Below are 115,343 nucleotides of genomic sequence, written 5' to 3'. Positions count from 1 at the left end.
GCACCAACCCCACCGCCACCAGGAAGGTGCCCAGCGCTGACGGTTTGAACGCCGGTCGCGGCCCGCTGGCGAACTCGCCGGGCAGTTGCGGGATCGCCGCCGTACTGCCTTGCTTGCCGCCTGCGGCCCAGTACACATGGACCATGCTGATAAACGTAAAGACCCCGACGACCCACCTCGCAATAACAAAGCTCATGGCTGGACACCCCTGGAAAAGTGCGAAAGAGGATAGTCCCTTTCAGATTTTTTGCAGGGATTTTGTCGTCTGATGCTAAAGTGCCGGCCCATGAAACTCGCCCGTGCCGACCGCTCGTTGATTGCCTGGATGCTCTATGGCTGCGTCCTGTTCAACGTGTTCGCCTGCAGTATTGGTCATGGGCAAATGGTCGGCATGCAGCTCAACGGCATTGGCGGCCAGTTCTGTACGGTAGACCCACGCACCCAGGCGCCAGCCCCCGTCAATACGGGCGATGAGTCGCTGCCCACGCTGTCCAAGGCCTTCGGTTGCCCGCTGTGTTCCACCGGCGGCATGGGCCCGGCGCTGAACTCCAGCCTTAACGTCGCGGTCCTTCCCCAGCCCCATGCGCCACCTCCGGCGGTGGTGCTCACCGCTGACATTCCCACCCGTTTTACCTGGCCTGCGGCTAATCCGCGCGCCCCGCCCGCCTACGCCTGATACCTGCGCTTTTTGATCCGCACACCGCGCAGCTTCCCCCCGGAAGCGCGGACGGCTGTGCGCTGCTTCCAAGCCCTGCTTTTCAGGATTTACCGATGAAACATTTACCTCTACTGGCGGGCCTGTTCGGCTGCCTGCCTTTCAGCGCCTGGGCCCTTGAGCTGGCCCCCACCACCATTGACGGCGCCGCCACCAACGAGCCTGGCCTGGCCCTGGACCAATCCAGCGGCATGGCCTCGCGCCTGGGCCTGAGCGTGCGGGAAACCCCGGCTTCGATCAGCATCGCCGACCGCCACGATATCGAACGCCGTGGCGCCAAAACCTTCCAGGATGCGGCCAACACCCTGCCTGGGGTCAACGCCAGTGCGCCGCCGGGGTTTGGCGGGTTTATCTCCTACCGGGGCTTTACCAGCAGCCAGATCACCCAGATGTTCAACGGCATCAACGTCGCCAGTGGCCTGGCGCGACCGGTGGATGCCTGGATTTATGACCGGGTGGAACTGGTGGGCGGCCCCTCCTCGCTGATCAACGGTGCCGGCTCCGTGGGCGGTTCGCTGAACTACGTGACCAAGCTGGCCAACCGCGAAGAACAGGCCGTCGAAGGCCAGATCAACTACGGCAGCTACGACACCACCGGCATCGCCCTGGGCCTCAACCACGCCCTAACCGAGCCCGGCGCCGAGGTCCAGCACTATGCGCGCCTGGATGTCAGCCGCAACACCAACCACACCCATATCGACCGCCAGCAACGGGAGTCCTGGAGCGTGGCGTTTTCCCTGCTCAGCGACCTGACGCCCAACCTGTCCCACACTCTGGCCCTGGAATACCAGGACGAACACGAAGACAGCCCGTACTGGGGCACCCCGGTGCTCAACCCCAAGGCCGGCGAGCTGAAGATCGACAAGTACAACCGTTTCAACAACTACAACGTCGCCGATGGCCGCTACGAACAACGCACGATCTGGGCCCGCTCGATCATCGACTATCGGATCAACGACAGCACCACCCTGCGCAACACCCTCTACCACCTGGACAGCCAGCGCGACTACCGCAACCTGGAGACCTACCAGTACAGCCCAGACAACCGCGTGGTGAACCGTTCGACGGCCTATCAGGTACGGCATCAGGGCGAACAGAACGGCAACCAGTTCGAGCTGCGCCATGACAGCAGTGTGTTCGGCCTGGCCACTACCTGGTCCGGCGGTTTCGAATACAAGGTCAACAGCACCACCAACAGCCCGTTGAACGTATCCCCCAAGAACGCGGTGGACCCTAACCACTACGATCCGGGGCATTTCTACGACCTGCCCGGCACCCGGCCCGGCTTTATCAAGGACAAGACCACCGACGTGACGACCAAGGCGCTGTTTGTCGAAAACCGCCTGGGCCTGACCGACACGCTGTCGCTGCTGACCGGCCTGCGTTATGACGCCATCGATCTGGACGTGACCAGCCACCGCGACAACCTGGGTAACGTCAAGCGCCGTTGGGAGCCGGTCACCGGGCGGGTGGGCCTGACCTACCAGTTCATCCCGTCGGCCAATGTCTACGTGCAATACAGCACCGCCGCCGAACAGCCCACCAGCACCACCCAGGTGTTTGATGTCTCCACCGGCAAGCAATGGGAAGTGGGTAGCAAGTTCGATTATCTGGACGGGCGTGGTTCAGCCACCGTGGCCGCTTACCACATCGAGCGCAAAGACTTTGCCGTGACCGATCCACAAGACCCCACCCGCAGCATTGCGGTGGGTGCGCAGTCGTCCAAGGGCATCGAGCTGGCCAGCTCATTGCGCATCACCCCCAAGCTATTGGCGGAAGGCAACTTCGCCTGGGTCGACGCGCAATACGATGACTTCAACGAGAAAACCGCCAGCGGCGCAGTGGTGTCGCGCAAGGGCAATACACCGACCAACGTACCGAAACGGGTGGGCAACCTGTGGCTGACCTATGACATCGCCCCCGCCTGGCAAGGTGGCGTAGACGCGCGGTACGTGGCGCAGGTGTATGCCGACAATGCCAATACCCTGACGGTGCCGGCGTATACCCTGTTTGGCACGTTCCTGACCTATAAGGTCGATCAACACACCTCGGTGACGGGCCGGGTGCGCAACCTGACCAATGAGGTGTATGCGCAGTTTGCCCATGTGTCGCCAGCGTATTACCTGGGCTCGCCGCGCACCTTTGAATTGGCCGTGCAGACCCAGTTCTAAGGCTGGAATGCAGTTAAAACTGTGGGAGCGGGCTTGCCCGCGATGGCTGACTGTCAGTCAATACATTGGGCTGCTGAACCACCGCTATCGCGGGCAAGCCCGCTCCCACACAAGCCCGCGCCCACAGTTTGATCCTCATATGAAAGGTTATTTGAGGCTGGCCTCGACCTTTGCAGCCACTTCCTCCGTCAACCAGGCCTTCCACACCTGCGGGTGATCCTTGAGAAACGCCTGCGCCACTTCACGGGGCGGGGTGTGTTTCTCGCTCATCGTCGCCAGGGCTTGATTGAGCGGGCCAATCGGAAAGTCGACTTTTTCAAAGAACTGCGCAATCTGCGGATACTGCTGCTGGAACGGCGTGGACACGCCAATGCTCAGCTTGGACGCCAACGAACGCGTGGGCTTGGGGTTGGGATTGTCGGCATCGGTCAGGGTCTTCCAGGCCTCGGCGTCGAACGCCGGCTCCTCCAGCTGGACCAACTTGTAACGCCCCATCAAGGGGGTTGGCGACCAGTAGTAGAACAGGATCGGCTTGCCACGGCGGATCGACGAGGCAATCTCGGCATCCAGCGCCGCGCCTGAACCGCTGCGAAAGTTGACGTAGCTGGCGTCCAGGCCGTAAGCCTTGAGTTTTTGCTTATTGACCACTTCCGAGGTCCAGCCGATGGGGCTGTTGAGGAACCGCCCCTTGCCCGGGGCTTCCGGGTCCGCGAACACGTCCTTGTAGCGCACCAGGTCCTTTACGCTACGCAGCTCAGGTGCCAGCGGCGCAATGCCCTTGTCCGGGTCGCCCTTGACCACGTATTCCGGCACCCACCAGCCTTCGGTCGCACCCTTGACGGTATCTCCCAGGCCAACCACCTTGCCTTCGGCTTGCGCCTTGATCCACACCGGGCTGCGGCCCGCCCACTCCTCGCCAATCACCTGGATATCATTTTTCGCCAGGGCGGTTTCCAGGGTAATGGTGGTTCCGGGCAAGGTGTCGGTGGGTAAATCGTAGCCTTTCTCGACAATAAACCGCAGAACTTCGGTGATCAGGCTGCCACTTTCCCAATTCAGGTCGGCAAAGTGAATGGGCGCCTGGGCAGCCGCTACCGGTGCGGCCGCCATCGACAGGCCCAGGGTGGTAATGGACGCTGCCAACAGCGCGCGAATTGCTTTCATGCCTTTGAACCTCGTGTATGCATAGCCAGGGTGGATGGCTTTGCTGTCACGCCGCGAAAGCCTCTGAACAATTAAGTCCACTGAACTGTAGTAGAGGTTCAAACGGTTGCCGATATTCAGGGCTGCTGATGCAAACGCTGTAGTTCCCGGCGCACCATGCTGGCGTACTCGGCAGGCCGCAGGGCATACAGTTGGCTGGCCACCCAGTTCAACCAGGCACCTTGCAGATCATCTTTGCGGGCAAACAGTTCAGCAGCCTTGGCTTGGGCATCCGCCAGGTGTTGCTGGTGAAACTGTGCCCGGCCTTCGCTCATTATTCGCTGGCCTTGAACGTCACCAGCTCACCTTTGCGCCACTTGGCGGCTTTGCCGGTCACGGCCTTGAGGGTCTTGCTCAGGCCTTCCTGCAATTGTTCATTGGCGGCGAACACCAGCATTACGCTGTGACCTTCCTTGAACACAATGCCCTCGCCCTGCGCGGTGGACACAAATGCATAGTCGCCCAGGCCATAGACCGTCAACTTGATGTCGCGAAACTTCAGTTCGAACTTGCCACCTTCACGACTGGGCAGGACTGCCGCACGAAAATGATCGCCGACCTTGAGTTCCAGTCGAGGCTTGTCATCTACCACCAGCGCTGTTTCAGTATCTATTTCGGCAATGTAAATGCCTTCAGGGGTTTGTTCCGTGATGTAAACAAACCGCGACTGAAATTGTTTAACCAACTTCGCGCGCAAATCACCCAGCACGAACAATGCGTGCATATCCAGATTACTGACTGCCAAGGAAACGCCCCCACATCTAAAAAAGCGCTACCCGCCCGAGGCAGGCAGCACAAAAAAGGCCGATACGGCTCGACACATTGAAAAAACATACTGAAGTTGATTCCCGCCAGACTCGTGCAGCCGGGCATGACAGTCCTTGTACAAGGTCGTCAGGCTTTGCAGGAAATCACAGGTTTATCGGCCAGAGAATACTGGACGCCCCACTTCAGAGAATACCCCACTTGAAAGGGTGGTTTTCCGACAGCCAAAAACCAAGGAAAAACGTTGGATGGAACCGAACGTGAGCTGCCGACAACAATATTAGAACAGCAACACAGCTCAAAACCACCCGAAATGCTGCAAGCAGGTCAATAGATCGAAAGGAGCTGGTCATGCAACGAGTTCAACGCCAACCGACACAGACTTCCGGTGCCTTATCACGCAAGGATAGCGCGCTATTCTACAGCGTGTATGCCAATGGCGTGTGCGCAGATTTCGCCTTGTACCGCGTCGTCCCCGCGGGAAGGAATTTTTTCCATATCCTGGAAGTGCCCAGCGGCCGGATCAAAGGCTTTCGCAGTGATCACAACAAGGCCTGCGCCCTGGCCAAGGAATTGGAAGCCCTCCTCTGCCCCCCTGCCCGTTGAGGAGCGGCTACAGCCAAATCGAACTATGCGCGCTGGCACACCTCCCATACGAGTAGAAGCTCACTCTTTTGGAGAATGAAATGGACGCGCCAACGCACACCCTACACGACCTGTTCGAACAATTGGGCCTGGAAGCCTCGCCTGCAGCCATTGACAAATTTATCGGTGAACACCCCCTGCCAGAGGATGTGAAGCTGATCGACGCGCCTTTCTGGACCCCACAACAGGCGCAGTTCCTCAAGGAAGAGCTACGCGAAGATGCGGACTGGGCGATTGCCGTGGATGAGCTGAACCAGCGTCTGCATCAGAGCGCCTGACCGGCCCTCAGTGCAGGCGGTCTGATTGCTCGAGGTCCATCAGGGCCTGCCAGGCGGCGCGGCACTCCTGGGCTTCGTCGCGACTGGCGAAGGCCGTGCCGCGCTGTTCCCCGTTGAGCAACACCACCCAACAGGCGCGCAGGCCCAGCGCACGCAGGGTCTGTGGCACCCCACTGCCAATCATCACCGCCACATCGACTTTGTTTTGCATGGAAGCTCTCCGCCAGATTAGTTAGCCAGCTAACGATATGCCGCATCTTAAGCGGTTCCTTTCACCGGAAAAAGCGACCGGCGTAAAAGCTTCCTTGCATAACACGCAACAATCCTGGCCAGGGTCTAGCGCGCCCCAGCCTGCCCTTCAGGCTTATAGCCCAGGCGCAAACCGCCCCAATGCCGGCCGTTGACCATGATCGGCACGGACAGATCGTGCATCAACTCCCCGGTGTCGCGGGTATAGGTTTGCAACAACACAGCCTGCTGGTGGCTGCCACAGCGGATCCCGGTGCGGTCTTCAAACTTGCGCTTGGTGCGATTGTTCACGGCATCAACCTGGGCATCCCCGGTCAGTGCCTGGGAAAACGCCTTGTTGTGCGTCGGCACATAGCCCTGTGGTGTGCAGGCAATCGCGAACACCAGCCCTTCATGACGGGGCAGCAAGGCTTCCTGGATAGCGGGCAAGACCTGATCGGTGTAGCCGTCGAAGCGGCTGTGATATTTGGTCGGGTGGCTGTTGGCTATCGGCGTGTAGCTGCGATTGAACAGGTCATCGAGGCTGATGCGGTTCTGTTGGATATCCGCCTCGAACTGCGCGGCGATCTGGCTGGCGCCTTCGCGGGCGAGGTCGTAGATACGCTGGTGATAATCATCCAGACCGACTTCGGCCAGGCGCTCGCTGATGGTTTCGGCCTGCCCTTCCATTTGCACGGCGGCCTGGGCCAATTGCTGGGTCTGTTGGTCGCTGACGGTCAAGTCGCTGCGCATCTGCTCCACGGCATGGAACAGGCTGTCGAGTTGCGCACGGTTGGTCTCGGTGCCCTGGGCAATCTCGCTGACCTGGCCCTCCACACCCGCCGCCAACGTGGCAATGCTCTCCAGTTGCTCGCCGGCATGCTCCACTTGCTCGACGCCGGCCTGCAAATCCACGGACAGTTGGCGGATTTGCTCCACCACCTGGGCGGTACGCTGCTGGATATCCGCGACCATCACCCCCACTTCATCGGTGGCGGTCGCCGTACGGCCCGCCAGGCCGCGCACTTCGTCGGCCACCACGGCAAACCCACGCCCATGCTCACCGGCGCGGGCGGCTTCAATGGCGGCATTCAAGGCCAACAGATTGGTCTGGCTGGCAATCGACTGAATCACCAGGGTCACCCGCTGGATTTCTTCGCTGCGCTGACTCAGGGCCTCGATCAATTGCCGGCTGTCGCTGGCACGCTGGCTGAGCTGATGCATGCGGCTGATGGATTCCCCCAGCACCGCACGCCCTTCGGTGCTGCGCTGATGGGCCTGGCCGGCCGCCCCCAGGGCCTCGCGGCTGAGCTGGGAAGTGACTTGCTCGGTGCCAATCATCACTTCGGCACTGCTGACGATCTGCTGGGCCGCGCTCAATTGCGATTGCAACCTGGCGGCCAGTTGCTTGACCGAATAGGCCACGCCAGCGGCCGACAGCGCATTATGGCTGGTGGTGTAGGACAGATCGCGAGTCAACGCGCCAATGGCATCCTCGCCAACATCAGGCGCTGGGCTGCGGGCCGGCCTTTTCAGGCACGGCAGCCAGATCAGCAACAGGGCCACGGGCAGGCAGAGGTAGATCGACAGGTTGGCGAACGCCAGGCCCGACAGTATCAGCACCAGGGCGATGCTTTGCAGCAGCGGAGTCACCCAGCCAGGCAGCCGGCGGTTCACCGCGTGCGGCACCACGACGGCGCCCATCAGAGATCCATCCCCGGCCATGTTTGTCACCCCACTGCTTGTCATTATTGTGTCTGCATTAAACGCCACTATCTGGCCATTATCTATGGGCCTTTGGTGTTAGGGCTTGCAGCAGATCAATAGACGGGGGGATGACACGCGGGGATCTGTAGGGGCCGGCTCGCCGGCGCCTACAACATCAAACAGATCAGGCCTGGCGCTGATGCTTGTCGATTTGCTCGTGGCGCTCTTGCGCTTCGATGCAGTACTTGGTGGTCGGGCTGATCAGCAGGCGCTTGAGGCCGATAGGCTCGCCGCTGTCGTCACACCAGCCAAAGGAATCTTCCTTGATACGGCCCAGGGCCTGTTCAAGTTGCGGCAGCATGCGCTGGTCGCGGTCGATGGCGTTGACCAACCAGGTGCGCTCTTCTTCAACCGAGGCGGCGTCAGCCGGGTCAGCCGGGGTGTCCAGGCTTTCAATGGCGATGCGGTTTTGCTCAATGCGCTCGTGGTGCTCGACTTTCATGTCTTGCAACAACTTCTCGAAAAAAGCGTGCTGCTCGGCATTCATGTAGTCATCCGCCGGCATGGCCAGCAACTTTTCCTTTGTCATTGATTTCTCTATAAAAAATACGTGCATTAAGGCGAATAAGGGAGCGTTCCGGCCAACCTCTGGAGGTCGGGGAAAGACGCCGTCCATTCCAAGCGCCACCCGGCACTCAATTTACGAGGGGCGGCAGTCTACGGCCGACTTGAGGGCGCAGCAACTGAAATGACAGGCAATTTGTCCGACATTCCCCTAAAAGGCACCAGGACGGGCTTGGCAGGCGGTTATCGGAGTGCGTTTATAGCAAGAAATTCAGTGTCATGGAGCTATATAGAAGACAAACGGTTATGTGGGAGCGGGCTTGCCCGCGATAGCGGAGGGTCAGTTGATAGAAATTTGACTGACCCATCGCTATCGCGGGCAAGCCCGCTCCCACACAAACAAGCCCCACTTTTTGATTCAAATCTCGCTCAGCGCTTGAGTTTGCGCTTGTTGCGATACTGGTCGATCACCACCGCCACCACAATGATCAGGCCCTTGATGATGTCCTGGATATAGGCATCCACCCCGACAAAGGTAAACCCACTGGCCATCACCCCGAGGATCAGCGCGCCAATCACCGTGCCGGTGATACGCCCCACCCCGCCCGCCAGGCTGGTGCCGCCGATGACCGCAGCCGCGATCGCGTCCAGCTCATAAGACATGCCCATCCCCGCCTGCCCGGTAGCCGCCCGTGCCGAGGCAACCACACCGGCCAGCCCGGCCAGCAGCCCGGCGATGCTGTAGACGATGATCAGGTGGCGCTTGACGTTGATCCCCGAGGTGCGCGCCGCCTGCATGTTGCCGCCGATGGCGTAGGTGTACTTGCCGTACTTGGTGTAGCGCAGGGCAATGTGGAAAATCACCGCCACCACCAGAAAGATGATCACCGGCATCGCGCCATGGCCGATGGCCGTGTAGGAATCCGAGAGCATGCTCACTGGCTGGCCTTCGGTGTAATAACGTGCCAGGCCACGGGCCGAGACCATCATGCCGAGGGTCGCAATAAACGGCGGGATGCCGGTTATGGCGATGATGCTGCCATTGATTGCCCCCGCCAGCAGGCCCACGCCCAGGCCGGCGACCACCGGGATCCACACCGGCAAGTCCGTCAACGATGGAAACACCGCCCGGGAAAAGTCCGAGGTCTGCGCCAGACTCGCGGCGATCATCGCCGACAACGCCAGCACCGAGCCCGAGGACAGGTCGATCCCCGTGGTGATGATCACCTGGGTCACGCCAATCGCCAGCAAACCGATGATCGACACTTGCAGGATCATCAGCACCAGGCGCTGGGAGTTCATCAAAAAGCTCTGGTCCCGTACGATCCAGCCAAACAGTTCGAACACCAGGCCGATACCGATCAGCACCAGGAAAATGCTCAGTTCGGTAGGGAACCGCCGCCGGCTCTTGACCGGTGCCGCGGCGGGCTTCTTTTCCTCGGGTTTGCTTTCCAGTATTGCGTTCATTGCCCGTCAACTTTTTATTCGTTAGTGGACTGCCGTCATACCGGAAGCCAACTGCATGACTTTTTCCTGGGTGGCCTCGGCCCGATCCAGGGTGCCCATCAAATCGCCTTCGTGCATGACCATCACCCGGTCGCTCATACCCAGCACCTCCGGCAGTTCCGAAGAAATCATGATCACCGCCATGCCTTCACTGGCCAGGAAGGCAATCAAGCGGTAGATCTCGGCCTTGGCGCCGACGTCGATACCACGGGTCGGTTCGTCAAGGATCAACAGCCGTGGATTGGTCATCAGCCAACGTGCCAGCAGGGCCTTCTGCTGATTGCCACCAGACAGGGTGTCGATGCACTGCTCAAGGGAGGGGGTTTTCACCCGCAGTTTCTTGCACATGTCTTCGCACAAGGCGCGCAGGGCTTTTTGCTGGATAAAGCCATTGCCCGAGTAATGGGGCAGCACGGCCATTTCCATGTTTTCCAGGACCGACAGGCACGGGAACAGGCCACTGAGCTTGCGGTCCTCGGTCAACAGTGCAAACCCCTGCTGGATGGCCATATGCGGGTCGCTGATACGCAACGCCTGGCCGTCGAGACGGATCTCGCCGCCGTCGCTGGGGGTAATGCCGAAGAGCGTTTCCGCCACGTTGGTGCGGCCCGAGCCCATCAGCCCGGCAATACCGAGGATTTCGCCGGCATGCAGATCAAAGGACACGCCCTGGAACACTCCGTCCAGGCGCAGGTCGCGCACCGACAGCAACAACTCGCCGATGGGCGTCTCGCGCACCGGGAACAACTGGCTCAATTCGCGCCCGACCATCATCGAGATCAGGCTGTCGCTGTCCATGCTGTCGGCCCGTTGCAGACCGATGTAGGCGCCATCGCGAAACACTGCCACTTCATCGGCGATGGCGAACACTTCATTCATTTTGTGGGTGATATAGATGATGCCTTTGCCCTGGGCCTTGAGGTCGGCAATGATCGAAAACAGGTGGGCCACTTCCTTGTCGGTAATCGCCGACGTCGGCTCATCCATGATCAGGATGTCCGAGTCGTAGGACACCGCCTTGGCAATCTCCACCATCTGCCGCTCGGCAATGCTCAGGTTGCCGACCTGCTCCTCTGGGTCCAGGTTGATCCGCAGGCGCGCCAGCAACTCGGCAGTGCGGCGATGCATGGCGCGGTGATTGACCAGGCGCAGGCCGTTGAGCTGTTCGCGGCCGATCCAGATGTTCTCGGCGATGCTCATATGGGGCATCAGGTTGAGCTCCTGGTGGATCATCGCGATGCCCGCCTGCAAAGCCGCCAGAGGCGTGTCAAACACCACCGGCTTGCCCCGCAGGCGGATTTCCCCGGCGTCGGGCTGGTAGATGCCGGCGATGATTTTCATCAGCGTCGACTTGCCGGCGCCGTTCTCTCCCATCAGTGCCAGGACCGAGCCGGGGCGCACCCGCAGTTGCACATCGGCCAGGGCCACGACGCCGGGAAAGCCTTTGCTGATATGGGCGATTTCCAACAGGTAGGGTTGTTCTACACCTGCGGGCTGCGCAGCAGTCGCTTGAGCAAGCATATCGGGGCTCCATCGGCAGGGCGGCTGTGGCCGCCCTGCCCGCTTATTGTTGTGATTGAACGCTACTTGAATGACGCGACGTTGTCCGGGGTGATCAGCTGGAAAGGCACCACGACGTTTTGCTCGACCGCCTCGCCCCTGGCCATTTTCACGGCCGCCTCCACCGAACCGATCGCCTGCCCCTTGGCATCCTGGAACACCGAGAGCGCCATCTCGCCCTTGGTGATCGCATTCAACCCGTCGGGTGTGCCATCGACGCCGCCAATCAACACGCTGCCGGGTTTCACCCCTGCGGTTTTCAAGGCCATGGCGGCGCCAATTGCCATTTCGTCGTTGTTGGCCACGACCGCATTGAACTCGCGGCCCTGGGTCAGCCAATCGTTCACCAGGGTCATGCCCTTGTCCCGCAGCCAGATCCCGGTCTGTTCCTGTTCAATCTTGATGTCCGGGTATTTGTCGAGGATCTCCTTGACGCCCTTGGTGCGATTGGTCGTCGAGTTGTTGGCCAGGTCACCCAGCAGAATCACGATTTTGCCTTTGCCGCCCAGCTTCTCGGCCACGTACTGCATTTGCAGTCTGCCGGCCTCGACGTCATTGGACGTCACCGTCACCACCCCTTTGGGCAAGTCGGCCTGATCCGGACGACGGTTGACGTAGACCAGCGGGATACCCGCCGCCACCGCCGCTTTAGTGATGCGCGCGGTGGAGGCCGTATCCACCGGGTTGACCACCATGGCATCGACTTTCTGGCTGATAAAGTTCTCGACCTGGCTCAGTTGCTTGACCACGTCGGCACGGGCGTCCTCGAATTGCAGTTGCACAGCATCGCCCTTGGGGTAGGACTTGGCTTGCTTGTCCATATCCTCACGCAGGTAGGTGAGGAAGGTGTCGTCGAACTGCGACATGCTGACGCCAATCTTGATATCGGCGGCTGAAGCCACGCCACTGCCGAGCATCATCGACAAGGCCAGCGAGGCGAAACGGATCTGGGTCTTCATGAACGGTCTGTCTCCACTTTCTTGTTGGTTTTCTGGACGTAGCGTTTATCAGAGCGAGGGGGCCGCGGCAGGCAGCCGGACCACCGGCGCTCCCGGAATGCAGCACACCAGGGCACCCTTGCTTTCCACGCAAAGGACATTGAGAAAAGAGAAATAGAAGGGCCGTGCGCGGGGCAGGAAGGCAGAACGTAACACTCGCAGTACAGCGCTGAAGATTTTCATCTGACGGTACCTGGTTGTTTTATCTTGTTTTTGTTGAGTCCCCCGGCCCCCTTATAAAGGAAGGTCGAGATGGACTTTCGGCAACCTGGAAATGACTTTATTGGAAAATAATTTCCATATCAACTCATTTTAGAATTTTATTCTATTTCCATTCTCCGCCCTCCACCGTCACCATCTCCACCACTTGCCGACGCTCGGCGCTGAGCCTGGCGGCATCCAGCACGCGCGTGGTTTCCCAAGCATCCATGGCCTGCACCGGCAGCGCGCCCTGGCCCTGGATTGCACTTTGCAACTGGCGATAGAACTGGTTCCAGGCGCCCTTTTCCGAGGGGATACGCTCGCGTTCCGCACCTTGCTCGAACCAGCCCCAGCGTCGATGTTCTTCGGCGCCCCAGTGCTCGCCTTCGGTCTTCGGACTTTTGCCGGCCAGCAGCGCTTGCTCCTGGCCGTCCAGGCCGTCGACGGTGTAGCAGCCCGCCGTGCCATTGACCCGAAAACGCGGGCCTTGGCAGTTTTGCAGGGCGCTGCCCCACAGGTGGGAAATCACCCCGTTGGCGTGGGTCAGGCTGACAAAAAAGCCATGATCGAGGGTGGGGTGCTCGGCGCTGTACTGCAATTGCGCATACACCCGCTCCACCGGACCAAACAGCTGCAGGGCCTGGTCCACCAGGTGGCTGCCCAGGTCACGCAGGAACCCGCCACCGCTGGCGTTGCCCAGGGCCTGTGGGCTGTAGCGCTCCACCCGGGACTCAAAGCGGGTGATGCTGCCCAGGGCGCCGGCGTCGATCAGCTTGCGCAGGGTCAGGTAGTCCGAGTCCCAACGCCGGTTCTGGTAGACGCTGAGTGCTACCCCCTCGCGTTCGGCGGCACTAATCAGCGCCAGGGCCTGCTCGGCATTGCTGGCGAAGGGTTTGTCGCTGACCACCGCCACACCGTACTCAATGGCCTCCAGCACCAGGGCCGGGCGCCCTTTGAGGGTGGTGGAAATCACCAGCACCTCCACCCCGGCTTCGACGATCTGCGCAATGCTGTCGAAGGCCGGCACCCCGGGATGCTCCGTCGCCAGTTGCTGGCGGCGCTCGGGGGAACGGGTCACCACGCCGACAAACGTCGCCCCGGGCAATGTGGCGATCAGCGGGGCATGAAAAAAACGGCCGCCATGGCCGTATCCAACCAGTCCGATTCGCATGAACCAACTCCTTCTTGGAATGGAAACCCAGTCAAAGAATGTGGGAGCTGGCGTGCCTGCGATAGCGGTGTTTCAGGCCCTACCTCTGTTGCTGATCCACCGCTATCGCAGGCAAGCCAGCGCCTACACTGACCGCGCTAGCCGTAGAATGCCGGGCGCTGCGACAGGCTGACCGCAACGATCTGCCCACTGCCCTGGGCCTCGATACACGCGTCCGCCGCCACCGCTGCGGCAAAGCCATCCCACGCCGAAGGCCCACCTACCTGGCCGGCCCGCACGCCATCAATAAAGGCCTGCAACTCGACGTCATAGGCCGCGATAAAGCGGTCTTTCCAATCCATCAGAATCGCATTCGACAGCTTGGCGCCGCTGCGCAATTGCACCTGGGACGGCTCTGGCAATTTGGCAATGCCGGTCTCACCCACCACCTCGCACTGGATGTCGTAGCCGTACTGGCAGTTCACAAACACTTCCACATCAATCCGCGTGCCCCTGGCGGTTTCCAGCAGCACGATCTGCGGGTCGCGCAAATGGCTCAGGGCCTTGCTGGTTTTACGCGGGAACACCACCTGCACCGACACATAGTCATCGGCCAGCAGCCAGCGCAACACGTCCAGCTCGTGGATCAAGGTGTCGGTGATGGCCATGCTGGTGTTGTAGTTCTCACCCACGCTCGGGTTGCGATGGGCGCAATGCAGCATCAACGGTTCGCCGATCTGGCCGCTGTCGAGCACCGCCTTGAGGGCCTGGTAGCCCTGGTCATACGGGCGCATAAAACCGACCTGGACCAGGCGTTTGCCGTGGGCCACTTCCGCCTCGACGATCTTGCGACAGCCCTCGGCGGTGACGGCCAGGGGTTTTTCACAGAACACCGGTTTGCCGGCCGCGATAGCCGCCAGCACAAATTCCTCATGGCTCGGCCCCCAGGAGGTGACCAGCACCGCCTCGACCTGCGCCGAATGGATCAGCGCATGACCGTCGGCGTACACCTCGGCGTTCAGTTGCAGGTCAGCCACCACCTGGGCCGCCTGCTCAAGGTTGATATCGGTGACCGCCACCACCTGGCTGTTGAGCAAGGTCTGGCTGCAGCGGCGGATATGGTCCCGGCCGATAGCGCCCGTACCGATCACACCCAGCTTCAAAGACATGGCAACACTCCTCTTATTGTCAGTACTGCCGGGCCTTGGCCAGGCGTTCATTAAGTTGTTTGGCGCAGGCGTTGGTGCGTTCGCTGGTGGAGACCTGCGCCACACCGACCCGCCACCACGACAGGTAGCCGTGAATCATGGTTTTGGGCAGCACCTTGATATCAATCAGCGTCGACACGCTTTGCGCGCGTGCATCGGCCAGCGCGGCGTGCAGTTGTTCCACGGTCGTGACCTTGTAGGTCTTGCAGCCATAGGCCGCCGCGCTCATGGCGAAATCCACCGGCACCAGGCCGCCATCGAGCTTGCCGCTGTCGGGGTTGCGGAAGCGGAACTCGGTGCCGAAGCTGTCCATGCCATTGCCCATCTGCAGGTTGTTGATGCAACCGAAGGCCATGTTGTCCAGCAGCACCACATTGATCTTGCGCCGCTCCTGGATCGAGGTCGCCAGCTCCGAATGCAGCATCATGTACGAGCCATCGCCGACCAGGGCATAGACCTCCCGCGCGGGCTCGGCCAGCTTCACGCCCAGGGCCGCATTGATCTCGTAGCCCATGCACGAATAACCGTACTCGACGTGGTAAGTGTTGACGCCCTTGCTGCGCCAGCTGCGCTGCAAATCCCCCGGCAGGCTGCCGGCGGCGGCGACAATCACCGCATCGTCGGCCAGGGTTGCGTTGAGCACGCCGAGCACCTGGCTCTGGGTCAGGCAGGAACCGGTCAGCTCGATGAATTCGCGCAGCACCGCCGGATCCATATGGTCGTTGACCTCTGGGGTGAAGTCGGCGTCGGTGTAGCGCGCCTGATGGACCCGGTCCACCTCGGCATCCCCCTGCGCACGGGCCTGGCGTGGCTGCTCGCCCCATTGCGTGGCGTAATCGCCCAGCGCGTCGGTCAATGCTTGCAGCCCGACCTTGGCATCTGCCAGAACCTGGACCCCGTCGAGTTTCAGTACATCGCCGGGGCTGATATTGAGGTTGAGAAACTGCACCTCGGGATGCTGGAACAGCGACTTGGAGGAGGTGGTGAAGTCGGTATAGCGCGTGCCAATGCCGATGATCAGGTCGGCGTCCCGAGCCAGCAGGTTGGCGGCCAGGCAGCCGGTTTCGCCGATACCGCCGACATTCAGCGGGTGGCTGGAGACGATGGCGCTCTTGCCGGCCTGGGTCTCGGCAAAGGGGATCTGAAAGCGCTCGGCAAAAGCCTGCAGTGCGGCATTCGCGCCGGAGTACTTGACCCCGCCACCGCAGATAATCAGCGGTTTGCCCTTGGACTTGAGCAGCGTGACAGCGTCGCGCAGCATCGCTTCGGTGGCCGGGCGGCGCTCCAGACGGTGCACGCGCTTTTGCAGGAAATAATCGGGGTAATCCCAGGCCTCGGCCTGCACGTCCTGGGGCAAGGCCAGGGTCACCGCGCCGGTTTCGGCCGGGTCGGTCAAGACACGCATGGCGTGGATCGCCGCACTCATCAACTGCTCGGGACGGTTGATGCGATCCCAGTACTTGCTCACCGCACGAAACGCGTCGTTGGTGCTGATGCTCAGGTCATGGAATTGTTCGATCTGCTGCAACACCGGGTCCGGCTGGCGGCAGGCATACACATCGCCGGGTAGCAGCAACAAAGGGATGCGGTTGGCCGTGGCGGTGGCGGCGGCGGTCAGCATATTCGCCGCGCCGGGGCCGACCGAAGCGGTGCAGGCGTAGACCTTGCGCCGCAAATGCTGCTTGGCAAAACCAATCGCGGCATGGGCCATGCCCTGCTCGTTGCGGCCCTGGTGCACCACCAGGTCGCCACTGTCTTGCTCCAGGGCCTGGCCCAGGCCCAGCACATTGCCGTGGCCGAAGATGGTGAACACCCCGGCGACAAACTTGCTCTGCACGCCATCGACTTCGATGTACTGGTTATCGAGGAACTTCACCAGGGCCTGGGCCATGGTCAATCGGGTGGTGGTCATGTTGGGTCCCCTCGGCGCCTACGGGTTAAAGGTCCAGCAGCCAACTGTGCTGCGGGTCATTGTGAAAGTGCCAGGCGCGCTTGGGGCCGGCCATCACATTCAAGTAATAGGACTCGTAGCCATAGGGCACGCTGACGGGGTGATAGCCCTTGGGCACCACCACCAGGTCGTGGTTTTCCACGGCCATGGCCTGGTCGATGCTGCGGTCGTCGGTGTACACCCGCTGGAACACAAAGCCCTGGGACGGGTTGATCTGGTGGTAATAGGTTTCTTCAAGAAAGCTCTGGTGCGGCAAGTCATCGGTATCGTGCTTGTGCGGCGGGTAGCTGGACGAATGCCCGGACGGCGTGCGCACCTCCACCACCAGCAACGAATGGGCCGGCTCGCTGTCGGGCAGGATGTCGCAGACATAACGCGTGTTGGCGCCCTTGCCACGCACGCTGCGTCGACACTGCTCAGGGCGGATCAGCCGGGGCGTGAAACCGCCGGCCGTGGCGCCCGGCGCGGCGCAGACGGCGATCTGCACATCGCTCAGGGCGATCACCTGGGCAAGCGTGCCCGGTGGCAGGTAGGCGGCAAACGGCGATTTGTCTTCAAATACCGATTGGCGATCACCCAGGTTCTGCCAACTGAACCCTTCGCCCTCGATCGTGACCCGGCCACTGAGCAGCACCAGGCACAGCTCGTTGTCGTCGGCGCTGACCGGCAATGTTTGCCCCAGGCTCAGGCGGTAAGCGGCAAACCCTACATATTCCAGGCGCCCCTCTGGCAGTGCGACCATGGTTGGCCCGCGCGGGGTGCTTTTGACCAGCAGGCTCATTGTGCAGCCCTCGCATCCAGCAGCGCGCGCAAGGTATCAAAGCCTTTTTTCGCATAGATATAGCTGGGTGCCACGGCCGGATCCTGCTCGGCTTCCACCACCAGCCAGCCACGGTAGCCGGCGCCCAGCAGCACATCCAGCAACTCGGCGAAGTCGATATCGCCATCGCCCGGCACGGTGAAGGTGCCATTGACGATGCAGTCGGGGAAGCTCCACAGCTGGTTGCGCGCCAGTTGCACCACCGCTTTGCGCACATCCTTGAAGTGCACATGGCACACACGCCCCAGATGCTTGCGTAGCACCTCGACCGGCTCGCCGCCGCCCATATAGCAGTGCCCCGAATCGAACAGCAGGCCGACCTCCGGGCCGGTGAGGCGCATCAGGGTGTCGATGTCCTCCGGGGACTCGACGTACGCGCCCATATGATGGTGGTAGGCCAGGCGCACGCCCTGGGACAGGGTAAAACGCGCCAATTCGGTGAGTTTGTCGGCATAGGCTTGCCATGCCTGCTCGCTGTGAAAACGCGGGCGTTCGATCAGGCGGATCGGCGAGCCCTGGATCGAGTCGGCCACTTCGCCGTAGACCAGCACCGTGGCGCCGTTCTCGCGCAGCAGTTGCACATGGCTGGCGATGGCGTCGATTTCCTCGGCCACCGAGCGCCGGGCCAGGCGGCTGGAATACCAGCCGGAGACCAGTGCCAGGTCGTAGGGGCGTAACACATCGCCCACGCCCTTGGCGTCCTTGGGGAACTTGCCGTTGAGTTCAAAACCTTCGTAGCCGATGGCCTTGCCTTCGCTGAGCGCGGTGCTCAAGGGCGTTTCGCCGCCCAGGGCCGGCAGGTCGTCGTTACTCCAGGAGATGGGGTTGATGCCAATACGGATTGCGGGCATGGCTGCACCTTTTATTGTTTTAACCTTAAGGCTGCTGATATCTGCTTCTGTGGGCGCTGGCTTGCCAGCTCCCACCTTTGAGCGTGTTTAAATTCTGGAGCTGCGCCAAGCCTGGATCAGTTGTTCGAAGGTTTGCTGCACCTGCTGGATCAGGGTTTCATCATCAATCTCCCCCGCCATCCACGCCCTGCTCGGCTCCTGGAAAATCGTCCGACCCACGGCAAACCCGCGGCAGGTCCGGCTCTGGCTGGCCTGCTGGAACCCCTCGGCCAACGCTTGCGCCGAGGCATTCAGGCCCAGCAATACCACGCCCCGGCAATAAGGGTCGCGCTCCTCGATCAGCTCATCAAGCTGCCGCCACTGCTCGGCACTCTGCGCCTCGATCTTCCACCAGGCCGGGTAGATGCCCAGGTTGTACAGGCGCTTGAGGCTGCGATAGAGCACATCCGGGTAGTTCGAGGGATGATCCTTGGGCGGCACCACTTCCAGCAGCAGTTCATGGCCACTGGTTTGCGCGGCCTGATACAGGGCCTTGAGCTGCGCCTCCTGCTCCAGGCGAAGCAGCGGCTCGTCGTCGGGGTGAAACTGCACCAGGCACTTGATGATCTGCTCCTGGGGCCAGGCAATCAGGTTGCTGCCGATCGAGCGGCCATGTTCGAACGCCAGCGGCCGCGAACCCTGTACCTCTACCGGGCGCGCCACCCACCAACCACGGCCGGTGGCGGCGTTCAGCGCATCCTGGCCGAAACGCTGGTCGGCCAAAATACCCACATCGGCCTCCACCCCCTGCTCGCCCAGCTTGCTCTCCACACGCTCCACTGCCTGGATAAACAGCTGCTTGATCGCGCTGACCCGCGCCGGGTCCTGGCCGCCTTTTTGCGCCAGTTCCAGCAATTGCCAGCGATGGTCAAAAGCGAACACAAACAGCTGCTTCCAGGTTTTGCGCGGCACACTGACCTGATGCAAACGCTGCAGTACCAAATCCTGATCCGGCCGGGTGATAGGCACCGGGCTGTTGAACAGATACTCAAGCTCCGCCGGAGTCGGCATTGCCGGGGCGCAGGCATGGCGCGACACCACCAACCCGCCGCAGGCATTGGCCAGCTGGCAGCAACGCGCGTCACCGGCGTCGTTCAACCAGCCACTGAGGAAGCCCGACATAAACGCATCGCCGGCGCCCAGCACATTCAGCACTTCGACGCGCACGCCGGGATAGATCGCACCGTCTTCGAGGCGCGCCGGTATATCCCCATGAATCACCGTGCACCCTTGCGGGCCGAGCTTGACCACCAGGGTCGCCGCCGTCAGTTGGCGCACGTTACGCAAAGCGCTGAGCAGGTCGTGGCTGGCACCGGCAATCAAAAATTCCTCTTCGGTGCCGACAATCAGGTCAAAGCGCGGCAGGATGCCTTGCAGGTGCTGGCTGACGTTCTGGTCGGCGACAAAACGCGTCTCGCCGTCAGCCTTGCCTGCCAGGCCCCAGAGCACTGGGCGGTAGTCGATATCCAGCACACGCTTGACGCCGTGCTGCTCGGCGTAATCCAGGGCCTGGAGGCTGGCCTGGTACACGCCGTCGGTGGAGAAATGGGTGCCGGTGATCAGCAGCGCCTTGCTGCTGGCGATAAAGGCTTCGCGAATGTCCTCGGCACGCAGGGCCATGTCGGCACAGTTTTCGCGGTAGAACACCAGGGGGAAGGTTTCGCGGTCCTTGAGGCCCAGCAGGACCATGGCAGTCAGGCGCTGCGGGTCGAGCGTGATACCGCTGACATCACAGCCCTCGCGCGCCAGGGACTCTACGAGGAAGCGCCCCATATGATCGTCGCCGACCCGGCTCAGCATCGCCGACTTAAGCCCCAGGCGCGCCGTACCGAAGGCAATATTGGCGGACGATCCACCCAGGTACTTGGCGAAACTGGTGACATCTTCCAGCCGCGCCCCGACTTGCTGCGCGTAAAGATCGACGCCCATGCGTCCAAGACAAATCAGATCCAATTGACGACCACTGGCAAAACGAGTCTGGCCCATGCTGGCTCCTGTTATTTTTATCAGCCCGCGCCTGCCATCGTGACGGCGACGCTCTTGGTGGATGCAGACTAGGACGTCCGGCGCCATCAATCAATATTTATTCTATAAATTTTTTATGTGGAATATATTTTCCATTAAGATATTTTTTGCCGCCTTCCCTGTAGACTTGTGCCCATTGACCTATTGTCAGGGGCGACGTGCCAGCCGCATGCTCCGTAAGAACAAGCCAGAAGGATTGCCTATGTCCCGCACCGATCAGCAGGCTCCCGCCGAGACCGAGGTCACCGAGGTTCTCGCCAGTCCTCCGATCAATGCCGAGCGTCTGTTGCAGTTGATCACCGATGAATACGAAAGCCTGCCCCGCCAGCTCAAGCGCATCGCCAGCTATATGAGCCAGCAGAGCGATCGGATCATGGTCGACCGCATCAGCGATATCGCCCGGGAATGCGAAGTTCACCCTTCGGCCATCGTGCGGTTTTCCCAGCGCTTTGGTTTCAGCGGCTTCAGCGAAATGCAGGCGTTGTTTCGCGAGGCGTATACCCACAAGACCACGCCGGTGCAGAACTACCAGCAGCGCATCCGCAGCATGATCGCCAACAAGTCGCAGAAAGCCAGCGGCGGCGACCTGGCCCGTGAATGCGTGAATGCCACGCTGTCGGGCATCGAGCGCCTGGGCTTGGAGCTGGACGACGCGGCCTTCGAGAAAGCCGTGGACCTGGTGGTCAACGCCGACAATATCTATGTGGTCGGCGTACGCCGCTCCTTTGCGGTGGCCGACTACCTGGTCTACAACCTGCAGCACACCAACAAGCGTATCCACCTGGTCTCGGGCCTGGGCGGCAGCTACCGCGAACAGATGCGCAGCGTGCGCGCCAATGACTTGGTGATCGCGATCAGCTTCACGCCCTACGGCAAGGAAACCCAGCACTGCCTGCGTATCGCCCAGCACCACCAGGCCAAGACGCTGATCATCACCGACAGCAACCTGTCACCGCTGGCCAAGCGCGCCAACACGGTGCTGCTGGTCAATGAAGGGTCGTCGTTCGCGTTCCGCTCGCTGAGTGCCACGCTGTGCCTGTGCCAGGCGCTGTTTATTGCGGTGGCGTACCGGCTGGAACTGAAGGTTGATGAGATTCACGAACAGGTAGGGTTTGACGACTAAAAAAGGCCGCCCTGCCATGCAGGAGCGGCCTCGATCAAGCGGGTACGCGGGTTAGTGCATGAAGATCGCGATCAGGATAATGACCGGGATCGGCACACCGAGGAACCACAGCAGTAATGAGCGCATGACGTTCTCCTTGAGTTAACGAATGGTTTCCAGATACACCACGGCGTCGCGGCGGCGACCGCCGAAGGTGGCGGCGAAACTGGCGAAGAAAGCACCGAGCAACAGTGCGACAAAGGTCCACAGCGAGGTCACGGCGGCGATTTTGCTGGCGGTGTCGGCGGCCTGCCTGGCTTTCAACTTGGCCTCTTCCAGGGCTTTGCGGGCGTCACCGTAGACCTGGTCGACGCGCCGTTCGGCATCGGCCTGGCTGAGGTTGGTGCGCTGGCTGATCAACTGCGCCAGGTAGGCACGGTCCTGCGGGGCCAACTGGCCGTCATTGCCCAGAGTGCGGGCGAAGATCCGCGCCACCACACCATGCACTGCGTCATCACTGGCGGCTGCCGGGCGATCATCGCGGAACAGGCTGTCAACGTAATAGCCGAAATCGTCGCCATTGGCCGCATTGCCGGCGGCCTGGGTCAAGCCGCTGGCTGCGCCCGAGGCCACACTCGCACCGGCCTGCACCCCACCACCGACGATGCTGCTGACCGAGCCGACCACCAGGGTCGCGGTCACCAGCGTGGCCACGGCCCAGGCGAGAAAACCATGGGCGGTGTCGCGAAAGTACACCTCATCGCCATGCATATTGGCCCACTTGACCCGCAGCCGACCGGCGAGATAACCGCCCAGTCCCGCCGCGACAATCTGGGTGAAGGCCAGCCAGATAATCGTGGAAATGCCCAGGCCCTTGGCGCTGATGCCACTGTCGGCCCACGGCGACACCGCCGAAAAGCCCAGGCCGAAGCCCAGCAGCACCAGGACCAGGGACAACGCAGCGGCGGCCGCAGCCCCGGCAAAGATCGCCCCCCAGGAAACCCCGGAGAGCGTGCTCGACTCTTGCAAAGTGGATGAGGATGTCATCATTGTTGTTGTGCTCCAGGCATTGAAAAATGGTGTTACATCTGTCGAAACGGACAGTGCAGACGCCGTGCCAGTCGCCTTAAAAATAAAAACCCATTAATTTCAATCAGATAAGCAAGTTGAACTTCCAAGAATCATGCAACTTGCAAGAACCAGGCATAGAGGGCGGGCGTTATGCACTCCCAGGACCGGCACCGCCAACCCCTGTGGGAGCGGGCTTGCCCGCGATGGCGGCGTGTCAGTCACCGAATGCTTGGGCTGATCTACCGCTATCGCGAGCACGCCGGCTCCCACATTTGACCGAGGCGACCTTGAGAATGGCCTACATGAATTTTCTTTTAGAAACCTCGCTGGCATTTCTTGGCAAAATGCCCCACTCCCGTGTGACCAGGTAACCTGTATGACCCGCATTTTGACCATCGAAGACGACGCCGTGACGGCCCGCGAGATCGTCGCTGAGTTAAGCAGTCATGGACTGGACGTGGACTGGGTCGACAACGGCCGCGAAGGTCTGACGCGGGCAGTCAGTGGCGATTACGACCTGATCACCCTCGATCGCATGCTCCCGGAGCTCGATGGCCTGGCCATTGTCACCACCTTGCGCACCCTCGGCGTGTCGACGCCGATCCTGATGATCAGCGCCCTCTCCGACGTGGATGAACGGGTACGCGGCCTGCGCGCCGGTGGCGATGACTACCTGACCAAACCCTTTGCCTCCGACGAGATGGCCGCGCGGGTCGAGGTGCTGCTACGCCGCAACAACGCGGTCAAGGCCGCGCAAACCGCACTGCGCGTGGCTGACCTGGAACTGAACCTGATCAGCCGCGAAGCCAGCCGTGCCGACCAGCCGCTGAGCCTGCTGCCGACCGAGTACAAGTTGCTGGAATTCCTGATGCGCAACACCGGGCAGATCCTCTCGCGGATGATGATCTTCGAGGAAGTCTGGGGTTATCACTTCGACCCGGGGACCAACCTGATCGACGTGCACATTGGCCGCCTGCGCAAGAAAATCGACCCGCCAGGCCTGACGCCGCTGATCCGCACGGTACGAGGTTCGGGCTATGTCATTGCTGAACCCGTCTAACGGCTGGCGCTCGTCCAGCAGCCGTCTGCTGGCACTGTACAGCTCGCTGTTCGTGGCCTGGAGCTGCATCCTCATGGGGGTGCTGTATTACGAGGTCTCGGGTTATCTGGGCAACCTGTCGCGCCACTCGCTGATGCAGCGCCAGCATCTGTTCCAGCGTTTCAACGGCGCGCAACTGGATGAAGCCCTGGCCACCAGCATGACCTTCGATATGAAGGGCATGGATGCCTATGGCCTGTTCGATGGGCAACAGCGCCCCCTCAGCGGCCCGCTCCAGCAGATCCCCGCAGGCTTGCCCCTGGACGGGCGCATCCATGCCTTGGCCAACTGCATCGAATCGGATGACCCGAAACTGCCCCGGGGCAGCTGCGACGCCGTGGCGACCCACACCCAGGATGGCCGCTGGCTGGTGCTGGTGCGCGACAACGGCTCGTTGCTGGGCGTGACGCGGATCATCCTGCAGGCCCTGCTCTGGGCGATCTCCCTGACCATCATCCCCGGCGTCGCCGGCTGGCATCTGCTGCGCCGGCGCCCTTTGCGGCGGATTCGCGGGATCCAGGCCAGCGCCGAAGCCATCGTCGCCGGCGACCTGACCCACCGCCTGCCGCTGTCCAACCGCCGCGATGAACTGGACATGCTCGCGGCCATCGTCAATGCCATGCTTGAGCGTATTGAAAAGCTGATGAACGAGGTCAAGGGCGTGTGCGACAACATTGCCCACGATCTGCGCACCCCACTGACCCGCTTGCGTGCGCAGCTGTACCGGATCAAGCAGCAGACCGATGAAGGTTCGCCGCAGGCCCTGCAGCTTGATGAAGTCATCAGCGAGACCGACACCCTGATGGCGCGCTTTCGCGGCCTGTTGCGCATCTCCGAGCTGGAAGACCGTCAACGACGCTCCGGTTTCCTGGTCTTCGATCCCCTGCCCTTGCTCCAGGAACTGCATGATTTCTACCTGCCACTGGCGGAAGAAGGCCAGTTGGAGCTGCTGCTGCAAGTCCCCGAATCATTGCCGCCGATCACCGGTGACCGCGCACTGTTGTTCGAGGCCCTGGCCAACCTGCTGAGCAATTCGATCAAGTTCACCCCGCCGGGCGGCGAAGTGATTCTGCGCGGGCTCGACCAGGCGGGCAGTGCGCGCATCGAGGTACTGGACTCCGGCCCGGGAATCCCGGAAACGGAACGCGCGGCGGTATTCCAGCGGTTTTACCGGGTCGACGGTGGTCAGCAGGGCAGCTTTGGCCTGGGCCTGTCGATTGTGGCGGCGATCGTCAACCTGCATGGCTTCGGCCTGGAAGTCGGCAGTAGCGAGCGTGGGGGCGCGCGGTTGACCCTGGAGTGCCGCGCACAACAGCCGCTGTAGGAGCCGGCTTGCCGGCGGATCAGGCCGGGAAGTTTTTGCGCAGGGCCTCGACGCCGCCGGTGTAGACGCCGCTGAACAGCTCTTCCACCTCGGCATCCGTCACACCGGCAATCGGAGTGAACACACCCGACCAAGTGACTTTGGCCGAATGCTCACCCAGCGCTTCAACCTGCAATGTCGCCAAATAGGCACTGACCGGAAACGGCGATTCGCTGATGGTGTAGCTGTAGGTGCGCGCAACGTTGTCAAAGGTCTGCAAGTGCTCGACCACCACGGCGCCATCCGCCGTTTGCAGGTGACGCACGCGCCCGCCTTCACCCGGCTCGCTCTTGGCAATCAATGGCAGCCAGTCAGGCAACGAGTTGAACCCGCCGACCAGTTGCCAGACTTGATCGGCCGAGACCGGGATTTCAATGACAGCAGCTGCTTTGGCCACGATAAAACTCCACGACAGGGGAAAAAGTCAGGCAGCTTACGCTGCCTGGTGGTGTTGGCGCTATTGGCCGATCAGCCATGGGCCGACTTGGCACACTCGCAGCCGGTCGCCGATTCGCACGGCTCGCCATGGGCATGGTGCTCGGCACAACCCTGGCAGCAATAGCCCTTGCCGTCTTTGATCACAGCGTTCGGCCCCAGTACACATTTGCAATGTGGGCAAGCACAGGTTGGATCTGGCATGTTAAGACTCCTTTTTCATGGTCGTCCTGGTGCAGCGAATGCTGGCACCTTAAGCAGTGACTCCCGCCCGCCACCCAAGGTTCAGCGCCGTTAATCAGCCTGGCGTGCACTGCTGCGGTACATGAACACCAGTGCCAACGCCAGGCACAGCATCGCCAGCACCCGGCTGCCGGACAGTTCGATGGCGGTGTTGCCCAGCCAGCCGAAGTTGTCGATCAGCATGCCCATGGCCAATTGGCCGACGATCACCGCGACCGTCGCCACCGCCGTGCCCACGATCGGCACCGCACCGACCATCACCATCATGTACACCACACCGAACAACGCCCCGGTCAGTTGCCACTTGGGCACCTCCAACAGGCTGACGGCCTGGGCCGGTTCGAAGAACAGGATCAGCAGGCCAGTCACCAGCGTGCCCACCGAGAACGTCACCAGGCTGCTGCGCAGCACACCGACGGTTTGCCCCAGGCGCCCATTGATCGCCGCCTGCACACTCAACACCGCGCCGGCGGCAACCACCAGCACCAACAATAGAAGCAGATTCATCGCCTTAACCCCGCGCAATCAAAACAAGAGCCACCACAATCAACAGCAACGCAATCCAGCGTTCACCGTTGACCCGCTTGCGGGCAGTGCCGAACCAGCCAAAGTGGTCGATCAGCACACTCTTGCCGACCTGCCCGGAGAGGATCGCGATCATGGTCATGGCAATGCCGATATGGGGCGTGGCCAGGGTCAGCACCACCACATACATCGGCCCCAGGAACCCACCGATCAGCTGCCAGCGCGGCAGCTCGTTGAGGGCCGGACCTTGTTGTGGGCCGCTGAACAGCAGCAGCAACAGGAGGATCGCCGTGCCCACCGCGAAGATGCTCAAGGTCGCCCACAAGTGCCCCACCTGGGCACCCAACGGCCCCAGCAACCCGGCCTCCACCGACAGGCCCATGCCTGCCAGGATCACCAGCGGCAACAGCAGCAGCCCCAGGCGGTTTTTTGGTCGAGCCTGGGCCGCGGCCTCAAGAGAAGAACTTTGCATACAGCACCTACAGGTCAGAAGAACAATGACGCGCATTATCCGGTGGCACACCTGTGCGATAAATGGGAGCATGCCGACAACACCTTTGCGCAATACGCACAGCATGGAGTGACGATGCAGGGCTTCAACGAGCTGAGTTTCAAGGCGCTACGCCTGTTTGTCGCGGTGCTGGACCACGGCAGCTTCTCTGAAGTCGCACGCCGCGAAGGCCTGGCGCCCTCTTCCATCTCCCGGCAGATCCAGTTGATGGAACAGGCCCTGAGCCAGCAATTGCTGTATCGGCATACCCGTGCGGTCAGCCCCACGGAAGCCGGGCGCTTGCTCGGGCATCATGCGCGCTTGATGCTGCAACAGCTGGAAGAAGCCGGGCAGGCCCTGCAGGAACAGGAAAGCGAGCCCAGCGGCCTGGTGCGCATCAATGCGCCCATGGTGTTCGGCCAGCGCCACCTGTCACCCCCTGGCTGGCCGAGTTGTGCCAGCGATACCCCAAGCTGCAACTGGATATCCAGCAGACCGACACCTACGTCGATCCCCTGCAGGAAGGCGCCGACTTGTTGTTCCGTATCGGTGTGCTCAACGATTCCGGAATGCAGGCGCCGTATTTTCGCGCCCCAGCGCTACCGGATTGCCGCCAGCCCCGACTACCTGGCGCGCTTTGGCACTCCACGCCATCCCGATGAACTGCTCAATCACCAGTGCCTGGCGTACAAGGGCGTGAACGGCCAGCAGCGTTGGTTCTTCCGCCGCGCCCAGGACGACTGGACGCCCTATACAGTCAAGGGCCCGATTACCGGCAACCACGCCGACACCCTGGCGCGCGCCGCCGAACAGGGCCTGGGGTTCGTGGTGTTCCCTTCATGGCTGATCGGCGACAGCCTGCGCGCCGGACGCTTGCAGGCGGTGCTGACCGAATATGAAGTGGCCACCACCCTGGAGCCGCAGCAGATTGCCGCGCTGTGGCCCGGCAGCCGGCGGTTGTCGGTGAAGGTGCGCACGGTCATCGACTTCTTTGTCGAACGCTTCGGCAGCGTGCCCTACTGGGACCGCTGACTCAGAACAGCCACTGGCCGATCAGCCAGGCGTTGGCGCCGCTGATCACACTAAACAGGCTCCAGGCCAGGATCCTGGTGGGCAGGCGATTGACGAACGGCCCCATCAGTTGCCGGTCGCCGGTCATGCGGATCAACGGGTACAGGGCAAAGGGCAACTGCAGGCTGAGCACCACCTGGCTGAGGATCAGCAACTTGCCAATGGCATCATCGCCCATCAACCACACCCCGAGAAACGCCGGGATCAGCGCCAGGCCACGGGTGATCAGGCGGCGTTGCCAGCAAGGAATGCGCAGATTGAGGTAACCCTCCATGATCACCTGGCCGGCGATGGTGCCGGTGAAGGTCGAGCTTTGCCCGGACGCCAGCAAGGCAATGCCGAACAGGATACTGGCAAAGGCGCCGCCCACCAGCGGGTCCAGCAGGTGGTAGGCGTCCTGGATTTCCACGACCTCGGTATGACCGCTCTGGTGGAATGCCGCGGCGGCCAGCACCAGGATCGCCGAGTTGACCAGCAAGGCCAGGGCCAGGGAACCGATGGTGTCGATACGCGCCAGCTTGACCGCGTCCTGGCGGCTGGCCAGGTCTTTGCCGAACAGGCGGGTTTGCACGATGGACGTGTGCAGATACAGGTTATGTGGCATCACGGTGGCCCCAAGGATACCAATGGCCAGGTACAACGGCGCCGCATCGCTGATCGCCGAGAGCGACGGGGTGAAGCCACGCATGACATCCGGCCAATAGGGTTTGATCAACACCAGTTCGACAAAGAAACACACACCGATGGTCGCCACCAGCGCCAGCATGATCGCTTCCAGGCGCCGGAAGCCGCGGTTTTGCAGGGCCAGGATCAGCAGCGTGTCAAACGCGGTAATGACAATACCGGTGGTCAGCGATACCCCCAGCAACAGGTGGAACGCCAGGGCGCAGCCGAGGACTTCGGCCAGGTCGGTGGCGATAATCGAGATTTCCGCCAGCACCCATTGCGTGCGCGCTGAACGCCGGCTGTAGCGCTCGCGGCACAGCTGCGCCAGGTCCTTGCCGGTGGCGATGCCCAGCCGCGAACACAGGCACTGCACCGCCATCCCCGCCAGGCTGGCGAGCAACACCACAAACAGCAGGTTGTAGCCATAGCGCGACCCGGCCTCGATGGCCGTGGCCCAGTTGCCGGGGTCCATGTAGCCGATGGAAATCAGCAGGCCGGGACCGGCAAACTGCAGCACCCGTTTGAAAAACGGCGCACGGGGATCGACGGGGATGGTGCCCGCCACTTCCGGAGGGCAAAACGGGGCGGTCGCAATTTTCGGCAGGCTGAATTTCACGCGGGGTACCCGGCAGACACACAAGACAAGGACGCAGCTTAGCAGTCAGGCGAGACCGTGCGCATCAGCGTTTCCCGGGGCAGATCAAGCGCCTCGACCACCTGCACCACCAGGTCCATTTCCTGATTCAGCGCCTCGCGCTCCATGCGCTGGCGAATCACCCCCAGCACCAGAACCGCCAGGGTCGTGATGGAATACGCCGGCCCGGAAAACGCCCGTACCCCGCTCACCAGCAGCATGGCCGCCGCCAGCGCCTGCCCCACCACCGGAATCGCCGTGGCCGCACCGCGCCGCAGGATAAACCCGGTCAACCCGGCCAGCGCCGTTCCGCTCAATGCGGTGGTGGCCGAGCGGCCAACATCGAAACGGTGGAAAAACCCCTGTTCCTTTTGCGCGGCGGCCCGGAGTTCGGCCTCGAACACCTGGCGGTCGGCCTGGCTGAGTTTGTCCTTGTACTGTTCGATCAGGGTCTCGGCGACCCGCTCTTCCAGGCTCACCAGGGCCACGCTGTCGATGGGCTGGTCAAACTTGATACCGACGCGCAGGGCCACGTCCTGGGCCAATTGGCGGTAACTCACGCCGTGCCCACGGGCCAGGTTCATAAAGCTGTCACCGCCCATGCGCTGCAACTCGATGGCCAACTGCAGTGGGTCGCGCACATCCGCAGCGATGGTCGCACTGCGCTTGGCGGCCATCAGCTCGGCGAGGAACTGCAACTCTGGCGCCCGTGCCTGGAGCAGCACCGGATACAGGTCCACATCCTCTTCGGCAAAGCGCACCTCGGCACTGCGCTGGTCCGCACGGATCATGCCCCGGCGCTCTTGCAGCAAGTCGGTGTACTGCACCACGGTCTGCAACTGCGGCCAGTAGGCAGCGTGGTCGAACGTGACCAGATGCACATTGGTCACTTTGCCCTTGAGGGATGGCGTCAAGGGGATGGCATAGCGGCCAATACAGCGCTCGGTATCCGGCTTGAGCGCCAGGGCCCAGTCCTTGCTGGAGTGGCAATTGATCACGCGCCCCTTGAGCGGTGCCGACACCTGCTCCCAGGGGCTGGACGTGCAAATCGCCCCGCCCATCAACAACAGGTGATTGAGGGGCAGTTCCCGGGCCAGCTCCGGGCTGGCCAACAGGCTCTTGACCAGCAGGCGTGCGCCCAGGGAGTGGCCGATCAAGTTGATCTGACGGACCTCGATCGACTCGGCGTGCAGGTAGTTGGCCAGCTCCGCCAACAGCGTCCTGGCCACCTCGTCCACCCGCGCCTCGACACTTTTGTAGTGATCGAGAAAATAACCCACCGCCTTGCCCAGACCCACGGTCGCCGCGCCCAGGCTGCCGCCGCCGAGCATCGAGGCAATGATGTCCTTGAAGGGGGCGAAGAGGTTTTCCAGGAAATGCCCGGCCGGCCAGAACAGCATCAGGTTGGTCGAACCCTCGATCCCCGCCAGCTGCGCCTGGAAACTGGCCAGTTGTTGCTGGTTGAAAAACGCAGAATAACCATGGACATAGAGATTGAGCACCTGCCCCTGGGGCTCGCCGCACAGCACGAACGAGGGCTTGCGGGTGCGGTGCATTTCATCCCACTGGTGTTGCATGAGGCGTTGGCTCCTGGTGAAAACGCAGGGCGATAGTAACAAGAATTGGCGCAGGACCTGGCCCTGTAAAGGACTGCATCCAGCACATCAGTTGGCGAAGTTGTCGATCTTGACCTGCCCGTCCGGGAACGTCGCCCGGATGTAGTTGCGCAAGGTGCTGATGTACCTATCGGTACGACGCTCCATCTTGGAAACCGCCGCCTGGTTGATATCTAATGCCTTGGCCAGGCTTTCCTGGCTCAACAGGCGCTGGCGCAATGCGTCGTGCCTTGGCAAAAATTCAGATTCAACAGCGTAAAAGCGCGCTCTAATAGCGCCCTGTCGATTCGCCTCAAAGATTCTGGAGTAAGCGATGCCCCATGAAGGCAACCTGTTACAAGCGGCCGTAGTTTTCCTGTTGGCGGCGGTGCTGACCGTGCCTCTGGCCAAGCGCCTGCAATTGGGCGCGGTGCTGGGCTATCTGTTCGCCGGTGTGATCATCGGCCCCTCGGTGCTGGGGTTGGTGGGCAACCCGCAAAGTGTCGCGCAGTTCTCCGAGCTGGGGGTGGTGTTGTTGCTGTTCATCATCGGCCTGGAACTGTCGCCAAAACGCCTGTGGGTGATGCGCAAGGCGGTGTTTGGCGTGGGCCTGGCGCAGGTGCTGCTGACCGCGATGGTGATAGGTGCAGTAGCGCTCTGGGCCTTTGGCCAGTCGTGGAATAGCGCGATTGTGCTGGGCCTGGGCCTGGCGCTGTCCTCCACCGCCTTCGGCCTGCAAAGCCTGGCCGAACGCAAGGAACTGAACAGCCCCCACGGGCGCCTGGCCTTTGCGATCCTGCTGTTCCAGGACATCGCGGCAATCCCGCTGATCGCCATGGTGCCGCTGCTGGCCGGCAGCGACCACACCACCACTGCCGCCCAGGACCTGAACCACGGTTTGCAGGTACTGGGCAGCATCGCCGTGGTGATCATCGGCGGTCGCTACCTGTTGCGGCCGGTGTTTCGTATTGTCGCCAAGACCGGCCTGCGCGAAGTGTCCACCGCCACCGCGCTGCTGGTGGTGATCGGCACCGCCTGGCTGATGGAGCTGGTGGGCGTGTCCATGGCCCTCGGCGCATTCCTCGCCGGCCTGCTGCTGGCCGACTCGGAATACCGCCATGAACTGGAATCGCAGATCGAGCCGTTCAAGGGCCTGCTGCTGGGGTTGTTCTTTATCAGCGTGGGCATGGGCGCCAATATCGGCCTGTTGTTCAGCACGCCCTTTGTGGTGCTGGGCCTGACCCTGCTGCTGATCGCCATCAAGTTGCCGCTGCTGTACGCAGTCGGGCAGATGGTCGGCGAGCTGAACCGCGAGAGCGCGGTGCGCCTGGGCGTGGTCCTGGCGGCCGGCGGTGAGTTTGCCTTTGTGGTGTTCAAGATCGGCCGCGACCAGGGCCTGTTTGCCCCGCACCTGTACGATGTGCTGGTGCTGACCATCACCCTGTCCATGGCCCTCACCCCGCTCCTGCTACTGCTGTGCCCGAAGCTGTTCCGGCCCAAGACCAAGCCGGTGGATGTGCCGGAAGAATACCGCGCGATCGAGAGCGATGCGCCGCGCGTGGTGATCGCCGGGATGGGCCGGATGGGGCAGATCGTGGCGCGGATCCTGAGGGCGCAGAACATTTCATTTATCGCCCTCGACACCTCGGTGGAAACCATCGATCTGACCCGCAGTTTCGGCGGCATGCCGGTGTTCTACGGCGATCCCCAGCGCCCAGAGATCCTGCACGCGGCCAAGGTCGACCAGGCCGAGTACTTCGTGATTGCCATGGATGATCCGGAAATCAACATCAAGACCGCCGAGCTGGTGCGCAATCTCTACCCGCACATGAAGATCATCGCCCGCGCCCGTAACCGCCAGCACGTGCACCGCCTGGTGGACCTGGACGCGTCACCGGTGCGCGAAACCTTCTATTCCAGCCTGGAAATGAGCCGCCGCACCCTGGTCGGCCTGGGCCTGAGCGAGACCCAGGCCGATGCGCGGATCAACCGCTTCAAGCACCACGACCTGCAATTGCTGGCGGCCCAGCACGCGGTGTACGACGACGCGGCCAAGGTGATGCAGTCGGCCCAGGAAGCCCGTGCGGAACTGGCGCGGTTGTTTGAAATGGACCGCCTCGAAGAGGAGTCCGCAAAGGTCTGAGGATGGATCCGAACGAAATTGCGAATTTTCTGACAGAATATGGCGCAATTTCGTTCATCCATTGGAAGACCTCATGCTCACCCTCAGCAAAATCGCCACCCGCCTGGCCCTGGCGCTGACCGTCAGCCTGGGCGCCAGCCCGCTGTTCGCGGCAGCCAAGCCGGCCGCCGCGCCGCCGGACGACTTCCAGATCGTCTCGACCCTGGACGGCAAATTCACCTTCACCCTGCCCAAGGGCTATGTCGCCGATGCCCTGCCTGCCGGCGCGCAAGCCCAGGGCACCGCTGGCGCCAACGGCACGATGTATATCAACCAGGCCTCAAAAAGCGTGGTGGTGGTGGCCCAGACCCTGCGCAATGACGGGATCGACTTGAAGGACGACGAACCGCTGTTTCTCGACAGCGCGGTCGAGGGTTTCCTCAAGGACGTCGGCACCAGCCTGCCGGACTACAAGAAACTGGCGCAGAAGAAACTGCTGATCAAAGGCGTGGGCCTGCGCCAGATTGATGGCACGGCCACCATGGGCGGCGGCAAGACCTTGAACTCGACCTTCCTCGCAGGCTCCGGCAACCGGTTGCTGGTGATCCAGGCCATTTCCCGGGCTGAGGATGTGACGGGGCATGGGCTGCTGGTCAGGCAGATTACCAGCGGCAAGTGACATCCCCCTAGGAACCACACATCCAATGTGGGAGCGGGCTTGCCCGCGATCGCGGTGTATCAGCCAATACATAGGCTGACTGACACGCCGCCATCGCGGGCAAGCCCGCTCCCACTTTGTTTATTGCATTCCCCCCTACGGCTTGCGTAGCAGGTAGGTATCCATGATCCAGCCATTGGCCTGGCGCGCCGCCTTGCGCACGCGCTCGATTTCCTCGGCCACCTCGGCCACCTTGCCGCTGATCAGGATTTCATCCGGCGTGCCCAGGTACGCGCCCCAGTAAATCTCCAGGCCCTGGTCCGCGACGCTGCGGTAGGAGTCCTCGGCGTCGAGCATCACCACCAGGGTATCGGCATCGCTGGCCTGCCCCGCCGCGAGCCGGCGCCCGGTGGTGATCTCGATGGACCGGCCAATGCGGTTCAACGGCACTTTGTGCTGGGCCGCCAGGGCCTGGACGCTGGTAATCCCGGGGATGACCTCGAACTCAAACTCACTGCCGCCACTGGCCAGGATCGCCTGCAGGATGCGGATGGTGCTGTCGTACAACGCCGGGTCGCCCCAGGCCAGGAAAGCGCCCACTTCGCCGTCGGCCATTTCCTGGTTGATCATGCGCTCGAACGTCTGTTGCTTGTCGCGATTCAGATCCTGCACGGCCGTGGTGTAGTCGATCTCGCCACGCACACGCTCGGGGCAGTCGGCTTCGACAAAGCGATAGGTGCGGTCGGCGTCGATATAGGTCTGGCAGATTTCCCGGCGCAGGTCGATCAGCTTGTCCTTGCTCTGGCCCTTGTCCATCAGGAAAAACACGTCGGTGCGGTTAAGCGCCTTCACCGCCTGCATCGTGATGTAGTCGGGGTTGCCGGCGCCAATGCCGATGATCAGGATCTTTTTCATGAAGGGGTTCTCAGTGCGGGGCTGCGATTTTGCCATGTTCGCGCGGCTCAGGTCTCGCGTGTTTCCAGGCGCAGGCGCCACACACCGTTGAAACGCAGTTCGGTGGAGGACAACGGCTCCACATCTATCCGGTTGAACATCGCCAGCGGGCCTTGCATGACGTAGAGCAACGCGGCGCGGATCACAAAGGGGTGGGTCACCGCCACGACATGGCCCGGGATCTGCTCCAGGGTGTGCAGCCACTGCCCGACCCGTTCACACACTTGTGCAACGGATTCGCCGCCATGGGGAGCGGCCGTGCTGTCCGTCAACCAGGCCTGCAAAGCCTCGGGTTCGGCTTGCTCTATCTCATCCAGGCGCTGCCCTCGCCATCGCCCGAAATCACAGTCGCGCAGGGCCTCGTCTACCTGCGGGTGCTCGCCAAACAGCAGGGCCGTCTGCCGGGCGCGCAGCTCGGGGCCGCACAGCAAACGGGGGGCGCGCTTGAAGCGCTTTGCCTGGGCCAACGGCATCTGCTGCTCCTCCGTCTCCAACGGTTCATCCAAGGCAAAACGCGAGCGTTTGCGGGCCTGGGTGCTGGCGTGGGCAATCAGGGTCAAGCGAGTGGCCGGCATACAAAGCTCCACGGGTTAAGTGATTTCTAGATGTCACAGCGATCCAGGCAAGTCGCGCCACTGTAGGCCGCCCACACGCCGTAAACCAGCCCCTGTGGATCGCACTTGAAGGCGCTTACAACCTGCAGCGGAACTGATGCTCGTCGCTCATCACCCAGTCATTGCCCTGGCCGCTGAATCACTGCGTTCAAAGAATCATCCCCCCCTTATTTTCAAGGACGTGTCCATGAATTCTATCGAATCACGCCTACCTAGTTTTTCCAATGCCACACGCTCCTTCGCAGAACCCCCGCCGGAATCGGGCGCAGCCCACTCGTCAAGTCGATCCCGGCGCGACCCCGTGGATGTGACTGCCCACGAACTGGAGAATGCCCGGCAACTTGTGCAAGACAGTGACCGCGAACTGGCGAAACAGTACGCCCTGACCCTGGCCTTTCACGAGACATCCAACGAGCCTGCTGCAGACTTCGACCCGAGCAAAATGACCGTTAACAACATCCCGCCCTACTCCACATTCGGCAGGGCCTGGAAAAAATTCAACGACGCCTTGAAAGCAGAGCCTTTTGCAACATTTGCCAAAAACAACACCATCAATACGCAAAACTTTACCTGGACCCCCAGCTCAGCGTCGCTGGACTTCGAAATTCGCGGTGCGTCTGGCCACTTCTCGAAATACACCCCCGGGTGGGAAGCGGCATCCGCAGACGTTGCCGCTGCAGCAAGAGCACTGGAACCCAGCGCTGAGCACTCCTTCGCGCATACCGGGGAACACAGTGCTCCGCTGGCGCTGATCGGCGACTTCTACGGCCATGACGCCTACAGCACCAAAAGCCAGCGGTCAGCCTCAATCGAGCAGTTGCTGACCCAGCAATCGTTTCCCTCCCTCCTGCCGGCAAACACCAATAGCCTGCAAGCTGCACATATCGTCGAACAGCAACGCCAAACCGCAGAGGTCCTCGCCAAAGAACCCGCCTCAGTGCCTCTTGAGCAAACGCCGTCCGCGCAGGTTGATGAGGCTGACCGGGAGTTGGCGCAGAACACCGCGACAGCCCTGCTGACGCTGCGCAAAGAAACGCGCCCCGCTGCTGCCCTGCCCCCTGCCAGGCGCCTGTTTCTGGAACTGCCGCCCCTTTCGACACTGGCCCAAACATTCAAGGCATTTAACGAAGCCCTCTCCAGTGAGGCTTTTTTGGATTTCGTCGAAAAAAACAACCTGGTCGTTGCCAACCTCAGGGTGGACCCGACCACCGGCAACCTGCTGGTCCGCAGCCCCAAAGGCTCCGATGCGCCGCCCAAGATGTTCACGCACGATGACTCGTCAGGCTGGGCGCAGGTGGCCCCGGCCATAGTGGCGCTGGCGAAAAAACTGAGTGCCGGAACCGGGGCGCTCGTACCGTGCTTCAACGTTGAAACCGCAAGCCTGGGCCAGGTTCTGAGTTTCTATGGCGAGCCGCCAGCGGATCCCAGCCTGCAAGGCGTGCTCAAGCAGAGCTCGGCCCTCAATCGCAACGGCTTCAGCGCGTTGACCAACGCTGCGCACGACCCGCGATCACGGGAGGTCAAGCAAAACCAACTGGCCGTCAAACAACAACTCGATCAGCAAGCTGCCGCCGATAAACCCATCACCATCCCTCCCCGCCGCTCCCCGACCGCCGAGATTGCCAGACAGCAGTTTGCCGGCGAGCCCGGTTTGCAAGCGGTCGTGGGACGGCTGCTGACGGACGCCATAAAGAGTGCATCACCCGGGCTGGACTTCGACATCAATCAGGTCGACTTGGCCCAGCCCGACCCGGACAACCCGGGTCAGTTCAAACGCAAGCCGCTGACGACGCTGGCCCTGGAATACCTGGTAGACGGTGCGGTCCCCGACTTGCCCGCCAACAGCAAACTGGTCGACACCCGCCCAGACGTCCTGACCCATACCGGCAACACCCCGGACACCCCACTCGCCGTTGACATGGGCGCGATCCAAAGCGCATTCCGTGCGCTGCCAGGCCAACTGGCGCAGGCGTTGACAACCGACGTATCCAACTATTGGGACCAGCCCGCCTTCGGCGCCCCCACCCGTGCAAGCCTCAGCCCGTTTGCCGGCAGTCGCCGGACACTGATCAGTAACCTGTTACGGGACAACCTGCGACTGGCCCTACTCAAGCAGCCGGGCCTGGACGATCTGCAGCGCGAAACCCTGGACCTGGTGGTGCGCTACCCCAACGGATCGACGCGCCCAAGCTCCAACGACAGTGCCGAGGTGACGGTATTCAACCTCGGCAGCATTTCAGAGCCCAACCAGGGCGCGATAGAGTCCACTTCAGCCAACCTGCTGATTCAGCGCCATGTCGGCGAGCGCACGATTCTGCTGCTGTGCGAACCCAGCGGCAAAGTCACCCCCTATGACTCCTACGCGGCGTTCAACGCGGCACGGGAGCGACAGCTCAAAGCGCAGGCCCCTGAACAACGGCTTCTCAACACCTTGCGTAAGGTCGACGGCAATGCTTTCCAGACCCAGGCCGAGACGGTGATCACTCAGCGTCTGGATAACAGCCTTGCTCCCGACCCCAGCTGGCTGAACCTGGACACACTGGATCAGCCTTCACGCAAGATGCCCAGTTGGGTCAGCAACGCCACCGAGGCCGAGCGTGTTGTCTTGCGTGAACTGAGCCTGCAACTGGCGAGTATCACCCAGCGCAATAAAGGGCGGACCTACAACAGCGATATCCCGGATATCCGGCCCTTTGCCGAACAGGCTTTCGATCAACTGAAGGCGGTGAGCCACCCGGCGAAAAACCTGGAGGTGGTGTTCAAGGTGCCCGTCGGCGGCAACTCGCCAGGTGGGGTGGTCAGCGGCAGTCTCCATCGCGAACGCATGAGCATGACCGATGTGCTCCTGAAAAACCTGTCGGGGCTGCCCAGCCGCGACGTGGAGGTTTATCTCAAACCGGGTAACACGCGGGTTCCGGAGCTGGAAAAGGATGGCGAACTGCAGAAACTGATCGAGAAGGTCGACGTGGGTAAAAGCTACCCCGAGCTGCTCAAACGCGAACTGCTGGACGATCCCGTCAAAAAAGCCCAACGCCAGTCCCTGTTTGCCCAGCAAGTCCGCGTGGAACTGCAGATCAAGGCCCTGGAGCTGGCGGTTAACAAACAATCGGGGGTCGATACCACAGGGTTGCGCTACGTGCAGGCGGCCGTCAACCCGCAACCCGGTGCGCAGACCGTCGATGGCAAAGAGATCGTCGTCCGCCCGCTGGCGTTCATTGCCGGGCCAGGCGCCACACCCGAGGTGGTCGACAACATGTACCTGATCGAACCCGAGGACAGCAGCGGCGGCCCGCATATTCTCTACCGCCCATTGATCGCCGACGCACCGCTGCTGCAATTCCCCACCCGCCAGGCCTTGCTGGAGGCCATCCAGCAACCGGGGCGCCTGCAAAACGACATCCTGGCCTGGTTTCCCGACAACGCGACCCGCGACTACTACAAGGCATGGAGTTTCAAGGAGCCCTCCACCCGGACCACCAGCCTGTTTGGCGTGGGCGACGGAGAAACCGTTCCCGCTGCGCCCACACTGGCGGTGGGCGGCTATGCCGCTGCCGATGCCCTGAAGGCCAAACTGCAAACCGGGCAATTGATGAACCACCTGTACGACGCCAATGCCCAGGGCGTGATCAGCATGGCCGAACAACAATCTGTCTCCGACGCCGAAAGCCGCTGGGCAACGCTCAAGGAAGGCGGCTATCTGTTGCTCAACGCGGTACTGCCGGCCCTGCGCGGCCCCGGCGCTGCCATTGGCACGGCGCTGCAGTTCCAGGGCATTCTCAGCGACCTGCAAACGCTGGCGGACAACGCCACGCCGGACAAAGAAACGGCCATGGCGGATTTGCTGCTCAACTTTGCAATGCTGGTGACCCACTCTCGAGCACGCTCCTCACGCAGGCCGGTCGATCCCCCACCGACGCCGGAGGTGACCCAGGCAGCGCTGCGCAGTGGCAGCCACAACAGCATCATCGAGGCGCCGAATGGCGAAAAGGTCCGGCGCCTGATCGTGATGAAGGGCAACATGCAAAAGATGCAACTGATCAAAGGCAACCTGTTCAGCTTTGAAGATGAATACAAAGGCAAACCTCGGCTCAACATCAACGCTCATGGTCGCGACCTCAGCTTCAGGGAACAACTGTCCGGTAAAAGCTCGACCATCCTGTATGACGGTGCTGAGCATACCGCCGAGCAACTGCATGCCCACTTGCTCGCCAAAGGCATTGATCCCAGCCAGTTCGACAACGTTCGCTTGCTTGTCTGCTACTCCGGCAATGGCGCCGAGAACTCCTTCGCCGCCGAGTTCCAGCGGCTGATCAACAAGCCGGTAAAGGCCTTCGTGGGCACCGTGACCGTGACCCCAAGCCCCGAACTGGTCACCGCCGAGTTCAAGACCGGCATCCAGATGCATGGGACGCAGAAAGGCCCAAAACTGGTGAGTGACACCTACGCCCAATACGACAGCGTGGACACGGTCAAGGACCGCACGGGTATTTCCCTGATCCGCAACCCGCTCGAATATGTGCTCTTCTCCTACTACCCCGTGTATTTCCCGCCCCGCACCGGCGCCACCGCGGCAAACCGCTGAGCATCAGCACACTGGCGGCACTGCACAATCGCTGCGCCAGATTGACGAAAGGGCCTGCGAATGTTCAGATGCCGCCCTGTTTCAGGTGCCTTATGCCGCCGTGCATAGGGTGAAACGGGAAACCGGTACGCTCGTTCGAGCAAGTCCGGTGCTGCCCCCGCAACGGTATTCGCGTGACCCCTTCGACACACCACTGTGGCCAGAGCGCCATGGGAAGGTGAAGGGTTCGATACGCGAGAGCCCGGAGACCGGCCTGGAATTTCTGTTTGGCATAATCCTGCGGTGGGCGGGCATGGGCCGGTATCGGTGTGTGCCCGGTGCCTTCTCCTGCGTGCTTCTGCGAAGATACTTTCGAGAAGACTATGATTTTCCAACGTTCCTCTACCTCTGGCCCGACCCTGCTCCTGGGTTGCCTGTTCAGCCCGCTGCTGCTCGCCGATGACACAGCCCTGGTGCTCAACCAGCAGATCGTCTCTGCGCCGTCGGTGGAATCCACCACCGTGGCCGATATGGCCCAGTACGGCAGCAAAGTCGAGATTGTCAGCCGCGAACAGATCGAACGCGCCGGCCCCAGCGCCGATATCACCCGGGCGATGCAGATGTTTATTCCCGGCTTTTATGTCGCGCCGAAAAACGGCCCCTTCGACTACGGCACCTACTCCCTGCTAGGCGGGCGCAATGACGACACCCTGATCCTGCTCGACGGCGTGCGCCTGAACAACCGCCTGTACGGCGGCCTGTACCTGGACACCCTGCCGGCCAACGCCGTGGAGCGCATCGAAGTGCTCAAGGGCGGCCAGAGCCTGTTGTTCGGTACCCAGGCGGTGGCGGGTGTGATCAATATCGTCACGCGCAGCCCGCAGACCCGTGACGTGTCCGGCGAAACCAACCTGGGCGTCGATACCTTTGGCGGCACCACCGGCGATGCCCGGGCCGAGCGGATTTTCACTAACGGCCTGGGCGACCTGGGCCTGCTGGCGTACGTCAGCCACAACGTGTCCGAGGGTTACCATCCGTTTCGCAACCGTGACATGAGCAACGTCAGCGACAAGAAACGCTCCTACGAAGTCACCACCTTCGGCGCCAAGGCCATCCAGTCCCTGGGCGATGATTCGCGCCTGGAGCTGTTCTACCAGTACTCCGACGCCAACCTGGACTTCGCCGGCGCCACCAACAACCGCAAGACCACCAACGACCGCGTGCAACAGATCGCCACGGCGACCTACGAGCAACGCCTCAATGAGCGGCTGAGCTACTTCGTCAAGGGCCATATCAACGATTGGGACACGCGTTACTCGCGGGTCAACAACACCGCCGACGGCGGCACCGTGGTGCGTAACCACGATGACTACTGGGGGTTCACCGACTGGGGCGTGCAGGCCGAAGGCAAGGCTGAGCTTGAAGGCGGCCATGTGCTGGTGTTCGGCTCCGACAACCAGTGGTTCAAGGGCCAGGACGATGTACTGATCATCGACAACAACAAGGCCGAAGCCCACGCCCTGTACAGCCAACTGCGACCGCAGATCGACGCCCTGCCCGACTGGCACCCGAGCATCGGCCTGCGCCACGAAACCATGAGCGGCGGCGACAGTGCCACGGTCGGCATGCTCACCTCGCTCTACGACCTCAATGCCAACTGGGCCCTGCGCGGCCAGTACGGCAGCGCCTACAAGCTGCCGAATGCCGAGCAATTGTTTGTCAATGAACCCGGCGACGAGATCGGCAACCGTAACCTCAAGCCGGAAAAAAGCCGCAACGCCGAGCTGGGCCTGGACTACAAGGGCCTGCTGGCCGACCGCGAGTTCAGCGCCAGCGTGACCCTGTTCAAGCGCAAGATCACCGACCTGATCACCCTCGACGATAGCCACTGGGTCAACGGCCAGGGGCAGATCCAGGTGCGTGGCTTCGAGGCCGACGCCAAGCTGGCGCTCAACCACCAGTGGAGCCTGCAGGCGGACATGACCCGCAACCTGACCGAGTCGCGCGCCGGCGTCACTCTCAATGATGTGCCAAGCTTCTTCGCCCGTTCACGGGTGGGTTTCGAGTCGCAGAATCGCCTGTGGGGCGCCGGCGCGGCCATCCGCTATATCCACGATGTGATCAGCTCGAAAAGAGTCGAATACGGCCACTATTCGGTGGTGGACGCCGATGCCTACCGCTACCTCGACAACGCCCACCAACACCGCGTGAGCCTGCTGGTAGAGAATCTGTTCGACCGCGACTATGTCACCAGCCGCTCCAGCAATGTCGACAACCTGGGCCGGCCGTTCACCACGGAGGTGCGTTACACGTATCGCTTCTGATGACTGAAATCACACAAATCGACGGGGTGGACAGCCACCCCGACTGGTCCCATATCCCCGAGCATGCCCGCCATGTGCTGCTGTGCACCGGCCCGCGCTGCACCCAGCGCGGCGCCCTGCAGATCTGGAAAACCCTGCGCCGACGGCTGCTGGAGCACCAGCACATCGAAGTGCCCGGCGGCGTGCTGCTGACCCGCACCCATTGCCAGTTCCCCTGCAACCTGGGGCCGGTGCTCACGGTGTACCCGGAGCGCTGCTGGTACGGGGTGCGCAGCAAGGCCGATGCCGTACGCCTGGTGGATGTGCACCTGGTGGGCGGCGAGGTGCTCGAAGAGTTATTGATCCGGGAGCGCCCATGAAACGCTTGGGAGGATTTGCCATCGCCCTGGTGTGCAGCGCCTCGGCCCTGGCGGACAGTTATCGCAATTGCCAACAGGAGTGGCACCTGCCCCATACGCCGCCGGCGCGGATTGTCGCCCTCAACCAGCACGCCGCCGATATGCTACTGGCCCTGGAGGCCGGCCCGGCGCTGGTGGGCGTGGCGTACCTGGATGACAACGGCGCCGCGCATAAGCAGAGCACATATTTCGCTGTGCCGGTGATTGCTCCGCGCTACCCGGCCAGCGAGGTGCTGTACGGGCAACAGCCGGACCTGGTAGTGGGCGGCTTTGCCACGGCTTTTGGCAGCGGCATTACTTCACGCACCGGGCTGGCGGGTAATGGCGTGGCTTCGTATCTGCTGGAATCGGCGTGTGCCGGGCATTCCCTGGATTACTTCGGGCACATTCGCAATGACTTGCTGACCCTGGGCAAGCTGCTGCATACACCGCAGCGGGCCCGCGAGCTGATTGACGCCCTGGACGCCGACCTGGCCAGCGCCCAGGCATTGGCCAAGCCCGCCAAACCCCTGTCGGTGTTTTACCTCGACAGTGAAGTCAACGGCCTGGACAGCGAAGGACGGCAAGGTTTCGTCACCACCCTGCTGGCGGCTGCCGGAGCGCACAATATATTGGCTGGGATCAACCAGTACCGGGTCACGGTCAGCAGTGAGACGTTATTGATGAGCGACCCGGATGTGATCCTGCTGGCCGACGCCGTGTGGTCCCCTGCCAGCCGCAAACGCCAGTTGCTGACCCGCGACCCGGTGCTGTCGCGCCTGCGGGCGGTGCGGGAAAACCGCATGATCGATATCCCGTTTACGCACCTGGTGCCCACTGTCGGCAGCGGCAAAGTGGTGCTGGAGTTGGCCCACGAGCTCAACACCCTGTAGGCGCGGGCCACTCATGACTTCTGGTCAAGAGTCATTTGAACAAGCATGGGTGTTTCGCCTGGCGCCGGCAGCCGATACTCAACGCCATTGTCCATGCCACAACAGGAGTCACACATGTCTATTCCCGCATTCGGCCTTGGCACTTTCCGCCTGCAGGGCCAGGTGGTCATCGATTCCGTCAGCACCGGCCTCGATCTCGGCTACCGGGTCATCGACACCGCGCAGATCTACGACAATGAAGCCGAGGTCGGCCAGGCCATCGCTGCCAGCGGTATCCCCCGCGATGAACTGTTCATCACCAGCAAGATCTGGATCGCCAATTTTGCCGAAGGCCAGTTGATCCCCAGCCTCAATGAAAGCCTGCGCAAGCTCCAGACCGACTACCTGGACCTGACCCTGATCCATTGGCCGTCGCCAGAAAACCAGGTACCCGTCGCCGAGTTCATGGGGCAGTTGCTGGAAGCCAAGCGCCTGGGCCTGACCCGGCAGATCGGCATCTCCAACTTCACCGTAGCGCTGATGGAAGAAGCCATCGCCGCCGTCGGTGCCGAGAATATCGCCACCCACCAGATCGAGCTGCACCCCTACCTGCAAAACCGTAAGGTGGTGGATTTCGCCACGCGTCACGGTATCCAGATTACGTCCTACATGACCCTGGCCTACGGCGAAGTGCTGAAAGACCCGGTGATCCAGGCAATCGCCACACGCCACCAGGCCACACCGGCACAGGTCGCCCTGGCCTGGGCCATGCAGCTGGGGTATGCGGTGATTCCGTCCTCGACCCAGCGCGCCAATCTGCAGAGCAACCTCAAGGCTGTGCAACTGACGTTGAGCCAAGCCGATATGGCGCAAATCGAAGGCCTTGAGCGCGGCCATCGCCTGACCAGCCCCAAGGGTATTGCGCCGCAGTGGGACTGAGCTAAACCGCCGGGTTGCGCGCCAACTCCCGCAGCCAGGGCAAGACCCGCAAGCCACTGGCCGGTGACGGCGGGTCGACGATGTCCATAAAGTGTTCCAGGGTGATGCTGTCGGGCGCTCCCGGCAAACGCACCAGGGCCAGGGGCACCACGCAAGCAGGCGGCCCCAGGTCCTGGTCGTCATACACCAGCACATGGCGCACCTGCGGATGTTGCTGCTGGAACGCCAATGCGCCGCCCGCGGCGGCGGCCAGGCCGGCATGGATAATCAACACGTCAAATGGCTCAGCCGGGATATCCGTCAGGATCAGCACTTCATCGAAGGTCTGCACCGGGACGATCCGGTAATAGCCCAACTGGTTGAGCATTTTTTCGATGTGCAACCGTTGCAGGTGCCGTTCATCGGCAATCAGGATGGTCAGTGCTTTGGTTGGCATCGCAAGTCCCTGAGCAGGCATCGCTCGCGGAAGGAAGGAGCGGCCTACTTTTCCAGACATATTTCGACGAAAAAATCAGCGTAGTTCCCTCTACATGTAGGAGTTCTCCCAAATTCCCTGCGCCGGACCTGCCTCTATGCCTGGTTGCAGTAATCCGTCAGGGCTTGATGCAATTGATCAATGGCCTCTTGCACAGCCGCCACTGCACAAACCAGTGCCTCGGGATCGCGCTGTTCACAAGCCGCTTCCAGGGCTTCGCAGTGGTTCACCAAGGTCTGCGCCTCGACCAGACGCGCCCCGCCCTTGGTCCTGTGGGCCAGGTCATGTAGCTGGGCGTAGTCGTGTTTTTCAAGCAATGCCTGAAGTTGCGTACGGTCTGCAGCAAGGCTGTCGAGCAGTTGTGCCAGCAGCTCCTTGACGGCCCCCGTGTCGGAGCCGGTCAGCTTCAACAAGCGGCTCAAGTCGAGGGCCTTGACCGGGTCGGCCTGCACCGGCTCATTGACCGAAGGCATGGCCGTGCGAGAAGCCAGTGCGGCATGCAGGTCCTCAAGCCCGGTGGGTTTGAACAGGCAGCCGTCCATCCCCGCCGCCAGGCAACGCTCGGTTTCCTCCGGCTGCGCATTGGCGGTAAACCCCAGCAACAGGCAAGGGGCCAAGCCGCGGGCCCGCTCATCGGCACGGATGTCTCGGGCCAGCTCATAGCCATTTTTCAGCGGCATGTTGCAGTCGGTGATCACCCCGTCAAAACGCTCGGTCTGCCAACGCTCCAGGCCCTGCACACCATCGTTGGCGGTAGTGATCCGGTGCCCCAGGAAACTCAGTTGGCGGGTCAGCAATTGACGATTGGCGGGGTAGTCGTCCACCACCAGGATATTCAACGCATGGGCTGGCGGCGCCTCCAGGGCAACCGGTTCGGACGGTGCGCTGGCCGAGGTGGCCACCGCCAATGGCAGTGTGACCTCGACCCGTGTGCCCTGCCCCAGCACGCTGCTCAATTTCAGCTGGCCCCCCATCATTTCACACAGGCTGCGGCTGATCACCAACCCAAGCCCTGAGCCACTACGCGCCGACTGGTCAGTGTTACGCCCTTGAATAAACGGGTTGAACAGGCGCATCTGGTCCTCGACGCTGATCCCGATGCCGCTGTCCTCTATCACCAGCCGCAGGCTCAGGTAACCATTGGCAACTGCCGGCGAGCCACTGGCACTCAAGCGCACATGGCCCTGGGCGGTGAACTTGATGGCATTGCTCAACAGGTTAGAGACCACTTGCTTGAAGCGCAGCGGATCAATCAACACGTAGCGATCGACCAGCGGGTCCAGCTCCACCTGCAACACCAGGCCCTTGGTGCGCGCCAGCCCTTCGAAGATTCGCCCCACCGAAACCAGCAGCTCGCGCAGGTTCGACGGCTCCAGGGTCAGGGACAAGTGGCCGGATTCAATCCGCGCGATATCGAGAATATCGCCGATCAATTCCAGCATGCCGCGCGAAGCGTCGGAAGCCACTGCCAGGGCGTCATGGTCGATACGCCCTTGCTCGGCATTTTTCAAGGCCAGTTCGATCATGCCGATCACCGCATTCATCGGCGTGCGGATCTCATGGCTCATGGTCGCCAGGAAGGTGGTCTTGGCGCGGTTGGCGGCGTCGGCCCCTTCCTTGGCCTCCTGCAACTGCCCCAGCAAACGCTGGCGCTCGCTGACATCGACCCAGCCGGCAATCATGCCCACGACCCTTTCGTCCCCGTCACGGTACGGCAGCATCCAGTGATAAATGGTCAGGGTCGCGCCGCCGGGCACCTTGAGTACCCGGTCGTGAATCTGCGGTTCGCCGCGCTCCATCAAGCGCAAGTAGTCTTCATGGTAGGACTGGGCCTGGGGCTGGTTCCCCGTGTCGGTCTCCATCACGGTCTTACCGATCACGTCTTCAAGGCGGAAGCCGAAAACATTGAGATAGGCGCTGTTACAGGCCATCAACCGCCCCAGGCGATCACGCACGTAGATCGGGTGCGGCGTACCGTCGATCAGCACGCTCATAAAGCGCATCTGGTCGCTCAGGGCGCGCTCGGCCTGGGCACGTTTGCGGATCAGGCTGCGCAGGTAAATGGCCCAGCCCAGGGTGATCAGCAACAACACGGCGGCCAGGGAGAAGCCCTGGATAATCGTGTTGCGGTGGCGTAGCCAATAGCTGTCATCGATCAACAACTCGCTGCGCCAGCGGTTGGTCAACTCATCCATCTCCTGGGGGGTGATGCTCAATAGCGCCTTGTCCAGGATCGAATACAACTCCAATTGGCCGCGCCCCACGCCAAAAGCGATTCGCGCCGGCTGCGAGCCCACCGTACTGGTGATGCGCAGGCGGTCACGGTATTGATGGGCAATCATGTAGCGCGCAATGATCAGTGCGTTGACCGTGGCATCGACACCCCCGCTGGCGACCAAAGCCATGCCCTGCGCGGAATTCTCCACGTTCACCAACAGAACGTTGGGGTAGTCGCGGCTAATGATTTCCCGCTGCACGCTACTGCCAATGACCGCCAGGCGCTTGCCCGCCATATCGTCGAGTGTGACCGGTGTGCTGCCATCGTCACGCGTGATCAGCACGAATGGGTTGCTCAAATAGGGCCGGGAAAAACGAACCTTTTCCTCGCGAGCCACACTCGGTGTGATGAACGCGATCATCTCTGCCTCGCCATCGCTGACCTGCTGGATTTGACGGGGCAACGAACCTGCGCGCACCACATCGAACTTCAAGCCCGTACGCAGGCTGATCTGGGCCAGGACATCGGCACTCAAGCCCCGGAATTGCCCTCGATCATTGAAAAACGACAACGGCAGGAACTTGTCGAGTGCCGTCACCCTGACCCTTGGATGCTTGTCCAGCCAGCGCTGTTCACTGTCGCTCAGACGCAGGCGTTCACGGCCAACGATCCCCAGATTACCGGCACTCCAGCGGCGCAGGATCTCCATCTGTTCATCGGCCGGAATCACCGCCAGTGCCGCATTGATGATATGCAGCAGCCGGATATTGTCCCGGGCAAGCGCGAACGCGAAAGGGTTGACCTCCAAGCTGGAAAAGTCCGCCATCCGCACGTTGTTGAGGTTGTTCTTGTTAATCAGATAGTTGGTGCTGATTGCATCGCCCAGATAGACATCCGCCTGGCTAAAGGCCACGGCCCCAATCGCCTCGAAAGTCGACGGGTAGGTCTGCAAGGAGGCATTGGGATAAAAGGCCGCTACCACCTCGGGCTGCATGTAGTGGGAGAGCATGGCCAGGCGTTTACCGTCGAGATCGGCACTCAGCGCCTGACTGTCATCAATACGCGTCACCAGGGTTGGCTGGTCGTTGGCGTACGAGCGCGAAAGCGCCAACTGAGGGTCCGCCGCCTCATAGCCATTGGCCGTGCCTACAAAGTCCACCTCGCCGCGTTTAAGGGCTGCAATGAGTCGATCCCGGTGCTCGTAACACTGCACCTGGATCGGGATGCCGAGTAGCTCAGCGAGCAGCGCCGCATAATCAGCGGTGATCCCCTCCAGTTCGCCGTTGCTGCCCGTCACATCGAAGGGGACATAGTCGGGGGCGGAAACCCCCATCACCAATGTGCGGCGCTCGCGCAGCCAGCGCCAGTCCGCCTCATCCAGGTTCACTTGCAGCGTGTCAAGGGTGGAGTGCCCCAGCAAACGCAGTGGGTGTGGCTCACCCTGAGCCACACTGACGGTGAGCGCCAGACCCACCAGCCAGAGTGCGGTGAGCCATTTCCCCAGAGATCTCGACATGTCAGATCAGATGATTACGCTGGGCGAACTTGGATAAGTGCACCACCGACGACATACGCAGTTTCTCCTTCAACCGGGTTTTATAAGTACTGATGGTCTTGTGACTCAACAGCATGTCCTTGGCGATTTCATTGTTGCCCAAACCCAGGGCCAACTTCTGTAGCACCATCAACTCCCGGTCAGAGAGTGCTTCTACCAGTTGCTGTTCCGTGGTTTGCAAGTCGTCCTTGCGTACGGAACTGGTGGGCAGGCTGGGGAAGCAGCTGTAGTTGGACATGACGGCCTTGATGGCTTTTTGTAGCTCATCCAGCTCGCCGGTTTTCGCGACAAACCCCATCGCCCCGGCCCGCATGCAACGCGTCGAAAAAAACACCGCCAGATAGGAGGTCAGGACCAGTATTTTGCAGGGCAGGCCCAAGGCCTTGATCCGGCTGATCACTTCCAGCCCGCCCAGCTTGGGCATGGCCAGGTCGAGAATGACCAGGTCTGGCCGTTCCTCCCTGGCAATCTGTAATGCATCGGCACCATTGGCAGCCTCGAAAATCTTCTCGAAACCCTCCTGGCGCAACAGGTACTTGACGGTTGCACGAATGAACGGATGATCATCCACAATTAGCGCTTTGCTCATGCGACTCCCTGGCAGAACACCACGACTGTTTAGTTGCTTCATTGGCGACCACTCATTTCAGGGCGCCAATACCCTTACACATCACACGAAACCCCTGTACCTGTGAGAAGTACCAGTTCCGACCAGCGGTACTGTCTACACAGAACGTTTCAACGGAATTTGGTTAGGTGCAACGGCTCAACATTAACAACGGAATGATGTTTCGCCCGAAGGGAAAATCCGGCGCATATGTAGGATTAATCCTCACTAAAGCGTAGTCAAAATCACCGAAAAAAACCGCCCCCCATGACGGGAGGCAGCTTTTCCAGCCGAACAAAGGGGGGTTGTCAATCAGTGGTGCTGGGACTCCAGAAGGCTTGCACCACCAGGGTCGACTGGGAGATCCGCGCCACCAGGGCATCCAGTTCATCACCATCGACCGAATTGGCCGCCAGGGTGGCCTCGATCTCCACTTCCTCACTGCCAAAGGGCCGCACATCGACATCGCTGGCCGGGTAGTTACAGCGCGCCAGTTCCGACTCCAGCAAAGCCATTACCGCCTGCTGCTGGGCACGCCGCGCAATCACGTAGAGGATGTTGGTGACCTCCGCCGACACCACGTCCAGGGGCTGGCGGTTGATGTTGTTGACGATCGGCCGCAGCAAAGTGTTGGCCGCCAGCACAAAACAGGTGCCCAGGAACGCCTCGAGGATCAGGTCGGCACCGGCGCAGGCGCCCACGGCGGCAGAAGTCCACAGCGTCGCGGCGGTATTGAGCCCGCGTACGTTGCCCTCCTCGCGCATGATCACCCCGGCGCCGAGAAAGCCAATCCCGGACACCACATACGCCACTACCCGCACGGCCCCTTCGGCCCCGGCCAGGCGGTTGGCCATGTCGACAAAGATCGCCGCCCCCACCGCCACCAGCACATTGGTGCGCAGCCCGGCCGTGCGCTGGCGGAACTGGCGCTCAAAGCCGATCAGCCCACCCAGGATAAAGGCCGCACTGAGGCTGACCACGGTGTCGATCAAGGAATCCAGATTGATATTGTTGAGGGCTTGCATGGTAAATCTCCCTTTGATTGCCCGCAGAATCAGCGTCGAAAAAAGGGGGATCAGGCAGGAACCAGGACGGTTCGCTACCGAAAGGCCGCTTCTCGCTTGCTCGGCGAGGCAACGGCATGGAGATGCGCGTCAGCTGGCCAAGCCTGGTCGACAACTGTCACTCGAAAGTCTGTTCACGAAGGTCTGCGCTATGGTTGAAAACCGGCGCAGCTTACGCCTGCAGTCTGCAGGAGGAAAGTGACAGCGCGGCGAATCGTCGGGTTCTTCAGCAAGGGTTCAGCCAGGGTCGCCCCCGCAGGCGCGGGAGCGACCGGCAGCCGGTATCAGCTCGCGGTGGCCAGCAGCACGTCACGCACCGAACGGTCCTGGCCGCGGCTGCGATCATGCTCATGCAGCGACGCGGCAATCTCGTCGGCGCGAATCGGCAGGATCGACAGCAAGGTATCGCTCAAACCATGGCTGGCCTGGCTGAAGCCCTGCATGTAGATACCCGCCTTGCAACGCTCGTCGGTGACCACGCGGTAGTCGCGGTTCACTTCAAAGTCACCCATATAGGCCTCGAGCGGCGCCAGCAACTGGCGATGCATCTGGCGCTCATAGCCGGTGGCCAGGACCACCGCATCGTAGTGATTGAGCACCGTCTCACCGGTGGCGTTATGGCGCACCAGCAACTCGATGCCCAGGGGCCCGGCGCTGGCTTTTTCCACGGTGGTCAGGGTGCGGAAGGCGTGACGGGCGATGCCGGAGACTTTCTGGCGGTAGAAAATCCCGTAGATGCGCTCGATCAGGTCCAGGTCCACCACCGAATAGTTGGTGTTGTGGTACTCGTTGACCAGGCGCTCGCGCTCGCTGCTGGGCTGCTGGAACACCAGGTCGGTGAACTCCGGGGAGAACACTTCATTGACGAACGGGCTGTCGTCGGCAGGCTTGAGGGCCGAACCGCGCAGGATGATATCCACCTGCACCGAGGGGAAGCTGTCATTCAGATCAATAAACGCCTCGGCCGCGCTCTGCCCGCCACCGATGATTGCAATGCGCATCGGCTTGCCCTCGACACACGGCTGCTGGGCCATGCGCGCCAGGTACTGGGAATGGTGGAACACCCGCCCATCGTCCTTGAGCGCCTTGAACGCCTCGGGAATCCGTGGCGTACCACCGGCGCTGACCACCACCGAGCGCGCGGTGCGTACCAGTTGCTCGCCCTGGGCATCACGGGAGATCACCCGCAGCGCCTCGACCTGCTGCTGATGCAGGATCGGCTCGATGGCCAGCACTTCCTCGCCATAGCGGCTCTGCGCGGTAAATTGCCCGGCGACCCAGCGCAGGTAGTCGTTGTACTCCATGCGGCACGGGTAGAACGTGCCCAGGTTGATGAAGTCCACCAGACGCCCATGGACCTTGAGGTAGTTGACGAAGGAATAAGGGCTGGTGGGGTTGCGCAGGGTCACCAGGTCCTTGAGGAAGGAAATCTGCAGTTCGCTCTGGCTCACCAGGGTATTGCCGTGCCAGCGGTAGTCGGCCTGCTTGTCGAGAAACAGCACATCGAGCTTGCCCTGGGCTTTCTCGCGCTCTTGCAGGGCGATGGCCAGCGCCAGGTTCGAAGGACCGAAACCAATACCGATCAGGTCGTGAACCGCGGGCGATGCAATTGCCTGTGTCATTCCAGTGTCCTCTGGATAAGCCCCGTGGCAGTGGGGCGGAAAGCCTGGGCGACCTGCTGAACAACAGGCCATGTGTTGATAGGAAACGAGGACAATGAAAAAAAATTTAAGCCCGGTGCAGGATTCGTCCGGGCAGGCGTGGCGGCGACGGCTGTGGCAATGCAGTAATGGCAGTTTGAAGTCATCTAACTTAGAATTATTCTCATGTGGCTTTAAACAGACTGGTAAACGCGCTCGAATACTGGCGTTTCGCCCAGCTGTAACGCCGTATGTAAGCACTTAAATTTCAGGGCAAATACCTCGTTTACCTGACAGCTTCCCGCTTCTGTCTCTGCCCTCAAGGGCGTTTGAGCAGCGGTCCGAACTTTCCTGGCTGGAACCCGTGCATGAACCGTCCTCGACACACCCGGCGCGCGCTGCTGGCAGCACTTTGCCTGATCCCCGTGGTCGCCTTCGCCGCCTGGCAACTGATCCCGCCCGGCCGCGATCAGTTCGCCACCCTGGAAGTGCGCCGGGGCGATATCGAAAGCAGCGTGACCGCCCTCGGCACCCTGCAACCACGGCGTTACGTGGATGTCGGCGCGCAGGCGTCCGGGCAGATCCGCAAGATTCACGTTGAAGCCGGCGCCCAGGTCAAGCAAGGCGATCTGCTGGTAGAGATCGATCCGGCCACCCAACAGGCCAAGCTCGACGCCACCCGTTATTCCATCGCCAATCTGCAGGCGCAACTGCAGGAGCAGCACGCGCAAAACCGCCTGGCACAGCAGAAATACCAGCGCCAGCAACGCCTGGCCGCCGGTGGCGCGACCCGCGATGAAGACGTGCAGACCGCCCAGGCCGAACTGGACGCCACCCAGGCGCGCATCAACATGTTCAAGGCGCAGATCAGCCAGGCCCAGGCCACGCTGCGGGTTGATCAGGCCGAGCTGGGCTACACGCGCATCTATGCACCGATTTCCGGCACGGTAGTCGCCGTGGATGCCCGCGAAGGCCAGACCCTCAACAGCCAGCAGCAGACGCCGCTGATTTTGCGCATCGCCAACCTGTCACCCATGACCGTCTGGGCGGAAGTTTCGGAAGCCGATATCGGCCATGTCAAACCGGGCATGCAGGCGTATTTCACCACCCTGAGCGGTGGCAACCGGCGCTGGACCAGCACTGTGCGCCAGATCCTGCCGGTGCCACCCAAGCCCCTCAACGAAACCAGCCAGGGCGGCGGCAGCCCCAGCAGCTCGAGCAAAAGCGGCAGCGGCCGGGTGGTGCTGTACACCGTGCTGCTGGATGTGGATAACGCCGATAACGCACTGATGGCGGAAATGACCGCCCAGGTGTTTTTCGTCGCCAGCCGCGTCACCGATGCGCTGACTGCGCCCGTCGCGGCCCTGCAAGGCAGCACCCGGCCCGACACGCAACTGGCGCGAGTGGTGGCCAAGGACGGCAGCATCGAAGACCGTGAAGTACGGGTGGGGATCAGCGACCGCCTGCGCATCCAGATCCTCGATGGCCTCAACGAAGGCGATCACCTGCTGATCGGCCCCGCCGAAAGCAGCGGAGGCTGAATGTTGACGCCGCTGATCGAACTTCGGGATATCCGCAAATCCTACGGTGGCGGTGATACGCCCCAGGTCGACGTATTGCGCGGGATCGACCTGTCGATCCATGCCGGGGAATTCGTGGCGATTGTCGGGGCCTCCGGCTCAGGCAAGTCGACCTTGATGAATATCCTCGGCTGCCTCGACCGCCCCACCGTCGGCCAATACCTGTTCGCCGGGGAAAACGTCGCGCAACTGGACACCGACGAACTGGCCTGGCTGCGCCGCGAAGCCTTTGGTTTTGTGTTCCAGGGCTACCACCTGATCCCGTCCGGCTCGGCCCAGGAAAACGTCGAGATGCCGGCGATCTATGCCGGCACGCCGGCCGCCGAACGCCATGCCCGCGCCGCCGCCCTGCTCACCCGCCTGGGCCTGGCCGGGCGCACCGGCAACCGCCCGCACCAGTTGTCCGGAGGCCAGCAACAACGGGTGTCGATTGCCCGAGCCTTGATGAACGGCGGGCATATCATCCTCGCCGACGAACCCACCGGCGCCCTCGACAGCCATAGCGGCGCCGAGGTCATGACCCTGCTCGACGAACTGGCCAGCCAGGGGCACGTGGTGATCCTGATCACCCACGACCGCGAAGTGGCGGCCAGGGCTAAGCGCATCATCGAGATCCGCGACGGCCTGATCATCAGCGACACCCCCAACTCCCACGCTGGCGCCGACGCCAACCCCAAGGCCTTGCAGGCCGTGGACCTGCGCCAACGCCTGGCCGATGGCGCCGAGCACAATGGTGCGTGGAAAGGCGAACTGCTGGACGCGGTACAAGCAGCCTGGCGAGTCATGTGGATCAACCGCTTCCGCACCGCCCTGACCCTGCTGGGCATCATTATTGGCGTGGCCTCGGTGGTGGTGATGCTCGCCGTGGGCGAAGGCAGCAAGCGCCAGGTCATGGCGCAGATGGGCGCCTTCGGCTCCAATATCCTCTATGTCAGTGGCTCGGCGCCCAACCCGCGGACGCCGCCCGGCATTATCACCATGAACGACGTCAGCGCCATGGCTGCCCTGCCCCAGGTCAAGCGCATCATGCCGGTCAACGGCGCGGAAGCCGGGGTGCGCTTCGGCAATGTCGACCACATGGCCTATGTCGGCGGCAACGACACCAACTTCCCGGCGATCTTCAACTGGCCGGTCGTCGAGGGCAGCTACTTCACCGAAGCCGACGAACGCAGCGCCGCCACCGTCGCGGTGATTGGCAAACGGGTGCGCGACAAGCTGTTCAAGGACCTGCCGAGCCCCATCGGCCAATACATCCTCATCGAAAACGTGCCGTTCCAGGTGATCGGCGTCCTCGCCGAAAAAGGCGCCAGCTCCGGCGACAAGGACAGCGACGACCGTATCGCCATCCCCTACTCTGCCGCGAGTATCCGCCTGTTTGGCACCTACAACCCCGAATATGTAGTGATTGCCGCCGCCGACGCACGCAAGGTGCATGAAGCGGAAAAAGCCATCGACCAACTGCTGCTGCGCCTGCACAACGGCAAGCGGGATTTCGAACTGACCAACAACGCCGCGATGATCCAGGCCGAGGCCCGCACCCAGAACACCCTGTCGCTGATGCTCGGCTCGATTGCCGCCATCTCGCTGCTGGTGGGCGGCATTGGCGTGATGAATATCATGCTGATGACCGTGCGCGAACGCACCCGGGAAATCGGCATCCGCATGGCCACCGGCGCCCGGCAGCGGGACATCCTGCGCCAGTTCCTCACCGAAGCGGTGATGCTCACGGTGGTCGGCGGGGTGGCGGGGATCGGCCTGGCCCTGCTGGTCGGCGGCGCGCTGATCCTCAGCAGCGTGGCCGTCGCCTTTTCGCTGCCAGCCGCCCTTGGCGCCTTCGCCTGCGCGCTGGTCACCGGCGTCATCTTCGGCTTTATGCCGGCCCGCAAAGCAGCCCGGCTCGACCCGGTCACGGCCCTTACCAGTGAATGATCGCCCTATGAAAGCGCACTTGACCCTCGTTGCCGCCAGCCTGCTGCTGGCCGCGTGCAGCAGCCCGGCGCAGCGCCCGGAGAGCGGTTTGCAGCCACCGCCCGCGTGGGACACGGCGAGCAAGGCCCAGGCCCAGCACGTCAACCAGCAATGGTGGACGGCATTTGCCAGTCCGCAACTCGACCAATTGATCGAACAGGCCCGCGCTGGCAGTTACGACCTGGCCAGCGCCATGGCCCGGGTACGCCAGGCCCAGGCCAGCGCGGTGGTCGCCGGCGCGCCCTTGCTGCCCGCGCTCACCGGCGGGCTCAACGCCAGCCGGCAGAAACAGCTGCGTGGCACGGGCAACAACCCACCGCAGAGCAACAGCAACAAAGACGCAGGGGACTACTTCAGTACAAACCTCACCGCCACCTACGAAATCGACTTCTGGGGCGGCAAGCGTGCTGCACGCGACAGCGCGGAACTGGCCGTGCGCGCCAGCGAATTCGAGCGCGCCACGGTGGAGTTGACCCTGCTCAGCGGCGTGGCCACGACCTACACCCAACTGCTGGCACTGCATGAACAACAGCGTATCGCCGAACTGAACCTGGCCAATGCGCAAAGCGTCCTCAAACTGGTGCAGACCCGCCATGACGCCGGCTCTGCCACCCAGCTGGAACTTGCGCAGCAAAAGAGCCTGGTCGCCGCGCAACAACGGCAGCTGCCAGAAGTCCGTCAACGCACCGAAGCCGCCCGGATCAGCCTGGCCGCCCTGCTCGGCCAACCGGTACAGACCCTGCCATTTACCGATCAATCCTTTGACCAACTGCGCTGGCCCAGCATTGCCGCCGGAGTACCCAGCGACCTGCTCAGCCGTCGCCCGGACATCGCCAGCGCCGAAGCGCAACTGGCTGCGGCCCAGGCCGATATCATCGTCGCCCGCGCCGCCATGCTGCCCACGGTCACCCTGACCGCCAACCTCGGCTCCGGCGCCAATCGCACTGCCGATATGCTGCGCAACCCCGTTCTACAACCTTGCGGGCGGGCTGGTCGCGCCAATCTTCAACAACGGTCGCCTCGGCGCCGAACGCGACAGAGCGACGGCACGCCAGGATGAATTGCTGCACACCTATCGCGGGGCGATCATCAATGGCTTTGCCGATGTGGAAAAGGCCCTGAGCAGCATTCGCCAGCTCGACGAACAACGCCAGTGGCAGCGTGAGGAGTTGAGCCAGGCACAGACCGCCTTCCGCATCGCCCAAAGCCGTTATGAGGCCGGCGCGGAAGACTTGCTGACGGTGCTGGAAACCCAGCGCACACTGTATGCCGCCCAGGACCTGAACGTGCAACTGCGCCAGGCGCGGCTGGAGGCCAGTGTGGCGCTGTACAAGGCGCTGGGTGGAGGCTGGCAGGCACCCGACCTTCAACGATGAAGATCTAATGTGGGAACTGGCTTGCCAGCTCCCACATGGTTTAGTGTGCATTCAGGTTGATGGCGCGTCGGTCAAATGATCCGCTCCCTGACCTTCAAATGCCGCGCATACCACGGCCGTTTCGGCACCTTGCGGAACAAGTCCTGTAACTTGTCATCATCAGCGCCAAAGGTGATGCGCAAGGCCAGCTTCATGGTTTCCGGATCCATCTCCACGGTGCGCCCCATCTGCAATCCCGGGGTGGTACTGCAACCATGGGTGTCCGGCCCCAGCCACGGATCACCCACCTCGACCCAGCGCCCCGGCGCAAACCACGGCACACCGTTGACCTCCAGGCGGCTCAGTTCACCCGGGTGAAAGCGCTCATGGGCGCGAAACCAGTCCTCGAGCCGATCATCGATCCAACCATGAAAATGCCAGAACACCGGGTTCACATGGGAGGAAAACGGATCGCCCAAAAAGTCATTCTCAGGCTCATACCAACGCGCCGCGAAGTCCGCCGGATCTCGCGCAAATGGCACGGGCGCACCATTGGAAGGATCGCGCGGCACCGAAGCCCAGCGCATATGCAACCAATCGTGCAACCCCAACTCAAGCTCCGAGCCGAACTGACCCAGAGTCAACTTGGCCAGGTAACGCGGGTCACGGTATTGCGACTCCCACACCTGGAAGTTGCTGTGATAAGTCTCGGCCGCCTTGATCTCACTGACCCACTGGGTGTACTGCTCGTCACCGCTGGCCATCCAAGTGGGTGGCAGCGCAAAGCCATCGTGATTGTCGAAGTAGCGCGCAAAACCCCGGCGATCAGCCTCAAGTGCCGGCTGCGGCCCAGGGAAACGTGGCCATGACGGCAAGTCCTGCATGGAGCGCGCAGTACCGAGCATGTGCCGATGCATAAAGAAAAAGTCGATCCCCGAACCGTTGCGGTCCTTGCGCGGGCCACGGGCGTCGCGCTCTTTATCTCGTGGCCCGGGCTGCCAGCCGATACCGCGCAGGGCATTACGCTTGTCTTCAGGGAGCTTGTGCCACTGGTCCCGCGAGGCGTGCCAGAGCTGATGAAACAGGCGGTGCTCGGGCGCAACCAACCACGCCAGCAGCGTCGGGTTCAGGCCGATACGCTCGCGGGCTTCGGGAAAAAGCTGCTTGGTAGCGACAAAACGGTTGTCCCGCTCCAGCAGCGCCAGCGGGCGGTCGAGACTGAGGATCTGCCCGCTAAGGGTGCCGCTACCGGCATTGCCGAAGCTGCCCCAGACTTCGTCCAGGCGCATCTTGAATTCATAGGCCGGCCTGCCGTCTGGCGAGTCGCGGTCAATCAGGCGCCAGTACAGCAGCGCCGCATTGCCTGGCGCCAGGTCGCCGAGCACCTGATAGCGCGGCTCACCCTCTGCGCGCAGTTGCCCGGCCGTATCCAGGTAGCCACGCAGGCCTCGGCCACGCGGCGCGATATCAAGAAACAGTTCCAGGCCGTCGAGGGGCAAGCCTTGCAGCCCGGCATCAGCCCCTTCCAGGCGCAGGCTCCAGACACCCCGCAGGCTGTCCGCCAATTGCTGGCCGGCGGTGTCCGCCAGGTCCACCGTGGCCTCTTCGGGCGTGATGGGGAATTCCTCACGCGTCAACTCACGATGGGCATAAAAGGCCGCAGGTACGGCGGCGCCGGTCAGCGCCAGGCCTGCGATAAACCCTCGTCGAGAAATCGTCATGTTCCTACCTGTGTCAGCCTTGGAGCAGGCTTTATCCAAGCTAGAACGTTTAGCCGGGTGGCAAATTTACTGTAGGCGCCGGCTGCCCGGCGATGGCGGTCTTCCTGTCGATGCATCACTGCCTGACCCACCGCTATCACCGGCAAGCCGGCTCCTGCAGGTGATCGTTGGCGCGCTTAAATTTCCCTGCCCATCACTCGTTCTTCCCAGATAGCAAAGGCCCCTTGCGCCTGCACCTCAAAGGCGAACCGACTGAGATGGCAATGACAAAACCACGTTCGAAAAAGGCTCTATACATCGGCCTGCCCTTGGCCCTGGCCATTGCTGCCGGCGCAGGCTTTGCCTGGGATCACTGGTTTCGCGGCAATGCCGGCTACCCGCTGGAAGTGATCAAGCAAGCCAATGAACTGCAAGATCGGTTGATCTCGTTCGACAGCCATATCACCGTGCCCCTGGACTTCGGCACCGCAGGCCATGAAGCGGACAAGGACGGCAGCGGCCAGTTCGACCTGGCCAAGGCCAGTCGCGGGCGCCTGTCGGGGGCGGCGCTGACGATATTCGGCTGGCCCGAACTGTGGAACGGCGCCAACGCGCCCCACAAACCGACTGCAGGCTTTGTCGACGAGGCCCGGCATCAGCAAGAGGTGCGCTACAAGATCATCGCCGGTATGGTCCGCGACTTTCCCAACCAGGTCGGCATTGCCTATACCCCCGCCGATTTTCGCCGCCTGCATGGCGAAGGCAAGTTTGCGATTTTTATCAGCATGCTCAACGCCTACCCGCTGGGCAATGACCTGAACCTGCTGGACATGTGGACCGCACGCGGCATGCGCATGTTCGGCTTCAGCTACATCGGCAACAACAGCTGGTCGGACTCTTCGCGCCCACTGCCATTTTTCAACGATTCACCGGACGCCCTCGGCGGCCTTTCGGATATCGGCAAGCAAGCCGTACAGCGCCTGAACGACCTGGGCGTGATTATCGACGTATCGCAAATGTCGACCACCTCCCTCGAGCAAGTCGCCCAGCTTAGCCGCACCCCCATGGTCGCTTCCCACTCTGCGCCCCGCGCATCGGTGGATATCCCACGCAACCTCAGCGACAAAGAACTGCAACTGATCAAAAACAGCGGCGGCGTGGTGCAAGTGGTGGCCTTCGGCGGTTACCTGCGACCGTTGAGCCAGCCGATCCAGGACAAGCTCAACGCACTGCGCGCGCGTTTCGACCTACCGCCACTGCCCAACCTGGCGATGGCATTGATGCCGGGGGATCCGATCATCGCCGCCTGGCCAGAACAGAAGTTCGGTGAATACGCCAGCGAGCTCTACGCCATTCTCGAAGAGGAACCCAAGGCCAGCCTCAAGGACCTGGGGGACGCCATCGACTACACCGTGCGCAAGATCGGCATCGACCACGTCGGCATTGCCTCGGACTTCAACGAAGGCGGTGGCGTCAAGGGCTGGAACGATGTCAGTGAAGTACGCAACGTGACCGCCGAACTGATCACCCGCGGTTACTCCGAAGCCGATATCGCCAAGCTGTGGGGCGGCAATTTCCTGCGGGTGTGGGAGCAGACGCAAAAATCCGCCAAACCTGGCGTCTTGCCAAGCGAGCCGACGCCATGACCGACCGCCGTACCTTTCTCAAGCAGGCCGGCATCCTCGCCGCCAGCCTGCCATTGGGGGCCGGCCTTGAGGCCCAGGCAGCCCCCATCCAGGCACCCGCAGACAAATGGACGGGCCTGCGCCACCTGTTCGACCAGGACCCAAGCTACATCCACTTCTCCAACTTCCTGATCACCTCACACCCAAGGCCCGTGCGCGAGGCCATCGAACGGCACCGCGCCGCCATTGACCGCAACCCCGGCCTGACCATGGACTGGGACCTGCAGGAACCCTGGAAACGCGAACGCCAGGTGCGCGAATGGGCAGGTCGTTACCTGCAAGCCAAACCCGGCCAGATCGCCCTCACCAGCAGCACCACCGAGGGCTTGGCGATGATCTACGGCGGTATCCATGTGCGGCCCGACCAGGAGATCCTCACCACCGAGCACGAGCATTTTTCCACCGACAGCATCCTGGGGTTCCGCACCCGGCGCGACGGCACTCAGGTGCGCAAGATCAAGCTGTTCGCCAACGCCAATCAAGTGTCGATCGATGAAGTGCTGGCGGCCATCGAGCGCAATATCCGCCCCAACACTCGGGTGCTGGGTATGACCTGGGTGCAATCGGGCAGCGGCGTGAAGCTGCCGATCGGCGAAATCGGCCAACTGGTCAAACGCCATAACCAGGGGCGCGAAGAAAAAGACCGCATTCTCTACGTGGTCGATGGCGTGCATGGCTTTGGCGTCGAAGACCTGGCCTTCCCCGACATGCACTGCGATTTCTTTATCGCCGGCACCCATAAATGGATGTTCGGCCCACGCGGCACCGGCCTGGTATGCGCCGCGTCAGAGCAGGTGACCACCCTCACCCCCTGCGTGCCGACCTTCTCCGAAGACAGTGATTTCGCCACCTCGTTCTCCCCCGGTGGCTATCACGCCTATGAACACCGCTGGGCGCTGGACGAGGCCTTCAAGCTGCACCTGCAACTGGGCAAGGCCCAGGTTCAGCAGCGTATCCACAGCCTCAACACCTACCTCAAGGACCGCCTGCAAGCGCGACCGAACATCGAGCTGGTCACCCCGTACAACCCGCAGCTCTCAGCCGGCTTCAGCTTCTTTCGGGTCAAGGGCCAGGACAGTGACAAGGTGGCCGCCTACCTGATGCGCAACCGTGTGGTCAGCGACGCAGTGAACCGCGACGTCGGCCCGGTGGTGCGCACCGCACCCGGCTTGCTCAATACCGAAGATGAAGTCGACCGCTTCCTGGTCCTGCTCGACAAAGCCCTCTGACACCCTTTTTTCTTGCCCACGAGACGACTCATGAACGATGAACCGCTCACCCCGACGCTCCTCAAATCCCTGGCCCTGACGGCATTGATGGCCTGCCTGTTGCCGTCCGCCCAAGCCGCGACGCCGCCCAAGCCCGGCACCGTGTTCAAGGACTGCAAAAACTGCCCGGAAATGGTGGTGCTGCCTACCGGCACGTTCAAAATGGGCACCCCGGATGATGAAGTCGGTCGCCAGCCCGATGAAGGGCCGATGCATGACGTGACCTTCGCCAAACCCGTGGCCATCAGCCGCTTCCAGGTGCTGGCCGGCGAATGGGACCGTTACGTACAAGAAACCGGCTACAAGATGCCCGACGGCGACGACCGTCCAGGGCGCAAATGCACGGCCGGCAAACCCACCTACAAGACAAGCCCCAAACATCCGGCAGTGTGCATGGACTTTGCCGAAGCCAATGCCTATGTCGCCTGGCTGTCGAAGAAAACCGGCAAGCAGTACCGCATGGTCAGCGAGTCCCTGCGTGAATACGCCGCCCGTGGCGGCACCTCCGGCCCGTTCCCATTTCCATTCGATGAGGGTAAGGAATACAGCATCGCCAAGCACGCCAATACCTACGGGCCGGCGGATGGCTACAGCTATACCGCACCGGCCGGCAGCTATGCGCCCAATGCGTTCGGCGTGTATGACATGCATGGCAACGTCTACGAATGGGTCGAAGACTGTGAAAACGACAGCTATGTCGGTGCGCCCAGCGATGGCAGCGCCTGGCTGACCGGGCAGTGCGAAGTGCGGCAGATTCGCGGCAACGACTGGGGCGAAGCGCCGGTATTTTCCCGCTCCGGCAACCGCAACAGCCTCAACTCCAACGTGCGCGGCGACTGGCTGGGCTTTCGCGTGGCACGGGATCTCTGAGCTACGCACCTCGGGACGCGGCTAAATCGCGCCCCGCCCGACTCGTCCTCCTACTATCGGCCTGCCAACGGTAAACCTCCGCGCGCAGGCCTTCACTTGCCCACAGCACGTAGCCACGTCGCGATCGAGGTAGTTTCATGACCGCAGCACCGCGCAGCGCCATTCGAGAACTCTTGAGCCTGCTCAAGCCCTATCGGCGGATTGTTATTTCTTCCATCACGCTGGGCATCATCGGCGGCCTTAGCGTCACGGCGCTGCTGGCCACGGTCAACCGCGGCCTGCACAGCGCCGACGGCATGGGCACCGGCGTGGTGCTGGCCTTCGCCGGGCTGTGCCTACTGGCCCTGCTCAGCAGTATCGGCGCCGACATCGGCACCAATTTCGTCGGTCAGAAGGTGATTGCCAAACTGCGCAAGGACCTCGGCGCCAAAGTGCTCGCCGCCCCCATCGAACAGATCGAGCGCTACCGCACTCACCGCCTGATCCCGGTGCTGACCCACGACGTGGACACCATCAGCGACTTCGCCTTCGCCTTCGCCCCGCTGGCGATTTCCACCACGGTGATCCTGGGCTGCCTGGGCTACCTGGCGGTGCTGTCCTGGCCGATCTTCCTGATGACCCTGCTGGCCATCGGCATTGGTTCGGCGGTGCAGTACGTGGCTCAAAGCAAAGGCATCAAAGGGTTCTACGCGGCACGCGACGCCGAAGACAACCTGCAAAAACACTATTCGGCGATTGCCGAGGGTGCCAAGGAACTGCGCATCCACCGCCCACGTCGGCATGCCATGCACACCCGTAATATCCAGGGCACCGCCGACAAAATCTGCGACACCCACATCCGCTCGATCAATATCTTCGTGATTGCCAAGAGCCTGGGCTCGATGCTGTTTTTCGTGGTTATCGGTCTGGCCCTGACCCTGCAACAATTCTGGCCCAGTTCGGACCCGGCGGTGATGAGCGGCTTTGTCCTGGTGCTGCTGTACATGAAAGGTCCGCTGGAAAACCTGATCGGCAACCTGCCGATCATCAGCCGCGCGCAAATTGCCTTCCGCCGCATTGCCGACCTGTCGGAGCGTTTCTCCTCGCCGGAACCACACCTGCTGCTCGATGACGCCGACAAAACCGTGCCCGTGATGAAGCACTTGGAACTGCGCAACGTGCAGTACGCCTTCCCAACGGTCGAAGGCAGCGAGCCGTTCAAGCTCGGGCCGGTCAACCTGAGCATCGAGCCTGGGGAAATTCTGTTTATCGTCGGTGAAAACGGTTGCGGCAAGACCACCCTGATCAAGCTGCTACTGGGCCTGTACACCCCGCAGCAAGGTGAAATCCGTCTCAACGGCCTGCCCGTGGGCGCCCTGGGGCTGGATGACTACCGGCAGATGTTCACCACGATTTTTGCCGACTACTTCCTGTTCGACGACCTGGTGCAGAACGACAAGGCCTTGCCCGACGACGCCACTCAATACCTGGAGCGCCTGGAAATCGCCCACAAGGTCAGCGTGCGCGACGGCGCGTTCACCACCACCGACCTGTCCACCGGGCAACGCAAGCGTCTGGCCCTGGTCAACGCCTGGCTCGACGAGCGCCCGGTGCTGGTGTTCGACGAGTGGGCGGCGGACCAGGACCCGACCTTCCGGCGGATTTTCTACACCGAGCTGCTGCCGGACCTCAAGCGCCTGGGCAAGACCATCATCGTCATCTCCCACGACGACCGTTACTTCGACGTCGCCGACCAACTGGTACGCATGCAGGCCGGCCGAGTCATCACTGAAAAAGCCTGCGCCTGACCTCCCCTGTAGCAGCCGGCTTGCCGGCTACTACAACGCTCCCCGCCTGCTATTGCACCTAAATCTCATTGATCGAACTTCGTCTTCCTGACACAGCTTATTTCCTCTGCCGACGGCGACGAGATCGATCATGAACCAATTGAACCAACTTCCCGATGACGACCTGCTGGCCTTGTTGCTGGCCGATGAAGCCGGCGCCGGGCAGTCCATCCAGAGCCTCGCCGGGCGTGATCCGGTGCCGCTGTCGTTCGCCCAGCAGCGTCTGTGGTTCCTGCAACAGTTCGATCCGCAAAGCCATGCCTATAACCTGCCACGGGCGATTGCCATCAAGGGACCGGTGGACGCGTGCGCCCTGGAAGCGGCCCTTAACCAGGTGATCAATCGCCACGATATCCTGCGTACCGCCTTTCGCAACACCGACGGCACGCCCCTACAAGTCATCGACCAGGGCGCACAGCTGAACCTGCTCGAAGAGGACCTGAGCGCGCTGGACAGCGTCCAGCGCGAACAGCAAGTGCAAGATCGCATCCGCCAGCACGCCACCCAGCCCTTCGACCTGAGCCAGGCGCCGCTGATTCGTAGCACCCTGCTCAAGCGCGCCACGCAGGATTATGTGCTGCTGCTCAATATGCATCACATCGTCTCGGACGCCTGGTCCAATCCGATCCTGATGCACGACCTGGCAAGCGCCCTTGGCCAGCCAGGCCGGGCCCTGCCGCGCCCGTCCATCCAGTACGCCGACTACGCCCAGTGGCAACGCCAAGACTACCCGCTGACGCCGCAACACGCCGCAGCCGCCCAGTATTGGAAGGCCATCCTTGGCAAGGATATCCCGGCCCTGACATTGCCTCGCGAGCGCCTGGAAAACCACGCAGGTGCCGGCCATCATGCCCACACCCTGCCTGCACACTTGAACGAGCAGCTCCAGAGCTTTTGCCAGCAACAAGGCCTGACCCCGTTCGTAGTGCTGCTCGGCACCTGGCAATTGCTGCTGGGACGCTACAGCGGCCAGACCGACTTCACCGTCGGCGTGCCCAACGCCACACGCAACCAGGCACAGATCCAGGACCTGGTGGGTTTTTTCGTCAGCAGCCAGGTGTATCGCGCGCGACTGGCACCCGAGCAATCGTGCAGCGCGTTCCTCCAGGCCCTGCGCCAGCAATCCCTGGCCGCCCTGGAACATGCCGACTACCCCATCGAGCTGATCCTCGAAGACCTCCACCTGCAACGCAGCCCCCAGGCCAACCCGCTGTTCCAGACCCTGTTCAACTGGCGCGCCGGCGCCGCGCAGGACGCGCCCCTGCACCTGGGCCCGTTGCAACTGACGTTTATGGACAGCCACCCGTTGCAGGCCAAGTTCGACCTGTCGCTGGACGTGGAGTACAGCCAGCAGCAGATCACCGCGCATTTCGACTATGACGCCGGGTGCTTCACCCCGGCGACCATCGCCACTCTGGCCGGGCACTGGCAGAACCTGTTGCAAGCCATGGTTGAGCAACCGCAGGCACTGATCGGCGAGCTTGCGATGCTCAGTGATGAGGAGCGTGAGCGGCAGTTGGGGCAGTGGAATACCACGGCCGTCCACTACCCGAACGCAGCCCCTGTGCATGTGTTGGTCGCGGAGCAAGCCGAACGCCTGCCACATGCCGTCGCTGTGGTGCTCGGCGAGCAGCAGTTGACCCTGGATCAGCTCAACCGTCGCGCCAACCAACTGGCTCACAAGCTGCTGGAGCTGGGCGTTGGCCCCAACGTCTGCGTGGGCCTGGGCCTTGAGCGCAGCCTGGAAATGGTCATCGCCCTGCTGGCCGTGCTCAAGGCAGGCGGTGCCTATGTACCGCTGGACCCGGCCTACCCCGCTGACCGCCTGGCCTACATGATCAACGACAGCGGCATCGGCCTGCTGCTGACCCAAAGCAGCCTGGCATTGCCCGCCCCGGACAGCCTGCCGTCCCTGTGCCTGGACCAGGACAGCGACTGGCTGGAAGGCTATGACAGCGCCAACCCGCAGCTAACAGTCAGCGCCGATAACCTGGCCTACATGATCTACACCTCCGGTTCCACCGGGCAGCCCAAGGGCGTGCAGGTGCGCCACGGCGCTCTGACCAATCATATGCTGTGGATGCAGGGCGAATTGGGCCTGAACGCTGCGGACCGGGTCTTGCAAAAAACCGCCTTCAGCTTCGACGCCTCGGTGTGGGAGTTCTGGTTGCCCTTGCTCCACGGTGCGCAGTTGGTCCTCGCCTCCCGCGAGTTGTCCGACGATTTGTCAGTGCTGTGGTCGGAAGTAGCCGCCCAGCGCATCAGCGTGCTGCAAATGGCCCCTTCCCTGCTGCAAGCCTTGCTCGTCGACGAACAGGGCGCGCAGATGCAATCCCTGCGCTTGCTGCTGCTGGGCGGCGAAGCCTTGGGTACTCCGCTGGTCGCACAATTGCGCGAACGCTGGAACGGCCGCCTGTGCAACCTTTATGGCCCAACCGAAGCCACTATCGACACCACCTTCTTTGATGTCGCCAGCCTGCCCGAAGGCGCCATCGCCCCTATCGGCCGCCCCCTCGCCAACGTGCGTACCTACCTGCTCGACCACGACCTGCAGCTGTGCCCGGTGGGCACCAGCGCCGAACTGCTGATCGGCGGCGACTCCCTGGCACAGGGCTACCACCAGCGCCCGGGGCTGACCGCCGAACGCTTTATTCCCGATCCGTTTGCAGGCAACGGCGCACGCCTGTATCGCAGCGGCGACCTGACGCGCTACCGTGCCGATGGGGTCATCGACTACATCGGGCGCATCGACCATCAGGTAAAAATCCGCGGCCTGCGTATCGAACTGCGAGAGATTGAAGCGCAACTGCTGCAACACAAGGCGGTGCGCGAAGCCGTGGTCATCGCCCACCCAACCCCGGGCGGCCCGCAGTTAGTGGGTTATGTGGTGCCGACGGAACCGGCAACGGACATTACCCGCCAGGACGCCTTGCGCGAGGTCTTAAAAGCCTGGCTCGGCGAACAGCTGCCGGACTATATGGTCCCAAGTCATTTGCTGATCCTGGCGCAACTGCCCCTGACCCCCAACGGCAAACTCGACCGCAAGGCCCTGCCCGCCCCCGACGCGAGCCAGGCCCTGCACGCCTACGTGGCCCCGCAAAACGATCTGCAACAACGCATCGCAGCCATCTGGCAAGACGTGCTCAAACTTGCAAAAATCGGCCTGAACGACAACTTCTTCGAACTGGGCGGCGACTCGATCATCTCCATTCAGGTGGTCAGCCGCGCCCGCCAGGCCGGCATCCACTTCACCCCCAAGGACCTGTTCCAGCACCAGACCATCCAGGGCCTGGCCAGCGTGGCGAAAACCCACGGCCAGGGCCTCGCGATCGATCAAGGTCCGGTCACCGGCAGCGCACCACTGCTGCCGATCCAACACCTGTTCTTCGATACCGAGATCCCCGAGCGCCACCACTGGAATCAGTCGGTACTGCTCAAGCCCGCCACGGCCCTGGACCCGCACCTGCTGGAACAGGCCCTCAACGCCCTCATCCAACACCACGACGCCCTGCGCCTGAGCTTCACTCAGGCTGATTCTGGCTGGAACGCCGAATACCGCCCGGCCACGGCGTCGGTGTTGTGGCAGACCCGGATTGACGACGCAACGCAACTGCAATCTTTGGGCGACGAAGCCCAACGCAGCCTCAACCTGCAAGACGGGCCGCTGCTGCGCGCGGTGCTGGTCAGCCTGGGTGACGGTAGCCAGCGCTTGCTGCTGGCGATTCATCACTTGGTGGTGGATGGCGTGTCGTGGCGGATTTTGTTTGATGATTTGCAAACCGTGTACCGGCAAGTGCAGACGGGCCAGGCGATTGAATTGCCGGAGAAGACCAGTGCGTATAAAGCCTGGGGCCAGCGTTTGCAGGAATACGGTCAAAGTGCCGGACGGCAAGGGCAAACCGCCTACTGGCAGCAACTGGCCGACGACTACGCCGACCTGCCGGTGTTGCACGCGGGCGCCAGCCTGAAGAAAACCGACAGCCTGACCGTCCATACTCATCTCAACCAGGACCTGACCCGGCGCCTGCTGCAAGATGCCCCGAGCGCCTACCGCACACAGATCAACGATTTGCTGCTCGCCGCACTGGCACGGGTCATCAGCCGCTGGACCGCCCAGCCTCAGGTACTGATCCAACTGGAGGGCCATGGTCGAGAAGCGTTGTCCGACGAAATCGACCTGACCCGTACCGTGGGTTGGTTTACCACGGTATACCCGGTGCGCCTCACACCGCAGGCCGAGCTCGACGCCAACGTCAAACAGATCAAGGAACAATTGCGCAGCGTACCGAACAAAGGCCTGGACTTTGGTGTCCTGCGCTACCTGGGCAATGCCCAGACGCGGCAAGCGTTGCAGGCATTGCCGGTACCACGCATCACCTTCAACTATCTGGGCCAGTTCGACACCGACTTCAACGCCAACGACAACGCACTCTTTGCCCTCGCCCCGGAAAGCAGCGGTGCCGAACACAGCCCAGAGGCCCCGCTGAGTAACTGGCTGACCCTCAATGGCCAGGTGTACGACGGTGAACTGAGCCTGGGTTGGACCTTTAGTGCGCAAATGTTCGAGCCGGCGCGCATGCAAGCCTTGGCCGATGATTACGCCCAGGAACTGGCGCAGTTGATCGAGCACTGCTGCGACCCGCGCAACCGTGGCGTGACACCATCGGACTTCCCCCTCGCACACCTCGACCAGTGGCAACTGGATGCATTGCCGGTAGACGTCGCACAGATCGACGACATCTATCCGTTGGCGCCTATGCAACAGGGCATGCTGTTCCACTCGCTTTACGAGCAAAACGTCGGCGCCTATGTCAACCAGATGCGCCTGGACGTGACCGGCCTCGACCCACACGGTTTGCGAGATGCGTGGCAACAGGCGATGGACGCTCACGATATCCTGCGCACCTCGTTCGTCTGGCAAGGTGATCTGCAACAACCGGTACAAGTGGTGCACAAGCAGTTGACCCTGCCCATGACCCTGCACGACTGGCAGCAGTACCCAGACCTGCAGCCGGCCCTGGACCAATTGGCCCTGGAGCGTTTGCAACAACGCTTCGATCTGGCCCACGCACCCTTGCTGGACGTGCAGGTGATCAAGACCGGCGATGCTCAACATCACCTGATCTACACCGTGCACCACATCCTGATGGATGGCTGGAGTAACTCCCAGCTCATGGGTGAGATTCTCCAGCGCTACGCCGGCCAGGCCCTACCGGCCAAAATGGGGCGTTACCGCGACTACATTGCCTGGCTGCAACGCCAGGACAACAGCGCCAGCCAAACCTGGTGGGCAGACCAATTGGCGACACTGCAAGAGCCGACCCGGCTTGCCAGTAGCCTGCCAAGTGTATCCACCACGGCCAGCGGCCACGGCGACCACTATCAGCATTTTGGCATCGTCGAGACCCGCTACTTCAACGAGTTCGCGCGCCACCAGAAAGTCACCCTCAACACTTTACTGCAAGGCGCCTGGCTGTTGCTGTTGCATCACTATACCGGCCAGGACAGCCTGTGTTTCGGCGCCACCGTCGCCGGACGTCCGGCCGAAATCGCCGGTATCGAGCAGCAGGTCGGGTTGTTCATCAATACCCTGCCCGTGATTGCCACGGTGAATCCGCAGACCCGGGTCGACCAATGGCTGCAGAGCGTGCAAGCGCAAAACCTGTCGTTACGCGAACACGAGCACACCTCGCTGGCCGATATTCAACGCTGGGCCGGGCACAACGGTGAAGCGCTGTTCGACACTCTGCTGGTGTTCGAAAACTACCCGATTGCCGATGCCTTAGAGCAACAAGCCCCCAAAGGCCTGGAGTTTGGCAGCGTCGATACCTTCGAACAAACCAACTACCCGCTGACCCTGGCCCTGAATGCCGGAGAAACCCTGTCGCTGCACTACAGCTTTGCCCACGACGCCTTCAGCGAAACCGTGATCGAACGCATGGCGCAGCACCTGCATAACCTGCTGTTGCGCCTCACCGAACGGCCCGACCGGGCCATTGGCGAACTGAACCTGCTCGGCGACAGTGAACGTACACAGGTCATCCACCGCTGGAATGACACCGCCAGGCACTATCCGCTGGGTTACCCAGTGCAGACCCTGATTGAACATCAGGTCAAGCAGACGCCTGATGCTCCGGCACTGATCTTTGCCAATGTTCGGCTGAGCTACGCCCAACTCAATGCCCGGGCCAACCAACTGGCCCATCACCTGATCGCCCTGGGTGTAGGCCCGGACCGGCTGGTGGGAATTGCGGTCGAACGCAGCGTGGAAATGGTGGTCGGCTTGCTCGCTATCCTCAAGGCCGGCGGTGCCTACGTGCCGCTGGACCCTGAATATCCGGCTGATCGCCTGGCCTACATGATCGACGACAGTGGTATCGACCTGCTACTGACCCAGCAATCGCTGATCAGCACCCTGCCATTGCCAGCAACGCTCAACACCTTGAGCCTGGACACTCTGGCATTGGATACCTTGCCGGACACCAACCCTGGCGTCAGCGTGGATGCGCAAAACCTCGCCTACGTGATCTACACCTCGGGCTCTACCGGCAAACCCAAGGGCGCGGGCAACCGCCACAGTGCCCTGACCAACCGCCTGTGCTGGATGCAGCAAGCCTACGGGCTGAACAACGACGACACCGTGCTGCAAAAAACCCCGTTCAGCTTTGATGTGTCGGTGTGGGAGTTTTTCTGGCCGCTGATGACGGGTGCCCGCCTGGCCGTGGCAGGTCCTGGGGATCATCGCGACCCGGCCAGGTTGGTGCAGTTGATCACCGAGCACCGGGTCACCACCCTGCATTTTGTACCCTCGATGCTGCAAGCCTTCCTGCTGGACGACAGCAGCGAGCGTTGCACCGGCCTGACCCGGATCATCTGCAGCGGTGAAGCCTTGCAGGTCGATACGCAACAGCAGGTGTTCGCCCGCCTGCCTGGTGCTGGCCTGTACAACCTATATGGCCCAACCGAAGCGGCCATTGACGTTACCCACTGGACCTGCCGCGAAGAACCGGCCCATACCGTACCGATTGGCCAGCCTATCGCCAACCTCAGCACCTTCATCCTCAATAGCGATCTCGCGCCATTACCGGTCGGTGTGGTGGGCGAGTTGTACCTGGGCGGCGAAGGCCTGGCCCGTGGTTACCACCGCCGCTCAGGCATGACCGCCGAGCGCTTTGTCGCCAGCCCCTTTGCCAACGGCCAGCGCCTGTACCGTACCGGCGACCTGGCACGGCAACGGGCCGACGGCGTAATCGAGTACATTGGCCGTGTCGACCATCAGGTCAAGATTCGTGGCCTGCGCATTGAACTGGGAGAGATCGAAGCACGCCTGCTGGAACAGGATGAAGTTCGCGAAGCTGCCGTCCTGGCCGTAGACAGCGGTCGCGGCTTGCAACTGGTCGGTTACGTGGTGCCAAGCGCCAATGCCGGCGGGGACCTACGCGAAACCCTCAAGACCGGCCTCAAGACACACTTGCCGGATTATATGGTCCCGGTCCACTGGGTGTTCCTCGACGCCCTGCCCCTGAGCCCCAATGGCAAACTTGACCGCAAGGCCCTGCCAGCGCCAAACACCAGCCAGATGCAGATCCAGTACATCGCACCACAGAGCGCACTGGAACAGCAAATCGCCAGCATCTGGCAAGACGTACTGAAGGTGCAGAATGTCGGCCTGACCGATAACTTCTTCGAACTGGGCGGAGACTCGATCATCTCCATCCTGGTGGTCAGTCGCGCGCGTCAGGCCGGGATTCAATTCAGCCCCAAGGAGCTGTTCGAAGCCCAGACCGTGCAACAACTGGCGCTACTGGCTCGCACCGGCACGCCGGCGCAGGAAATCGATCAACAACCGCTCACGGGACCGACCCCGCTGCTACCGGTGCACCAGGCGTTTTTCCAGCGGGCGATCCCCGAGCGTCACCATTGGAACCAGGCGGTACTGCTATCGGCCCAGGCACCTTTGCAGGCCGATGCGCTTGAGCAGGCGCTAAGGGCCCTGATCATCCATCACGACGGTTTGCGCCTGAGCTTCAGCGAAAACACCGCCGGCTGGCAGGCCCACTATCGTTCGGTGGCGCAACAGCAGCAGGACTGGCAACAGGCTCCTGCCTTGCAACAAGCCAGCGCCTTATCTACCACAGAACTGGAAGATCTGTGCAATCAGGCCCAGGCCAGTCTCGACCTGAGCCAAGGCCCTCTGCTGCGTGCAGTCCTGGTGACACTGGCCGATAACAGCCAGCGCCTGCTGTTGGCAGCCCATCACCTTGTGATCGATGGTGTGTCGTGGCGCATCCTGTTTGAAGACCTGCAGAACGCCTACCAACAAGCATCAGCCAGGCAGACCATCAGCCTCCCGGCGAAAACCTACTCTGGCAAATCCTGGGCCGAGCACCTGCAACGCCACGCCACCCAGGGGGCCCTGGCAGAGGAACTCACCTACTGGCAAGCCCAGTTGCAAGAGACCAAGTGCGACCTGCCCGGCGCACGCTCAGGCGCCAGCCTGGAAAACCGCCACGGCCATAGCGTCAATACGCGACTGGACAAAACCCTCACCCGGCAATTACTGCAAGAGGCCCCCGCCGCTTACCGCACACAGATCAATGATCTGCTGCTGACTGCGCTGGCACGGGTGATCGGCCGCTGGACCCAGGGCCAACACTGTCTGATCCAGCTCGAAGGACATGGTCGCGAAGAGTTGTTCGAACCATTGGACCTGACCCGCACCGTGGGCTGGTTCACCAGCCTGTTCCCGGTGGCCTTGACGCCGGTTGCCGATAACCTGGGTGCGTCGATCAAGCAAATCAAGGAACAATTGCGGGCCGTACCCAACAAAGGGATCGGTTATGGCGCCTTGCGCTACCTGGGCGATGCTCAGGCCCGGGCGACCCTGGCGGGCCTGCCTGAACCGCGCATTACCTTCAACTATCTGGGCCAGTTCGATGGCAGCTTCAACGCCGAGGAACAGGCCCTGTTCCGCCCGGCCAACGAGGGCACCGGCGCAGAGCAAAACCCTGAGGCGCCGCTGGGTAACTGGTTGACGCTCAACGGTCAGATCTACGCCGGTGAGCTGAGCCTGAACTGGTTGTTCAGCCGCGAGATGTTCGACGATGCCACTATCCAGCACCTCGCCGATGAGTACGCCAGTGAGCTCAAGGCCCTGGTCGCCCATTGCATTGATCCGGCCCACTGCGGCCTGACCCCTACCGATGTGCCGCTGGCCAAGATCAGCCAAGCACAGCTCGATCGCCTAACAGTGCCCGCCGCGCAGATCGCCGACCTCTATCCGCTGTCGCCGATGCAACAGGGCATGTTGTTCCACACTCTGTACGAACAAAGTGCTGGCAACTACATTAACCAACTGCGCGTGGATATCGACGGGCTCGACCCGCAACGCTTCCAGCAAGCCTGGCAGGCGGCTATGGACAGTCATGACATCCTGCGCACCGGGTTTGTCTGGCAAGGGCTGGAGCAACCTCTGCAACTGGTACTAAAACAGGCGCAGATTCCGTTCACCGTACACCCGTTGGGCAGCCACGATGCACAGCAACTGGACTCACTAGCCCTGGCCCAATTGCAGCAGCCATTCACACTGGATCAAGTACCGTTGCTGCGCCTGACCCTGGTACAAACCGCTGCCGAACGTCACCACCTGATCTACACCGCCCATCACATCCTCATGGACGGCTGGAGCAACTCCCAGCTCATGGGCCAGGTGTTGCAGCACTACAGTGGGCAAACCGTGGCCGCCAACCCCGGACGCTACCGTGACTACATCGCCTGGCTGCAACAGCAGGACAGCACCACCAGCCAGCGTTTCTGGCAAGAACAGCTGCGTGACCTGGAGTCGCCAACCCTGCTGGGCCAAAGCGTGGTGCACGTACCTGGAGAAGGCCATGGTGAATACCGCAAGGTAATCGACACCGCCACCACCGCACGCCTGAACGCCTTTGCCCGTCAGCAGAAAGTCACCGCTAACACCCTGGTGCAAGCGGCGTGGCTACTCCTGTTGCAGCGTTACACCGGCCAAACCACGGTGTGCTTTGGCGCCACCGTAGCCGGGCGCCCGGCACAGCTCAACGGCGTAGAACAACAGATCGGCCTGTTCATCAACACGCTGCCTGTCGCGGCCAGCCCCCGCCCCGAGCAAAGCGTTGCGCAATGGTTGCAGCAAGTCCAGGCACAAAACCTGTCATTGCGTGAGCATGAACACACGCCGCTGTTCGAAACACAACGTCAGGCAGGTGTGGGCGGCGAAAGTCTGTTCGACAATATCCTGGTGTTCGAGAACTACCCGATCTCCGAGGCCCTGGAAAAGGGCGCACCACAGGGTCTGGGTTTTGGCCCGGTGCACAGCCAGGAGCAAACCAACTACCCATTGACCCTGAGTGTTGGCCTGGGTAGCAGCCTGACCCTGCAATACAGTTATGTGCGGGCAAATTTCAGCGATGCGCTGATCGAGCAAATTGCTGCGCACCTGGATCAACTGTTGAACGGTTTGATCGACAATGCCGACCGCGCACTGGGCTCGCTGCATCTGCTGGGCAAGGCCGAAAAAACGCTGATCCTCAATAAGTGGAACAGCGCTCCTCTGTCGGTTGCCGATGAACAGTGTATTCACCACCTGATCGTCCGTCATACCCAGGCAGCGCCTGGCCAATTGGCTCTGATCGACGGTGAACAACGCCTGAGTTATCAGCAACTGGACCAGCGCGCCAACCGCCTGGCCCACAAACTCATTGAACTTGGGGTTGGCCCGGAAGTGCGGGTTGGCGTGGCGATGCCGCGCAACAGCGACCTGCTGGTAGCGTTGCTGGCGGTACTCAAGGCCGGTGGCGCTTATGTGCCGCTGGACCCCGACTACCCAGCTGACCGCGTGGCCTACATGCTCGAAGACAGCCGCGCGCACCTGCTGCTGGTCGGCCAGCACCTGCCGGACGAATTGCGCGCCAGCGCAACCACCCAAGTGCTGGCCATCGAACCCGGGGATGCCTGGCTGGGCGGTTACAGCGATCACCCGCCCATGACCACGGTAAGCCCTGACAACCTGGCCTACGTTATCTACACCTCCGGCTCCACCGGCTTGCCCAAGGGCGTGGCCATCGCCCACCGTAACGTTTCGGCCTTAGTCCGCTGGTCTGCGCAGGTCTATTCAAGCGATGACCTGCAAGGGGTACTGGCCTCGACCTCGATCTGTTTCGACCTGTCAGTGTGGGAGCTGTTTGTGACCCTGGCTTGCGGTGGTCATATCGTCCTGGCGCGTAACGCTCTGGAACTGCCAACCCTGTCGGCACGCGAGCAGGTGCGCCTGATCAATACCGTGCCTTCGGCGATCAACGCGTTGCAGCGCGCCGGGCAGATCCCAGACAGCGTGCGCATCATCAACCTTGCCGGTGAACCACTGAAGCAGACACTGGTAGACACGCTCTATGAACACACCAACGTCAACCATATCTACGACCTGTACGGCCCGTCGGAGGACACCACCTACTCCACCTGGACCCGTCGCGAAGTCGCAGGCTCGGCAAACATCGGCCGCCCGGTCGGCAACACCGCCAGCTACCTGCTCACCCAGGATCTGCAACCTGCTCCCCTGGGCGTAGCAGCCGAGTTGTATCTGGCTGGTGCCGGCATCACCCGGGGTTACCTGGGCCGTGCGGCGCTGACTGCGGAAAAATTTGTGCCCAACCCGTTTTCAGGCAATGGCCAGCGGCTCTATCGCACCAGTGACCTGACCCGCTATCGCCAGGATGGCGTAATTGAATACATCGGTCGCATCGACCACCAGGTGAAAATCCGTGGCTTTCGTATCGAGTTGGGCGAAATCGAAAGCCGCCTGCTGCAACACCCAGAGGTACGCGAAGCCGTGGTACTGGCCCAGGAACACCTCGACGGCCAACAACTGGTGGCATATGTCGTCGCCCGGCAGTCGTTCCCAGACGCAGCATTCCAGGATCAACTGCGCACGGCGATCAAGGCTCGACTCCAGGAAAACCTTCCGGCCTACATGGTTCCGGCGCACCTGCTGTTCCTCGATCAACTACCGCTGACGCCCAACGGCAAACTGGATCGAAAAGCGTTGCCAACGCCTGAGGCCGCCCAGTCGCAACGTGCCTTTGTCGCCCCCCAGACTCCTTTGCAACAACAGATGGCGGACATCTGGCAACAGGTCCTGGAGCTTGAGCGCGTCGGCCTGGACGACAACTTTTTTGAACTGGGCGGCCATTCCCTGCTGGTGGTGCGCGTGGTCTCACGCGCGCAACTGGAGCTGGGCATGCAACTGACCCCACAACAACTCTTTCAATTTCCCACACTGGGCGCATTCGTCAATGAACTGCAAAGCACCGGTGGGCAATTCGATACCGAAAAACTGAGCAAGCTCGAAGCGCTGCTTGACGATATGGAGCAACTGTAATGGACAAGAGCGTCGCCACCCGAATCGCCAAGCGTTTCATCACCCTGCCGCTGGACAAGCGCACGCTGTATCTGGAAAAGATGCTGGCCGAAGGCGTCTCGCCCGCCAACCTGCCGATCCCCGAAGTACGCAGTGAGTTCGAGCTCATCCCGCTGTCGTTTGCCCAGGAGCGCCAATGGTTCCTCTGGCAACTGGACCCTACCAGCGCCGCCTACCACATCCCCACCGCCCTGCGCCTGCGCGGCGCCCTGGACGTGCCAGCGCTGGAGCACGCGTTCAACGCCCTAGTGGCGCGCCATGAAAGCCTGCGCACCACCTTCCAGCAGGTCGACGAACGAGCGGTGCAAGTCATTGCCCCCCACCTGACCCTGGCGGTGGAACTGCTCAGCCTCGACGCACACCTGAGCGACAACGAGCAACAGCAGCAGATCAAAGAATTCGTCGAACACGAAACCCAGCAACCCTTCGACCTGCACAACGGCCCACTGCTGCGGGTCAAACTGCTGCGCCTGGCCGACGACGACCACGTACTGGTGCTGACACAACACCACATCGTCTCCGATGGCGCCTCCATACAAATCATGGTCAGCGAACTGGTGCAGGTTTATGGCGCTTTCGTCCAGGGCCAGGACACGACCCTGGCACCGCTGCAGATCCAGTATGCCGACTATGCCATCTGGCAACGGCACTGGATGGAAGCGGGCGAGCGTGAGCGGCAACTGGCGTACTGGAACAAGCAATTGGGCGGGGAGCAGCCGGTACTGGAATTGCCAACGGACTATCCGCGGCCGGCGGTGCAGAGTTTTCGGGGGGCAAAATACTCATTTGAGTTGAGCGCTGCACTGGGAGCGGCTCTTAAAAAGCTGGCTCAACAGTACAACGTCACACCGTTCATGATTTTACTCGCCTCGTTTCAAGCCTTGCTTCACCGTTACAGCCGACAAACAGACATCCGGGTTGGCGTACCATCGGCCAACCGAAACCGAGTGGAGACCGAAGGGCTGATCGGCTTTTTCGTCAATACCCAGGTGCTCAAGGCAGATATCTCGCCCCTTTCGCCCTTCAGCGATTTACTGGCCCAGGTCAAACAAACATCCCTTGACGCCCAAACCTACCAGGAGTTGCCCTTCGAACAACTCGTCGAAGCGCTGCACCCCGAGCGTAGCCTGAGTCATAGCCCGCTGTTTCAAGTAATGTTCAACCACCAGAACGCCAACGTCGCTGATCACGATGAGCGCAGCCGTCAACTGTCCGGCTTGACGATGGAAGGACTGAGCTGGGAAAACCCGACGGCACAATTTGACCTGACCCTGACTACGGTGGAAAACCCACAAGGGTTCTGCGGCTCCTTCACTTACGCCACCGACTTATTCGACCCCGCCACTATCGAACGCATGAGCCGCCACTGGCAATGCCTTCTGACAGCGGTCGTGGCCAACCCGCTGCAATCCGTCGCTCAGCTACCGATGCTCGATGCTGCGCAACAGCAGTTAATACTTGAAGAATGGAATTGCAGTACCGTCGACTACCCCCGCGAGCTGCGGATTCACCAGCTAATCGAGAACCAAGCCGAACGCTTACCCAACGCCATTGCAATAGTGTTTGCAGAGCAACGACTGACCTACCAGCAACTCAACAGCCATGCCAACCGCCTCGCAGGCAAATTGATTGAGCTGGGTATTGGCCCAGACGTACTGGTAGGCATCGCCGTCGAGCGCAGCGTAGAAATGATTGTCGGGTTGCTGGCTGTGCTTAAGGCCGGCGGTGCGTATGTGCCGCTTGATCCCAGCTATCCCGAAGACCGCCTAGCGTACATGATGCAGGACAGTGGGGTCGCCTTGTTGCTGACCCAGAGCTTCGTCCTGCCCCGCATGCCGGTTCCCCATGGTGTTCAGACCTTGATTCTGGATCAAACAAAAAACTGGCTGGAAGATTACGCCGACGTCAACCCACGACAACCGCTTTTTCCGGAGCATTTGGCTTATGCGATCTACACCTCCGGCTCAACAGGCAAGCCAAAAGGCGTGATGGTGCCCCACGGTGCCTTGAGCAATTTTGTCGCCAGCATGACCCAAGCGCCCGGAGTCAGCAGCCAAGACCGAGTTCTTTCACTGACAACCTTCTCGTTTGATATTTTCGGCCTGGAGATCTATGTACCGCTTTCCATTGGCGCCCGTGTGGTGTTGACCGGCCAGGCGATCAATCAAGACCCAGACGCGCTACTCAAACTGGTACATAACGAGGAGGTAACGGTTCTGCAAGCCACCCCTTCGACCTGGCGAATGCTGCTTGACAGCCCAGATAGTCAGGCGCTGCGCGGGTGCAAGCTGCTCTGCGGAGGCGAAGCGCTGCCTGAGGAGCTGGCGCAACGCATGCTCGCCTTGTCGGATAAGGTGTGGAATCTCTATGGTCCCACAGAAACGACCATCTGGTCCGCCCTCCACGCTCTCGATCAAGCGCATGCCCAGCCTTACCTGGGCCGTCCAATTGCCAACACCGTACTGTTTCTGCTGGACGATGATCTGGGTACAGTGCCCATAGGCGTAGGGGCCGAACTGTTGATCGGTGGTGAAGGTTTGGCTCGCGGTTACTTCCAGCGGCCGGCACTGACCGCAGAGCGCTTCGTGCCCAATCCATTCGGGGCTCCAGGAGAACGCCTGTACCGCACCGGAGACCTGACACGTTACCGTAACGACGGCATTATCGAATACATAAGCCGCCTCGATCACCAAGTGAAAATCCGGGGCTTTCGTATCGAACTAGGCGAGATCGAAGCGAGATTACTCGAGCACCATGACGTTCGCGAAGCCGCTGTTCTGGCACAGGAGGGGCCGGGCGGGACTCAACTGGTGGCTTACCTCGTCCCCAATTCGCTGTCGGTTGAAAGCGAGCTGCGTCAAACCCTCAAGTTGCATCTCAAGCATGGCCTGGCGGATTACATGGTCCCGCCTCATTGGGTATTTTTACCAACCCTGCCACTCACCCCCAACGGCAAGCTTGATCGCAAGGCTCTGCCTAGCCCTGACGCAGATCAACTGCGAAAAAACTATATAGCACCGCAAAACGAAGTAGAACGAACGGTGGCCAATATCTGGGCAGAAGTGTTGAAGCTCAACCAAGTCGGTATGACGGATGACTTCTTCGAACTGGGCGGCCACTCATTATTAGCGACCCGGGTAGTTTCCCGTGTCCGTCGGGCGCTCAAGTGCGATGTATCCCTGAAAAGCCTGTTCGAACACAGTGAGCTACAGGCCTTCGTGAGAGCGCTTGAGGCTTCATCCTCTGATCACTCCCAACTGATACCACAAGAGCGCGGCAGTTCTCTGCCATTGTCATACGCCCAAGAACGTCAATGGTTCCTCTGGCAGTTGGACCCTGACAGTGCGGCCTATCATATTCCCGCAGCGTTGCGTCTGAAGGGTGAGCTCGACATCCCGGCTCTGGAACGCAGTTTCAGCTCGCTGATCGAGCGCCATGAGTCCTTGCGCACCACATTTATACTTGAGGGCGAACACGCCGTCCAAGTCATCGCCCAGGCCACACCACTGAGCATCAAGCTGGATACGTTGGTATCCATCAACGAGCCAGAACAAGCTATCAGGAAGTACGTTGAAACGCAGATTCAAGAACTCTTCGACCTGCAGTCAGGACCACTACTGCGGGTGAAACTGCTGCAATTGGCTACGGACGACCATGTGCTGATTATCGTTCAGCATCATATCGTCTCCGACGCCTGGTCGATGCAAGTCATGGTGCGTGAGTTGATTGAGCTGTATGCCGGACAGAGCCTGGGGCTGAATGTAACGCTGCCAGCATTGCCGGTGCAGTATGCCGACTACGCGATCTGGCAGCGCCAATGGATGAACGCCGGTGAGCGCGAACGTCAACTCGCGTATTGGTCACAGCAACTGGGAGGTGAACAAACACTGCTGGAACTACCACTAGACCATCCTCGCCCGATGGAGCAGAGCTTTCGTGGCGCGAAGGTGGAGTTTGCCTTATCCGACACCCTGAGTTTGTCACTCAAACAGCTCGCCAAACAACTGAACGTGACGCCGTTCATGCTATTGCTCGCGTCGTTCCAGACGCTATTGCATCGCTATAGTCGACAATCCGAAATTTGCGTTGGGGTGCCTATCGCCAATCGCAATCGCCTGGAAACAGAAGGACTCATCGGCTTCTTCGTTAATACCCAGGTACTTAAAGCCATTATTGATGGCCAGTTGCCGTTTAGCGAGTTCGTGCAACAGGTCAAGCGCACGGCGTTGCAGGCACAAGCACATCAAGATCTGCCTTTCGAGCACTTGGTCGAGGCATTGCGCCCGGAACGGGCCCTGAGTCACAGCCCGTTGTTCCAGGTTCTATTCAATCATCAAAACAGCGGACAATTATCCAAGGAACACCTGACGAAACTCTCCGTTGAAAGCCTCCCATGGGAGACCCAGACCGCGCAGTTTGATCTGACCCTCAATACCTTCGAGTCGGTTGATGGCTTTTCCGCTGCACTAACTTACGCCACCGACCTGTTTGAGCCGGCAACCATCGAGCGTATGGTCAACCATTGGCAAACATTGTTACACGCTATTGTCAAATCGCCCCAAAAGCGTATCGGCGAGCTGATGCTACACACTGCCAGCGACCTGCAACTGACGCTTGAAGAATGGAACCCTGGCGTCACGCAATATCCGGCGACTGGCTGCCTGCATCAGCTCATCGAAGCTCATGCCGCGCATGCCCCGCACGCCATAGCGCTGACGTTGGGCACGCACCAGTTAAGCTACGAACAACTCAACACCCGCGCGAATCAGTTGGCCCATCAACTGATCGAGCAGGGCGTAGGTCCCGATGTCATGGTAGGGCTTGCTAGCGAGCGCAGCCTTGAGATGGTCGTAGGTTTGCTGGCAATTCTCAAGGCAGGCGGTGCCTATGTACCTCTTGACCCGGCTTACCCAACTGATCGGCTTGCCTACATGATCCAGGATAGCGGCCTGACATTGGTACTTATGCAGGCGGTCCTGCGTGAACAGATCCCTGTTCCGTCCAATGTCCGCACCCTGCTGCTGGAGTCCGACAAGCTCATTCACTACAGTGTGGAAAACCCACGGATCAAGATAGAGGCAGAAAATCTCGCCTACGTCATCTACACCTCGGGCTCTACCGGTCACCCTAAGGGCACCCTACTTGCCCACCACAATGTGCTGCGACTCTTCAGCGCCTGCGAGAGCGAATTTTCCTTCAGCGCCCAGGATGTCTGGTGTCTGTTCCATTCCTACGCCTTCGATTTTTCGGTTTGGGAGATTTTTGGCGCGTTGCTGTATGGAGGACGACTGGTAATAGTGCCCCATGAGGTCAGCCGCTCACCGGAGGACTTCCATGCACTGTTGTGCGAACAGCAGGTCAGCGTACTCAACCAAACACCTTCGGCGTTCAAGCAATTGATGCAAAGCGCCTGTGAAACACAGGCCACAGACAAAAAACTGGCACTACGTTACGTCATATTTGGCGGTGAGGCGCTCGAGATCCAGAGCCTGCGCCCTTGGTTCGAGAAGTTCGGTGATCGCTCACCGCAATTGATCAACATGTACGGCATTACCGAAACCACAGTGCACGTGACCTATCGACCTATCAACCTGGCCGACCTGTCGAACGACACCACCAGCCCAATTGGGCGGCCACTGCGTGACCTGTCTTGGTATTTGCTGGATGCTGACCTCAATCCTGTAGCCAAAGGCTGCATCGGCGAGCTGTACGTAGGCGGCGCAGGACTGGCGCGTGGCTATCTCAACCGTACGGACCTGAGTGCAACGCGTTTTATCGCTGATCCGTTTTCCCACGACGGCGCGCGCCTCTATCGCACCGGAGACTTGGCTCGCTACCGGGCGGATGGGGTGATCGAATACATCGGGCGTATTGACCACCAGGTAAAAATTCGCGGTTTCCGTATTGAGCTTGGGGAAATCGAAGCCGTCTTATCGAGCCTGGAGGCTGTACGTCAAGTTGTCGTTCTGGCGCAAAAGGGTCAAAGCGGACAGGTGCAACTCGTTGCCTATATCGTCCCAAGCCACACAACAACCCAGGACATCATGCGTGAAACCTTAAAGGTGCACCTGAAAGAGAACTTGCCTGATTACATGGTGCCAAGCCACCTGCTGTTCTTGCCGCAGTTGCCGCTGACGGCCAACGGAAAACTCGACCGCAAGGCCCTGCCCTCGCCGGATAGCGGCCTGCTGCAACAAACCTACATCGCGCCACGAAGCGAGATGGAGCAACGTATTGCTGCGATTTGGCAGGATGTCCTCAAGCTCGAAAGAATCGGCATGAGCGACAACTTCTTCGAGCTAGGCGGTGACTCGATCATCTCCATCCAGGTCGTCAGTCGCGCCCGCCAGGCAGGTATTGGCTTTACTCCAAAAGAGCTGTTCCAGCATCAGACTATCGAGGGCTTGGCTCGGGTAGCAAAGGTTGGCACCCAGGCTGTATCGGTCGACCAAGGAGCCGTCAGCGGACCTGCACTGCTGCTACCGATTCAACAAATGTTCTTCGAGACCGAAATACCCGAACGCCATCATTGGAACCAGTCGGTATTGCTCAAACCGAACACTTCACTGCAGGTTGGTTTGCTGGAAAGTGCCCTACAAGTGCTGATCGAGCATCACGATGCGCTTCGCCTAGTTTTCCTGGAAAACAATCAGGGTTGGCAAGCAAGCTTCCTGAACAGTGGCGAAGTCCCGGCGGTGCTTCGACAGGTAGTTGCACGGGATCCTGATGAGATTGACCGGATCTGCACTGAGGCGCAGCGTAGCCTGGACCTAAGCAAAGGCCCGCTGCTGCGTGCGCTGTTGATTGATCTGAACGATGGCAGTCAGCGTTTGCTATTGGCAGTTCACCATCTGGTGGTTGACGGTGTTTCCTGGCGCATCCTGTTTGAGGATCTGCAATCCACCTACCAACAACTGCAAAACGCACAACCGCTGACATTACCCAGCAAAACCAGTTCGGTGCAATCCTGGGGCGAGCGACTACGCAAGCATGCCCACAGCGATGCCTTGCGCCAACAACTGCCCTACTGGCAAGAACAACTTTCCGACGCCGCTGTGGCCTTACCTTGCCATGACGACACTGGCAGCCTGGAGCGCACTCATAGCCGGGGGGTACAGACCCGATTGGACGCTCAACTCACGCGTCGATTACTGCAAGATGCCCCGGCTGCGTATCGTACCCAGATCAATGATCTACTACTTACTGCACTGGCCCGCGTCATTGCACGGTGGACCGCGCGTCCCGACTGCGTGATCCAACTTGAAGGCCATGGTCGTGAAGATTTGTTTGACGACATCGACCTGACCCGTACTGTCGGCTGGTTCACCAGTGTTTTCCCGGTAAGACTATCTACGACCGACGACTTGGGTGAGTCCATTATCGGTGTCAAAGAACAACTGCGCCGCATTCCCGACAAGGGTACTGGCTACTCCGCACTACGTTATCTCGGTGATGAGCGGACACGTCTATCGTTGAGCGCACTGCCTACTCCGCGACTCACCTTCAACTACCTGGGGCAGTTCGACAGTAGTTTTGACAACACTGAAGGTGCGCTTTTTGCACCATGCAATGACAGCGCTGGCGCAGAACGCAGTCCAAAGGCCCCACTGGATAACTGGTTGAGCATCAACGGCCAAGTGTATGGCGGTGAACTAAGTCTTAACTGGGGCTTCAGCGTAAAGATGTTCAATGAAAGCACTATTAAGCACTTGGCAGATGATTACGCCGACGAGCTGAAAGCCATCATTGAGTATTGCTGCAATGGTATCCATTCAGGCGTCACGCCATCTGATTTCCCACTCGCAGAGCTCAGCCAGCAGCAACTGAATGCATTACCTGTACCCTCGCAAGACGTCGAGGACATCTATCCCCTCTCCCCGATGCAGCAAGGGATACTGTTCCATACACAAGAGTCGCCGGAAGCTGCACTTTACATCAACCAAATGTCGGTCCCTGTCGAAGGTCTGGACAGTAGCCGTTTCATCAATGCCTGGAACAGTGTGATCCAGCACCATGAAATCCTGCGAACCGGTTTCTGGTCCTCCAGCGATTTGGCTGAACCGCTGCAAATTATTTACCGCCAGGCTAGTTTGCCCGCTCAGATCATTGATTGGCAGAATCTAGCCGTCTCGCCGCAAGACCTTGAGCAATTAGCCAAGGCCGATCTAGAAAAAGGATTTGATTTATTACACGCACCACTGATCAGACTGACATTGATCAAGCTCGATGAAAAACGGATGCATCTTATCTGGACCAGTCATCACATATTGATGGACGGCTGGAGCAGTTCTCGTCTGCTGGGTGAAGTGTTCCAGATCTATAATGGCCAGACTCCAGCCGCCAAGCGCGGAAGCTATCGGGATTACATCCAGTGGTTGAGAACTCAGTCCCAGGCCAACCTGGAAACCTTCTGGAGAGGCAAGCTCCAAGGGTTCAGCGGCCCGACGAGCCTGACCAACAGCATCGCGCCGCGCGCACAATCGGACCTCGAAGGTCATGCGGCGCTATATATGATTTGGGACACGGAGCGGACCCAGCACCTGCGGGAGTACGCGCAGCGCCTGCGTGTTACGCCCAACACGCTAATCCAGGCCACGTGGTTGTTACTCTTGCAGCGCTACACCGGACAAGCCACCGTATGCTTCGGCGCCACCGTCGCTGGCAGACCAGCGAGTTTGCGCGGATCCGATGAAATGCTCGGGTTGTTCATCAATACCCTTCCTATTATCCAGACTCCAGAGCCAACGTCATCCGTCTGGCAGTGGCTACAAGCGCTGCAAAACTACAATCTAGAGATACGCGATCACGAACATGCTTCTCTCGCCGACGCGCAGCGCTGGTTGGGCCAGGGCGGAACGCCGCTGTTCGACAGCATCGTGGTGTTCGAGAACTACCCGGTGGATGAGCGCTTGCAAGAGGCCGAGCACAACCAGTTACGTTTCGGCAAAATCAGCACCCGCGACGTCACCAACTTTGCAATGGACTTGGCCATCAATCTGGGCAACACCCTCACAATCGAGTTCCTGTACCTGCGCAATCGTTTCACCCCAGAAGCTACGGAACAGATCCGCACAAGCTTCGAAACCCTGCTATGCGCGATGCTCGACAACCCGGATGCAACGCTGGGCAGCCTGAACATGCTCAGCAACAACGAGCAGCAACGCCTCAGCCAACGTAACACCCTGGCGCCTTTGCAGGAGACGCTGCCGCTGCTGGCCGAAGTCATCCGAAACCACGCAGTGGCCACCCCAGGCGCCGTCGCGGTGGTGTGCGCCGAAACCCAGTTGAGCTATGGGCAACTGGAGTCCCGCGCGAACCGACTCGCCCATCACCTGATCGCCCAAGGGATAGGCCCGGAGAGTTTTGTCGGGATTGCCCTGGAGCGTTCGGTGGACGTCATCGTCGCGTTCTACGCGGTCATGAAAACCGGTGGTGCCTATGTACCACTGGATATCGACTATCCCCAGGAGCGCGTGCAATGGATCGTCGAAGACTCCGCCATGAGTTTGTTGATCACCCACGAAAGCCTGCATTCGCGCTTCAATCAACCGTGGGCTCCGACACTGATAGCACTCGACGGCCTGAGCCTGGACAGTCAGCCCGACCACTGCCCTGCCAGCGCCGTACTGGATGACAATCTTGCCTACCTGATCTACACCTCCGGCTCCACCGGTAAGCCCAAAGGTGTGGCGGTCAGCCACGGGCAGATCCGCATGCATTGCCAAGCCATTGCCCGGCGCTACGACATGGATGCCAATACCCGCGAATTGCTGTTTATGTCGTTTGCCTTCGACGGTGCTCAGGAGCGTTGGCTCTCGACGTTGGCCAGCGGCGCTCGTTTGGTAGTGCGCGACAATCGGCTGTGGACCCCTGAAGAAACCTGGCAAGCCCTGCATCAGCACGCCATCAGCATCGCCTGCTTCCCACCGACCTATCTGCAACAACTCGCTGAGTTTGCCCAGACTCAGGAACAGGCCCCACCACCGGTACGCATCTACTGCTTTGGCGGTGATGCGGTAGCCGACGCCAACTTCGAACTGGTCAAGCGCGCACTCAAGCCGCAGTACTTAACCAACGGTTACGGGCCGACTGAAACCGTGGTGACCCCACTGCTGTGGAAAGTCCCGGTAGACGCCGTGTGTGGCGCGGTTTATGCGCCGATCGGCAAGCGTGTCGGCGAACGTACCCTGTATGTGCTGGACGATGCCCTCAATACTGTGCCGGACGGCATAGCAGGTGAGCTGTATATCGGCGGCGAAGGCGTAGCGCGCGGTTATCACCAACGGCCCGGATTGAGCGCCGAGCGTTTTGTCGCCGACCCATTCTCAACCACCGGCGCACGCCTGTACCGCACCGGCGACCTGGTGCGCCAGCGTGCAGACGGGGTGATTGATTACCTCGGTCGCTTGGACAATCAAGTAAAAATCCGTGGTTTTCGCATCGAACTGGGAGAGATCGAAGCGCGTCTGCGTGATCTTTCCGATGTTCAGGACGCTGTAGTGGTTGCCCGGGAAACTGCCGGTGGCAAACAACTGATCGGCTATGTGGTCGCCAGCGACGTGGCCGGCCTCGGTGAGCGCCTGCGTGGCGAACTGCAACAGGATCTGCCGGACTATATGGTGCCTGTGCAAATCCTCGTACTGGAGCGCTTCCCACTCAACCCCAACGGCAAACTAGATCGCCATGTCCTGCCCGACCCGGACTTCAAGGGACGCCAGTTCATCGCCCCGCGCAACGCGCTGGAAAAAGCCTTGGCAGCGATCTGGCAAGAGGTGTTGGAGGTAGAGCAAGTCGGGGTCACCGACAACTTCTTCGAGCTGGGCGGCGACTCGCTACGGGTGCTTAAAGTGTTGTCCAAAGTGCGTAGTCAACCGGAACTGGGGCTGAGCCTGAAGCTGCGCGACATGATGGGCAAACCGACCATTGCCGAACTGTCGGGCTACACCCCGAGCGAGCAGAACCTAGACCCGCTGTTGCTGCTCAACAATCGTGTGGCCAATGCTGCGCCGCTGTTCTGCCTGCACGCCGGTTTCGGCACGGTATTCGACTACGAGCCCCTGGCGCGGCGTCTGGACGGCCAGCGCAGTGTCTATGGCCTGCAATGCCGAATGCTGCTGGACCGCGATTGGGAGGATGAATCCTTGCAGGCCATGGCCATCGACTACGCCCAGTACATCCGGCAGAAACAGGCCGATGGTCCGTACCACCTATTGGGCTGGTCCCTCGGTGGCCCATTGGCGTTACTGGTGGCGCAGGAGCTGGAAAGCCAGGGCCAAGTCGTGGAGTTCGTGGGGTTGGTCGATGCCTTCACCCCGACTGCAGAACAGACGCAGCCTGAGGACGACTGGAGCGATGACTTGCGCGGTTTCCTCGCGGTCATCTTCGATGTGGCTGGCGAGCGTTTACCGGCGATTGAAATTCCGGCGGGCAGCGACATTGCGCGCCTGGAACAGTTGATCGCCTCGGTGCAAAGCAATGTCGCTGGCGACTCGGCATACAGCAGCATCAGCACCGAAGAATTGGCCCATACGTTTATCGTGGCGATGAAACTCAAGGCGTTGTCCGCACAATTTCAGGTCCTGCCAGATACCAGCTGCCGTCCCCATTGTTGGTGGGCCAGCACGCCGCAAGCGGACTTCATCAGCCCGATGCCTGGTGCACTGAGCGACGAACTGATTGCCGCTGGTCACTACGACATCCTGAAAAACCCGGACTGGCTCCATGACCTGCTGCAGCAACTGCCGCAAAACGAAGCCGTGACCAACTGAACCCAACGCCGCCCCTGCACAGGGGCGGCACTGTATTGAATCAATAAGGAACACGTAATGCCCCTGGACCCCGATCTCGAAGGTTTTCTGGAGTTGGCTGAAATGGGCCGCCTGAGTGGCAAGAGTCAGCCCATGCATGCCTTGAGTGTGAGTCAGGCACGGCAGGAGTTCGAGATGAGCTCGCAGATCCTCGACCCTTCGCCGCCCGCCAGCCTGACGATTACAACCTTGCACATCCCGACACGCGACGGCGCAAAGATAGAAGCCCGGCTATATCGCTCGGCACATCATGCCCAACCTTCACAACCGAGCATTCTGTATTTCCACGGCGGCGGCTACGTGGTCGGCAGCCTTGACTCCCATGACTCGATTTGCCGCCGCCTGGCATCCAGCGGACGCCATGCGGTCCTGGCCCCGGCTTATCGGCTGGCTCCGGAGCATCCGTTCCCCACGGCCGTCAACGATGCCCTGGATTGCGCCAACTGGCTGGCTCGCGAGGCGCACACCCTGAATCTGGACCCGGACAATGTCAGTGTCGCCGGCGACAGTGCCGGCGCCACCCTGGCCACGGTACTGGCCATCAGCGCCGTGCAGACACCCGAACACCTTGCGCTAAAGCCCAAGACCCAGTTGCTGTTTTACCCGGTGGCCGACACTCAGCGTACGCGCCCTTCCCACCAGTTGTATGCCGAAGGCTACCTGCTGGAAAGCGATACCTTGCAGTGGTTCTACCAGCATTACACTCCCGACTCCGAGCAGCGCGGTGACTGGCGTGCATCACCGTTGTTGGCAAAAGACCTTGGGCCGCTGGCACCGGCCTACGTTAGCCTGGCCGAATATGACCCGTTGTATGACGAAGGCTTGGAGTATGCGCAGTTGCTACGCGCCACTGGGACGGATGTCACCTTGTTGACCCAGGGTGGGTTGACCCATGACTTTCTGCGGATGTCTGGAATCAGTACTGACATCGGCGTGATTTATATGGCTGTCGAAGGTTGGTTGGAAGAGCACACGGCCTGAACGTATGACCTTACTGTGGACACAAGGCACAAAAAAGGGACATCTCGCGATGTCCCTTTTTCGTTTCAAACCGCGCTTACCAGAAGGTACCGCGCAGGGTCAGCATGTGGTTGCGCTCGTCACCGTACCAGTTGCCCGATGCCGAAGATCCCAGTTTGCTGTAGTACTTCTTGTCAAAGAGGTTGTTGGCGTTGTAGATCACACTCCAGTTCTCATTGACACGATATTCGGCCATGGAATCCCATACGGCGTAACCCGCCTGAACGTACTTATAGTTCTGCTCCACATCGTTCACGAAGGTAGTCCCACTGACGTAGGTAGCGCTTTGCAAGTTAACACCACCTCCGACTTTCACGTCGTTGAATATGCCCGGCAAACGGTAGGTTGACCACAGTTTGATCTGATGTTTTGGCGTAATGCTGCTGAATACCTTCGCCGCAGTGCGGTTACGATTGTGGTTATACGTATAGCCCGCCAGAACGTTCCAGTCCGGCAGGACTTCACCGGTAAACTCCATGTCGACGCCTTTGCTGACGACCTTGCCCTGAGGCAAGTAGCAGCAGTTGCCGCCAAACAGAACACTAGATTCTTCGTAACGAGGATCCAACACTGCCTCGTTGTTACGCGAGGTGTAGTACAACGCAAAGGAAGTATTGACGGCTCCGCCCCACAACTCGCCCTTGACGCCGGTCTCGTAAGTCTTGCCGGTTATAGGCTCCATCGAACTGCCCGGCAATGGTCCCTGCATCGTGCTTTGTTGGGGCTTGAAGATTTCGGAGTAGCTGGCATAGGTCGACCATTCATCCGTCAGGTCGTAGACGATACCGCCATAAGGAACCAGTTTGGTTGCTTCGCGGGTCGATACATCCGACTGCACCTTCCAGGCTCCATTTTCGATCGCCTGGTACAATTGATCAAATTTGTACCGCTGCGCACGAGCACCGATGATCAAGTGAAGTGGGTCCGCCAGTTGTAAGCGCAACGTCGAGTACAGGCCATACTGGGTCTGACTGTTGGGACTGTAGTTACGAATAAAGTTCTTGTCTGTTCCTGGTTGTGGCCAGGGTGTCGCATCCGGGTCAAATACATTGACCGGATTACCCGCCCCGTTGGACGAGGCAGTCCCCTCCCACTGGCTGGTGATTTTCTGATGATCCATGCCGACCAGCAGCTCGTGCTCCAAGCCTGCGTACACGAATTTCCCTGCTAGGTTTACATCGAGAAGCTTCTGATCGCTGCGATACTGATTGTTGGTACCTCCGGTTTTAGGCCCCGTGAGTGTTACCGGATCGACAGCACCAAAGCTGAAAGCCGCCTTCGAAAACCCGGAGTCCAGCGTTTGGGTATATGAAACATTGAGCTTCCAGTCATCGTTAAGCTCATGGTCGACCTTGGCAAAAATTTCTTGGGATCGCCCGTCCAGATACGACCATTTTTGGGTCAAGCTAGTACTTCTGGACAGACCAAGGTCCTTGCCATTCACATCGCGCGGCAAACCGATCCCCGATCCCGTTTCATGAATACGCTCCGAGCGTCCACCCAAAGTCAATCGTGTATCCGGGAGGATATCGGCTTCCAGAATCCCGTAGAAAATCGGCTTCTCTGTACCACGATCATCCACCATGTACTGACGATCCGTGTAAGCCGCGACCATCCGGCCACGCAGCTTGCCATCAAAGCCCAATGGCCCTGTGACATCCATTTGTGTGCGGTAGTTGTCCCAACTGCCCGCCGACATATCGACTTTCAACTGATAGGCATCCAGCGGACGTTTGCGCACCAGGTTGATCATGCCGCCCGGATCGCCCGTACCGCCAAAGAGACCGGAAGCACCACGCAGGACTTCAACATGGTCGAACTCAACCAGATCGTAGTTTTTGTTGGAATAGAAACTGCCCGACGTAGTGCCTAATGCCATCGGGGCAGCACCGTCGATTTGAATGTTTTCAATCTTGAAACCGCGCGACGAGAAATCCGACAAACGGAAGTTGTTGTTAGTGACCGTGATACCCGGCGTCACTTTCATGGCTTCAGCCAGGTCAGTCATGCGTTTTTCGTCAATAACCTGCGACGTCACTACCGACACCGACTGCGGCGTCTGCCGCAGACTGGTCGGGGTCTTCGAACCGATACTGGTCAAGCCGGTGGTGTAGGAGCCGGAGTTCTCCGTCATCTCCCCCATGCCCTGGCCCTGGATGGTGGTGGCACCCAGTTCAAGGGCTGAACTCGTACCATTTTCGGGACCGAGAATGACCGTATTGTTTTCAACCCGGAAAGTCAGGCCCGCGCCTTTCAGCAATGCTTCAAGAGCGGCCTCGGGCTCCAGGGTGCCTTTGACGGCAGTGGACTTCTTGCCCGCGACCATCTCCGGCCCAAAAAGTACTTGCAGGCCGGTCTGCTTACCTAGCTCGGTCAGAGCCTTGTCCAGAGACTGGGCTGGCACATTGACCTGGATTGGTTGAGCGAGCGCTCCAGTGGAGACACTGAGTGCCAACCCCAGGACCGCCACCGATACGCCATTGCGGCAGGAAGCCAGGGGGGTGTGGAAGAGTTTTTGCCTGAACCTTGTACTTGCGCGCTTCATTGTTTTGTTTAACCCCAGAGATGTCATTAATGTCGAAGGCCTCCCACTCTTCGGGCGGAATGGCCTGAATATAGTTAAACCGTCCGGACTCCACTCCCTGTTGCAGAGGGACGGTTTTGACTTGAATCGGTGTCGAGCCATTAATGAACGTTTGGGAGAAAAATAATTTAGAAGGATTCTCAATCACTTTGTAACAGCAGCAAAAACCTTGCCTTCGGCCGACACTTTATCTTGTTAGGCACCCTGGGAAACTCTCACCTTTAAATCATTCGAGAGCCTGGCGCACGCAAAAAAAATCACCTCAGGTGAGGTGATTTTTTACGGCGACGGAGAAAGCCTAGAACGTACCCCGCACAGTCAGCATGTAGTTGCGCGGCTCACCGTAGTAATTGCCGTACTCGGAAGTTTTCAGGGTCTCGAAGTACTTGCGGTCAAACAGGTTGTTGCCATTGAGGGCGACGGTCCAGTTCTCATCGACTTTGTATTCGACCATGGCGTCCCATACGGCGTAGCCGCCTTGAGCAAAGTCAAAAGGCGTCTCACGGGAAACGTCATAGTAGTTACCTGTAGGATTCTTTCCATCAATCCGATAAGCAGTACCGCTGGCATAACTGGCGCTCTGCACATTGACACCACCGCCGACCTTCCAGTCGGAAAGGCGATCAGGCAGGGTATAAACGGTCCACAATTTGGCCAAATGCTTAGGAGTAACCGTGGTGAGGAAAGTATCTTTAGTGCCATTCTCGATAAGGTTCAGGGTATATCCCCCCATCACCATCCAACCAGGTGCTATCTCGCCGTTCGCCTCAAGCTCGACACCCTTACTGATAATCTCGCCTTCAGCCAAGTAACAGCAACTGCCGCCATATAGAACGGCCTGTCGTGGATACCTCGGGTCCTCAATCGCTTCTTTTTCACGCTTGGTGTAGAACACCGCGGCTGAAACGTTCAGCGTCCCGCCGTAGAGCTCACCTTTAATACCTGTCTCGTATGTCTTGCCAACCATCGGCTCCAGTACTGTGCCGGAAGCCACTGGGCCTTGCAGTTGATGAGCCTGGGGCTTGAAGATTTCCGAATAGCTGGCGTACACCGACCATTCATCATCGAGGGCATATACCAAACCACCGAAGGGCACCAGTTTAGTGGGTTCACGATGATTACTCTGGGACTCAAGGCCCCATGCGCCCGTATCAGCATTTACGGCCATGTAGGTCTGTTCGAACTTATAGCGCTGCACCCTGGCCCCGATTATCAGCTTAAGCGGATCCGTCAGCTGTAAACGCAAGGTCGAGTACAGACCATATTGCCTACGGGTATTGGGGCTGTAATCACGCTCAAGCTTGTTGCCAATGCTGTCGGAAGGTAGAGGCGTGAGGTCTGGATTGTAGACATCAATAGGATAGAAGCCCTGCATAGCTTTCGTTGAGCGCCAGCGACTGGTCACCTTCTGCACATCAGCACCGATTAGCAGTTCATGCTCACGATTGAACGCCGTAAATTTCCCGGACACGTTGCCATCGAACAGCGTCTGCTCACTCCAGCTTTTAATGTAACTCCCTCCCCAGGTCGCACCTTCAAGCGTTACCGGATCAGGTGAGCCCCACAGGAACGCACCTTTGGTCTCGGATTTATCAAAGGTACTGGTCAAGGACACATTGAGCTTCCAGTCGTCAGCCAGTTCCTGGTCGTACTTGGCGAAGATTTCTTGGGAACTGTTATCGCTATAGGCCCAGTTCGGCGAGTACCAAGTGCTGCGGCTGAGCTTCAAGTCCTGCCCGGTGCTGAAGCGCGGCAGCCCGTCGCCAGTACCATTTTCATGAATCTTCTCGTAGCGCCCCCCAACGGTAACCCGGACCGTATCCGATACATCGGCCTCCAACACCCCGTAGATGAAAGGCTTCTCGGTACTACGGTGATCCATGAAGTACTGCCGGTCGGTATTGGCGACCACAACACGTCCGCGAAGCTTGCCATCAAAGGCCATTGGCCCCGTCACGTCGACTTCAGTACGGTAGTTGTCCCACGAACCTGCCGACGTATTGAACTTGAGCTGGAAGTAATCCAGCGGGCGCTTACGCACGGCGTTGATGATGCCGCCCGGATCGCCGGTGCCGCCAAACAGGCCAGATGCCCCCTTCAAAATTTCGATATGGTCGAACTCAGCCATGTCATACGTTTTGTTGGCGTAGAAGGTACCGATACCAGAACCGATATCCATCGGCGAGGCACCATCAATCTGAATGTTATCAATACGAAAACCACGAGAGATGAACTGCGGTAGACGATAATTGGCGTTTTTGACGGTGATGCCCGGCGTGCGTCGCATCGCATCGGACAGATCGACAATGCGCCGGTCTTCCAGAAGCTGCTGGGTGATGACAGACACCGACTGCGGCGTGTCCTTCAAACTCGTAGGCGTTTTGGAACCGGCGCTGACAAGGCCGCTGGTATAAGACCCCGAATTCTCCGTCATCTCCCCCATCCCCTGCCCCTGAATGGTGGTAGCCCCCAACTCCAACGCCCCACCCTGTACCGGTGCCTTCTCAATCAAAATCACATCATCACTCAATAGGGCAACCAAGCCGCTGTTCAGCAACAACCGATCAAGTCCCTGCTGCACCGGGTAGCTCCCCTTCAACCCGTCCGACTGCTGACCAGCCACCAATTCGCTGACAACCATCAACCGCAACCCGGACTGCTCGGCAAAGCGCGTCAATACCTGGTCAAGTTGACCGGCCTCGATAGCGTAGGTCCGGCTGTCGCTCTTCTGCTGCTGCGCCGCCTGTGCCGGCAGGCTCATACCCACGGCACTGGCCGTGGCAAGTGCCAGGCTCAAGGCGGTGTGCCTGATCAGATGCTGCATAACGCTCCCCTTGCTGAAATCAGCCAAATAAAAATCAATCTCAACAGGAAAGACGTCAGTCCTCTGAAACCCGACAGCGGCGGCAAGTGTATTTTTTGCAAGCTGAGTTACTGTCGCGGCGAGTCGTCGCGCTCGATCACGGTCAGCCACGGCAGCAAGCGCACTCGCAGCGGCAAGGTGCGTTGCAGCAGTTTCAATTGGGCGTCGGTGTCGTCGGTGGCGATGATGCCGGTCACGGGCAGGTCGCGCAGGCCGCTGTCACGGACCCAGATTACGCCGCGATGGTAGCGGCCAAGTTGCTCCAGCACATCACCCAGGGGCTGGCGGTTGAACACCAGTTTGTCGCGGCGCCAGGCCGTGGCGGTGCCGACGTCGACTGGCTGGGTGCGCGAGAGACCTTCCGGGCCGTATTGCACGGCCTGACCGGCCTCGACATCGGTGGTCTGTGGATCGTCGTCCAATGTCACGCGCACCGTGTGTTCGGTGACGACCATCCGCACCTGCTCGCCTTCGCGCCGCACGTCGAAGCCGGTGCCCAGCGCTCGCAGGCTGCCACGGCCGGCGCGTACTTCGAATGGGCGCTGGGCATCGGGGGCGACCTGGACAAAGAGCTCCCCGGTATAGAGATGCAGCACACGACGATTACCGTGCATTGCGATATCCACACGCGTGCGTGGCGCCAGTTCCAGGTGTGAGCCGTCGGCCAGTGTCACACGGCGGTGCTCACCCAGGCCGGTCACCTGGTCCGCCATCCAGCCTTGTTGCTCCGCCTGCCAGGACAAACCGCCTGCCAGGCTCAACGCCACGACAAGTCCCAGTTGCAGCAAGCGGCGTGACGACGCGGGCGGACGCTCCAGTGCGCTGCCCAGGCTCTCCCACAACCGCTCCGCCGCCTGGGCGGCGCGTTGGTGCTCCGCGGAGGTTTCGCACCACTGCAGGTAGGCGTCCCAAGACGGTGCCTCGGCACTGCCCGAATGCAGGTCGACCAGCCACTGCAACGCTTGCTCGGTCAGCAACGGCGAAGGTTTACTCGGGGCAGGGTCGCGTGTCACTCGGTCATCCCGAGGCGACGGGCACAGTGCAGCACGGCACTCATGATGTATTTGCTGACCATGCTGGGGGAAACCCCAAGCTGCTGGGCGATGGCGGCATGGCCCAATCCATCGAGGCGATTGAGTAACAAGGCCTGGCGGCTGTTCTCGGACAATTCACTCAACGCCTGATGCAACAGTTGCAACTGCTGGCGCATTTCCACCAGTGCCGCAGGCCCCGGGCACGGATCCAGCAGTTCGTGCTGCACATCCTCCAGCGAGTCCATCGGCCCGCGCCGCGTACGGCTGCGCCCAAGGTCAATGATCAGGTTGCGCAACACGCGAATCAGGAAAAACCGTGGGTTGATGATCGTATGGGTGCGCTGCTGTCGATCCAGGCCAACGTAACGCACGAATGCGTCCTGAGCGAGATCGGCAGCCATCTCCCTGTCGCCCAGGCGACGGTAGGCAATCTGCTGCAGTTCGCGATGATAGAGGCGAAACAACCGGTCCAGATTATCCAACGCACACTCCATGAGCATCCGTGTGCAGGGCACACATAGGGGGCGCTAGACTACAATTTATGAGAATCGTTCGCAACAGCATAAAACTTGCGAGCGCTGACTGACTGGCAGCGCCCGCAACCGTTTTAGCTCTGCACCGCCGCCTGTTGGCGCGCCTTCTCCAGCAGCGCGGCCTTCTCCTCTGGACTCATTGCGTCCAGCCGCAAACGTGCCTGGGCCAGTTTCTCCAACTGGCCTGGGCTATCTTCCTGGGCGCGCAAGGCCTGGGCCAGTGCGCCGGGACTTGGGTGATCGAACACGATGCCGGGGTGGACTTCGCAGTGCAGCAGTTTGCGAATCCCGGCGACCAGCTTGATCACCAGCAGCGAATGGCCACCGGCGGCGAAGAAGTCGCGGTCGCGGCTCAAGCGTTCGCGCCCCAGCAACTGGGCCATGCGACTGGCCAGCAAGGTTTCAAGGGCGTCCAGGGGCTCGATGAAGGTGTCGTCTTCTTCGACCAACTCCAGATTCTGCAAGGCCTGGCGGTCGACTTTGCCGTTGCCCAGGCGCGGCATGTGCTGCACCACCTGGTACTGGTGCGGCACCATCACCGCCGGCAAGCGCTCAGCCATTTGCTGCTTGAGGGTTTGCAGCCAATCCGCAGGCGCGTCCTGGCTCGGCAGTACAAAGGCGACCGGCTCATCGTGCGCCAGCAGCACCACGGCTTCGCTCACGCCTGGCACGCGCAGCAGTTGTTGTTCGATTTCTGCCAGTTCGATACGGAACCCGCGCACCTTAACCTGATGGTCACGCCGGCCATACAGCGCGATACCGCCTTGTGGCAGGTAGCGGGCCAGGTCGCCGCTGCGGTACAACCGTTCGCCAGGGTTAAACGGACTGTTGATAAACGCTGCATCGGTCTGCGCCGGGTCGTTCAGGTAGCCACGGCACAATTGCTGGCCGCCGATATACAGCTCACCCAGTTCGCCGCAGGCCACCAGTTGCAGGCCCTCGTTGAGGACGAACAACTGGTTGTTGGGCAATACCCGAGTCAGGGGAATGGCCAGGTGTTGCAAGTCGTCCGGGCTGATTGTATGCACGGCGACGCCAACGGTGGTTTCGGTGGGCCCGTAGTGATTGAACAGACGGCAATCGGCGCGCAGGTTGAAGATGCGCGCAACCGTCCCCTGGCCGATGGCTTCGCCGCCGAGGATCAGGGTGGCCGGCACCTTCGGCTGCGGTGCTTCGAGCAAGGCGGCAAGATGGGACGGCACGATTTTCAGGCAATCAATGCCCTGGGTGTCGATGAAGGCTGCGAAGGCTTCGGGATCCTGCATCGTCGCCTCGTCAACGATATGCAAGGTGGCGCCGTTGTACAGCGCACCAAACAGGCTGGTGTTACCCAGGTCCGCCGCGACAGTGGAGCCTTGGGCGAAGTGCCGGCAAGCAGCCAGCTCCAGCTCACTGCTGACGCCCGCGACGTAATTGAGCAATTGCCGATGCTCGACCACCACGCCCTTGGGCACCCCGGTGGTGCCGGAGGTAAACAGTACATAAGCGGCGTCCTGGCCTTGCAGGGTTGCACTAGGTCCTTGCGCCAGCGGTTGCTGCATCTTTTGATCGAGGTCCAGTACTGCGCAACCGACTCCATCCAAAGCCATACCCTGGGTGACCAGTAGTTGCGCGCCGGCCTGTTCCACCAGTTGGGCCTGGCGCGCCACTGGCCAGTTCGGGTCCAGCGGCAGATAGGCAGCGCCTGTGCGCCAGGTCGCAAGAATAGTCAGCACCTGGGCCACGCCACGCGGCAAGGCCAGGGCGACAATGCTGCCCGGGGCTACACCCTTTTGACGCAGACGGCTGGATAATTGACGCACGCCGGCATCCAACTCGGCGTAGGTCAGCGACTGCTGCCCCGCGACCAATGCCAACGCGTCCGGGGTGATTTCGGCCCAATTGAGAATATGCTCAGGCAACAGCACCCGCTCTTCCAGCACTTGCGGCGCGGGATTGAACGCCAGCAGGCGTTGGCGTTCCGCCTCACCCAACAGGCTCAGGGTTGCGATGGCCGCGTCCGGCTGCTCCAGCAGACTGCCCAATAGCACTTGATACTGCGCCAGCAGCGTCTGCATCGCGGCCTGGCTATAAACGGCAGCGGCATAGTCCAGCGACAGGCCGGAGACAGCGCCGCCCTCCTCCATATCGACATTCAGCGCCAGTTCAAACAGCGGCCGAAGATCAGCACTGTAGGCGCCGCTCCAGGTGCATGTCCCCACTGTGCGCGCTGCCGGTTGCTGGCGCACACCAAAGCCATGGGTCAGCGGCAGGCCGGCGTCGAGCGGCGCATATTCTTGCCAGGTGCCATGGGTCTCCAGCACACCGGTCAGCTCAGCCAACACACGCGTGAACGATGCTGTCGGCGCCAGGTTCAGGTTCAACGGCAGGGTTCTTTCCAGCAGGCCCACGGTGGGTGCGAAGAACTCATAGTCCTGGCGCGCGTCATGCCGCAGGCCCGCGACAAAACCTTCGCGCCCACTGACGCGCGCCAGCAGCACCCACCAGGCTGCTTGCAATAGCGTGGTCACCGGCGTGTTGTGCTGGGCTGCCAGTTGGCTCAGGCGCTCCAGCACACGTGGGTCGAGGGCGGCAGTCAGTGTCTGCCCACCGGCCTTGCCCGGCGCAGTGTCCGCGTAGCGCACCGGCAACTCCGGTGCCAGCACCCCAGTGCTCGGCAGGCAGGCTTGCCAATAGGCCTTGGCAGTATCGGCATCTTCGTCGAGCACTACTTCGGCATGCCACTCCAGGTACTGGGCAAACTGCCCCAGCTCCTCATCCACGGCGCAACTGCCCTGCTCATACGCCGTACACAGGTCTTGATAAAGAATCCCCAGGCTCGCCTGATCCCCCACAAAACCCGCCAAGCCCAGGGTCAATTGCCAGTGTTGCGCGTCGATACGCTGCAACAGGCCCTCGAAAAACACCCCGGACGCCAGGCTCACCGGGCGTTGGCACCACTGCACCAAGACCTGCGCGGTGTCGCTGGACTCATCCACCGCCAATGCCACATTCGCCGCACCGGCCTCAAAGAACTGCCGCAGGCCACGATAACCGGGCGCCGTCGCCAATCGGGCGAGCAGCGCGGTGTGACGCTGGCTCAAACCGTTAAAAGCCGCTTGCAGGCGTGAAACGTCGAGCACGCCCTTGATCTGGATATGCAAAAGGTGCGCGATATCACCCCAGCTCGCACCGTCCTGTGCGTCCAGCACCCGCTGTTGTTGTTCCGGGAGCAGCGCCAGGCCTGCATCGTTAAGCGTACTCATGCCTCAGTCCCTTCAGTTTGCATACGTGTATAGGGCGTTACCGTTTCCAGGTCGCGCCGCTCGATCATTTCACCCATGGCCACGACGATTTTGCGTGGGCCTTCAAAGGGGTCGCGGGCGTGGGCGGCAAGCATGTTGTCCAGCAGGATCACATCGCCCTTGCGCCAATCAAAACGCACCGCACAGGCCTCGTAGAGTTCGCCCAGGAGTTGCATCACCGCGTCTTCAATCGGGCTGCCATCGCCGTAGTACACGTGGCGCGGCATCCGCTCGGGACCGAACAGGCCCAGCAGGTCGTCGCGCACGTCAGGGTCCAGGCAATAGATGTGGTGCAGTTGCACCTGGTTGAAGAAGGTTTTCTCGCCCGTGGTCGGGTGGGTGATGATCGCCGGGCACGGGGTGCGGATTTGCAGTTCGTCGTTGTCCAGCCAGGTCCATTGAATGCCAGCCAGCGCGCAGCGCTGCTCGACCTGGGCGCGGTCTTCGGTCTTGAAAAAATGCTGCCAGGACACGTCGAGCTTATCGGCGAAGGTGCGCACATACAGCAGGCCCTTGCTTTCGAATGTATCGCGCAACGCTTGCGGCAAACGCAGGTACATCTGCCGGCAATCGACCACCGGCGTGGCACCGCCCACGGGCGACGGTTGCTCGCAGAAGAACAGTTGCTTGCGCGGCCAGCGATCCTGATGCGAGCTCTCGTTGTGGAACAGGATCATTTTCTTTTCCGGGTACGGCGTAGAGCGGTAGGTGTTCTTGCCGCCCTCTTTCTTCGGCAAGTCGCCGTACTGGCCGTACAGGCCCGGCTGGACCGCTTCGGCAAAGGCCTCGAAGTCGTGGATATCACGCATGGCAAAGCCTCGGAACAGGATCCCCGCATGCCGCGCCAACTTCTCCTCGACCAAGGCGCGATTGGCCTGGACCCACGTCACCAGGTCGAGCCCCGGATCATTGGGCTCCATCAGCAACGGGAACACCTGGTCGGCGTTCAACAGCGATTCACGCATCGCCGGCAGCGGGACCTTGGCCACCGGGCTCGACGGTTTCTTGAGGAACTTGCCCAGTTTGTCGGCTTTCGGGCTGGCAGGTGCGGCAGGAGCAACAGCGGTATTCGACGGCATGATGATGTCCCCTAATCGGATGTCTGGATCCATGACAATCTGTTGAAGAATTCCCATCCAGGCGCTCACAAGCTCGGTAATGCGCTCTTGTTTGAATAAGTCATTGGCGTACTGCCAGGTGCCTTGCCACTGCCCGGCTTCTTCGTCGATGAACAACGCCATGTCGAACTTGGAATAGCCGCCCAGGCTGGGCACCACCTCCACGGCAATGTCCGCCAGGCCAGCGCTGTGCACCGGCAGGTTGTTCATCACAAACAGCACTTGCACCAAGGGGTTGAAGCCCCGGTGCCGGGGCACGTTGCTGGCTTCGGCGATCATGTCCAGGGGCAGGTCCTGATGCTCGAATGCCGTGAGGGAGGTTTCCCGCGCAGCAGCGAGGAAATCACTGAACCGGGCCTTTGCGTCGAAGCGCGAACGCAGGGGCAGGATATTCACGAAGAAACCAATCAAGCCTTCCAGCTCGGCATGCTGGCGCCCCGCGACATCAGCGCCCACCAGCAAGTCGTCGCTGGTGCCCAGGCGATGCAGCAACACCTGGAATGCCGCCAGCAAGGTGGTGTAAGGCGTAACGCCGTGGCGGCCGGACAAGCCTTTGAGTGCCTCGCCCAATGCCGGCGGCACGCTGAACGACTCGCTGGAGCCTTCAAAAGACGGTACTGGCGGCCGTGGAAAATCAGTGGGTAACAGGAGTTGGCCGGGATGACCGGCCAGGGCGTCCTTCCAGTAGCGGGCCTGTTGCTGCAAGACCCCGGCCTGCTCCAGCGCCAGTTGCCATTGGGCATAGTCGCTGTATTGCACCGGCAGCGGCGGCAAGTCGATGCCACGGCCGTGCTTGAGCGCGGCGTAGTGTTGCACCAGTTCACCCACCAGCACCGCCATCGACCAACCATCGGAAATGATGTGGTGCATCGAATACAGCAGCACATGCTCATGGGCACCCAGGCGCAGGATCTGCCCACGCAACAGCGGCGCTTGTGCCAGGTTGATCGGGTGTCGGGTGTTGTCCAGCGTGGCCTGGGCGACCTGGGCTTCCTGTTCGATACGGTCCAGGTGCGACAGGTCGACCAGGGCGAAGTCCAGTGCCACCTCTGGCGAAATCACCGCCAATGGATCGCCGTCATCGTCTGCTACATAGGCGGTGCGCAGCACTTCATGACGCTGCACCACGCACTTGAGGCTTTCGATCAGCAACGGCACCGAGACTTCGCCACGCAAGCGCAACGCCAGCGGCATGCCGTACGCGCCGTTGCCGGCCGAGAACTGTTCGGCCACCCACAAGCGGCGCTGGGCCAGGGACAAGGGCGCAGTGCTGCGCGGGCCATGGGCGCGCAAGGCGATCTGCGCCGGTTGCGCGGCCGAGCGGCCCGCCAACACGGCGGCAAAGTCTTCCAACACCGGAGCATTGAACAGGTCCCGCAAGCCAGGGTCGCTGGCCAGGGTTTGCTTGAGCCGCGCAATCACCTGGGTGGCCAGCAGCGAGTGCCCGCCCAGTTCGAAGAAGTTGTCGCTCACCCCCACCTGCGCCAGACCCAGCACCTGTTGCCAGACCTCGGCAATCTGCTGCTCCAAGACATTGCGCGGCGCGATGTAGTGCTGCTGCAAGGCACTGGCATCCGGCGCCGGCAACGCCTTGCGATCGAGCTTGCCGTTGGGAGTCAGCGGCAGGCTGTCGAGGAAGACCCAATGGCTGGGCACCATGTACTCCGGCAGGTCGCCCTTGAGCTGACGCTTGCACGCCTCACGCAGCGCCTGTTCATCGCTGACCGCTTGCACGGCAACCACGTACGCCACCAACTGCGAATGACCGGCGACATCGCGAGCGACCACGGCGGCTTCACGCACCTGCGGCTGTTCCAGCAAGCGCGCTTCGATTTCCCCCAGTTCGATCCGCAATCCACGGATTTTTACCTGGTGATCCACCCGACCGATGTACTCGATCACCCCGTCCGCGCGGTAGCGCGCCAGGTCGCCGGTGCGGTACAGGCGCGTACCGGGCGCACCAAATGGGTCAGGCAGGAAGCGTTCGGCGGTGAGTGCCGGGCGCTGGAAATAACCCCGCGCCAGGCCATCGCCGCCAATCAACAATTCACCCGCCACCCCGACCGGCACCGGCGCCAGGTTATCGTCGAGGATATACAGGCTGGTATTGGCAATCGGCCCGCCCAGCCACGGCTGCGGCTGGGTTGGCGTGAGCGGGTACTGCGCCGACCAGATGGTGGTCTCGGTCGGCCCGTAGAGGTTCCACACCTGGGGCGAAAGCGCCAAAAGGCGGGTCGCCAGTTCCAGGGGCAGCGCCTCACCGCCGCACAGCAGTTTGCAGCCCTTGAGCTCATCGGCCTGCGGGTGATCGAGCAGCATGCGCCAGGTCGAGGGCGTGGCCTGCAACACGCTGATGCGCTGCTGTTTGACCAGGGCAAGCAAGGCTTGCGGGTCGAGGTTGATGCCCTGTCCGGTCAGCACCAGGGTTGCGCCAGCCAACAGTGGCCCATAGATTTCCAGGCCGAAAATATCGAACGAAAAGGTGGTCAGCGACAGCAGCCGGTCATTGGCATCCAGGCCCGGCTGGCGGGCCATGCTGCACACAAAGTTGGTCAGGGCGCCATGGCGCACCATCACGCCTTTGGGCTTGCCGGTGGAGCCGGAGGTGTAGATCACGTAGGCCAGGTGTTCGGCCGTGGTGCGCGGCAGCGGGTTTTCGCAGCTGTAGCCATCGAGCCACGCATCCGGTTGGTCCAGGGCCAGGGCACTGACCCCGGCCGGGATCGGCAAGCGCGCCAGCAACGGTGCCTGGGTCAGCAGCAGGGCCAGGCCGCTGTCTTGCATCATGTAGGCCAGGCGTTCCTCGGGGTACGCCGGGTCCAGTGGCACATAGGCGCCACCGGCCTTGAGAATCGCCAGCAGCCCGACCACCAGGTCAACGCTGCGTTGCACCGCAATTCCCACCAGTACATCAGGGCCGACACCGGCCGCGATCAGGCGATGGGCCAGGCGGTTGGCCTGCTGGTTGAGTCGGGCAAAGGTCAATGACTGGGTGTCGAAGACCAATGCTACGGCATCCGGGGTGCGGGCGGCCTGGGCTTCGATCAGGTGGTGGATGGCGCTGTCGCGAGGGTAGTCGGCAGTGCTGGCGTTCCAGGTTTGCAACGCCAGGCGCTGTTCAGTGGCGTTGAGCATCGGCAGTTGACCGATGCGCTGCCGTGGATCATCGACCATGCCCTGCAACAATCTCTGCCAATGCCGCGCCATGCGTTCGACGGTCGAGGCGTCAAAGATATCGGTGGCATAGGTGAGGACCGCCGACAGGCCATCAGGGCCGTCGAAGGTATTGAGGGTCAGGTCAAACGGCGCACTGAGGTTCTCCGAGTCGACTGGCGTGCACAGCAATCCGCCCAGGGGTTGGCCATCGGCAAACCGGCCAGTTTCCATCTGATGGTTGAACATCACCTGGAACAGCGGCGTGTGCAGGCTGTTGCGCTCGGGCTGCAGCGCCTCCACCAACTGCTCGAACGGCAGGTCTTGCCAGGTCTGGGCCTCGTGGGCCGCCGCCTTGACCGTCTGCACAAAGTCCGCAAAGGGCTGCTGGCTGTCGAGCGTGGCCTGCATCACCTGGGTATTGACGAAAAAGCCGATGACCCGCTCGGTCTCGGCCCGGTTGCGGTTGGCGGTGGGTACGCCGACGCGAATGTCAGACTGGCCGCTGTAGCGGTGCAGCAGCACCTGGAACGACGCCAGCAACAACATGAACGGGCTCACCCCTTGCTGCTGCGCCAGGCCCTTGAGGCCGTCGCTCAAGGCACGATCCAACGCCAGCGGCAGCGTCGCCCCACGCTGGTCCGGTGGCCCCAGGCGTGGGCGATCCACCGGTAGTTCAAGCAAGACGTGCTCGCTGCCCAATTTACCGCGCCAGTAATCCAGTTGCCGGCGCCCTTCCCCGGCCTCCAGCCATTGCCGTTGCCAGGCGGCATAGTCAGCGTATTGAATGATCGGTGCCGGCAACGCGCAAGGCGTGCCCGTGACCTGGGCAATGTACAGCGCCAGCAGCTCATCGATCATGATCTGCATCGACCAGCCATCGGTGATGATGTGGTGCAACGTCAGTACCAACACGTGCTCATCGTCCGCCAGACGCAACACTGCGGCGCGCAGCAGCAGATCGTGTTCCAGATCGAACGGCTGGCTGCTCTGCACCTGGACAAACGCCTTGATTACGGACTCGGGATCGCCTGCCGGGGCAGCCTGCACCGCAAGCTCCACGGCTTCGATGGGCCGCATGATGCATCGCACCTGCTCGCCTTGCTGCACAAATCCGGCGCGCAGCCCTTCATGGCGCGCCAGCACCTGCGACAGGCTGCGTTGCAGCGCCTCGACATCCAGCTCCCCCTTCAAATGCAGCGCCGTACAGATGTTGTAGGCACTGCCCGTTGGGTCGAACTGCCAGAGAAACCATTGCCGCTGCTGGGCATACGACAGTTGCTGGGGCCCGGCTTCGCTAGCCGGCACAATCGGGAAACGCGCGACGTTGACGCCCTGCTGCTCCAGCTTGCGGAACAGTTGCGCACGCTTGGGTGCGCTCAAGTCCTTGATGCGCGCCACCAGTTCTGCGGTTTTGGCCCCGCCTTGCTTAAGCATTGGTTTCCTCCAGGTTTTCCTGCTCCAGCTCATCAAGGGCATCGAAGATCAGGTCAAAGTCATCATCCAGGCCATCGTCCCGGGTCGCATCGACCAGCGATTGGGCCAAGGCCCCGAGGCTGTCCTGCGCGTAAAAGTCCTTCACGGCCACGTCTACCCCAAGCACTGCCCGCACACGGGACAGCATCACCACCACTTGCAGGGAGTGCCCGCCCAGGTCGAAGAAGTTGTCGCCAAGCCCCACGCGCTCGACCTTGAGCACCTCTTGCCAGATCCCGGCCAGTTGCTGCTCAAGTTCCGAAACCGGCGCCACATAGGCTTTTTGCGTCTGGCTGACATCCGGTGCCGGCAAGGCCTTGCGGTCCAGTTTGCCGTTGGGGGTCAAGGGCATCTGCGCGACGAATACCAGGTGCGCAGGGATCATGTAGTCGGCCAGATGCTGCTTGAGCCCGGCCTTGATCGACTCGCGCAACGCCGTATGTTGCTCGGTGCTGTCCGTCGATTCGGCGAGCACTACGTAACCCACCAGTTGCGGGCCGCTGGGTCCATCGAGGGCCACCACGGCCGCTTCGCGCACAGCATCCTGGGCCTGGATGCGCGCTTCGATTTCCCCCAGTTCGATCCGGTAGCCGCGAATTTTCACCTGGTGGTCCAAGCGCCCGAGGTATTCGATCACCCCTTCGGCGCGATAGCGCGCCAGGTCGCCGGTGCGGTACAAGCGCTGGCCGGGCGCACCGAACGGGTCGGGCAGGAAACGTTCGGCAGTCAGGCCTGGGCGCTGGAAGTAGCCGCGCGCCAGGCCATCACCGCCGATCAACAGCTCGCCGGGCACGCCGACCGGGGCCAAGGCACCGTTCTGGCTGACGATGTACAGGCCGGTGTTGTCGATCGGCCGCCCCAGCCATGGCTGGCCGTCGAGACGATGGGCGGCTGACCAAATGGTGGTTTCGGTTGGCCCATAGAGGTTCCATACCGCTCCACCGAGGGCGAGCATGCGTGCCGCCAGTTCATCGGCCAGGGCTTCGCCACCGCAGAGCAAGGTGCAGCCCTGCAACGCCGCCACCTGCGGGCTGTCGAGCAACATGCGCCAGGTCGAGGGCGTGGCTTGCAGGGTGTTGACACGCTGGGTAGCCACGGTGGCGAGGATCGCGTCCGGGTCGAGGGTGGTGTCTTTGTCCACCAACACCGCACAGGCGCCAACGGTCAGCGGCAGGTAAATCTCCAGGCCGAAGATATCGAACGAGAAGGTGGTCAGAGACAGGATCCGCTCTCCCACCGCAAGCCCCGGCTGGCGGGCCATGCTCGCAATGAAGTTGCCCAGGGCGCCATGGGGCACCATTACCCCTTTGGGCTTGCCGGTTGAACCGGAGGTGTAGATTGCATAGGCGAGGTTGCCCGGTCCGGCCGATGGCTGCGGGTTGTGGCTCGGATAGCCCGCGAACCAGCCCGCCTCACCGTCCAGCACCAGCGCCTCAACACCGCCTGGAATTGGCAGCGCCCCCAGCAGCGGCGCCTGGGTAATCAGCAACCTCAGGCCGCTGTCTTGCATCATGTACGCCAGGCGATCAGCCGGGTATGCCGGGTCCAGCGGCACATAGGCGCCACCGGCCTTGAGGATCGCCAGCAGGCTGATGATCATCGGCAAGCCGCGCTCCACCGCGATCCCCACCAGACGATCCGGCCCGACACCTTCGGCCAGCAACCGATGCGCCAGTTGGTTGGCCTGTTCGTTGAGCTCGCGATAGGTCAGCGACTGCTGGCCGAACACCAGGGCGACGGCATCGGGAGCGCGCTCAGCCTGGGCCTCGAACAGTTGGTGGATGCATTGCCCGCGCGGGTAATCGACCGCCGCCGGGTTCCATTGCGCGACCATCTGTTGTTGCCGCGCAGCGCCTTGCATCGACAAATCACCCAGCGCCAGCTCGGGCTGATCGAGCATACCCAGCAGCAGGTGGCTGAAATGCCCGCTGAGCTCGCTGATGGTGTCGGCGCTAAAGTGCCCATGGCTATAGCGGTAATGCACACTCAGGGTCTGCCCCAGACTGACCGACAGGCTCAACGGATAATGGGTCTGCTCATGACTCTGCACTTCGCCGAACACCAAGCCTTGCGGCGCGCCGCGCTTGAGGGTTTCGGCCACCGGGTAGTTTTCAAATACCAGCAGGCTGTCGAACAGTGCGTCACCGCTCTGCCCGGCCCAACGCTGGATATCGAACAACGGCGTGTGCTCATGCTCGCGCAAGGCCAGGTTTTGCCCCTGCACGACCTGTAACCATTGGCTGACGGTTTGCTCGGCGCGCGGGCTGGCAACCACCGGCAAGGTATTGATGAACAGCCCAACCTGCTGCTCGATACCCGGCAAGTCAGCCGGGCGACCGGCGACCGTGGCACCAAACGCCACGCAGTCCTGCCCAGTGTAGCGCTGCAACAGCAACAGCCACGCGGCCTGCACCAAGGTGTTGGAGGTGACTTTTTGCTGGCGGGCAAACTCGCTCAGGCGGCGGGTTTGCTCCCCATCCAACATCAAGTGATGGTCGCCGTGACCGGCGGCGGCCTGCCCCTGGCCACTGACCGTCTGTGCCAGCAGGGTCGGCTCCTCCAGTGCCGTCAGGTTGGCGCTCCAGAATTGTTCACTGGCCTGTTGATCCTGGCGTTGCAGCCAGGCGATGTAATCGCGATAGCGCCCAACGGACGGCCCCGGCGCCTGGCCGTCATAACGCTGCAGCACCTCACCCAGGAGTTGGGAATTGCTCCAGCCGTCCATCAGGATGTGATGGTTGGTGTAAAGCAGTTCGCAACGACGGTCATCCAGGCGCACCAGTACCAGGCGTAATAGCCCAGGCCGGTTCAAGTCAAAACCCTGGGCCAGTTCGGCAGCAGCCAGCGCTTGCAGCGCAACTGATTGATCGTCGCGCGCGCGCCAGTCGAGCACGGTAAAGGGCACATCAAGCTGCTTGTGCACCACCTGCATCGGCTGCGGCAAACCGCCCTGCCAGGCAAAGGCCGTGCGCAGAATGGCGTGCCCATCGACCACCGCCTGCCACGCTGCGCGAAAGCGTTCTGGGTCCAGGCCGTCCACCGATACTTGCATCTGATTGACGTAATCGCCGCCGCTTTGCTCCAGCAAGCTGTGGAACAACATGCCTTGCTGCATGGCCGAGAGCGGGTAGATGTCTTCGATGGCTTCAGGCGCGCCGGCAAGCACATCCACGTGGGCCTGTGTCAACGCCGCCAGCGGGAAGTCCGACGGTGTCACGCCGTGATGACCGGTTGTGGTGCAGTGCTCAATCACAGCCTTGAGCTCTACAGCCAGGGCGTCGGCCAGTAGCTGGATGGTCGCTGCGTCGAACATCTGCTGGCTGAACGTCCAGCCCAGGCACAATTGGCCTTCAAATACCTGGCCGTTGAGGGTCAACCAGTTACCCAGTGGTGCGTCCGGATGCTGCTCAACCCCGGCATGCTCGCCACTGGGCAAAAACAACGCCGTTTGCTCGCCTTCAACGGTGCTGTCGAATTGGCCCAGATAGTTGAAGGTGATACGCGGCGCCGGCAGTGCCGCCAGGGTTTGCTGCACGGCAGCGTCACCCAGGTAACGCAAGACGCCAAAGCCTGCGCCCCGGTTGGGAATGGCGCGCAGTTGTTCCTTGACCTGCTTGATTGAATCTCCCAGCGCCTCGGCAGGCGCCAGACGCACCGGGAACAGGCTGGTGAACCAACCCACGGTGCGGGTCAGGTCCTGGTTGTCGAACAGCTCTTCACGGCCATGGCCTTCGAGCTGGATCAGCACCTCGCTGCGTCCCGTCCAGCGCGTGATGACTCGCGCCAGCGCGGTCAGCAGCAGATCGTTGACCTGGGTGCGGTAGGCCGCTGGCGCATCCTGCAACAGGCGCCGGGTCAGCTCGGCATTCAGGCGTGTATCAAGCGTGACGCCGTCGCGACTGCGCAAGCTGGCATCCGGCTTGGCGCCCGGCAGATGGTTGTCGGTTGCGCCCAGTGATTGCCAAAACGAAATCTCGGCTTGCAGCGCGGGACTGCGGGCAAGACCTTGCAGTTGCTCGGCCCAGGTTTTGAACGCGGTGGTCTTGGCCGGTAAGCCCAGGGCGGGCTGACGGTAAGCGTCCTGCAGATCTTGCAAGAGGATGCGCCATGACACGCCGTCGACTACCAGGTGGTGAATCGCCACCAGTAAGCGCTGGCTGCCATCGGCACGCTCAAACAACACCGCGCGCAGCAGCGGGCCTTGTTGCAGGTCCAGGCTGGCCTGGGCCTGATCGGCCACCGCCTGGAGCTGGGCTTCATCGTTGACCCGATGCTGCCACAGCAGCTCAGGGTTCGACGCCTCGCCATGGCTGGCGACCCACTGCTCGCCGTCGCGGTAGAAATTCAGGCGCAAGGCATCGTGATGGGCGACCAGCGCCTGCAAGGCCTGGGCGAGTCGTGCGCCGTCCAGGGGTTGCTGGGGCGCAAGCAGCACGGATTGGTTCCAGTGATGGCGCTGGGGAACATCCTCCTCGAAGAACGCCTGCTGCACCGCCAGCAACGGCATGACGCCGGCCACCGGCCCTTGGTCGATGGTCGGCACGCCTTCACCGCTGCGCGTTACGCTGGCCAAACCTTGAATCGTTTGCTGCTCGAACAACGCTTTGGCAGTGAAATGCAGCCCCGCCTGACGGGCGCGGCTGACCACCTGCATCGACAGGATCGAATCGCCTCCCAGCTCGAAGAAGTTGTCGTTCAAACCCACGCGCGGCAGGTTCAACACTGTTTGCCAGATATCGGCCAGTTGCTGTTGCAGTGCCGTGACCGGTGCCACGTAGTCCTGTTGCAACAGGCTGGCGTCCGGTGCCGGCAGGGCCTTGCGGTCGAGTTTGCCGTTGGAGGTCAGTGGCAAGTGGTCGAGCACCATCCAATAGGTCGGCACCATGTAGTCCGGCATGCTCGCCTTGAGACTGGCCTTGAGGCGCTCGCACAACGAGCGCTCGGCCTGCGCCGGCACGATATAGGCCACCAGTTGCTGGGTACTTGCGCCTTGATGGGCCAGGACCACCGCGTCACGCACACCGGATTGTTGCAACAGGCGCGATTCGATTTCGCCCAGTTCGATGCGAAAACCACGGATCTTCACCTGATGGTCGATCCGCCCGCAGTAATGCACCATGCCCGCCGCGTCGCGGCGCGCAAGATCGCCAGTGCGATACACGCGGCTGCCGGCCACGGCGGCTAAAGGATCGGGAATAAAACGCTCGGCGGTCAGTGCCGGACGCTGGTGATAACCCTGGGCCAAACCTTCACAGGCGGCGAGACACAACTCACCCACCACGTCATCGGGCACCGGGTTGGCGTCGCGGTCGAGCACATACAGCGCTCGCCCCGGTAAGGCACGACCAATCGGTACGCCATTGGCTTCATCGACATCCTCGAGCTGGCACAAGTGGGTGCTGGACACTACCGTGGCTTCGGTCGGGCCGTAGGTATTGAGCAAGCGCACGCCGCCAAGGCCTGCGGCGTGCCAGAGCTTGAGCCCCTCCACCGACATCGCCTCACCCCCCACGTGCACCTGGCGCAGTCGCCCGCGACTGCGCTGCGGGTCCGCCGCCCAGTCCTGGGCCAGCAGGAACCAATAGGCTGCCGGCAAATCGGCCAAGGTCACGCCGTGTTCGATGATCTGCTCGTACAAGGTCGCCGTGTCCCAGGTTTCATCGCCGCGCAGCACCAGGCAGGCGCCTTCGCACAGCGGCGGGAAGCACTGTTCGACAAAACCGTCGAAGCTGAATGTTGCAAATTGCAGTACCCGATCCTGGGACGTGAGTTGTGAGTATTCGGCGGCTATCGTGCAGAATTCGCGCAGCGCGCCATGGGCGATGGACACGCCCTTGGGCTGCCCGGTGGAACCGGAGGTGTAGATCACATAGGCCAGATGCTCGGCCTGCGCCAGGTTGGCCAGGTTGGTGCGTGGGTAGTCGCGCTCCGAACCGTCGAGCAGCAGGCACGGCACGCGTGCATCGGCCAGGACGTCGTCGAGTACGCCGGGTTGGCGCAGCAGCAGGTCCATTGCGCTGTCATCAATCATGTAGGCCAGGCGCTGGGCTGGGTAATCGGGGTCCAGTGGCACGTAGGCGGCGCCTGCCTTGAGGATCGCCAACAGGCTGGCAATCATCGCCCCACCGCGACGCACCGCCAGCCCGACGCGCTGGCCGGGCATTACGCCCTGCTCACGCAAGCGATGGGCCAGGCAGTTGGCGCGCTGGTTGAGCTCGGCATAGGTCCAGCGCTCGTCACCGCTGATCAAGGCCAGGGCATCCGGGGTCGCTGCCGCGCGGCGTTCGATACGCTGGTGCGCCAGCAGCGGGTCGAGTGCCGGCTGTACTGCGGTTTGCTCCAGGGTTGGCTCGCGCAGGCTCAGGTTGCCCAGTGCTTGCTGGTTATCCTCAACAAACTGCGCAAGCAGTTGCAGCAGGCTTGTGCCGATAACGCGTATCTGCTGCGGGCTGAAATCGGCCCGGGCGTAGCTGAAGTCCAGGCTCAGGGTTTCACCCAACTCGATGCCCAGGGTCAGCGGATAGCTGGTCTGTTCATGGTTGTGCAGCCCGCTGAAGCTCAAGCCGGCCGGCGCACCGGCTTGCAGCGCCTGGGACACCGGATAGTTTTCAAACACCAGTAAGGTGTCGAACAGCGCACTACCAGGCTGCCCGGCCCAGCGTTGAATGTCGTACAACGGTGTGTGCTCATGCTCACGCAGGAGCACACTGTGCGCCTGCACGTGCTGCAGCCAGTTGGCGACGCTATGGGTGGCATCCGGGCTGCAAATGATCGGCAAGGTATTGATAAACAACCCGACCTGCTGCTCGATCCCGGCTAAATGAGCCGGACGCCCGGCCACTGTGGCGCCAAAGGCCACGCTCGACTGGCCGCAATAACGTTGCAGCAAAGCCGCCCATGCCGCTTGCAACAGGGTATTGAAGGTGACCTTGTTGTGCCGGGCAAACTCACCCAGGCGCGCGGTGGTGGTTGCGTCCAGCAGTACGTGGTGACTGGCATGGCCACTGCCCTCGCGCGGCGCCGGCAAGGCGTTGCCAAGCAAGGTCGGCGCGGGCAGCGCTTGCAGTTGCACGCGCCAGAATTGCTCGCTGGCGTCGGCGTCCTGCGCCAGCAGCCAGCCCACATAGTCGGCATAACGCCCGGTGGCCGGTGGCGGCACTTGTCCGGCGTACCGCTGCAAGACCTCCCCCAGCAGTTGGGCATTGCTCCAGCCATCCATCAGGATGTGGTGGCTGGTGTAGATCAGCTCATAACGCCGGGCCGCCAGCGGTACTAGCACCAGGCGCAACAACGGCGCCTGATGCAGGTCGAAGCCTTGTTCGCGCTGTTCAAGGGCCAAACGATCGAGGTCGTCAGGAGCGCTCTCCAGCACTGTCAGCGGCAATTGCACCGAGCGCTGGATCGCTTGCATCGCCTGCGCCTGGCCTTCCCAGATACATCGTGCGCGCAGCACTTCATGGCGCTCCAGCACCGCCTCCCAGCACTGGGCAAACCGCGCCACGTCCAGGCCTTCAATGGTCAGGCGCAGTTGATTGATATAGGCGCCGGGCTCGGCATCGTAGGCGCTGTGGAACAGCATGCCCTGCTGCATCGGCGACAGCGGATAGAGGTCCTCGATCTGCGCCAATGGCAGGCCCAGGCCTTCCAGTTGTGCCTGGTCGAGGCTGACCAGCGGGAAGTCCGAAGGCGTCGCGCCGCCCTGTTGTGGATCGAGGCAGTGTTCAATCAGTTCGTGCAAGGTGCGCGCGCAGCTGTCCACCAGGGCCTGGATGGTGTCCCGACGAAAGACTTCGCCACTGAAGCTCCAGTCCAGTTCCAGTTCACCGGCGTAGACCCGCCCTTCCACACTCAGCCAGTTGGCCAAGGGTGCGCCCAGGCTCTGGGCCTGGCCGCCGCCTTCGCTGGCCGGTACGAACAACGCATCCTCACCAAATTGCTGGTCGAACTGCCCCAGGTAATTGAAGGTAATCCTTGGCTGGGCCAGGACCGCCAGTTCATTGGCCGCCGCGCCGTAGCGCAACACACCATAGCCAATGCCCTTGTTGGGTACCTGGCGCAACTGTTCCTTGATCGCCTTGAGGGTGGCACCCAGCTCGACGCTTGGCGTCAGGCGCAACGGGTAGAGGCTGGTGAACCAGCCCACGGTGCGAGTCAGGTCGATGTCATCGAAAAGCTCTTCACGACCGTGGCCTTCCAGCTGGATCAGCACCGAAGGGTGTCCGGTCCATTGACAAATCGTGCGCGCCAGGGCCGCCAGCAACAGGTCGTTGACCTGAGTACGGTACGCCGCTGGCGCCTGTTGCAGCAGTTGACGGGTTTGCTCGCGGTCCAGGCGCCAGCGGATATGTTCAGCCACTGCCTGGGTTTGCCGGCCCTGCGGGTTATCCCGGGGCAAGTCGTTTGCCACGCCCTGCAATTGTTCGCGCCAGTACGCCAACTCAGCCAGCAGCGCCGGGCTGCGGCTGTAGTCGTCCAAGCGTACTGCCCACTGCTGGTAGGCGCTGGTCTTGTGCGCCGTGGTCAGCGGTTGGCCGGCCACGCCTTGGCCGTAGCCGCGATGCAAGTCTTCCAGCAACACACGCCAGGACACCCCATCCACCACGAGGTGATGCAGCACCAGCAACAGGCGCTGGCTGCCGTCGGCCATGTCCACGAGCAAGGCCCGCATCAACGGGCCGTGCTCCAGGTCGAGGCTGGCCTGGGCGAGATCACAGTGCTCACGCAATTCCTCGACGCTGGCGGCCTGGCGCTGCCACAACTCCACAGTTGCCGACGGGGCATGAGTCTGTTCCCAGCCCTCCCCGCGCTCGACAAAGCGCAGGCGCAAGGCATCGTGTTGCGCCACCAGCGCCTGCAACGCGCCAGCCAGTGCCGTGACGTCTACCGGCTGACGCGGAGTCAGCAGCAGCGACTGGTTCCAGTGCTGGCGTGTGGGAATATCCTCGGCAAAGAACCATTGCTGCACCGGGGTCAACAGCACCGGCCCCTGGACCGGGCCTTGCTCGATGGCCAGCGCCGACACTTCACGCGCGGCAGCGGCCAGGCTGCGTAGGGTCTGGTGGCGGAACAGGTCGCTGGGCGCCAGTTGCAAACCGGCCTGGCGGGCACGGCTGACCACCTGGATCGACACGATGGAGTCGCCGCCCAGTTCGAAAAAGTTGTCATCCAGGCCAATCTGCGACAGCCCAAGAATGTCTTGCCAGATCCCGGCAAGCAGCAGTTGCCGTGGATCCTGCGGCGCACTGAACGCCTGCACCTTGGCCTCACCGGCCCGCGGCAGCGCCTTGCGGTCCAACTTGCCATTGGGGGTCGAGGGAAACTGTGCCAAGGCCATGGTCACCGTTGGCAGCATGTATTCAGGCAAAGTTTCGGCCAGGTACGCATGCAACGTTTGCGTGAATACCTCGTGATCCTGGGGCATTGCTGTCGGCACCACGTAAGCCACCAGCAAGCGTCCATCCTGGGCGATCACCAGTGCTTCCTTGATTTGCGGGTGACTGAGCAGGCGCGCTTCGACCTCCCCCAGCTCAATCCGCAGACCACGGATCTTCACTTGATGGTCGATCCGCCCGACGTACTCGATCACGCCATCGGCGCGATAGCGGGTCAGGTCGCCAGTGCGGTACAGCCGTTCGCCAGTACTGGAGAACGGGTTGGGTACGTATTTTTCGGCAGTCATCGCGGCCCGGCCCAGATAGCCCCGGGTGAGCCCGGCGCCGGCCAGGTGCAGCTCGGCAGCGACCCCGGTAGGCACCGGTTGCAGGTCGGCATCGAGGATATAACCCTGGGTGTTGCTCAACGGCCGGCCAATGGACGGCTGGCCCAAGGCTTCGCGAGGGGTCCAGGTGGAATAGGTGGTGTCTTCGGACGGGCCGTACAGATCAAAGACCTGCTTGATCGACGGTTGCTGAT

Annotated in this window: 62 protein-coding genes, 2 pseudogenes and 1 riboswitch (2 of these 65 only partly in view); of the genes and pseudogenes, 25 read left to right on the top strand and 39 right to left on the bottom strand. The window is 61.4% G+C overall.

The window, feature by feature from the left end:
- A protein-coding gene (locus PSH80_RS10230) for a DUF3995 domain-containing protein (protein WP_305420082.1) crosses the window boundary here: on the bottom strand, nt 1-196 show its start. It extends 242 nt beyond the left edge of the window; the window shows 196 of its 438 coding nt (coding positions 1-196); it begins with the start codon at nt 194-196; the stop codon falls past the left edge of the window.
- Nucleotides 197-286: 90 nt separating this feature from the next.
- Between PSH80_RS10230 and PSH80_RS10225 the strand changes: the two genes are divergently transcribed.
- The gene (locus PSH80_RS10225; RefSeq protein WP_057439055.1) at nt 287-676 is read left to right on the top strand and encodes a DUF2946 family protein; all 390 of its coding nucleotides are present in this window, start codon (nt 287-289) and stop codon (nt 674-676) included.
- A 95-nt stretch (nt 677-771) separates the two neighbouring features.
- Nucleotides 772-2,886: a TonB-dependent siderophore receptor gene (locus PSH80_RS10220; RefSeq protein WP_305420079.1), complete on the top strand. Its 2,115-nt coding sequence runs from the start codon at nt 772-774 to the stop codon at nt 2,884-2,886.
- Between the two features lie 147 nt (nt 2,887-3,033).
- Here the strand turns inward: PSH80_RS10220 and PSH80_RS10215 are convergent, their stop codons facing one another.
- From PSH80_RS10215 to PSH80_RS10205, 3 genes are all read right to left on the bottom strand, one after another.
- A complete protein-coding gene (locus tag PSH80_RS10215) occupies nt 3,034-4,050 on the bottom strand; it encodes an ABC transporter substrate-binding protein (RefSeq protein WP_057959204.1) in 1,017 nt (338 codons plus the stop codon).
- Nucleotides 4,051-4,166: 116 nt separating this feature from the next.
- Nucleotides 4,167-4,364 (bottom strand): hypothetical protein, encoded by a 198-nt coding sequence (locus tag PSH80_RS10210; protein ID WP_057439058.1) that lies wholly within the window; start codon nt 4,362-4,364, stop codon nt 4,167-4,169.
- On the bottom strand, nt 4,364-4,813 hold the full coding sequence (locus PSH80_RS10205; protein ID WP_057439059.1) for a hypothetical protein: 450 nt from the start codon (nt 4,811-4,813) through the stop codon (nt 4,364-4,366). Before PSH80_RS10205 ends, PSH80_RS10210 begins: the two co-directional genes overlap by 1 nt.
- Nucleotides 4,814-5,205: 392 nt before the next feature.
- On the opposite strand from PSH80_RS10205, the gene PSH80_RS10200 reads away from it, so the two are divergent.
- The gene (locus tag PSH80_RS10200; protein WP_057959202.1) at nt 5,206-5,460 is read left to right on the top strand and encodes a hypothetical protein; all 255 of its coding nucleotides are present in this window, start codon (nt 5,206-5,208) and stop codon (nt 5,458-5,460) included.
- A gap of 80 nt (nt 5,461-5,540) precedes the next feature.
- Entirely contained in the window at nt 5,541-5,777 is a 237-nt protein-coding gene (locus PSH80_RS10195; protein ID WP_057439060.1) for a DUF2789 domain-containing protein, read from the top strand.
- Nucleotides 5,778-5,784: 7 nt separating this feature from the next.
- Here PSH80_RS10195 and PSH80_RS10190 read toward each other — a convergent pair whose 3' ends face one another.
- From PSH80_RS10190 to iolC, 12 genes are all read right to left on the bottom strand, one after another.
- Nucleotides 5,785-5,988: a hypothetical protein gene (locus tag PSH80_RS10190; protein ID WP_057439061.1), complete on the bottom strand. Its 204-nt coding sequence runs from the start codon at nt 5,986-5,988 to the stop codon at nt 5,785-5,787.
- Nucleotides 5,989-6,113: 125 nt separating this feature from the next.
- Complete coding sequence (locus PSH80_RS10185) at nt 6,114-7,346, bottom strand: methyl-accepting chemotaxis protein (RefSeq protein ID WP_370693734.1); 1,233 nt, start codon at nt 7,344-7,346, stop codon at nt 6,114-6,116.
- 550 nt (nt 7,347-7,896) lie between these two features.
- Nucleotides 7,897-8,301 (bottom strand): TraR/DksA C4-type zinc finger protein, encoded by a 405-nt coding sequence (locus tag PSH80_RS10180; protein WP_003214706.1) that lies wholly within the window; start codon nt 8,299-8,301, stop codon nt 7,897-7,899.
- 404 nt (nt 8,302-8,705) lie between these two features.
- Nucleotides 8,706-9,743, bottom strand: a complete 1,038-nt coding sequence (locus PSH80_RS10175; protein WP_057439063.1) for an ABC transporter permease — start codon at nt 9,741-9,743, stop codon at nt 8,706-8,708.
- A gap of 21 nt (nt 9,744-9,764) precedes the next feature.
- Entirely contained in the window at nt 9,765-11,303 is a 1,539-nt protein-coding gene (locus PSH80_RS10170) for a sugar ABC transporter ATP-binding protein (protein WP_057959200.1), read from the bottom strand.
- A gap of 62 nt (nt 11,304-11,365) precedes the next feature.
- A complete protein-coding gene (locus PSH80_RS10165; RefSeq protein ID WP_057439065.1) occupies nt 11,366-12,301 on the bottom strand; it encodes a sugar ABC transporter substrate-binding protein in 936 nt (311 codons plus the stop codon).
- 364 nt (nt 12,302-12,665) lie between these two features.
- A complete protein-coding gene (locus tag PSH80_RS10160; protein ID WP_057959199.1) occupies nt 12,666-13,712 on the bottom strand; it encodes a Gfo/Idh/MocA family oxidoreductase in 1,047 nt (348 codons plus the stop codon).
- 137 nt (nt 13,713-13,849) lie between these two features.
- Complete coding sequence (locus PSH80_RS10155; RefSeq protein WP_057959198.1) at nt 13,850-14,860, bottom strand: Gfo/Idh/MocA family protein; 1,011 nt, start codon at nt 14,858-14,860, stop codon at nt 13,850-13,852.
- A 19-nt stretch (nt 14,861-14,879) separates the two neighbouring features.
- Nucleotides 14,880-16,811: a 3D-(3,5/4)-trihydroxycyclohexane-1,2-dione acylhydrolase (decyclizing) gene (iolD, locus tag PSH80_RS10150; RefSeq protein ID WP_057959197.1), complete on the bottom strand. Its 1,932-nt coding sequence runs from the start codon at nt 16,809-16,811 to the stop codon at nt 14,880-14,882.
- 25 nt (nt 16,812-16,836) lie between these two features.
- Nucleotides 16,837-17,631, bottom strand: a complete 795-nt coding sequence (gene iolB, locus PSH80_RS10145; RefSeq protein ID WP_305420070.1) for a 5-deoxy-glucuronate isomerase — start codon at nt 17,629-17,631, stop codon at nt 16,837-16,839.
- Nucleotides 17,628-18,521, bottom strand: coding sequence for a myo-inosose-2 dehydratase (gene iolE, locus PSH80_RS10140; RefSeq protein ID WP_057439070.1), 894 nt, complete (start codon nt 18,519-18,521; stop codon nt 17,628-17,630). Before iolE ends, iolB begins: the two co-directional genes overlap by 4 nt.
- Before the next feature lie 87 nt (nt 18,522-18,608).
- Entirely contained in the window at nt 18,609-20,546 is a 1,938-nt protein-coding gene (iolC, locus tag PSH80_RS10135; protein ID WP_198848954.1) for a 5-dehydro-2-deoxygluconokinase, read from the bottom strand.
- A 241-nt stretch (nt 20,547-20,787) separates the two neighbouring features.
- Here iolC and PSH80_RS10130 point away from each other — a divergent pair, with 241 nt between their 5' ends.
- On the top strand, nt 20,788-21,708 hold the full coding sequence (locus PSH80_RS10130; RefSeq protein WP_057444762.1) for a MurR/RpiR family transcriptional regulator: 921 nt from the start codon (nt 20,788-20,790) through the stop codon (nt 21,706-21,708).
- A 141-nt stretch (nt 21,709-21,849) separates the two neighbouring features.
- Here the strand turns inward: PSH80_RS10130 and PSH80_RS10125 are convergent, their stop codons facing one another.
- The gene (locus PSH80_RS10125) at nt 21,850-22,737 is read right to left on the bottom strand and encodes a hypothetical protein (protein WP_305420065.1); all 888 of its coding nucleotides are present in this window, start codon (nt 22,735-22,737) and stop codon (nt 21,850-21,852) included.
- Nucleotides 22,738-23,134: 397 nt separating this feature from the next.
- Here PSH80_RS10125 and PSH80_RS10120 point away from each other — a divergent pair, with 397 nt between their 5' ends.
- Both PSH80_RS10120 and PSH80_RS10115 read left to right on the top strand, forming a co-directional pair.
- On the top strand, nt 23,135-23,818 hold the full coding sequence (locus PSH80_RS10120) for a response regulator transcription factor (RefSeq protein ID WP_057439073.1): 684 nt from the start codon (nt 23,135-23,137) through the stop codon (nt 23,816-23,818).
- A complete protein-coding gene (locus tag PSH80_RS10115) occupies nt 23,796-25,181 on the top strand; it encodes a HAMP domain-containing sensor histidine kinase (RefSeq protein WP_057959193.1) in 1,386 nt (461 codons plus the stop codon). Before PSH80_RS10120 ends, PSH80_RS10115 begins: the two co-directional genes overlap by 23 nt.
- Before the next feature lie 19 nt (nt 25,182-25,200).
- Here PSH80_RS10115 and PSH80_RS10110 read toward each other — a convergent pair whose 3' ends face one another.
- The 4 genes from PSH80_RS10110 to PSH80_RS10095 all read right to left on the bottom strand — a co-directional run bounded on the left by PSH80_RS10110 (nt 25,201) and on the right by PSH80_RS10095 (nt 26,895).
- The gene (locus tag PSH80_RS10110; RefSeq protein WP_057439074.1) at nt 25,201-25,617 is read right to left on the bottom strand and encodes an SRPBCC family protein; all 417 of its coding nucleotides are present in this window, start codon (nt 25,615-25,617) and stop codon (nt 25,201-25,203) included.
- 71 nt (nt 25,618-25,688) lie between these two features.
- Complete coding sequence (locus tag PSH80_RS10105) at nt 25,689-25,859, bottom strand: metallothionein (RefSeq protein WP_081044213.1); 171 nt, start codon at nt 25,857-25,859, stop codon at nt 25,689-25,691.
- A gap of 90 nt (nt 25,860-25,949) precedes the next feature.
- Nucleotides 25,950-26,405, bottom strand: a complete 456-nt coding sequence (locus PSH80_RS10100; RefSeq protein WP_057439075.1) for a DMT family transporter — start codon at nt 26,403-26,405, stop codon at nt 25,950-25,952.
- Nucleotides 26,406-26,409: 4 nt separating this feature from the next.
- Nucleotides 26,410-26,895, bottom strand: coding sequence for a DMT family transporter (locus PSH80_RS10095; protein ID WP_057439076.1), 486 nt, complete (start codon nt 26,893-26,895; stop codon nt 26,410-26,412).
- A 114-nt stretch (nt 26,896-27,009) separates the two neighbouring features.
- On the opposite strand from PSH80_RS10095, the pseudogene PSH80_RS10090 reads away from it, so the two are divergent.
- Nucleotides 27,010-27,945: pseudogene (locus PSH80_RS10090) on the top strand (LysR family transcriptional regulator).
- A gap of 1 nt (nt 27,946) precedes the next feature.
- On the opposite strand, the gene PSH80_RS10085 reads toward PSH80_RS10090, so the two are convergent.
- The 3 genes from PSH80_RS10085 to PSH80_RS10075 all read right to left on the bottom strand — a co-directional run bounded on the left by PSH80_RS10085 (nt 27,947) and on the right by PSH80_RS10075 (nt 31,173).
- A complete protein-coding gene (locus PSH80_RS10085; protein WP_057444760.1) occupies nt 27,947-29,266 on the bottom strand; it encodes an Nramp family divalent metal transporter in 1,320 nt (439 codons plus the stop codon).
- Between the two features lie 38 nt (nt 29,267-29,304).
- Nucleotides 29,305-30,861, bottom strand: a complete 1,557-nt coding sequence (locus PSH80_RS10080; RefSeq protein ID WP_170060502.1) for a DUF726 domain-containing protein — start codon at nt 30,859-30,861, stop codon at nt 29,305-29,307.
- 87 nt (nt 30,862-30,948) lie between these two features.
- The gene (locus PSH80_RS10075; protein ID WP_305420561.1) at nt 30,949-31,173 is read right to left on the bottom strand and encodes a helix-turn-helix domain-containing protein; all 225 of its coding nucleotides are present in this window, start codon (nt 31,171-31,173) and stop codon (nt 30,949-30,951) included.
- A gap of 40 nt (nt 31,174-31,213) precedes the next feature.
- Here PSH80_RS10075 and PSH80_RS10070 point away from each other — a divergent pair, with 40 nt between their 5' ends.
- Complete coding sequence (locus tag PSH80_RS10070) at nt 31,214-33,022, top strand: monovalent cation:proton antiporter-2 (CPA2) family protein (protein ID WP_057959191.1); 1,809 nt, start codon at nt 31,214-31,216, stop codon at nt 33,020-33,022.
- Nucleotides 33,023-33,095: 73 nt separating this feature from the next.
- Complete coding sequence (locus PSH80_RS10065; RefSeq protein WP_057439079.1) at nt 33,096-33,680, top strand: hypothetical protein; 585 nt, start codon at nt 33,096-33,098, stop codon at nt 33,678-33,680.
- A gap of 135 nt (nt 33,681-33,815) precedes the next feature.
- On the opposite strand, the gene cobF is transcribed toward PSH80_RS10065, so the two are convergent.
- Both cobF and PSH80_RS10055 read right to left on the bottom strand, forming a co-directional pair.
- Nucleotides 33,816-34,574 (bottom strand): precorrin-6A synthase (deacetylating), encoded by a 759-nt coding sequence (cobF, locus tag PSH80_RS10060; RefSeq protein ID WP_128593410.1) that lies wholly within the window; start codon nt 34,572-34,574, stop codon nt 33,816-33,818.
- Nucleotides 34,575-34,621: 47 nt separating this feature from the next.
- On the bottom strand, nt 34,622-35,188 hold the full coding sequence (locus PSH80_RS10055; RefSeq protein WP_128593409.1) for a histidine phosphatase family protein: 567 nt from the start codon (nt 35,186-35,188) through the stop codon (nt 34,622-34,624).
- Nucleotides 35,189-35,528: 340 nt separating this feature from the next.
- Here PSH80_RS10055 and PSH80_RS10050 point away from each other — a divergent pair, with 340 nt between their 5' ends.
- From PSH80_RS10050 to dkgB, 5 genes are all read left to right on the top strand, one after another.
- The gene (locus PSH80_RS10050; RefSeq protein ID WP_305420060.1) at nt 35,529-39,809 is read left to right on the top strand and encodes a hypothetical protein; all 4,281 of its coding nucleotides are present in this window, start codon (nt 35,529-35,531) and stop codon (nt 39,807-39,809) included.
- 66 nt (nt 39,810-39,875) lie between these two features.
- A riboswitch (cobalamin riboswitch) is annotated at nt 39,876-40,081 on the top strand.
- A 90-nt stretch (nt 40,082-40,171) separates the two neighbouring features.
- Nucleotides 40,172-42,112, top strand: a complete 1,941-nt coding sequence (locus tag PSH80_RS10045) for a TonB-dependent siderophore receptor (RefSeq protein WP_305420058.1) — start codon at nt 40,172-40,174, stop codon at nt 42,110-42,112.
- Entirely contained in the window at nt 42,112-42,471 is a 360-nt protein-coding gene (locus PSH80_RS10040; RefSeq protein WP_057439082.1) for a ferredoxin, read from the top strand. The genes PSH80_RS10045 and PSH80_RS10040 overlap by 1 nt, the downstream gene beginning before the upstream one ends.
- Nucleotides 42,468-43,382 (top strand): ABC transporter substrate-binding protein, encoded by a 915-nt coding sequence (locus PSH80_RS10035; protein ID WP_200656889.1) that lies wholly within the window; start codon nt 42,468-42,470, stop codon nt 43,380-43,382. Before PSH80_RS10040 ends, PSH80_RS10035 begins: the two co-directional genes overlap by 4 nt.
- 114 nt (nt 43,383-43,496) lie before the next feature.
- Complete coding sequence (dkgB, locus tag PSH80_RS10030) at nt 43,497-44,300, top strand: 2,5-didehydrogluconate reductase DkgB (protein WP_120732522.1); 804 nt, start codon at nt 43,497-43,499, stop codon at nt 44,298-44,300.
- A gap of 1 nt (nt 44,301) precedes the next feature.
- On the opposite strand, the gene PSH80_RS10025 is transcribed toward dkgB, so the two are convergent.
- The 5 genes from PSH80_RS10025 to PSH80_RS10005 form a co-directional block, all read right to left on the bottom strand.
- Entirely contained in the window at nt 44,302-44,736 is a 435-nt protein-coding gene (locus PSH80_RS10025; RefSeq protein ID WP_120732520.1) for a chemotaxis protein CheY, read from the bottom strand.
- A 134-nt stretch (nt 44,737-44,870) separates the two neighbouring features.
- A complete protein-coding gene (locus PSH80_RS10020) occupies nt 44,871-48,509 on the bottom strand; it encodes a transporter substrate-binding domain-containing protein (RefSeq protein ID WP_057959181.1) in 3,639 nt (1,212 codons plus the stop codon).
- A 1-nt stretch (nt 48,510) separates the two neighbouring features.
- On the bottom strand, nt 48,511-49,137 hold the full coding sequence (locus tag PSH80_RS10015; protein WP_057439085.1) for a response regulator transcription factor: 627 nt from the start codon (nt 49,135-49,137) through the stop codon (nt 48,511-48,513).
- A 326-nt stretch (nt 49,138-49,463) separates the two neighbouring features.
- The gene (locus PSH80_RS10010; RefSeq protein ID WP_057444753.1) at nt 49,464-50,180 is read right to left on the bottom strand and encodes an MgtC/SapB family protein; all 717 of its coding nucleotides are present in this window, start codon (nt 50,178-50,180) and stop codon (nt 49,464-49,466) included.
- A 323-nt stretch (nt 50,181-50,503) separates the two neighbouring features.
- Nucleotides 50,504-51,841 (bottom strand): lysine N(6)-hydroxylase/L-ornithine N(5)-oxygenase family protein, encoded by a 1,338-nt coding sequence (locus PSH80_RS10005; protein ID WP_057439138.1) that lies wholly within the window; start codon nt 51,839-51,841, stop codon nt 50,504-50,506.
- 386 nt (nt 51,842-52,227) lie between these two features.
- Here PSH80_RS10005 and PSH80_RS10000 point away from each other — a divergent pair, with 386 nt between their 5' ends.
- From PSH80_RS10000 to PSH80_RS09990, 3 genes and pseudogenes are all read left to right on the top strand, one after another.
- Entirely contained in the window at nt 52,228-53,400 is a 1,173-nt protein-coding gene (locus tag PSH80_RS10000) for an efflux RND transporter periplasmic adaptor subunit (protein WP_128593405.1), read from the top strand.
- Nucleotides 53,401-55,368: a MacB family efflux pump subunit gene (locus tag PSH80_RS09995; protein WP_200660140.1), complete on the top strand. Its 1,968-nt coding sequence runs from the start codon at nt 53,401-53,403 to the stop codon at nt 55,366-55,368.
- A 7-nt stretch (nt 55,369-55,375) separates the two neighbouring features.
- Nucleotides 55,376-56,783: pseudogene (locus PSH80_RS09990) on the top strand (efflux transporter outer membrane subunit).
- 71 nt (nt 56,784-56,854) lie between these two features.
- Here the strand turns inward: PSH80_RS09990 and PSH80_RS09985 are convergent.
- On the bottom strand, nt 56,855-58,483 hold the full coding sequence (locus PSH80_RS09985; protein ID WP_057959176.1) for a hypothetical protein: 1,629 nt from the start codon (nt 58,481-58,483) through the stop codon (nt 56,855-56,857).
- Between the two features lie 263 nt (nt 58,484-58,746).
- Here PSH80_RS09985 and pvdM point away from each other — a divergent pair, with 263 nt between their 5' ends.
- The 7 genes from pvdM to PSH80_RS09950 all read left to right on the top strand — a co-directional run bounded on the left by pvdM (nt 58,747) and on the right by PSH80_RS09950 (nt 89,347).
- Nucleotides 58,747-60,108 carry a pyoverdine-tailoring dipeptidase-like protein PvdM gene (gene pvdM / locus PSH80_RS09980; RefSeq protein ID WP_305420051.1) on the top strand — a complete coding sequence of 454 codons (1,362 nt, stop codon included), beginning with the start codon at nt 58,747-58,749 and terminating at the stop codon, nt 60,106-60,108.
- A complete protein-coding gene (locus PSH80_RS09975; RefSeq protein WP_305420050.1) occupies nt 60,105-61,376 on the top strand; it encodes an aminotransferase class V-fold PLP-dependent enzyme in 1,272 nt (423 codons plus the stop codon). Before pvdM ends, PSH80_RS09975 begins: the two co-directional genes overlap by 4 nt.
- A gap of 30 nt (nt 61,377-61,406) precedes the next feature.
- Nucleotides 61,407-62,285 (top strand): formylglycine-generating enzyme family protein, encoded by an 879-nt coding sequence (locus tag PSH80_RS09970; protein ID WP_057439090.1) that lies wholly within the window; start codon nt 61,407-61,409, stop codon nt 62,283-62,285.
- A 137-nt stretch (nt 62,286-62,422) separates the two neighbouring features.
- A complete protein-coding gene (locus tag PSH80_RS09965; protein WP_305420049.1) occupies nt 62,423-64,072 on the top strand; it encodes a cyclic peptide export ABC transporter in 1,650 nt (549 codons plus the stop codon).
- 130 nt (nt 64,073-64,202) lie between these two features.
- Nucleotides 64,203-76,520, top strand: coding sequence for a non-ribosomal peptide synthase/polyketide synthase (locus PSH80_RS09960; protein WP_305420047.1), 12,318 nt, complete (start codon nt 64,203-64,205; stop codon nt 76,518-76,520).
- Nucleotides 76,520-88,327: a non-ribosomal peptide synthase/polyketide synthase gene (locus PSH80_RS09955; protein ID WP_305420045.1), complete on the top strand. Its 11,808-nt coding sequence runs from the start codon at nt 76,520-76,522 to the stop codon at nt 88,325-88,327. The genes PSH80_RS09960 and PSH80_RS09955 overlap by 1 nt, the downstream gene beginning before the upstream one ends.
- A gap of 57 nt (nt 88,328-88,384) precedes the next feature.
- A complete protein-coding gene (locus PSH80_RS09950; protein WP_198792335.1) occupies nt 88,385-89,347 on the top strand; it encodes an alpha/beta hydrolase in 963 nt (320 codons plus the stop codon).
- 76 nt (nt 89,348-89,423) lie between these two features.
- On the opposite strand, the gene PSH80_RS09945 is transcribed toward PSH80_RS09950, so the two are convergent.
- The 7 genes from PSH80_RS09945 to PSH80_RS09915 form a co-directional block, all read right to left on the bottom strand.
- Complete coding sequence (locus PSH80_RS09945) at nt 89,424-91,931, bottom strand: TonB-dependent siderophore receptor (protein WP_198792336.1); 2,508 nt, start codon at nt 91,929-91,931, stop codon at nt 89,424-89,426.
- A gap of 337 nt (nt 91,932-92,268) precedes the next feature.
- Entirely contained in the window at nt 92,269-94,794 is a 2,526-nt protein-coding gene (locus PSH80_RS09940) for a TonB-dependent siderophore receptor (protein ID WP_220172899.1), read from the bottom strand.
- 107 nt (nt 94,795-94,901) lie between these two features.
- Nucleotides 94,902-95,846 (bottom strand): FecR family protein, encoded by a 945-nt coding sequence (locus tag PSH80_RS09935; protein ID WP_198831449.1) that lies wholly within the window; start codon nt 95,844-95,846, stop codon nt 94,902-94,904.
- Nucleotides 95,843-96,349 (bottom strand): RNA polymerase sigma factor, encoded by a 507-nt coding sequence (locus PSH80_RS09930; RefSeq protein ID WP_225923851.1) that lies wholly within the window; start codon nt 96,347-96,349, stop codon nt 95,843-95,845. Before PSH80_RS09930 ends, PSH80_RS09935 begins: the two co-directional genes overlap by 4 nt.
- Nucleotides 96,350-96,474: 125 nt before the next feature.
- Nucleotides 96,475-99,645 carry an amino acid adenylation domain-containing protein gene (locus tag PSH80_RS09925; RefSeq protein WP_305420038.1) on the bottom strand — a complete coding sequence of 1,057 codons (3,171 nt, stop codon included), beginning with the start codon at nt 99,643-99,645 and terminating at the stop codon, nt 96,475-96,477.
- Entirely contained in the window at nt 99,642-105,392 is a 5,751-nt protein-coding gene (locus PSH80_RS09920) for a non-ribosomal peptide synthetase (protein ID WP_305420036.1), read from the bottom strand. Before PSH80_RS09920 ends, PSH80_RS09925 begins: the two co-directional genes overlap by 4 nt.
- Nucleotides 105,385-115,343, bottom strand: the 3' portion of a protein-coding gene (locus PSH80_RS09915; protein WP_305420035.1) for a non-ribosomal peptide synthase/polyketide synthase. It continues 2,335 nt past the right edge of the window; 9,959 of the gene's 12,294 nt are visible here — the last part of the coding sequence; the start codon falls outside the window, past its right edge; the stop codon is at nt 105,385-105,387. Before PSH80_RS09915 ends, PSH80_RS09920 begins: the two co-directional genes overlap by 8 nt.

Source organism: Pseudomonas sp. FP818 (assembly GCF_030687335.1).
Taxonomy (GTDB): domain Bacteria; phylum Pseudomonadota; class Gammaproteobacteria; order Pseudomonadales; family Pseudomonadaceae; genus Aquipseudomonas; species Aquipseudomonas shahriarae.
Note: the sequence above shows the minus strand (reverse complement) of the source record. Positions and strands in the feature narration are given on the sequence as shown.

What these genes read in the sequence shown, in the direction of transcription:
- iolD (WP_057959197.1), bottom strand. Translation starts at nt 16,811, where the DNA reads ATGACCACCACCCGATTGACCATGGCCCAGGCCCTGGTGAAGTTCCTC.
- PSH80_RS10065 (WP_057439079.1), top strand. Translation starts at nt 33,096, where the DNA reads ATGCTCACCCTCAGCAAAATCGCCACCCGCCTGGCCCTGGCGCTGACC.
- PSH80_RS10005 (WP_057439138.1), bottom strand. Translation starts at nt 51,841, where the DNA reads ATGACACAGGCAATTGCATCGCCCGCGGTTCACGACCTGATCGGTATT.
- PSH80_RS10195 (WP_057439060.1), top strand. Translation starts at nt 5,541, where the DNA reads ATGGACGCGCCAACGCACACCCTACACGACCTGTTCGAACAATTGGGC.
- PSH80_RS10100 (WP_057439075.1), bottom strand. Translation starts at nt 26,405, where the DNA reads ATGAATCTGCTTCTATTGTTGGTGCTGGTGGTTGCCGCCGGCGCGGTG.
- PSH80_RS10165 (WP_057439065.1), bottom strand. Translation starts at nt 12,301, where the DNA reads ATGAAGACCCAGATCCGTTTCGCCTCGCTGGCCTTGTCGATGATGCTC.
- PSH80_RS10175 (WP_057439063.1), bottom strand. Translation starts at nt 9,743, where the DNA reads ATGAACGCAATACTGGAAAGCAAACCCGAGGAAAAGAAGCCCGCCGCG.
- PSH80_RS10120 (WP_057439073.1), top strand. Translation starts at nt 23,135, where the DNA reads ATGACCCGCATTTTGACCATCGAAGACGACGCCGTGACGGCCCGCGAG.
- pvdM (WP_305420051.1), top strand. Translation starts at nt 58,747, where the DNA reads ATGACAAAACCACGTTCGAAAAAGGCTCTATACATCGGCCTGCCCTTG.
- PSH80_RS10200 (WP_057959202.1), top strand. Translation starts at nt 5,206, where the DNA reads ATGCAACGAGTTCAACGCCAACCGACACAGACTTCCGGTGCCTTATCA.
- PSH80_RS10095 (WP_057439076.1), bottom strand. Translation starts at nt 26,895, where the DNA reads ATGCAAAGTTCTTCTCTTGAGGCCGCGGCCCAGGCTCGACCAAAAAAC.
- PSH80_RS09925 (WP_305420038.1), bottom strand. Translation starts at nt 99,645, where the DNA reads ATGAGTACGCTTAACGATGCAGGCCTGGCGCTGCTCCCGGAACAACAA.
- PSH80_RS10040 (WP_057439082.1), top strand. Translation starts at nt 42,112, where the DNA reads ATGACTGAAATCACACAAATCGACGGGGTGGACAGCCACCCCGACTGG.
- PSH80_RS09985 (WP_057959176.1), bottom strand. Translation starts at nt 58,483, where the DNA reads ATGACGATTTCTCGACGAGGGTTTATCGCAGGCCTGGCGCTGACCGGC.
- PSH80_RS10225 (WP_057439055.1), top strand. Translation starts at nt 287, where the DNA reads ATGAAACTCGCCCGTGCCGACCGCTCGTTGATTGCCTGGATGCTCTAT.
- PSH80_RS10020 (WP_057959181.1), bottom strand. Translation starts at nt 48,509, where the DNA reads ATGTCGAGATCTCTGGGGAAATGGCTCACCGCACTCTGGCTGGTGGGT.
- iolC (WP_198848954.1), bottom strand. Translation starts at nt 20,546, where the DNA reads ATGGGCCAGACTCGTTTTGCCAGTGGTCGTCAATTGGATCTGATTTGT.
- PSH80_RS09920 (WP_305420036.1), bottom strand. Translation starts at nt 105,392, where the DNA reads ATGCTTAAGCAAGGCGGGGCCAAAACCGCAGAACTGGTGGCGCGCATC.
- PSH80_RS09960 (WP_305420047.1), top strand. Translation starts at nt 64,203, where the DNA reads ATGAACCAATTGAACCAACTTCCCGATGACGACCTGCTGGCCTTGTTG.
- PSH80_RS10045 (WP_305420058.1), top strand. Translation starts at nt 40,172, where the DNA reads ATGATTTTCCAACGTTCCTCTACCTCTGGCCCGACCCTGCTCCTGGGT.
- PSH80_RS10190 (WP_057439061.1), bottom strand. Translation starts at nt 5,988, where the DNA reads ATGCAAAACAAAGTCGATGTGGCGGTGATGATTGGCAGTGGGGTGCCA.
- PSH80_RS10105 (WP_081044213.1), bottom strand. Translation starts at nt 25,859, where the DNA reads ATGCCAGATCCAACCTGTGCTTGCCCACATTGCAAATGTGTACTGGGG.
- PSH80_RS09965 (WP_305420049.1), top strand. Translation starts at nt 62,423, where the DNA reads ATGACCGCAGCACCGCGCAGCGCCATTCGAGAACTCTTGAGCCTGCTC.
- PSH80_RS10055 (WP_128593409.1), bottom strand. Translation starts at nt 35,188, where the DNA reads ATGCCGGCCACTCGCTTGACCCTGATTGCCCACGCCAGCACCCAGGCC.
- PSH80_RS10160 (WP_057959199.1), bottom strand. Translation starts at nt 13,712, where the DNA reads ATGCGAATCGGACTGGTTGGATACGGCCATGGCGGCCGTTTTTTTCAT.
- PSH80_RS09975 (WP_305420050.1), top strand. Translation starts at nt 60,105, where the DNA reads ATGACCGACCGCCGTACCTTTCTCAAGCAGGCCGGCATCCTCGCCGCC.
- PSH80_RS10205 (WP_057439059.1), bottom strand. Translation starts at nt 4,813, where the DNA reads ATGCACGCATTGTTCGTGCTGGGTGATTTGCGCGCGAAGTTGGTTAAA.
- PSH80_RS09950 (WP_198792335.1), top strand. Translation starts at nt 88,385, where the DNA reads ATGCCCCTGGACCCCGATCTCGAAGGTTTTCTGGAGTTGGCTGAAATG.
- PSH80_RS09955 (WP_305420045.1), top strand. Translation starts at nt 76,520, where the DNA reads ATGGACAAGAGCGTCGCCACCCGAATCGCCAAGCGTTTCATCACCCTG.
- dkgB (WP_120732522.1), top strand. Translation starts at nt 43,497, where the DNA reads ATGTCTATTCCCGCATTCGGCCTTGGCACTTTCCGCCTGCAGGGCCAG.
- PSH80_RS10185 (WP_370693734.1), bottom strand. Translation starts at nt 7,346, where the DNA reads ATGATTGGCACCGAGCAAGTCACTTCCCAGCTCAGCCGCGAGGCCCTG.
- PSH80_RS10015 (WP_057439085.1), bottom strand. Translation starts at nt 49,137, where the DNA reads ATGAGCAAAGCGCTAATTGTGGATGATCATCCGTTCATTCGTGCAACC.
- PSH80_RS10025 (WP_120732520.1), bottom strand. Translation starts at nt 44,736, where the DNA reads ATGCCAACCAAAGCACTGACCATCCTGATTGCCGATGAACGGCACCTG.
- PSH80_RS10220 (WP_305420079.1), top strand. Translation starts at nt 772, where the DNA reads ATGAAACATTTACCTCTACTGGCGGGCCTGTTCGGCTGCCTGCCTTTC.
- PSH80_RS10180 (WP_003214706.1), bottom strand. Translation starts at nt 8,301, where the DNA reads ATGACAAAGGAAAAGTTGCTGGCCATGCCGGCGGATGACTACATGAAT.
- PSH80_RS10155 (WP_057959198.1), bottom strand. Translation starts at nt 14,860, where the DNA reads ATGTCTTTGAAGCTGGGTGTGATCGGTACGGGCGCTATCGGCCGGGAC.
- PSH80_RS10080 (WP_170060502.1), bottom strand. Translation starts at nt 30,861, where the DNA reads ATGCAACACCAGTGGGATGAAATGCACCGCACCCGCAAGCCCTCGTTC.
- PSH80_RS10035 (WP_200656889.1), top strand. Translation starts at nt 42,468, where the DNA reads ATGAAACGCTTGGGAGGATTTGCCATCGCCCTGGTGTGCAGCGCCTCG.
- PSH80_RS10070 (WP_057959191.1), top strand. Translation starts at nt 31,214, where the DNA reads ATGCCCCATGAAGGCAACCTGTTACAAGCGGCCGTAGTTTTCCTGTTG.
- PSH80_RS09945 (WP_198792336.1), bottom strand. Translation starts at nt 91,931, where the DNA reads ATGAAGCGCGCAAGTACAAGGTTCAGGCAAAAACTCTTCCACACCCCC.
- cobF (WP_128593410.1), bottom strand. Translation starts at nt 34,574, where the DNA reads ATGAAAAAGATCCTGATCATCGGCATTGGCGCCGGCAACCCCGACTAC.
- PSH80_RS10130 (WP_057444762.1), top strand. Translation starts at nt 20,788, where the DNA reads ATGTCCCGCACCGATCAGCAGGCTCCCGCCGAGACCGAGGTCACCGAG.
- PSH80_RS10010 (WP_057444753.1), bottom strand. Translation starts at nt 50,180, where the DNA reads ATGCAAGCCCTCAACAATATCAATCTGGATTCCTTGATCGACACCGTG.
- PSH80_RS09995 (WP_200660140.1), top strand. Translation starts at nt 53,401, where the DNA reads ATGTTGACGCCGCTGATCGAACTTCGGGATATCCGCAAATCCTACGGT.
- PSH80_RS09970 (WP_057439090.1), top strand. Translation starts at nt 61,407, where the DNA reads ATGAACGATGAACCGCTCACCCCGACGCTCCTCAAATCCCTGGCCCTG.
- iolB (WP_305420070.1), bottom strand. Translation starts at nt 17,631, where the DNA reads ATGAGCCTGCTGGTCAAAAGCACCCCGCGCGGGCCAACCATGGTCGCA.
- PSH80_RS09940 (WP_220172899.1), bottom strand. Translation starts at nt 94,794, where the DNA reads ATGCAGCATCTGATCAGGCACACCGCCTTGAGCCTGGCACTTGCCACG.
- PSH80_RS10170 (WP_057959200.1), bottom strand. Translation starts at nt 11,303, where the DNA reads ATGCTTGCTCAAGCGACTGCTGCGCAGCCCGCAGGTGTAGAACAACCC.
- iolE (WP_057439070.1), bottom strand. Translation starts at nt 18,521, where the DNA reads ATGCCCGCAATCCGTATTGGCATCAACCCCATCTCCTGGAGTAACGAC.
- PSH80_RS10215 (WP_057959204.1), bottom strand. Translation starts at nt 4,050, where the DNA reads ATGAAAGCAATTCGCGCGCTGTTGGCAGCGTCCATTACCACCCTGGGC.
- PSH80_RS10125 (WP_305420065.1), bottom strand. Translation starts at nt 22,737, where the DNA reads ATGATGACATCCTCATCCACTTTGCAAGAGTCGAGCACGCTCTCCGGG.
- PSH80_RS10115 (WP_057959193.1), top strand. Translation starts at nt 23,796, where the DNA reads ATGTCATTGCTGAACCCGTCTAACGGCTGGCGCTCGTCCAGCAGCCGT.
- PSH80_RS10210 (WP_057439058.1), bottom strand. Translation starts at nt 4,364, where the DNA reads ATGAGCGAAGGCCGGGCACAGTTTCACCAGCAACACCTGGCGGATGCC.
- PSH80_RS10000 (WP_128593405.1), top strand. Translation starts at nt 52,228, where the DNA reads ATGAACCGTCCTCGACACACCCGGCGCGCGCTGCTGGCAGCACTTTGC.